The 115,343-nt window shown below is 42.6% G+C and carries 89 protein-coding genes and 2 tRNA genes (2 of these 91 running past the window's edge); 50 read left to right on the top strand and 41 right to left on the bottom strand.

The annotated features are described in order from the left end of the window. From RAH45_RS05465 to RAH45_RS05455, 3 genes are all read left to right on the top strand, one after another. Nucleotides 1-814, top strand: the 3' portion of a protein-coding gene (locus tag RAH45_RS05465; RefSeq protein ID WP_306495763.1) for an NADPH-dependent curcumin/dihydrocurcumin reductase. Its footprint begins 236 nt before the window's first position; the window shows 814 of its 1,050 coding nt (coding positions 237-1,050); its start codon lies off the left edge, out of view; its stop codon occupies nucleotides 812-814. Nucleotides 815-923: 109 nt separating this feature from the next. After that, nucleotides 924-1,601 carry a type 1 glutamine amidotransferase domain-containing protein gene (locus RAH45_RS05460; protein WP_306495761.1) on the top strand — a complete coding sequence of 226 codons (678 nt, stop codon included), beginning with the start codon at nucleotides 924-926 and terminating at the stop codon, nucleotides 1,599-1,601. A 28-nt stretch (nucleotides 1,602-1,629) separates the two neighbouring features. Beyond that, a complete protein-coding gene (locus tag RAH45_RS05455; RefSeq protein WP_306495759.1) occupies nucleotides 1,630-2,265 on the top strand; it encodes a glutathione S-transferase family protein in 636 nt (211 codons plus the stop codon). A 77-nt stretch (nucleotides 2,266-2,342) separates the two neighbouring features. On the opposite strand, the gene RAH45_RS05450 is transcribed toward RAH45_RS05455, so the two are convergent. Beyond that, the gene (locus RAH45_RS05450) at nucleotides 2,343-3,674 is read right to left on the bottom strand and encodes an FAD-linked oxidoreductase, L-gulonolactone oxidase family (protein WP_191691600.1); all 1,332 of its coding nucleotides are present in this window, start codon (nucleotides 3,672-3,674) and stop codon (nucleotides 2,343-2,345) included. Next, entirely contained in the window at nucleotides 3,662-4,885 is a 1,224-nt protein-coding gene (locus RAH45_RS05445) for an alanine racemase (RefSeq protein WP_191691598.1), read from the bottom strand. Before RAH45_RS05445 ends, RAH45_RS05450 begins: the two co-directional genes overlap by 13 nt. A gap of 481 nt (nucleotides 4,886-5,366) precedes the next feature. On the opposite strand from RAH45_RS05445, the gene RAH45_RS05440 reads away from it, so the two are divergent. After that, on the top strand, nucleotides 5,367-7,055 hold the full coding sequence (locus tag RAH45_RS05440) for an MFS transporter (protein WP_191691596.1): 1,689 nt from the start codon (nucleotides 5,367-5,369) through the stop codon (nucleotides 7,053-7,055). A gap of 99 nt (nucleotides 7,056-7,154) precedes the next feature. Continuing rightward, nucleotides 7,155-8,450 carry an HlyD family secretion protein gene (locus tag RAH45_RS05435; RefSeq protein WP_198328141.1) on the top strand — a complete coding sequence of 432 codons (1,296 nt, stop codon included), beginning with the start codon at nucleotides 7,155-7,157 and terminating at the stop codon, nucleotides 8,448-8,450. Nucleotides 8,451-8,579: 129 nt separating this feature from the next. On the opposite strand, the gene pdxH is transcribed toward RAH45_RS05435, so the two are convergent. The 5 genes from pdxH to cysS form a co-directional block, all read right to left on the bottom strand. After that, nucleotides 8,580-9,239, bottom strand: coding sequence for a pyridoxamine 5'-phosphate oxidase (gene pdxH, locus RAH45_RS05430; protein ID WP_306495910.1), 660 nt, complete (start codon nucleotides 9,237-9,239; stop codon nucleotides 8,580-8,582). Nucleotides 9,240-9,302: 63 nt separating this feature from the next. After that, nucleotides 9,303-10,673 (bottom strand): phosphoglucosamine mutase, encoded by a 1,371-nt coding sequence (gene glmM, locus RAH45_RS05425; RefSeq protein ID WP_191691594.1) that lies wholly within the window; start codon nucleotides 10,671-10,673, stop codon nucleotides 9,303-9,305. Between the two features lie 416 nt (nucleotides 10,674-11,089). Beyond that, the gene (guaB, locus tag RAH45_RS05420; protein ID WP_068405659.1) at nucleotides 11,090-12,562 is read right to left on the bottom strand and encodes an IMP dehydrogenase; all 1,473 of its coding nucleotides are present in this window, start codon (nucleotides 12,560-12,562) and stop codon (nucleotides 11,090-11,092) included. A gap of 373 nt (nucleotides 12,563-12,935) precedes the next feature. Beyond that, nucleotides 12,936-14,978, bottom strand: coding sequence for a mechanosensitive ion channel family protein (locus RAH45_RS05415; RefSeq protein WP_306495756.1), 2,043 nt, complete (start codon nucleotides 14,976-14,978; stop codon nucleotides 12,936-12,938). A gap of 165 nt (nucleotides 14,979-15,143) precedes the next feature. Then, the gene (cysS, locus tag RAH45_RS05410; RefSeq protein ID WP_306495754.1) at nucleotides 15,144-16,604 is read right to left on the bottom strand and encodes a cysteine--tRNA ligase; all 1,461 of its coding nucleotides are present in this window, start codon (nucleotides 16,602-16,604) and stop codon (nucleotides 15,144-15,146) included. Nucleotides 16,605-16,854: 250 nt separating this feature from the next. Between cysS and RAH45_RS05405 the strand changes: the two genes are divergently transcribed. Further along, nucleotides 16,855-17,454 carry a cob(I)yrinic acid a,c-diamide adenosyltransferase gene (locus RAH45_RS05405; protein WP_306495752.1) on the top strand — a complete coding sequence of 200 codons (600 nt, stop codon included), beginning with the start codon at nucleotides 16,855-16,857 and terminating at the stop codon, nucleotides 17,452-17,454. 135 nt (nucleotides 17,455-17,589) lie between these two features. On the opposite strand, the gene RAH45_RS05400 is transcribed toward RAH45_RS05405, so the two are convergent. Further along, on the bottom strand, nucleotides 17,590-18,558 hold the full coding sequence (locus RAH45_RS05400; protein ID WP_191691582.1) for a hypothetical protein: 969 nt from the start codon (nucleotides 18,556-18,558) through the stop codon (nucleotides 17,590-17,592). Between the two features lie 383 nt (nucleotides 18,559-18,941). On the opposite strand from RAH45_RS05400, the gene RAH45_RS05395 reads away from it, so the two are divergent. From RAH45_RS05395 to RAH45_RS05365, 7 genes are all read left to right on the top strand, one after another. Then, on the top strand, nucleotides 18,942-19,670 hold the full coding sequence (locus tag RAH45_RS05395; protein ID WP_191691580.1) for a glycerophosphodiester phosphodiesterase: 729 nt from the start codon (nucleotides 18,942-18,944) through the stop codon (nucleotides 19,668-19,670). A gap of 302 nt (nucleotides 19,671-19,972) precedes the next feature. Then, complete coding sequence (locus RAH45_RS05390; RefSeq protein WP_306495751.1) at nucleotides 19,973-21,370, top strand: acyl-CoA desaturase; 1,398 nt, start codon at nucleotides 19,973-19,975, stop codon at nucleotides 21,368-21,370. A 289-nt stretch (nucleotides 21,371-21,659) separates the two neighbouring features. Further along, nucleotides 21,660-23,126, top strand: coding sequence for a protein adenylyltransferase SelO (locus RAH45_RS05385; protein WP_191691578.1), 1,467 nt, complete (start codon nucleotides 21,660-21,662; stop codon nucleotides 23,124-23,126). A gap of 340 nt (nucleotides 23,127-23,466) precedes the next feature. Beyond that, nucleotides 23,467-25,788: an NADP-dependent malic enzyme gene (locus RAH45_RS05380; protein ID WP_191691576.1), complete on the top strand. Its 2,322-nt coding sequence runs from the start codon at nucleotides 23,467-23,469 to the stop codon at nucleotides 25,786-25,788. A gap of 162 nt (nucleotides 25,789-25,950) precedes the next feature. Beyond that, on the top strand, nucleotides 25,951-27,150 hold the full coding sequence (locus tag RAH45_RS05375; RefSeq protein WP_306495750.1) for a tRNA nucleotidyltransferase/poly(A) polymerase-related protein: 1,200 nt from the start codon (nucleotides 25,951-25,953) through the stop codon (nucleotides 27,148-27,150). Between the two features lie 182 nt (nucleotides 27,151-27,332). After that, nucleotides 27,333-28,145: a pteridine reductase gene (locus RAH45_RS05370; protein WP_198328143.1), complete on the top strand. Its 813-nt coding sequence runs from the start codon at nucleotides 27,333-27,335 to the stop codon at nucleotides 28,143-28,145. A gap of 91 nt (nucleotides 28,146-28,236) precedes the next feature. Next, nucleotides 28,237-28,313: transfer RNA gene (locus RAH45_RS05365), tRNA-Ile, on the top strand. Between the two features lie 88 nt (nucleotides 28,314-28,401). Here RAH45_RS05365 and RAH45_RS13750 read toward each other — a convergent pair. From RAH45_RS13750 to RAH45_RS05330, 7 genes are all read right to left on the bottom strand, one after another. Continuing rightward, the gene (locus tag RAH45_RS13750) at nucleotides 28,402-28,551 is read right to left on the bottom strand and encodes a hypothetical protein (protein ID WP_369958304.1); all 150 of its coding nucleotides are present in this window, start codon (nucleotides 28,549-28,551) and stop codon (nucleotides 28,402-28,404) included. Nucleotides 28,552-28,680: 129 nt separating this feature from the next. Beyond that, on the bottom strand, nucleotides 28,681-29,712 hold the full coding sequence (locus RAH45_RS05355; RefSeq protein WP_306495748.1) for a DcaP family trimeric outer membrane transporter: 1,032 nt from the start codon (nucleotides 29,710-29,712) through the stop codon (nucleotides 28,681-28,683). A 125-nt stretch (nucleotides 29,713-29,837) separates the two neighbouring features. After that, a complete protein-coding gene (locus tag RAH45_RS05350; protein WP_306495747.1) occupies nucleotides 29,838-30,308 on the bottom strand; it encodes an acyl-CoA thioesterase in 471 nt (156 codons plus the stop codon). Nucleotides 30,309-30,417: 109 nt separating this feature from the next. Then, nucleotides 30,418-32,139, bottom strand: coding sequence for a fatty acid--CoA ligase (locus RAH45_RS05345; RefSeq protein ID WP_306495745.1), 1,722 nt, complete (start codon nucleotides 32,137-32,139; stop codon nucleotides 30,418-30,420). A gap of 65 nt (nucleotides 32,140-32,204) precedes the next feature. After that, nucleotides 32,205-33,407 (bottom strand): 3-oxoadipyl-CoA thiolase, encoded by a 1,203-nt coding sequence (locus RAH45_RS05340; protein WP_306495743.1) that lies wholly within the window; start codon nucleotides 33,405-33,407, stop codon nucleotides 32,205-32,207. 77 nt (nucleotides 33,408-33,484) lie between these two features. Continuing rightward, the gene (locus tag RAH45_RS05335) at nucleotides 33,485-35,077 is read right to left on the bottom strand and encodes a 3-hydroxyacyl-CoA dehydrogenase (protein WP_306495741.1); all 1,593 of its coding nucleotides are present in this window, start codon (nucleotides 35,075-35,077) and stop codon (nucleotides 33,485-33,487) included. 65 nt (nucleotides 35,078-35,142) lie between these two features. After that, nucleotides 35,143-35,919 (bottom strand): enoyl-CoA hydratase, encoded by a 777-nt coding sequence (locus RAH45_RS05330; RefSeq protein ID WP_068407384.1) that lies wholly within the window; start codon nucleotides 35,917-35,919, stop codon nucleotides 35,143-35,145. Between the two features lie 334 nt (nucleotides 35,920-36,253). On the opposite strand from RAH45_RS05330, the gene RAH45_RS05325 reads away from it, so the two are divergent. The 3 genes from RAH45_RS05325 to RAH45_RS05315 all read left to right on the top strand — a co-directional run bounded on the left by RAH45_RS05325 (nucleotide 36,254) and on the right by RAH45_RS05315 (nucleotide 39,870). Further along, nucleotides 36,254-37,408: an acyl-CoA dehydrogenase family protein gene (locus RAH45_RS05325; protein WP_068407388.1), complete on the top strand. Its 1,155-nt coding sequence runs from the start codon at nucleotides 36,254-36,256 to the stop codon at nucleotides 37,406-37,408. Nucleotides 37,409-37,563: 155 nt separating this feature from the next. Further along, nucleotides 37,564-38,829, top strand: a complete 1,266-nt coding sequence (locus tag RAH45_RS05320; protein WP_369958195.1) for an MFS transporter — start codon at nucleotides 37,564-37,566, stop codon at nucleotides 38,827-38,829. A gap of 195 nt (nucleotides 38,830-39,024) precedes the next feature. Further along, a complete protein-coding gene (locus RAH45_RS05315) occupies nucleotides 39,025-39,870 on the top strand; it encodes an IclR family transcriptional regulator (RefSeq protein WP_306495740.1) in 846 nt (281 codons plus the stop codon). A gap of 244 nt (nucleotides 39,871-40,114) precedes the next feature. On the opposite strand, the gene RAH45_RS13745 is transcribed toward RAH45_RS05315, so the two are convergent. From RAH45_RS13745 to RAH45_RS05310, 3 genes are all read right to left on the bottom strand, one after another. Beyond that, nucleotides 40,115-40,285: a hypothetical protein gene (locus tag RAH45_RS13745; protein WP_369958274.1), complete on the bottom strand. Its 171-nt coding sequence runs from the start codon at nucleotides 40,283-40,285 to the stop codon at nucleotides 40,115-40,117. Between the two features lie 496 nt (nucleotides 40,286-40,781). Next, entirely contained in the window at nucleotides 40,782-40,922 is a 141-nt protein-coding gene (locus tag RAH45_RS13740) for a transposase (RefSeq protein ID WP_068407396.1), read from the bottom strand. Between the two features lie 103 nt (nucleotides 40,923-41,025). Further along, entirely contained in the window at nucleotides 41,026-41,829 is an 804-nt protein-coding gene (locus RAH45_RS05310; protein WP_068407399.1) for a helix-turn-helix domain-containing protein, read from the bottom strand. Between the two features lie 342 nt (nucleotides 41,830-42,171). Here RAH45_RS05310 and RAH45_RS05305 point away from each other — a divergent pair, with 342 nt between their 5' ends. From RAH45_RS05305 to ppc, 6 genes are all read left to right on the top strand, one after another. Next, complete coding sequence (locus RAH45_RS05305) at nucleotides 42,172-43,164, top strand: proline racemase family protein (protein WP_306495738.1); 993 nt, start codon at nucleotides 42,172-42,174, stop codon at nucleotides 43,162-43,164. 125 nt (nucleotides 43,165-43,289) lie between these two features. Then, a complete protein-coding gene (locus RAH45_RS05300) occupies nucleotides 43,290-44,537 on the top strand; it encodes an NAD(P)/FAD-dependent oxidoreductase (protein WP_306495737.1) in 1,248 nt (415 codons plus the stop codon). Between the two features lie 96 nt (nucleotides 44,538-44,633). Further along, the gene (gene dapA / locus RAH45_RS05295) at nucleotides 44,634-45,497 is read left to right on the top strand and encodes a 4-hydroxy-tetrahydrodipicolinate synthase (protein WP_306495735.1); all 864 of its coding nucleotides are present in this window, start codon (nucleotides 44,634-44,636) and stop codon (nucleotides 45,495-45,497) included. 53 nt (nucleotides 45,498-45,550) lie between these two features. Beyond that, nucleotides 45,551-47,035, top strand: coding sequence for an aldehyde dehydrogenase (locus RAH45_RS05290; protein WP_306495734.1), 1,485 nt, complete (start codon nucleotides 45,551-45,553; stop codon nucleotides 47,033-47,035). Nucleotides 47,036-47,095: 60 nt separating this feature from the next. Next, the gene (locus RAH45_RS05285; RefSeq protein ID WP_306495732.1) at nucleotides 47,096-48,544 is read left to right on the top strand and encodes an alanine/glycine:cation symporter family protein; all 1,449 of its coding nucleotides are present in this window, start codon (nucleotides 47,096-47,098) and stop codon (nucleotides 48,542-48,544) included. 90 nt (nucleotides 48,545-48,634) lie between these two features. Further along, complete coding sequence (ppc, locus tag RAH45_RS05280) at nucleotides 48,635-51,415, top strand: phosphoenolpyruvate carboxylase (RefSeq protein WP_306495730.1); 2,781 nt, start codon at nucleotides 48,635-48,637, stop codon at nucleotides 51,413-51,415. Nucleotides 51,416-51,554: 139 nt separating this feature from the next. On the opposite strand, the gene RAH45_RS05275 is transcribed toward ppc, so the two are convergent. The 7 genes from RAH45_RS05275 to RAH45_RS05245 form a co-directional block, all read right to left on the bottom strand. Continuing rightward, nucleotides 51,555-52,316, bottom strand: coding sequence for an IS5 family transposase (locus RAH45_RS05275; RefSeq protein ID WP_306495729.1), 762 nt, complete (start codon nucleotides 52,314-52,316; stop codon nucleotides 51,555-51,557). 848 nt (nucleotides 52,317-53,164) lie between these two features. Next, nucleotides 53,165-54,847: an NAD-dependent malic enzyme gene (locus RAH45_RS05270; RefSeq protein ID WP_144296318.1), complete on the bottom strand. Its 1,683-nt coding sequence runs from the start codon at nucleotides 54,845-54,847 to the stop codon at nucleotides 53,165-53,167. 359 nt (nucleotides 54,848-55,206) lie between these two features. Beyond that, nucleotides 55,207-56,265, bottom strand: coding sequence for a CaiB/BaiF CoA transferase family protein (locus tag RAH45_RS05265; protein WP_373429185.1), 1,059 nt, complete (start codon nucleotides 56,263-56,265; stop codon nucleotides 55,207-55,209). A 4-nt stretch (nucleotides 56,266-56,269) separates the two neighbouring features. Beyond that, nucleotides 56,270-58,441, bottom strand: a complete 2,172-nt coding sequence (locus RAH45_RS05260) for a 3-hydroxyacyl-CoA dehydrogenase NAD-binding domain-containing protein (RefSeq protein ID WP_306495727.1) — start codon at nucleotides 58,439-58,441, stop codon at nucleotides 56,270-56,272. Nucleotides 58,442-58,498: 57 nt separating this feature from the next. Further along, nucleotides 58,499-59,707 carry an acetyl-CoA C-acetyltransferase gene (locus RAH45_RS05255; protein WP_306495726.1) on the bottom strand — a complete coding sequence of 403 codons (1,209 nt, stop codon included), beginning with the start codon at nucleotides 59,705-59,707 and terminating at the stop codon, nucleotides 58,499-58,501. A gap of 81 nt (nucleotides 59,708-59,788) precedes the next feature. Continuing rightward, the gene (locus RAH45_RS05250) at nucleotides 59,789-60,940 is read right to left on the bottom strand and encodes an acyl-CoA dehydrogenase family protein (protein ID WP_306495724.1); all 1,152 of its coding nucleotides are present in this window, start codon (nucleotides 60,938-60,940) and stop codon (nucleotides 59,789-59,791) included. Between the two features lie 777 nt (nucleotides 60,941-61,717). Then, nucleotides 61,718-62,635: a LysR family transcriptional regulator gene (locus tag RAH45_RS05245; RefSeq protein ID WP_306495723.1), complete on the bottom strand. Its 918-nt coding sequence runs from the start codon at nucleotides 62,633-62,635 to the stop codon at nucleotides 61,718-61,720. Nucleotides 62,636-62,822: 187 nt separating this feature from the next. On the opposite strand from RAH45_RS05245, the gene RAH45_RS05240 reads away from it, so the two are divergent. The 14 genes from RAH45_RS05240 (at nucleotide 62,823) to RAH45_RS05175 (ending at nucleotide 76,798) form a co-directional block, all read left to right on the top strand. Then, nucleotides 62,823-63,995, top strand: a complete 1,173-nt coding sequence (locus tag RAH45_RS05240; RefSeq protein ID WP_201589114.1) for a muconate/chloromuconate family cycloisomerase — start codon at nucleotides 62,823-62,825, stop codon at nucleotides 63,993-63,995. A gap of 42 nt (nucleotides 63,996-64,037) precedes the next feature. Continuing rightward, a complete protein-coding gene (catC, locus tag RAH45_RS05235; RefSeq protein WP_011513602.1) occupies nucleotides 64,038-64,328 on the top strand; it encodes a muconolactone Delta-isomerase in 291 nt (96 codons plus the stop codon). Nucleotides 64,329-64,428: 100 nt separating this feature from the next. Next, nucleotides 64,429-65,352 carry a catechol 1,2-dioxygenase gene (catA, locus tag RAH45_RS05230; protein ID WP_306495722.1) on the top strand — a complete coding sequence of 308 codons (924 nt, stop codon included), beginning with the start codon at nucleotides 64,429-64,431 and terminating at the stop codon, nucleotides 65,350-65,352. 128 nt (nucleotides 65,353-65,480) lie between these two features. After that, on the top strand, nucleotides 65,481-66,866 hold the full coding sequence (gene benA, locus RAH45_RS05225) for a benzoate 1,2-dioxygenase large subunit (RefSeq protein WP_306495720.1): 1,386 nt from the start codon (nucleotides 65,481-65,483) through the stop codon (nucleotides 66,864-66,866). A gap of 62 nt (nucleotides 66,867-66,928) precedes the next feature. After that, nucleotides 66,929-67,426, top strand: a complete 498-nt coding sequence (gene benB, locus RAH45_RS05220; RefSeq protein ID WP_020443471.1) for a benzoate 1,2-dioxygenase small subunit — start codon at nucleotides 66,929-66,931, stop codon at nucleotides 67,424-67,426. Nucleotides 67,427-67,491: 65 nt separating this feature from the next. Beyond that, on the top strand, nucleotides 67,492-68,508 hold the full coding sequence (benC, locus tag RAH45_RS05215; protein WP_305935363.1) for a benzoate 1,2-dioxygenase electron transfer component BenC: 1,017 nt from the start codon (nucleotides 67,492-67,494) through the stop codon (nucleotides 68,506-68,508). A gap of 58 nt (nucleotides 68,509-68,566) precedes the next feature. After that, nucleotides 68,567-69,346 carry a 1,6-dihydroxycyclohexa-2,4-diene-1-carboxylate dehydrogenase gene (locus tag RAH45_RS05210; protein ID WP_306495717.1) on the top strand — a complete coding sequence of 260 codons (780 nt, stop codon included), beginning with the start codon at nucleotides 68,567-68,569 and terminating at the stop codon, nucleotides 69,344-69,346. Between the two features lie 89 nt (nucleotides 69,347-69,435). Continuing rightward, nucleotides 69,436-70,665 carry a benzoate/H(+) symporter BenE gene (benE, locus tag RAH45_RS05205; RefSeq protein ID WP_198328154.1) on the top strand — a complete coding sequence of 410 codons (1,230 nt, stop codon included), beginning with the start codon at nucleotides 69,436-69,438 and terminating at the stop codon, nucleotides 70,663-70,665. A 113-nt stretch (nucleotides 70,666-70,778) separates the two neighbouring features. Further along, a complete protein-coding gene (locus tag RAH45_RS05200; protein ID WP_198328155.1) occupies nucleotides 70,779-71,468 on the top strand; it encodes a 3-oxoacid CoA-transferase subunit A in 690 nt (229 codons plus the stop codon). Between the two features lie 59 nt (nucleotides 71,469-71,527). Next, the gene (locus RAH45_RS05195; RefSeq protein ID WP_144296331.1) at nucleotides 71,528-72,193 is read left to right on the top strand and encodes a 3-oxoacid CoA-transferase subunit B; all 666 of its coding nucleotides are present in this window, start codon (nucleotides 71,528-71,530) and stop codon (nucleotides 72,191-72,193) included. A gap of 17 nt (nucleotides 72,194-72,210) precedes the next feature. After that, the gene (gene pcaF / locus RAH45_RS05190) at nucleotides 72,211-73,446 is read left to right on the top strand and encodes a 3-oxoadipyl-CoA thiolase (protein ID WP_201589658.1); all 1,236 of its coding nucleotides are present in this window, start codon (nucleotides 72,211-72,213) and stop codon (nucleotides 73,444-73,446) included. An 82-nt stretch (nucleotides 73,447-73,528) separates the two neighbouring features. Further along, nucleotides 73,529-74,308: a 3-oxoadipate enol-lactonase gene (gene pcaD / locus RAH45_RS05185; RefSeq protein WP_102076543.1), complete on the top strand. Its 780-nt coding sequence runs from the start codon at nucleotides 73,529-73,531 to the stop codon at nucleotides 74,306-74,308. Between the two features lie 274 nt (nucleotides 74,309-74,582). Continuing rightward, nucleotides 74,583-75,965 carry an MFS transporter gene (locus RAH45_RS05180; RefSeq protein ID WP_306495715.1) on the top strand — a complete coding sequence of 461 codons (1,383 nt, stop codon included), beginning with the start codon at nucleotides 74,583-74,585 and terminating at the stop codon, nucleotides 75,963-75,965. Nucleotides 75,966-76,264: 299 nt separating this feature from the next. Continuing rightward, nucleotides 76,265-76,798 carry a DUF2058 domain-containing protein gene (locus RAH45_RS05175; RefSeq protein WP_306495714.1) on the top strand — a complete coding sequence of 178 codons (534 nt, stop codon included), beginning with the start codon at nucleotides 76,265-76,267 and terminating at the stop codon, nucleotides 76,796-76,798. 156 nt (nucleotides 76,799-76,954) lie between these two features. Here RAH45_RS05175 and RAH45_RS05170 read toward each other — a convergent pair whose 3' ends face one another. From RAH45_RS05170 to speB, 4 genes are all read right to left on the bottom strand, one after another. After that, on the bottom strand, nucleotides 76,955-78,454 hold the full coding sequence (locus RAH45_RS05170) for an aldehyde dehydrogenase family protein (RefSeq protein ID WP_306495712.1): 1,500 nt from the start codon (nucleotides 78,452-78,454) through the stop codon (nucleotides 76,955-76,957). A gap of 93 nt (nucleotides 78,455-78,547) precedes the next feature. Next, nucleotides 78,548-79,954: a YjiH family protein gene (locus RAH45_RS05165; protein WP_306495711.1), complete on the bottom strand. Its 1,407-nt coding sequence runs from the start codon at nucleotides 79,952-79,954 to the stop codon at nucleotides 78,548-78,550. 123 nt (nucleotides 79,955-80,077) lie between these two features. Beyond that, on the bottom strand, nucleotides 80,078-81,820 hold the full coding sequence (locus RAH45_RS05160) for a 5-guanidino-2-oxopentanoate decarboxylase (RefSeq protein WP_306495709.1): 1,743 nt from the start codon (nucleotides 81,818-81,820) through the stop codon (nucleotides 80,078-80,080). Between the two features lie 120 nt (nucleotides 81,821-81,940). After that, a complete protein-coding gene (speB, locus tag RAH45_RS05155; protein WP_306495708.1) occupies nucleotides 81,941-82,909 on the bottom strand; it encodes an agmatinase in 969 nt (322 codons plus the stop codon). Nucleotides 82,910-83,163: 254 nt separating this feature from the next. Between speB and RAH45_RS05150 the strand changes: the two genes are divergently transcribed. After that, nucleotides 83,164-84,063, top strand: a complete 900-nt coding sequence (locus RAH45_RS05150) for a LysR family transcriptional regulator (RefSeq protein ID WP_306495707.1) — start codon at nucleotides 83,164-83,166, stop codon at nucleotides 84,061-84,063. Between the two features lie 72 nt (nucleotides 84,064-84,135). On the opposite strand, the gene RAH45_RS05145 is transcribed toward RAH45_RS05150, so the two are convergent. Together RAH45_RS05145 and RAH45_RS05140 are read right to left on the bottom strand one after the other, a co-directional pair. After that, complete coding sequence (locus RAH45_RS05145; protein ID WP_144296337.1) at nucleotides 84,136-85,926, bottom strand: potassium/proton antiporter; 1,791 nt, start codon at nucleotides 85,924-85,926, stop codon at nucleotides 84,136-84,138. Nucleotides 85,927-86,370: 444 nt separating this feature from the next. Next, on the bottom strand, nucleotides 86,371-88,035 hold the full coding sequence (locus RAH45_RS05140) for an alpha-keto acid decarboxylase family protein (protein WP_306495705.1): 1,665 nt from the start codon (nucleotides 88,033-88,035) through the stop codon (nucleotides 86,371-86,373). 260 nt (nucleotides 88,036-88,295) lie between these two features. Here RAH45_RS05140 and RAH45_RS05135 point away from each other — a divergent pair. After that, nucleotides 88,296-88,370, top strand: a tRNA-Gly gene (locus RAH45_RS05135). A 428-nt stretch (nucleotides 88,371-88,798) separates the two neighbouring features. Here RAH45_RS05135 and RAH45_RS05130 read toward each other — a convergent pair. Further along, entirely contained in the window at nucleotides 88,799-89,023 is a 225-nt protein-coding gene (locus tag RAH45_RS05130) for a helix-turn-helix domain-containing protein (protein ID WP_133104085.1), read from the bottom strand. 196 nt (nucleotides 89,024-89,219) lie between these two features. Between RAH45_RS05130 and RAH45_RS05125 the strand changes: the two genes are divergently transcribed. The 4 genes from RAH45_RS05125 to RAH45_RS05110 are packed head-to-tail and all read left to right on the top strand — an operon-like array spanning nucleotide 89,220 to nucleotide 91,314. Next, the gene (locus RAH45_RS05125) at nucleotides 89,220-89,435 is read left to right on the top strand and encodes a hypothetical protein (protein ID WP_289048867.1); all 216 of its coding nucleotides are present in this window, start codon (nucleotides 89,220-89,222) and stop codon (nucleotides 89,433-89,435) included. A 16-nt stretch (nucleotides 89,436-89,451) separates the two neighbouring features. Then, nucleotides 89,452-90,696 (top strand): site-specific integrase, encoded by a 1,245-nt coding sequence (locus RAH45_RS05120; RefSeq protein WP_306495703.1) that lies wholly within the window; start codon nucleotides 89,452-89,454, stop codon nucleotides 90,694-90,696. Beyond that, nucleotides 90,693-90,986, top strand: a complete 294-nt coding sequence (locus RAH45_RS05115) for a hypothetical protein (RefSeq protein ID WP_306495702.1) — start codon at nucleotides 90,693-90,695, stop codon at nucleotides 90,984-90,986. The genes RAH45_RS05120 and RAH45_RS05115 overlap by 4 nt, the downstream gene beginning before the upstream one ends. Nucleotides 90,987-90,996: 10 nt before the next feature. Beyond that, nucleotides 90,997-91,314, top strand: a complete 318-nt coding sequence (locus tag RAH45_RS05110; protein WP_306495700.1) for a hypothetical protein — start codon at nucleotides 90,997-90,999, stop codon at nucleotides 91,312-91,314. A gap of 344 nt (nucleotides 91,315-91,658) precedes the next feature. On the opposite strand, the gene RAH45_RS05105 is transcribed toward RAH45_RS05110, so the two are convergent. The 3 genes from RAH45_RS05105 to RAH45_RS05095 are packed head-to-tail and all read right to left on the bottom strand — an operon-like array spanning nucleotide 91,659 to nucleotide 97,911. Next, on the bottom strand, nucleotides 91,659-93,767 hold the full coding sequence (locus RAH45_RS05105; RefSeq protein WP_306495698.1) for an AIPR family protein: 2,109 nt from the start codon (nucleotides 93,765-93,767) through the stop codon (nucleotides 91,659-91,661). 2 nt (nucleotides 93,768-93,769) lie between these two features. Beyond that, nucleotides 93,770-96,448: a Z1 domain-containing protein gene (locus RAH45_RS05100; RefSeq protein WP_306495696.1), complete on the bottom strand. Its 2,679-nt coding sequence runs from the start codon at nucleotides 96,446-96,448 to the stop codon at nucleotides 93,770-93,772. Continuing rightward, nucleotides 96,445-97,911, bottom strand: a complete 1,467-nt coding sequence (locus tag RAH45_RS05095; RefSeq protein ID WP_306495694.1) for an ATP-binding protein — start codon at nucleotides 97,909-97,911, stop codon at nucleotides 96,445-96,447. Before RAH45_RS05095 ends, RAH45_RS05100 begins: the two co-directional genes overlap by 4 nt. A 643-nt stretch (nucleotides 97,912-98,554) precedes the next feature. Between RAH45_RS05095 and RAH45_RS05090 the strand changes: the two genes are divergently transcribed. The 8 genes from RAH45_RS05090 (at nucleotide 98,555) to RAH45_RS05055 (ending at nucleotide 111,452) form a co-directional block, all read left to right on the top strand. After that, on the top strand, nucleotides 98,555-98,773 hold the full coding sequence (locus RAH45_RS05090) for a hypothetical protein (RefSeq protein ID WP_286797200.1): 219 nt from the start codon (nucleotides 98,555-98,557) through the stop codon (nucleotides 98,771-98,773). Between the two features lie 77 nt (nucleotides 98,774-98,850). Continuing rightward, on the top strand, nucleotides 98,851-99,714 hold the full coding sequence (locus RAH45_RS05085) for a leucine-rich repeat domain-containing protein (protein WP_306495692.1): 864 nt from the start codon (nucleotides 98,851-98,853) through the stop codon (nucleotides 99,712-99,714). A 363-nt stretch (nucleotides 99,715-100,077) separates the two neighbouring features. Then, on the top strand, nucleotides 100,078-102,498 hold the full coding sequence (locus RAH45_RS05080) for a type I restriction-modification system subunit M (protein ID WP_306495690.1): 2,421 nt from the start codon (nucleotides 100,078-100,080) through the stop codon (nucleotides 102,496-102,498). Then, on the top strand, nucleotides 102,498-103,838 hold the full coding sequence (locus tag RAH45_RS05075) for a restriction endonuclease subunit S (protein WP_306495689.1): 1,341 nt from the start codon (nucleotides 102,498-102,500) through the stop codon (nucleotides 103,836-103,838). Before RAH45_RS05080 ends, RAH45_RS05075 begins: the two co-directional genes overlap by 1 nt. Continuing rightward, complete coding sequence (locus RAH45_RS05070) at nucleotides 103,835-105,367, top strand: DUF262 domain-containing protein (protein WP_306495688.1); 1,533 nt, start codon at nucleotides 103,835-103,837, stop codon at nucleotides 105,365-105,367. Before RAH45_RS05075 ends, RAH45_RS05070 begins: the two co-directional genes overlap by 4 nt. 36 nt (nucleotides 105,368-105,403) lie before the next feature. Beyond that, complete coding sequence (locus RAH45_RS05065; protein ID WP_306495686.1) at nucleotides 105,404-107,551, top strand: DUF262 domain-containing protein; 2,148 nt, start codon at nucleotides 105,404-105,406, stop codon at nucleotides 107,549-107,551. Further along, a complete protein-coding gene (locus tag RAH45_RS05060; protein WP_306495684.1) occupies nucleotides 107,548-110,718 on the top strand; it encodes a type I restriction endonuclease subunit R in 3,171 nt (1,056 codons plus the stop codon). The genes RAH45_RS05065 and RAH45_RS05060 overlap by 4 nt, the downstream gene beginning before the upstream one ends. Next, entirely contained in the window at nucleotides 110,715-111,452 is a 738-nt protein-coding gene (locus tag RAH45_RS05055) for a M48 family metallopeptidase (RefSeq protein ID WP_201559357.1), read from the top strand. Before RAH45_RS05060 ends, RAH45_RS05055 begins: the two co-directional genes overlap by 4 nt. A gap of 40 nt (nucleotides 111,453-111,492) precedes the next feature. On the opposite strand, the gene RAH45_RS05050 is transcribed toward RAH45_RS05055, so the two are convergent. The 6 genes from RAH45_RS05050 to RAH45_RS05025 all read right to left on the bottom strand — a co-directional run. Continuing rightward, the gene (locus tag RAH45_RS05050) at nucleotides 111,493-112,116 is read right to left on the bottom strand and encodes an FtsZ/tubulin family protein (protein WP_306495681.1); all 624 of its coding nucleotides are present in this window, start codon (nucleotides 112,114-112,116) and stop codon (nucleotides 111,493-111,495) included. A 183-nt stretch (nucleotides 112,117-112,299) separates the two neighbouring features. Next, nucleotides 112,300-112,746 (bottom strand): DUF1810 domain-containing protein, encoded by a 447-nt coding sequence (locus tag RAH45_RS05045; protein WP_306495679.1) that lies wholly within the window; start codon nucleotides 112,744-112,746, stop codon nucleotides 112,300-112,302. Nucleotides 112,747-112,864: 118 nt separating this feature from the next. Continuing rightward, nucleotides 112,865-113,272, bottom strand: coding sequence for a hypothetical protein (locus RAH45_RS05040; RefSeq protein WP_289051563.1), 408 nt, complete (start codon nucleotides 113,270-113,272; stop codon nucleotides 112,865-112,867). 45 nt (nucleotides 113,273-113,317) lie between these two features. Beyond that, nucleotides 113,318-113,833 carry a leucine-rich repeat domain-containing protein gene (locus tag RAH45_RS05035; protein WP_306495677.1) on the bottom strand — a complete coding sequence of 172 codons (516 nt, stop codon included), beginning with the start codon at nucleotides 113,831-113,833 and terminating at the stop codon, nucleotides 113,318-113,320. 69 nt (nucleotides 113,834-113,902) lie between these two features. Further along, nucleotides 113,903-115,144, bottom strand: coding sequence for a PDDEXK-like family protein (locus RAH45_RS05030; protein ID WP_306495675.1), 1,242 nt, complete (start codon nucleotides 115,142-115,144; stop codon nucleotides 113,903-113,905). Between the two features lie 51 nt (nucleotides 115,145-115,195). Next, nucleotides 115,196-115,343, bottom strand: the 3' end of a protein-coding gene (locus tag RAH45_RS05025; RefSeq protein ID WP_306495673.1) for a helix-turn-helix transcriptional regulator. It continues 854 nt past the right edge of the window; 148 of the gene's 1,002 nt are visible here — the last part of the coding sequence; the start codon falls outside the window, past its right edge; its stop codon occupies nucleotides 115,196-115,198.

Genomic DNA, 115,343 nt, shown 5'->3' with positions numbered 1-115,343 from the left:
AGGTGGCACGGTCGCCCAAGTGGTCGAATCTAATATCGATAAATTTGCCGTTGGTGATTTGGTGGTATCAAATTCAGGCTGGCAGGATTATAGCGTCAGTGATGGCGAAGGCGTGGTCAAGCTTGATAAGAATATGTCCAACCCTTCGTATGGTTTAGGTGTCCTTGGTATGCCAGGCTTTACCGGCTACATGGGTTTAACCGATATCGGTAAACCAAAACAAGGCGAAACCTTAGTCGTCGCAGCAGCAACTGGTCCTGTGGGCGCAACGGTCGGACAAGTCGGCAAGCATTTAGGCTTGCGTACCGTTGGTGTGGCAGGCGGTGCGGAAAAATGCGCCTATGCAGTTGAAGAATTGGGCTTTGATATTTGTATCGACCATAAAGCCGACGACTTTGCCGAACAGCTAAAAAACGCTTGCCCAGATGGTATCGACATCTATTATGAAAACGTTGGCGGTAAAGTACTCGATGGTGTATTGCCATTACTAAATGCCCATGCGCGTATCCCAGTGTGCGGCCTAGTGTCACAATATAATGCGACTGAACTTCCTGATGGCAAAGACCGCCTCGGTATGCTAATGGGTCTTATTCTGAGCCAGCGCCTGACTATCAAAGGTTTTATTATCTTTGAAGAGTACGGCGATCATTTCCCAGAGTTCTTAAAAACCATGGGCGAATGGGTTGAGTCAGGTAAAGTCAAAACCAAAGAGCATATCGTCGATGGCTTAGCACAAGCGCCGCAAGCTTTCTTTGACATGTTAGAGGGTAAGAACTTCGGTAAAACCGTGGTTAAAGTTGCCGATGTTCAGTAATGCTTATTTTAAATAGCGCACCGCTAAGAGCAATAGAGTCTCTCAGCAATACTTAACGATGAATACCAACAAGCATCAATACCAATATCAATAATAAATAAGGACAATTATGAATATTTTAATGGTACTAACCTCACACGATAAATTAGGTGATACTGGCAAGAAAACGGGGTTTTGGCTCGAAGAATTTGCCGCCCCTTACTATGCTTTTTTAGATGCTGGCGTCAATATTACCCTAGCCTCTCCTGCTGGCGGTCAACCACCACTCGATCCGAGTAGCGATACGGAAGACGCGCAAACCAAAGACACCAAACGCTTTAAAGAAGACAAAGAGGCGCAAGAGCGTCTTGCCAATACCAAAAAGCTTGCCGACGTAAAAGCCGAAGACTTCGATTCTGTCTTTTATCCAGGCGGTCATGGTCCATTGTGGGATTTGGCAGTCGATAAAAACTCTATCGAGTTAATCGAAAGCTTTGTTGAGCAAGACAAGCCGGTTGCTTTTGTTTGTCACGCTCCTGCAGCGCTGAAAAACGTCAAAATCGATGGTGAGTATTTAGTCAAAGGTAAAAAAGTTACTGGTTTTACTAATACCGAAGAAGAAGGCGTACAGCTCACTGACGTCGTACCTTTCTTATTGGAAGACGTTTTAAAATCCAATGGCGGTGACTATCAAAAAGGCGCAGATTGGGAATCGTATGTCGTCGAAGACGGTCTATTGATTACCGGCCAAAACCCAGCCTCATCAGAAGAAGCTGCCAAACGCTTACTGGCTAAACTGAACGCTTAATATAAAATACCGCAACAAGGCTGACATCATGATTCGCTTACATCATCTTAATCAATCACGCTCACTACGTACGCTATGGCTACTAGAAGAATTGGGGCAACCTTATGAAATCATTAGCCATCAGCGCGATGCCAACACGCATCTAGCACCTGATAGCCTAAAAGCAATTCATCCACTCGGTAAATCTCCGGTTATTGAGATGGATGGCGAGCTTTACGCCGAATCTGGGGCGATTACTGAGCTATTGATTGAGCGTTTTGCGCCAGAGCAATTACGCCCTGCGACCGACAGCACTGATTATGGTCATTACTTGCAGTGGATTCACTTTGCCGAAAGCTCGCTGATGTTGCCGTTATTGCTTGAACTGTTTACCACTAAAGCAGGCGTTGGCGATAATGCGTTTTTGACCGGTTATATCGCTCAAGAAAAGCACAAACTCCTGAGCTATTTAGATAATGAGGTCAAAGGCAAATCATTTATTGTCGGTAACAAGCTAAGTGGCGCTGACTTTATGCTGTCGTTTGATTTAATCATGCTCGCTAAGCGCGGCGCGTTAGAAGACTACACCCATATCAAACAGTATGCTTTGCAACTGACGAGCATTGATAGCTACCAACGCGCCATACGTTTGGAAGCCAACTATGATGACTCTATTAAGCGCTAAGTAAGACATTTCAATGGTTTAATATGAAAAAACAGCTCTTTATGAGCTGTTTTTTTATGGCTAAGTTAATAAGGGCTTTAAAGGCAAAACTTTTGCTCAAGCCAGCTATTCATAAAGACATTATCAGGATCATACTCGCGGCGTATCTCCAAAAAGCGATTGAGCTTAGGATATAAGCTTTGCAGCTCTATACGGCTCAATTTATTCACTTTACCCCAGTGCGGGCGACCCTGCCATTTTTTCATATACTCGTACAGCCATTTAAACAATGGCTCACAGTCCATACCTTTATAAACGTGGAACGATAATACCGCGCAATCCTCTCCCTGCGTAGGACTGAGCATGCCCGTCTCGCCTTTATGCGTGCGCACCTCAATAGGAAAGTGCGAGCCTTTATTGTCGTTTAATAAAATATGATTGACCTCTGAGATACATTCATCAAAGTCAGATAACTTGATAAAATACTCAGATTCATTAAATTTGACGCCGCGCGGTGTCGGAAACACCTCGTAGCTGTAACCTTCACGCTTGGTATTAGGAATAGAGCTTGCTGATATTTCACTGACCTTTTTGGTCAGCGACGGTTTCATACGAGCCAGCTCACACAGTACATAAAAAGCACCATTTAAAGTGACTACGCTGTCAAAATGATCTTTGAGTTTCTGCGTGCCCGTCATCGCTTTGGGTGCTATGACTGACAGCGTCTTTTGCTGAATCTTATTGGTGCCGGGAAACAAAAACCATTCTAGATGACGATGGCTGTGCGCGGTTTCATGAAAACGTGCCAACCCTTCTTCAAAATCTAAGACTTCGTTGGACTCTTTAAGTCCGTAGAGGTCAACCACCTTAAGCGTCAATTTGGTAAAAATACCAAGCATACCAAGGCTAGCATGTAAGGCATTACCCAACTCGTCAGTTTTCGGGTCGCCGCGATGATGGGTGTGCAGCTCGCCTTTACCATCGACCCATTCCCAGGTTACCACTTGATTGGCAATCGAGCCTAAAGTAATCCCTGTGCCATGAGTTGCGGTACTGGCAGCACCAGCAATGGTTTGCGCTTGCACATCACCCATGTTTTCTAACGCCAAACCATGCTCTTTGAGCGCTGCGCCAATTTCATATAAGTAAGTACCAGCATGTAAAGTGGCAAGCTTCGCCTCTTTATCGACTGAGATAAGACCGCGCATATTATGTAAACTGACGGCAATTTCTTCAGGTTTCGCGCAGCCACTAAAAGAATGCGCCGCGCCGGTGACTCTAACGCGCTTTTTATTTGCCCGTGCATTTTTCACAATCTCTTGTAGTTCTGCAACCGATGAAGGCGTGAGTTTTTGCTCAGGGGCAGCACGCTCGTACCCTACCCAATTTTGCCAATCATTGCTTCCTTGCCACTGCCTTAATGAAAACATTTGCCCTCTCCTCGGTAAGTTATCATGGTTTGCTGTTTTTTTACTTTGTTTGCTGGCCCTGTAGGCTGACCAGATTGTCGATAACAAATGAGTTCATTAAAATGTTCACACAGCTCACCTGCTTTTGCATGGCGGCACCAAACCATATCGCCAATATTAAGACGCGGCATCTCATCATCATTGCCCGTTTTGCCAATTGCCATCGGCGTTTGTACTTCACCAAAACCTTCATCGTTTAATAGGGATAAATGTTTGGGATAATGAATGACCGGTGCTTTATCGGCCCCTGTCGCACCCGAGGCAATAAAGCCGCCACTATGACAGGTAATCACGCCTTTTTCTGGTTGACGCGTCACAGGCAGCACAAAGCCCGCGGCAGGCTGAAACTCATGCATGCTATCCATATAATCAAAATACGCCGGTTTATAATAGGCAGAACCGACCGTTATTTCGCTAACCTCAGGCTGGCTTGAGGTGAAATCCATACTGCCACTGCCACCCCCATTGACGAGCTTAAGCGTATAACCTTGTTTATCCAGATAGGCAACAATTGAGCGGCGGTGCTTACTCACTTGTTTTTGTGAGCGGCTTTTTAGTAAACGAATTGCAGGCGACAACACAGTTTTACCCGGTAAATGCTCGGGCAAACCCGCAATTTGTGCCTCATAGCCCATTGCCGCACTGATCTTAATATTGGGATATTTTTTGATATGCTGTAGTAGCTTTTTTACGTCTTTGATGCTCATTAATGCCGAACGCTTGGTACCGAAATACAGCTTGGGCAGCGGCATCGACATATTGATATCGAGACAAACATCAATAATGACATCGTGCGCTTTGGCAACTTCATTAAGCACATCCACATGCTCTGGGCGATCGATCATCCAAATCATGGTTGCGCCCTGTTTGGTAAAGTCAAAAGTTGCGGCGACACTTTTCGCATCTAAAGTTGGATAAGCGCAGAGAATATTATCAAAGCCATTTTCTAACAGATACACTGATTCGTCGGCCGCATAAGACATCAGCCCGATAAAGTTAGGAGATTTGTCTTTAATGTAGTGCAGAACATCGATAGAGCGAATAGATTTGGTCGCCAAGCGTAGTTGAACAGACTTAGTTTTTTGGTTGACCAGTGTTATATTATGATCGAGCGCGTCCATATCGAGCCACGCACTCGGAGCTTTCGACGGAATAATGTGGGCAAAATCCATTTTACTTTCCTTGTAACGACCATTGAATACGACCTTATATTTCTTATAATACTGTTATTATGCCTCTAAAAAAGAGGATATATCAGCATCATAGTTTGTACCCAGAGCCTAGCTCAGTCAAGCGCCATATTTATAAAAAATCGACATTTGTTAAATCACATAAATAAGTTTAGCTAAGAAGACCTTCGAGCAAAAACTCTAAATAAAAGTGGAATTATTTATATCTTTAAGCATAAAAATAACTATGACGCTCTCACCTTTTTAAACTAAAAAAGTACAATCACTAAATAGTCTCAAATTGAAATCATGATAAAATAATGCAAACAGTCCTTTGACTGTTTTTTATTTTTTATAGCTACTAAATGAAGCACTTATGGCTCAATTTGATAATAGCTCGGATAATAGCTCGTCCAATTTTTGCTCGTCTAGGAATCCTACGATGTCACTTTATCTTTCTACTTTTAGCAGGTGGCGATAGACAATGAGCAATGAATACCAATTCAAACCGCACGAACAACCCTTTATGGTGGGTTCTCCCGCCACACCCGACCATCCTACGCGCCGCAAAGTATTTTATCTATTGATTGGTATTTTTATTGGCATCACCGCCAGCTTTCAAAATGGTTTATTGGTGGCAAATCTGACCCAAATCCAAGGTGAAATGGGCTTGACGCCAGTCGAAGGTGGCTGGATATCGGTCGCCTATAATATGACCAATGCTTGTATCACCGTGCTGCTATACAAAATCCGTCAGCAATTTGGTATGGCGCTCTTTAGCAAAATCACCCTGTTCTCACTGTTGGCGGCCACCAGTTTACAATGGTTAGTCAGTAGCCATCTCTTAGACACCAGCGCTATTATCATTGAGCCTTATTATCTAGAAATCATCGCCCGCGGCTTAAGTGGTATGGTTGCTAGTGCCATGACGGTATTGGCTATTTTTTATTGCCTGCAAGGTATGCCAACCGCCAAACGCATTAGCGGTCTGATTTTGGGGTTTGGCTTAGTACAATTTGGCATTCCTCTCTCAAGGATTATCTCGCCATATCTTGCGGTCGACGGCCAGCTTGAAACGCTATTTTTGTTTGAATTGGGCTTAACCCTGATTTGCTTTGCCCTGATTAATATCTTAGAGCTACCACCTGGCAATACCGAAAAAGTATTCGAAAAACTGGATTTTTTAAGCTTTGCGTTTTTTGCCAGCGGACTTGCAGCGTTGGCAGTCTTTTTGGTACAAGGGCGTATCCAGTGGTGGACGACGCCTTGGCTGAGCTATCCGCTCATCATCGCGGTGGTGACAATTAGCATCGCCTTATGGATTGAAACGCACCGTAAAAACCCAATGTTACAAGTGCGCTGGATGCGTAGCCGCAATATCATCGCTTTTACGATAACCGGCGCGGTGATGCGTATTTTATTATCCGAGCAAAATGTCGGTGCAGCTGGCTTACTGGCCAATTTGGGCTACGGAAATGATCAGTTGATTACCTTTTATGCGGTGATACTTGCCGCCAGCGTTCTGGCCTTGGTCATCAGTATTTTTAGGACCAATGCGATGGATTTACGCCGTCCAGTCATTTTCGCTGTCGCCCTGATTGCGGTTGGCGCCTGGCTAGATACAGATATTTCGCTAAATTCTGCCCCTTATATGTTTTATGTCAGTCAATTTATGATTGCCTTTGCTGCCGTCTATTTTATGGGTCCCATGGTTTTTGAAGGGATGTTTCGCGCTATCGCTAACGGCCCCGCTTACATTATTAGTTTTTCGGTTATTTTTAGCATCTCGCAGACCATTGGCGGACTTGCAGGCGCGGCAGCGATTCAAGCGTTTACCACCATACGTACACAGATACACTACGCTGATATGGTCAGCTCGCTTAATTTGGGCGATCCGGCCTTAATGGCACAAGTTGCAGGCGCAGGTCGTATGTTATCTACCCAAATCACGGATGCCAATCAAGCAAATGTCGCAGCGATGGGACAAGTATTGCAAGGCATTCAGCGCCAAGCGACTGTCGCCGCCTATGCTGATTTATTTTTTCTTATGGCAACTATCGCCTCCATCACAACGCTGATTTTATTACTAAATTACTTGTATCATCGCTACCATAAACGTAATCCATTGGCTAAAGAATTGGCAGCGATTGCAAAAATGCGCGAAGCAAAATAGCCCGAATAATTAAAGCATTTTCTTCATTTAAAAATGCCACTTAACATATTAATTAATGCAAAAAACTTATGATAACTATTCAAACTTTAGGAGCGCGGCATGAGTCAAGAAAAATCTGATGAGCTTAACCAAAACCCTAAGCCTGCCTCTGACGCGCTAACCAACGACAATCATGCTCCTGATGCAACAAATCATCCAAGTGCTGTGGTCAATATAGATAAATCAGCTAACGACAGGCTCGTAAACGATGAGAGTATTGTTAATGACGAGAGTACTGTTAATGATAATCTTACTGACAGTGATGAGTCGTCCATGCCGCCAAAGGAGCCGATTCCTAGCAGCGACGGCTGGTCGCCAAAGAAGAAATCTTATTTAAATTTAGGCATACTAATCGCCTTGATTGTGATTGGCGTGGCCTTAATTTTGTACGCTTGGAAGCTGCCGCCTTTTACTCCGACGGTCCAGCAGACCAATAATGCCTTTATTAAAGGCCAAACCACCATTATCAGTCCGCAAGTATCTGGCTACGTGACTGAGGTGGCGGTTGAGGATTTTGCCAATGTTAAAGAAGGTGATTTATTAATCAAAATAGACGATCGTACTTTTAGGCAGCAGCTTGAGCAAGCGCAGGCAAACATTGAAATCGCTGTGACCAATCGCGCTAGTAATGCGCAGGATACAGGAACCAGCCAAGCGCAAATCGAAGCACGCGAGGCGGACTTATATAGTGCTAAAGTCAGCGTCGACAGTGCGCGTGAGGATGTCAAACGCTATCAAGGTTTAGACGCTATCGGCGCGGTCTCAAAGGCAGAAGTGGCGCATATCAAAGCGCAACTTGCAAAAGCGCAGGCCAACGTGCAACAAGCAGAAGCGAATTTACAAGTGGCTCGTGAGGCAAGCGAGAAGACCAGCGGTAGCCGCTCATCTTTAGATGCCAATATTAAGAGTGCAGAAGCCGGTGCTAAGCAAGCTCAGATTAATTTAGACAATACCGTTATTAAGGCACCAGAATCTGGGCAGCTGAGTCAAATCAGTGTCAAAGAGGGACAATACGTGAGCGCAGGTACGCAGCTGATGTATATCGTACCAAAAGGCGTATGGATTATTGCTAACTTTAAAGAAACGCAAGTAGCCAATATGCGTATCGGTGAGCCCGCTACCATTCATGTCGATGCCCTTGGCGGTGCCAAATTTAGTGGTCATGTCAGTAATATCTCGCCTGCAACGGGCAGCGAATTTAGTGCCGGCGCGGCCAATCCTGCGACGGGTAACTATATCAAAATTGCCCAGCGCGTTCCTGTTAGAATTGATTTAGACCAAAGCCAGCCTAACCTTGCGCAGTTACGTCCAGGTATGTCAGTGTCAGTGAATGTCGATACCAAAGCAAGAAGTTAATGCAAGAAATTAGGCTAAAAATCAGCGCAAAAAAAGCCTCTTTAAATGCCTAGCGTGTTAGGTTTAAAGAGGCTTTTTGATTTTTGCAATATCTTATTTTCAGTAGATTTTAGCTTAAATGAGCTAATTTTATGGTAACAAACGTTTGGTTGTCCATTTTGCCGCGTCGCCCGTGCCACTCTTATCTTGCGTATAAACAATGCGGTCATGCATACGATTGGCACGGCCTTGCCAAAACTCGATGCTCTCAATCGTAATCTCATAGCCACCCCAAAACTCAGGGGTTGGCACTTGACTGTCTGCTGGATAATCATTTTGCAACTGCTCAAACGTTTGCTCCATGACCTCGCGATTGGCAACTTCACCACTTTGCGGCTGGCTAACCCACGCGCCCACTTGACTATCATGCGGACGTTTTTGGAAATAAGCCGCGGATTTAGTAGCCTCTATTTTAGCAATGCTGCCGCTGATACGGATTTGACGCTCAAGCTTATGCCAAAAAAACAGCGCTTCGGCATTGGGATTTTCAGCGATATCTTGACCCTTGGCACTTTCATAATTGGTATAAAACACGATGCCTTTTTCAGTAATCTCCCGCAGCAAAACGATACGCACGCTGGGCTTATTGTCTGCGCCGCACGTCGCTAAACTCATCGCATAAGGTTCTTGCACTTCTGCTGCTATCGCTTCATTCATCCACGCGTGTAGCATCTCAAATGGTGAATCTGGTACTGACTGCTGGTCGAGTTGCCCTTTCTCATACGATAGGCGCTGATCGGTAAAATCCATACTCATGATTGTTTCTCGCTAACTTTCAAATATTATTAATATAAGTGTATTTAACCAAGACGTTTAGCCTAAAACCGTTTTGATTTTATCGGCCAAATCGTTGGCCATCACATCACATTCTATCTCATCGTCTGACTCAACCATGACCCGAATCATCGGCTCTGTACCTGACTGACGGATAAGCAGGCGACCACGACCTTCTAAAGTAGCACGCGCTTTATCAAAAGCTGCGACAAGCTCTTCATGCTCAAACGGATCTTGCATTTGCGATAAGCGCACATTGACCAGTTTTTGTGGTAACACTTCAAAGCCTTCGGTCAAATCGCTAAGTGCCTTACCACGTGCTTGCATCACTGCCAGCACTTGTAAGCCTGCGATAATGGCATCGCCCGTGCGGCTTTTATCCAAGCATAAAATATGACCAGATGGCTCACCGCCCAATATCCAACCTTTGGCTTCAAGCTCTTGCATGACATAGCGGTCGCCAACTTTTGCACGGGTAAAGGCGATATCCGCGTCTTTTAACGCCAACTCTAAACCCATGTTACTCATCAAGGTACCCACAACGCCTTCAGCTTTGGTTTGACCTTGAGTAGCAAGTACATACAAAATACCATCGCCATCGACCAGCTCACCGGCTTCATCGACCATCACGATACGGTCACCATCGCCATCTAAAGCAATACCGACATCGGCTTCATATTCGAGTACCGCTTTTTGCAGACTCTCAGGATGGGTTGAGCCGCAATTGGCATTGATATTGATACCATCGGGTTTGTTATTAATTGCGATAACATTGGCGCCAAGCTCACGCATAACGCGTGGCGCAACGCTATAACCAGCCCCATTGGCACAGTCGACGACGACGGTCAAATGATCTAAGTCATATTGATAAGGGAAGCTACCTTTACAAAATTCGATATAGCGCCCTTTCGCATCATTAATACGATTGTTTTTGCCCAGTTGCGCCGGATCTAGAATTGGCATGATGGCATTATTAGCGGAATTTGAGGCATCCATAATTGCGGTCAATTTATCATTGATTGCGCTTTGCATCTCATCGGTCAGTTTTTTGCCATCACCTGAGAAGAACTTGATGCCATTATCAAAATAAGGATTGTGCGAAGCAGAAATCACCACACCAGCATCGGCGTTAAAACTGCGGGTCAAATGCGCGATAGCAGGCGTCGGTAGCGGCCCTAGCATATGGACGTCAACCCCAGCCGCATTAAAGCCCGCCTGCAGCGCCCCTTCAATCACATAGCCGGACAGACGCGTATCTTTACCTATCACCACACTGGGTTTGCGCGCAGGATTATTATTATTTTCTATCAGCACCAGTCCCGTCACATAACCTAACTTCAAAATAAAATCAGGGGTAATCGGTAACTCACCAAATTTTCCGCGAATACCATCAGTGCCAAAGTAACTCATTATTATTATTCCTCAATTTTATAAAGTAAAAAATCAAACGGGCGCCCAGACTGTCATTGGTTTAAAAGAAGCTTAATTTATAGACAATCGCTTTTTTAGAAACCCTTTTAAAACTGTCTGCTGCTATAAATTTTCTTTTTTTGCTCTCTTTCTATGCGCCTTGTCCTTTTTAAGGCTACTAAAAATTCACTCCAGCAATGCCGAAGTTTTTTTAAAACACATCAAGTATAAGCCTTAAACCTAGACAAGGCGTCTAAATAATAAAAAGGCGTCTAAGTTATAGATAGAAGAGTTTAATGTTGTATTTTACAAAAAAAACAGCCAACAATAACAAAGCATTGTTGGCTGTTTGTATCTTGGTCTCACGGCAACGCTACAGAGCCGATAACCTACACATAACTAGCGTTAAGAAATGATTAATCAACGCGATAATTAGGTGCTTCTTTGGTAATCTGCACATCATGGACATGAGATTCTTTCATACCTGCTGAAGTGACTTTGACAAACTGCGGCTTCGTACGCATCTCTTCAATGGTCGCACAACCAGTATAACCCATCGATGAACGTAGACCGCCCATCATCTGATTGACAATACCAGAAACTGGGCCTTTATAAGGTACGCGGCCTTCAATACCTTCTGGTACCAGTTTTTCTACCCCATCTTTGGCATCTTGGAAATAGCGATCTGATGAGCCGTTTTGACCTGACATCGCGCCCAAGCTTCCCATGCCGCGATAGGCTTTATAGTAGCGACCTTGGAATAGCTCAACCTCACCCGGCGCTTCTTCGGTACCCGCCATCAATGAGCCAACCATGATGCACGACGCACCGGCAGCAATGGCTTTGGCCATATCGCCTGAATAACGAATACCGCCATCAGCAATCAGTGGAATGCTGCCTTGTAGCGCGCTTGCGACACTATCGATTGCCGAGATTTGCGGCATACCAACACCCGCGATAATACGCGTGGTACAGATAGACCCAGGACCAATACCTACTTTAACGGCATCTGCACCGGCATCACGTAATGCTTTAGCGGCATCACCTGTGGCAATATTACCGCCGATAACCTGAACGTTTGGATAGTGCTTTTTAATCCAAGAAACTTTATCAATCACGCCTTTTGAGTGACCATGGGCAGTATCAACAACGATGATATCGACATCAGCGGCAATCAAAGCTTCAACACGGGCTTGGGTATCAGCGCCAGTACCGACAGCCGCACCAACGCGCAGGCGACCCTGCTCATCTTTACAAGCATTAGGGTTATTTTCTGCTTTAGAGAAATCATTGACCGTAATCAGACCACGCAAACGAAAATCATCATTAATCACAATCACTTTTTCGATACGGTGCTCGTGAAGAAGTTTTTTGATATTCTCGTTACTTTCACCTTCTTTAACAGTAACTAGCTGATCTTTTGGCGTCATGATATGGCTGACAGGTAATGATAAGTTGGTCTCAAAACGCCAATCACGATGAGTTACGATACCGATGACTTTATCGGTACCCTTCTCAACCACAGGTACCCCTGAGATATTGTTATCTTGAGTCAATCTTAACAGCTCACCGATGGTCATCTCTGGGTGCACGGTAATAGGATCGACAACTGTACCCGCTTCGAATTTTTTCACGCGACGTACTTGCATGGCCTGCTTATCGATATCCATGCTCTTGTGCAAAATACCCAAACCACCAAGCTGCGCCATAGTGATGGCCATCTCAGATTCAGTGACGGTATCCATCGCAGCCGAAATCATCGGTAAGTTTAAAGTGATATTTTTGGTTAGGCGGGTCGTTAAATCAGCAGCTTTTGGTAGGATTTCAGAATAAGCTGGTAATAATAAAACGTCATCAAAGGTTAAGGCTTCATCGACAATTCGCAACATACAGACCCCTAGTGGTGGTTATTTTGATGGGTGGGCAATGCAGTATCACGTCGATAAACAAAAGCTTTATCAAAATCAATACGCCAAAATAAAGCGGCTAGAATTGTGAAAAAACCATGAGGAACAAACCTTAAATACGGATATCACTCGGCATGTTATCTGTTTATCAGCGGTAATAAAATGCTTAGGAAAGTAGAGTTGCTAATATCGCGCTTCTAAACCTTCTAACATCTGATTACCCGACGCTTAATAACTGAATTATCCCTTAAAAATAACGCCATATTATAACAAATAAAGCAAGCCTTCGCATAACATATTTGTCAGCTTATTTTGCTAGATGATGCCTTTATTTTGCCATGCTCTTACATCGTTACTATGTTTCTGTTTTAACGATAAAACGTTCCGCTGGTAGATAATCCTTTTGTTCGCTATATAAGTAGCTTAGCATTTGCTCGCGTACTTCACATTCAAGTAACCAAGCATTGAGTGGACTATCGGACGCTTGGCTACAGCGTAGCTTGATAGTGGTCTCTGTTACCGATACCGTATACATCTCAGGCTCGGTGTCACTATCCCATAGCTCACTGTCTTTGACCAGCTCAATATATTTTTGTCGTATCGCTTCGATATTGGCGCCATAATCGACATATAAATAAATCACTGAGATTTGATGCGACTCGGTATGTGACCAGTTCTCGACAATCTCAGTGATAAAATGCCGCATCGGCACAATCAAACGGCGCTCATCCCAGGTTTTTAGTACCGCATAGGTATAACCCAAATCCTCGATTGTGCACCACTCGCCTTCCATCATCACCGTATCGCCGATACGCACCGGCTGGGTAATGGCGACTTGCATGCCTGCGATGATATTACCCAAGATAGGCTGGGCGGCAATACCTATCACCGCACCCGCAATCCCTGCCGAGGTGAGTAAGGTTTTACCCAAACCATCAATATTGGTAAATTCACTCAAACCTATCCAAATACCGCCTAAAATCATCACAAAGATAAAAACGCGGCGAAAAATAGACACATAGGTGCGGCGACTGCGGCCTTTATCAAACTGCTCTTCGCTTAAATTTTCGATTTGCAAATCTTTATAACGATTGGCAAAGAAATTAATGGCGCGTGTACCCAGCCACATAGCGCTCAGCACCAGCCCAATCCAAATAATGGGGCGTGTGGATGAGGCAAGCGCATCTAAGTAAGGAAAACCGCCCGATACCAAGGTATAAACAGCGGAAAAACTGATGGTAAACGTCAAAGGCACAGTCAGCTTATTGACCAAGTCCTCAACGCCGTTATGATGAATGGTGGCGAGCCGATTGCCCTCTTTGTCTAAAACGTACCAATTGAGCAGTTTACCAGCGGCTTTACTGAGCAACCAACCAGCACCCATGGTAAAGAAAAAGAACAAAAATAAAGCGATAAATTCCCAAATGGCAATGCCAAAGACTTTTAATTTGGTCCAGTCGGGCAAATAGCGCTCAAACTTGGCAGGCTGATATTGCTCATACAGCTTATTGATATTGGCGACCGTTTGCGCGGAAAACACCCAAAAAGGCGGGCTGTCATCGATACGTACGCGCTCAAGATGCAGCGGTACACGGCGATCTCGATAGTCGATATAACCCAACTGGATTGAGCGCCGAGGGATGCCTTGGATACTATTATTACTACCAAGCGGCGGTTCTATCAAACCATCAGGACGGTCAGGCAACTTATCAAACGCATACAGCTTTTTTTCCATTAGTAAAAAATCGAGCTGTTTGGCAAGCTCTATTGCTTGATTACGCTGCAACTCCTCGTCAATCAAGTTCATATTGAGTGCATAAGCGGCCAAATCATACTGCTGCTTGATAACTGCCGATTGAAAAAACTCTAGTGTTGCCAGTGGTGTCGATAAATTCGGTGGCTCAGATAGTGGCGGCAAGCCGACATTGAGCTTATTTAAGGCATAATAACTTTCGTTATAGTCGCCAGTCAGACCGGAATCACCCTGTAATACCCCCGCTTGCTGTTCGGTTTTTTTCTCAAACGGACTAATGACCTCCTCAGCAAGCGCAGAGACACTGACGCCCTCTTTTTTGAGCTTATCAATCCGTTGCGATGCATAGTCAACGATATTTTCTGGCGCGTCGGTGATGGGCGCAGGTGTTTCGTTTTGATTGTTGATCGTTGCATTGTCATTCGCTGAATGACTAGCCGCATAAGCCGGCAGATAGACAATAATTAGGATAATGACGGAAATACTGGAAATAAAATGACGTATGTTCAAATGCCTCACGGTTAATTTCTGCCTACCTTTAATAGTATTTAAATTCTTACAATCAAAAAAGTCAGCGTTGATTACATCGCTTATGTTAGAAGCTTGGATATTTTTAGCAATCAAAGACTGAGAGGAATGTTTCATACGTTAAGGTTCTAGGCTGATTAATGAAATGATTTAGTAGAGTTAAGCATTAATTTTGAATATAAGATAAAGCTAATGCACTGAACCAAAAAAAGCCAGCATAAAGCTGACTTAATTTGAGGGTAAAATGTTAATTGATACAATTGCTTATAGCTAGAATACGATTTAAGCACGGCGCCAAGTCGTACCCGCACGGCTGTCTTCAAGCTCAATTCCCGCATTCTTTAATTGCTCGCGTATCTCATCAGCACGGGCAAAGTTTTTATTGGTTTTGGCATCGGCACGCTCGGTGATTAATCCATCGATAGCGTCATCGGACAAACCGCCTTCTTGCGCCTCACCCACGACCGCTTGTAAAAACTGCTGTACCGGCAGCTGCAATATATTTAATGTCTGCGCCAAAGCTTTAAGCTGCTGCGCCAACTGCCATGCAGCCTCTGCATCTTCGCCTTTGAGCGCTTTATTAATGTCACGTGCCAGCCCAAATAATACGCTAATAGCCGTTGAGCTATTAAAATCATCATTCATGGCTTTGATAAAGTCTTGTCCTGCCGCGCTATCATAAGCAGAGTTTGTTAGCGCATCATCGATAGTGAGTGTTTGTCCTTTTTGCTGTTCAGCCGCTTTTAATGCTTGATATAATCTGCTTAGGCTATTATGCGCTTCATCTAAGGCTTTGTCTGAGAAGTTGACTTGGCTGCGATAGTGACTTGATAACAAGAAAAAGCGCACCGTTTCAGAATGATACTTGGCAATCACATCGCGAATGGTAAAGAAGTTATTTAGCGATTTGGACATCTTTTCGCCATCAACATTGATAAAGCCAACATGCATCCAATTACGTGCGTACTCGCAGCCCGTCGCGGCCTCAGATTGCGCTATCTCGTTTTCATGATGCGGAAACTGTAAGTCATGCCCGCCGCCGTGAATATCAAAGGTATCACCAAGGCATTTGGTTGACATCGCCGAGCATTCGATATGCCAGCCCGGACGCCCTTGACCCCACGGCGATGCCCATTGTGGCTCACTAGGTTTCGCCGCTTTCCACAATACAAAATCAAACGGATTGCGCTTGTCGTTTTCGACATCGACGCGTGAGCCCGCCTGCATATCATCCAAGTTACGCTTGGATAATTTACCATAATCTGGAAAGCTATCGACCGCATAATAGACATCGCCATTATCGCCAGCGTACGCATAGTCATTGCTGACCAAATTGCCAATCATCTGCTGCATCTCATCGATATAATCGGTCGCACGTGGCTCAGCATCGGGTGCTAAGCAGCCAAGGGCCGCAAAATCTTCATGCATCGCTGTGATAAAGCGCTGCGTTAATGCGCCAATTTCTTCGCCATTTTCGGCTGCGCGAGCGATGATTTTGTCATCTATATCGGTGATATTCCGCACATAATTAACCTCATAGCCCAATTGCTTAAGCCAACGCACCGCCATATCAAAAGCAACCACCACTCGCGCATGACCGATATGACAATAATCATAGACCGTCATTCCGCACACATACATGCGGACTTTACCCGCAACCAGCGGCTTAAATACCTGCTTGCGTCCGTTGAGTGAGTCATAAATGGCAAGCTGAGACATCGCGTCTGCAAGAGGTGTGGTCATAGTAAAAAAGCCTTTTGATAAAAAAGATAAGAGTGAAACGAAAATATTCTTACTGCACACTTAAATAATGAAAACGCTTATTTATAACAATATTTAGCGTCATTATTATTTTTGAAAAAGTAGCAGTATAAAACTTAACCCATTATCTTAGCGAAAATGCTCGTAAAATACTACAATGAGCGCATAACTAACATTCGCAATGCTAAAAAATACTGACTTTTTAACAAACACTAACCTTTAAGGATAAAACATGGGCAATCGTTTAAGCAAAATATATACACGTACTGGCGATGACGGTACCACAGGCATGGCAGATGGCAGCCGCGTGAGTAAAGCGGACAATCTATTTAGCGTCATGGGTGATGTCGATGAGCTCAACTCACATATTGGTTTGGTACGCGCGCAGTTGGCGCAAAACTCGACTGAAGCGACAAAAGAAGCCGACTTTGCCCAAGCATTAGTGATTATTCAGCATCTGCTATTTAATATCGGTGGCGAGCTTGCCATGCCAGAATATGAAGGCGTGAATAGCGCGCACATTGCATGGTTAGAGCAACAGATTGACGCGATGAATAGCACTTTGCCGGCGCTAAAAGATTTTATCCTACCAACAGGTTCAGTGTTGGTCAGCCAATTGCATGTCACCCGTACCGTCTGTCGCCGAGCTGAGCGTCAAGCGGTGCTATTGCAGCAGCAGCGACCAGAAGCCATTCGTCCAACAGCAGTTAGCTTTATCAATCGCCTGTCTGATTGGCTGTTCGTCGCTGCGCGTTTTTGCACCGACCCTGAGCAAGTTTCTGAAGTGCTATGGGACAGTCAAGTATTACAAAAATTCGCTGAGAATAAATAGTTTAGCTTTTACTGACTGCTAAAAATTAACCGCTAAAAATCCATTCAAGCAAAAAGCCCGCGACTTACGATAGTTGCGGGCTTTTGAATTTCAAACGCTAGGCTTAAACAATAGAAACTGACTTCTTATAAATAATTAATAAGTCGCGTCTTTATCTTCGATAATCACCATATCGATACTGTCATCTTTAGGGACTGACTTAGGTGCAGCTGGAGTCGCAGGCGCTGTAGTACTAGGCGTTGGGGCAGCTTGGTTATTGCTTTGATTATCCTGATTACTCGTGTTCTGGCTACTGTTTTGACTGCTGCTATTTTGATTGACAGTCGGTGGCGTCGCAGGCTCAGCTGGACGTACAGGGGCCGCTGGCGTTACCGGTCTTGGTTGGCGAGTTTGGTTTTCGGTATTGTTTTGTGCCGCTTGACGGCGGCGTTCGGCTGCTTGCGCGGCACGCTGCTCTTCTAGCGCTGTCTGAAAGGCTGAGCCTGCCACTACTTCTGATACCACGGTCAGCAGTGCTGGCTGTCCAGCGATACGCGTACGTACTTGACCGCCTTGGGTACCAACAACATACGTAAAGGCATCGTCAACGAGCATGTTATTATTGATACGGATATTATCATTGGCTAGGCGTGATTGTAAGCTTGGCTGATTGTTAGCGGATTGCAGCTGGCTGGCTTGGTATAAGTCTTCACTTGGCAGAGTCATGCTGACACTCGCCTGACAGGTAGTCATACCATTATCATTTGTAGCTTGTAATACCGCAGCGTTTTGTACATCGATGACGATACCATTGGTTTTACCACTGACAACGCCACCATTTAAAGCAATTTCAGCATCGTTAGCGTAACTTGCTGCCAAGGTTTGCGCTTGTTGATTGAGCGTATTTTTTAAGGCTGATTTGAGGCGATCTTGTACCATTGGATCATCACAACTTACCGCTGTAGCAGCAGCGTTTTCGTTAGTGGCGGCCTCTTCGGTTAGCTCGGCAGTTTCTGTGGTCTCTTCTTTTTCTGAGCGGTTACAGCCTGTAAGTACCAAACTACAGGCGATACCAATACCAGCAACCTTATACCACTTGCTCAAACTCTTATTTGCTACGCTCATCTTTTTTTGCTCCAATTTCCTGATTCGTACCGCCAATGACGGCCAGTGTTTTAACATTCAAAAACTTACACGCGCATCATGACATTTAAATGGTAACGACGGTATAGTAAAGATTGCCATGCAATTTTTGAAAACCACGTTATTATACGGCGTTTGATTTAAATGGTCATCAGTGTAGCCTATTGATATACAAATAACGTCCAACATTGTGTACAAAACCTTGCTTTGGTTGCAAAAAAGCTACAAAGACATATTTTATGTCGTAGCTGCAACTCATAACTACACTATCTAAGTAATGCTTCTGTTCTCAGATAAATATTTTATTAGACCCCATTTTGCAGAGACGATATGATAGCGATAAGAATTTTTGATAGCTATTAATAATGATAAATTTTAAAAATACCCTTTTATTGGGCCATCGCGGCGCACGCGGTGAAGCGCTAGAAAACACCTTAGCAGGCTTTAAAGTGGCGCAAAACCTACAAAGCGCGGGTTTGATAGGCGTTGAATTTGATGTGCAATTAAGCGCCGATGGTCACTTGCTGGTCTTTCATGATGATAATTTACTACGCATGTGCGCCCAACAATCCTGCATTGACCAGTTGAGTCTTGCCGAGATTGGGCGCTATTTGCAGTCCGGTCATCAGATTACCCCTTTGGCCGAAATAGCATCCGTGCTAAAAGGTTTTGGCTATATTGAGCTTGAAATTAAGACGCATGAGCGCACGGATTACGGCAAATTAATAAAGGCATTAATGCAAGATTTAATCGATAGTCCTCTTGCCAGCTTGCCTATAGCGCTGACCAGCTTCGATGTCGAATTACACGCAAGGCTGCAACGCAATAAAACCTTACAACACATTCCGCGTGGCTTACTGATTCGCACCCCTAAAACTTTGCTAAGCGCACCGCAAACTGCCCTGCAACTTGGCTGCGTCCAGCTAGGTATTCACTATCTATTGCTGACTCAAGCAGTCATTAAGCACTGTCATCGTTATCACTTACCAGTCAGCGCGTGGACCGTCAATGATAGCGAAACGATTAAACAACTTATTACGTGGCAAGTCGACGTCATCATCACCGATTATCCAACCTATTTTCTCACGCGCTAAGTAAGTGAACTTCTTACCTATCTTTTTGTCATATTTCAAAAAACTTGCTTGAAAATGGCTGAAAAAAGCCAGCTAATTAATTGGCTCGATAGTCATTTATACATTTCTATCGCACACATATTTATCTTTTTACTTACACTATCACTTAATTGCTGATAAGTAAGGGATTATTTGGGTTAATCACTACCATAACTCCTACAAGTTATTGTTATTTAGCAATATTTTTCTAGTGTATAACTGTTCACTTTACTAGTCTTTTAGGGTAATATGGAGGCTGAAATTAATATCATTAGGAATATTACATGATTGCTAAAAAAGTAATAGGCTTACCACTTAAGGGCTTGCGTTTCGCCATGAAGTCGGGTGATACGCTTATACAGCATGCTGGCACTCAGGCGCTGCGCGTGAAGACGTGGCTTGATACTGGCAAAAGCAAAACTGATGAGGCTGCCGATACGCAGTTTGCGACGACGAGCGGTTATAAAGATGCCAATGCAGTCGCTAACTATGAGGGTATCGATCCGCTTGAGCTTGAATTTCAAAAGTCGCCAATCAACTTGGTTCCAGCGATTTTTCTAATTGCGACGCCTATTGCTGCTGCCGTCATTACGCCATGGTACCTGTTGACCCATCAAGTTAGTGCGCCGGTTTGGGGTGTATTTGGTGCCTTTATGGTGTGGACCGGTATTAGTATCACTGCAGGCTATCACCGCCTATTGTCGCATCGCGCTTATAAAGCCCATCCCTTGGTAAAAAACTTCCTATTACTTGGCTCAACCCTTGCGGTTCAAGGCTCTGCCTTTGACTGGGTATCAGGCCACCGTACGCATCATCGTCATGTTGATGACCGCATGGAAGATCCTTATTCAGCAAGACGTGGTTTTTGGTTCAGTCATATCGGTTGGATGTTACGCAATTATCCTAGTGGTCGCTTTGATTATAAAAACATTCCTGATTTGACCAAAGATAAAGTGCTACAGATTCAGCATAAATACTATGGTTTATGGGTACTGGCTACCAACGTTGCGATGGTTGCGGCAATTGGTTGGTTAATAGGTGACGTGTGGGGCACGCTCGTATTGGCAGGTCTACTGCGCTTGGTACTGACCCACCACTTTACCTTCTTTATTAACTCGCTATGCCACATGTTTGGTACGCGTCCTTATACGGATACCAATAGTGCACGCGATAACTTTTTCCTTGCTATCTTTACGTGGGGTGAGGGTTATCATAACTATCATCACTTCTTCCAATACGACTATCGTAATGGCGTGAAATGGTGGCAATATGATCCAACTAAATGGCTTATCTTGGGCTTATCTAAACTTGGGCTAACCAGTGAATTACGCACGGTTGACGACACCACCATTAAGCATGCTGAAGTGCAAATGCAGTTCAAAAAGGCTCAACAGCAGATTGATAGTGTTACTGCGAACGGTCTAGATATTCCACATGCGATGAAGAGTTTCCAAGATCGTATCAAGTTTGAATACGAAGCCTTTACGCAAACGGTCGAAGAATGGCAAGCGCTAAAAGCCAAAACTATTGAGCTAAAAAAGACCGAGTTTGCTGATCGCCTGCATGAAGTTGAAGAGATGCTAAAGCACGACTATGCCAAAGTTGAGCAAAAAATACTGGCGCATAATAGCAATCTAAAAACGGCGTTTCGCTCTATCGGTCAAAGTCCAAAAGCCGCTTAAGCCTTTATAGATTTATTGTTTTACTTTTTATTGTACGTTTCTCCTGCCCTCTATCTGTAAAGATAGGGGGCTTTTTTCGGCCATGAGTTGTGCGCTACTCGTTTACGCACTCATTATTTCTGCTCACTCATTGTTTATACAGCAATTACAAGAGATGGACAGAGTGAAACGCGGCATTATTAAGGCTATGCTATAGTAAGTTTATTACTCTCTTTACACGCTTTCATTACTCGCTTTTAACCTTAAGTTTTTATATTAAAAATACATACCTCTATATTGGAACGCACCTATGCGCTATCAAAATACTTACGTCACATTAGATACTCGCCTTTATCATGAACAGCAGCCGACACCGCTTGACAATCCGCGCGCTGGTCACTTTAACACCGAAGTTGCCAAGCAATTAGGCTGGCTCGATGACGATGAGCTGATGGCGCGTTGGGTTGAAATATTAGGGGGTCAATACGTGCCAGCTGAGTTTCGACCGCTGTCGATGGCCTATGCTGGTCACCAGTTCGGACAGTGGGCCGGACAATTGGGCGATGGGCGCGGTTTACTCATGGCGCAAGTGCTCGATAATAATGATAAATTACAAGATTTACATTTAAAGGGCATTGGTCTGACCCCCTACTCTCGCATGGGCGATGGGCGCGCGGTGTTACGTAGTACCATTCGCGAGTATTTATGCGGACATGCGTTGACGCAGCTTGGCATTCCTTCGTCTAATGCTTTAGGATTTGTGGTGTCTGATACACGTGTCCGCCGTGAGCGTATGGAAGCAGGCGCGGCATTGATGCGCGTCGCTGACAGTCATATTCGCCTCGGTCATGTTGAGTGGATTGCAAGCTTTGCGCCCGACTTACTTGGCGAGTTTACCGACTATATGATTGATACATACTATCCAGAATGCCGTGATAGTGAAGCGCCTGTCTTAGCATTTTTACAAGCGGTGGTTGAGCGAACCGCACGTATGATTGCCGATTGGCAATTGATTGGCTTTGCCCATGGGGTGATGAATACTGATAACTTATCGATTACGGGCAGTACCTTAGACTTTGGTCCGTTTGGTTTTATGGAGCGCTTTAACCCTGCGTGGATTAACAATCACTCCGACCATACTGGTCGTTATGCCTATCAAAACCAACCTGCTATCGGTCATTGGAACTTAAATATTTGGCTCCCGCACTTTATGCGCTTAAATGGTGTAACACGCGATACCTTGGCTGATTGCCTAGCGCCGTATGAAGCGACCTTTATGCAGCATTACCAGCAAGGACTCTGCCGTAAGCTTGGGCTGCCTCACACTAAAGAAAGTTTGACCCTTGCTTTTGAGTGGTTAACCTTGTTAGAAGACAATTTGCTCGACTATAGCAACAGTTTCCGCGCGCTATTGGGTTTGGTCGCGCCAAATGAATATCCGTATGAGCAAGAATTGCTGGCAAAAATGACTGCTGAGTTTAATAATGAGGCACAGCACGTTTGGCAACAATGGTCAACAAGGTATTTAGCAGCGCTAGAGCCGTTATCTAGCGAAGCCTCTATTGAACAAATGCATAGCAATAATCCGGTTTATGTACTACGTAATAGTGTGGCACAGCGCGCGATTACGGTGGCGGAACAAGGCCAATTTGAAGAGTTAAATCGAGTCTTTGACTTACTTGCCAATCCTTACAACGTCCAAGACATCGCCACTGAGCTCGATACCATGCCGCCCGCGCCACATGCGCCGCAAATGCCAATCAGCTGTTCTTCGTAAGAGAATACGGACAAGCTGCTATTCTGTAATGTTTTGAAACATTAGGCAATTATGGTTGATATCGAGGGGCGTTTTTTGCCATTATCAAACAGCGAAATAACGAATATCATTTTATTATATTATTCACCTAATTGAGATGACTTGACTAGGCAGTGAAATACCAATAGTGCTAGAATAACGCTTCCTGTGAGATTGCTGTTTTTACGCTGATGTCTAGTCGCCGAGCACGACCTTTTTAGTATAAATGTGCCTTAATTATCATAGTCATGATAATGAAGCATAGACATTGGTTTTTATCACCATTTACTTTATTCCAATTATTCCAACCATGGCAATTATTATGAATGACGATATCACTTTGAATACGGACACCCCTACTACGGAAAAAGAGCAGTTTGAACAATCTGCCTTACACTACCATGAGTTTCCGCGCCCCGGTAAAATCTCAGTTACGCCTATCAAGCAACTGGCCAACCAACGTGATTTGGCACTTGCTTACTCTCCAGGGGTTGCGATACCTTGTCTTGAGATTCAAAGAGATCCAGCGTTAGCGGCTAAATATACTGCTCGTAGCAACTTGGTTGGCGTGATAACCAACGGTACTGCGGTGCTTGGTTTAGGGAATATTGGTCCATTGGCCTCTAAACCTGTCATGGAAGGTAAAGGGGTTTTATTCAAAAAATTTGCTGGTATTGACGTTTTTGATATTGAAATTGCCCAAAATGATCCAGATAAGTTCATCGAAGCCGTCGCCTCGCTTGAGCCTACTTTTGGTGGTATTAACCTTGAAGACATCAAAGCCCCAGAATGTTTCAAAATCGAGCGCGAATTGCGTGAGCGCATGAACATTCCGGTATTCCATGATGACCAGCACGGTACCTCAATCATTGTTGCCGCAGCGATGCTAAACGCTTTACTTATCACTGGCAAAAAAATCGAAGAGATTAAAGTGGTCTGCTCTGGCGCAGGTGCGGCAGCTATATCTTGCTTGGATATCATTTGTGCGCTTGGCGTAGATAGAAACAATATCTTTGTATCAGATTCACGCGGTATCATTACCACCAGCCGTGAAAACCTTGATGAAACCAAGCAGCGTTATGCGCGCAATACTACCGCCACTACCATCGAAGAAGTGATGGATGATGTCGATATGTTCTTAGGCCTATCAATGCCTGGCACCTTAACTGAAGACATGGTGCGCCGTATGGCAAAAGACCCAATCGTCTTTGCCCTTGCCAACCCAACGCCTGAAATCATGCCAGAAGTGGCGCACGCCGTACGTCCAGACGTTATCATGGCAACCGGTCGCTCAGATTATCCAAACCAAGTAAACAACGCGCTATGCTTCCCTTATATCTTCCGCGGTGCACTTGACGTTGGGGCGACAGCGGTTAATGAAGAGATGAAAATCGCTTGCGTAAAAGCCATCGCGGCTATGGCGCATGTTGAAGCGACACCAATGAATAACGTGAAAAACGTTGAGAGTACGCCAAGCTTTGGCCGTGATTACCTTATCCCAGGCCCTCTTGAGCCAAACCTAATCATCGAAATCGCCTCTGCGGTTGCCAAAGCGGCGATGGATTCTGGCGTAGCAACCCTGCCTATCTCTGATATGAAAGCCTATCGTCAACGCTTGTCTGAGTTTGTTTATAACTCAGCGTTCGTGATGAAGCCTATCTTTGCCCGCGCGAAAGCCGATCCTAAACGCATTGTTTACTGTGAAGGCGAAGACCGCAACGTACTGCTTGCCGTACAAGTGGTCGTTGATGAGCAATTGGCGCATCCAATCTTGGTTGGTCGCCCTGCCATCATTGAAAAGAACATTGAAAGATTGGCGCTGCGTCTAAAAGATGGCGAAAACATCACCATTATTAATCAAGACGATGATCCACGCTATAAAGACTACTGGCAAGGCTACTACGAGAAAAATAAACGTAATGGTGTCAGTATTGAGCTTGCGCGCCGTGATGTCCGCCGTAAGACTTCTTTAATCGGTGCCCTACTGGTTGAAAACGGTGATGCTGATGGCATGATTTGTGGTACTTTTAGCTACTATCATCTGCATTTAAAATACGTCAGCCGAGTTATCGACAAAAAAGCAGGCGTCAGCGATTTTTATGCGATGAACGCGGTATTGATGCAAGATCGTAATATCTTTATTGCCGACACTTACATCCATGAAGACCCAACGGCTGAGCAGTTGGCTGAAATGACGGTACTTGCAGCCGATCAGTTACGTCACTTTAATATTACGCCGCGTGTGGCTTTGGTTTCGCATTCAAACTTTGGTACCTCAGACCGCGAAAGCGCAGTAAAAATGCGTCGAGTGTATGAGCTACTGACAGAAATGAATGTGGACTTTGACTTCGACGGTGAGATGCAAGGGGATGCAGCACTTGATGAGCATATCCGTGCCAATGACTTACCATCAAGCAACCTAAAAGGCTCAGCAAACTTGCTTATCTTGCCAACGCTTGATTCAGCAAATATTGCTTTCAACCTACTAAAAACGGCAACTGGCAGTGCGTCTATTGGACCTATTTTGCTAGGCGCGAGCAAACCTGTGCATATCCTAACTCCATCAGCGACAGCACGCCGTGTGGTCAATATGACAGCGCTTGCAGTTACTGAAGCTCAAGACTTAATCAATGAGCAAAAATAGTCGTTTATGTCATATATAAACGCCTTATTACGACGGTCTTCTAGCGTTCATTTATAGAAACCGTCTGCTATACTAAAACCAGTCAATACTTATATCGGTGTTGACTGGTTCTTTTTGGGTAGAATAATATGGCAAATATTGAATAATTATAAAGAGACTATTATGCAAGTGTATCTCGTCGGCGGCGCTGTCCGTGACCAATTATTGGGTCGTCCTATCAAAGACAAGGATTTTGTCGTCGTTGGCGCGACGGTCGCAGATATGCTGGAAGCAGGATTTCAGCAAGTGGGCGCAGACTTTCCAGTATTTTTGCATCCTATTAGTCATGAAGAGTATGCGCTGGCGCGTACAGAACGCAAACAAGGGCGGGGCTATCAAGGCTTTAGCGTACATGCCAGCCCTGATGTGACGTTACGTGAAGACTTACAACGTCGCGACTTGACCGTCAACGCTATGGCAATAGAAGTTAAAAGCCTTATGGATGATACGCCGATAAGTGGCGACGTTGTCGATTACTATGGCGGTTTGAACGACATTCATAGCAAAACCTTGCGTCATGTATCAAGCGCGTTTAGTGAAGACCCATTACGGGTACTGCGCACCGCCCGTTTTTATGGCCGCTATTATGATTTGGGCTTTAGTATTGCCGATGAAACCTTGCTATTGATGCGTGAGTTGGTGCGTTCAGGCGAGCTTGCGCATCTAAGTAGTGAGCGTATTTGGCAAGAATCGAGCCGTGCTATGATGCAAGTATCGCCGCAGGTATATTGGCAACAGCTGTTTGAGATTGGGGCGTTGACGGAGTATTTTGCTCCACTACAGCAAGTTTGGAATGATAAACAGTACGATCAAATACGAGAGATTGTACAAACCGCATTGTATTTCGCCGGTCAAATGCAATTAAATTTATCGCAGCGCTGGGCGTTATTAATGGCCAGTCTGAACACAGATTTATTTACTTTAAACTCTACAGAAACTCTTTCGGTTAATATAGAGGCAGCGGTTAAAGGTATTCATGGGATAGGAAACAGTACAAAGGTGCCAAAAGCGCATAGCCAGTTTGCCACTTTATTTGTGCAGCAAGCGAAAAATCTTAGCCGCATAGACCAGCTGAGCGCCGCCGAGAAAATCGATCTTATTCAAGCTTGTAGCGCTCATAAAGCGCCGGATAAACTGTCGCAGCTTTTGGTCACCAGTCATGTTTTAAAATTGGCGATACAGCACCGCCAAATGATGCTCGCCTTAAATAGCTTTCATGCTATTAGCATGGATAATATTGACCAGAATCTAAAAGGTCCAGCGATTGGCGAAGCATTACGCCAACGTAGAATTGAGCATTTACAAACACAACCTGTCTTGTAGACAAGCACTTTCAACTAGCAATTTATAGTCAGTGCAAAATAAAAGCGACACGTTATAGATTTTTGCGACTGGTATAAATTTTCCTTGCTTGCTGTTATCACAGAGGCTACGAAAAATTCATCCCAGTCGCACTGTATCGATTTTAGAGCAATTCTACTATACATAATAAAAACACCTTTAATATGAACCAAGAATTTAGCTTAAGCCAATCAAAATATTCTAATACCTCAGCGCCCGTAATGGTAGTCACCGGTGGCGCTAAGCGTATTGGTGCAGCTATTGTTCGTGCCGCCCATGAGCAAGGCTACCGCGTCATTATTCATTGTCATCATAGTGAGCAAGAAGCCAATGTCCTAGCGGATGCGCTGAATAACAGTCGCCCTGATAGCGCGGTCGTCATCATCACAGATTTGGCAGTTGTTAATAATAGTCAGACACTACAGCGATTTACTCGCAACATTATGCAAGCTTTTGGCCAGCTTGATGTCCTAGTGCATAACGCCTCTCGCTTTTACCCAAGTCCGCTTGGTAATATCAATCACGCTCAGTGGGATGAATTATTTTTAACCAACGCCAAAGCGCCTTTATTATTAAGCCAAGCCTTATATCCTTATTTAAGGACACAGCAGGGCTGCATCATTAGCCTACTCGATATCCATGCGCATAATAAACCTTTTAAAAATTATGCCGTCTACAATATGGCAAAGGCGGCGCATCGAATGATGGTACAGTCTTTAGCGCTTGATATGGCACCTGAGGTACGCGTCAATGGCGTCGCTCCCGGCGTCAATATCTTGCCAGAAGCAGATAGCGACCAAGCACTTCACCCGCAGCAGCAAAAAAGCATCATCGACTCTATTCCTATGCAGCGGATAGGCAAGCCTGAGGAAATCGCCCATAGTGTGCTTTATTTGGCTCGGGCAAGTTATGTGACTGGTGAAATAATTGCCGTCGATGGTGGTCGTAGCCTGACATTGGCTGGCGGTCATGTTTAGCAGAGAACTAATGTTTTACTAAAAAAATCGGTAATACTTTCTATCTTTTACTTGAAAATATATAAAAATCAGGTATCATTGTGCGTCTAAAGGGCCCATAGCTCAGTTGGTTAGAGCAGAGGACTCATAATCCTTTGGTCGTAGGTTCAAGTCCTACTGGGCCCACCAAATTAAAACCCTTACAGTCATTGACTTGTAAGGGTTTTTTATTGTTTAAAATTCATGTGAACGCATTGATGTAATTAATTTTTTGATACTATCTTGATACTTTGACCCTTGTAGTAATTAAAGTATGATGACTACTAACACTATGTGTAGTGGCTGAAACATTACCGTTGTTATCTACTATCTTCTTAACGGCTTCTGCTTTAAATTCTGTGCTATAAGTTCTGGTTTTCTTCGTCATGGTAAACTCCTCATCGGGTCGTTAGTTTACCAAGTTTATCTCTACGGTTTCTTCAGCATAACTCAGATTTGGCTATAACTACTCTCCAGTTAATGATTCATAAGTAATTACACATTTTTAGGGAGCTCTCTAGAAATTATATTTGGCCATTATTTCAACTTGCTGACCTTCTTTTACTGATGATAACGTCTTATCGCTTCGATCTCTCCATTCAATACCAAAATCCAAATCGGGTAAATAATTATAGATAAGGTTGATGCTTTTTACATTTACAGAGGTATCAGACGCATCATCGACATTGATCTCACCATAACGCAGGTTACTAAAAAGCTTCTCGGTAAATTTATGTCTATAGCCTACCGTAAAGCCAGTTTGCGATATAAGCTTGCCGTCTTCTGCATCACAATCTGAAGCACCGGTCGACCCAAGGTCTTTTCCGACACATACTGTAGAATAAGCTCCCATCCCTTTACCGTTGTATACGCTCGCATGTAATGAGTCATTACCCAGTTTGAGTTTACCAGCTAAAGAAGCACCGACGCCTACATCTGAATCGTTTCCATTTTTAGCCTCACGCGCCGTGACCGCCACATTATAGCTAAGATCAGATATGTTATTTTTATAGCTGACCACCATATCAGGCAGGTTGGCTTCATGATAAACAGGGTTTTGAGCTGTAAAACGAAGCCCCTTATGAGTGTAATGTACAGTTAAATCTGGACGAATATCAGCGCCGCCACCAGAGATGGTGCCCAATCCCGTACCTTTAAAGTCGAGCTGTTCAGTTAAAAGTGGGTAGACCGCTAAGAACTGGCCATTCCATGTCTTACCTACGGTCAAATCATCGAGCTGAACATACGCATGGCGCAGCCGTAAGTCTGAACCACCATTTGCAGCATTGCCATAAAAATCCCCTTCAATAAAACCCGTTAGTTTTTTATCCTCTACGTTCTTGGTGGTTTTGAGATTAATTCGAGTTTGCCGTGCATTGCCTTTGAACTCAGACTCGCCTTCATCTGGAGAATAAAAGATACCTTCGGCTTTAACATAACCACCGATACTTAAAGTGGTGTCCCCATTTGTGACAAGCTCTATGGCTTGTGCCTGTACGCATGCCCCAAGGACAACCAAACCAAAAGACAAATTTTTGATATAAAGCATGATCTATACATTCCTTGTTTTGTTTTAAAATCCATTTCAATCCTTTTAAATCTCTACTGCTACCGCATTTTTTAGTCTTATAAATACCAGCACCATATCCTTATATAAAAAACTTGCCTCCTGATTTAATTAAAACTTTCAAAAGCGTTAATCGCGGCTCTTTTTGTTTCATCGATATTTTTCTTTTGTCCGCTGGCTTTATCAAGATATACCAACACGGACTCAGCCTTAGCAACGATGGTATTTAACACGGTACTATAATAGGTATATTCATGAATCAAGCTGGCATTACCGATTTTCTTCACTCGAACCCCAATCCACAAAGTATCGGGATAAGTCACCGGTTTAAAATACTGACAGGATGATGCTGCCATGACTGAAAAGGTATTTTCATTAAATAGATTTAATTGACTGTTATAGTAAATACGAGCGTTTTGGGCATAAGTGTAATAGACCACATTATTAACATGACCAAAGGAATCCATATCGCCCCACTCTACTTGTTGAGAATAGATAACCGCAAAGCCATGCATGGGATGGTGTTTGTCTTTATTCAGCGTCTCTTGTATTTCCGGTAATATAGCTAAAGCCTTCATAGTTTTCTCGTCTCGTCATACCAATAAACATACATGTTATTAATACACACGTTAAAATTATCAGTAAGCTTGAATGATTGTTTTAAAGTCATTGAAAGACCTTTTTGAATTAAATCAGTTTTTCTGCGCACATCATGCGCATTCTTTTTTTATCGAGCTTACCCACACTGGTTTTTGGCATTTCCACTAAAAACTTGATTTCACTTGGCACGCCATACTTTGGTAAATGGCCTTTTTCTACGGCTTGATGGCCTAACGCTAAAATGTCATCCGCTTTGGTGTCTACATATTCAGGTTTTAAAACCACCAATGCTAAAGGTCGTTCGCCCCATCTTTCATCTGGTACTCCGATCACGGCAACATCAGCGACACTCGGGTGAAAGGATAAAATGGTCTCAACTTCAAGCGAGGATACCCACTCACCACCAGACTTAATCACATCCTTAAGCCGATCCGTAATGCTTAGAGTACCGTCAGAGGAGATAGAGGCTATATCTTGGGTATGCATCCAGCCACCGCGCCATAACTCATTGCCAGCATCTGAGTTTTTAAAATAACTCTGGGTCAGCCATGGTGCTCGAATCACAAGTTCCCCTGTCGACTCACCATCCATTGGTAAAGCTTTGCCGTTTTCATCCCAAATCTCCATTGAGACGAGCATAATCGGTGAGCCAGACAGACAACGATAATTAAGCTGCTCTTTCATTTCCATCGAGTCCGTTTTATCATCAAATACCGCTCTCGATAACACGGGACAAGATTCTGACATCCCAAATCCAGACATAAACTCAATACCGCTTTCAATGGCCGCTTTAGCCAAACCTTCATTCAGCTTTGAGCCACCGAGTAACAACTTCAGACCATCAAACTTACGTCCTCGTGCTGCCATCTCTTTTAATAGCATCTGTAAAATCGCAGGAACACCATGTGAAAGCGTGACTTTGTGCTGCTCAATTAAATCCACCAACATTGGGGCTAGATAGCGTCCTGGATATACTTGTTTAAGCCCTATCATGGTTGCCCCATACGGCCAGCACCATGCATGCACATGGAATAATGGCGTCATTGGCATGTACACATCATTGTAGCGCGCGCCTTGACCTTCAGCGTTTAGCGCGGATGCTAGCGTGCTTGCCAGCGTCTGTAATACGATCTGTCGATGGGTAAAGAAAACCCCTTTTGGATCTCCAGTCGTGCCACTGGTATAAAATGTGGTGGCGATGGTATTTTCATCGAAGTCTGGAAAGTCGAACGTATCGCTGGCCGCTGCTAGCAGGGCTTCATACTCACCTTCAACATAATCTGGCATGCTAGCTTGCTCAGTTTTTGTATCTTTTTTTGTATCGTCTTCGGCATACTCAGCATCATCAAAGCCAGTATCATCGAGCCAAATAATCTTCTCAATAGAAGGCGCTTCATGACGATAATTTTTCGCCATTGGCTCAAATTCAGCATTTAAGAGCAAGGCTTTGGGTTTGGCGTGGTTGATGGTATACAGCACTTTATCTTCAGCCAAGCGTACATTGACCGTTTGTAAAATTATGCCAGACATCGGCACAGCAAAATACGCTTCAAGGTAACGATGACTGTCCCAGTCCATAACCGCAACCACGTCACCTGCTTGCAACCCCATGTTTTTCAGGACGTTTGCTAAGCGATTAACCCGCTTAAAAAATTCAGCATAGGTATAAGTGACCTTATTAGCATAACTAATGGTTTGATCAGTAGAAGCAATTTTTGCACGGTTTAATAGCTGTTTGATAATCAAAGGAAAACCATACGCTTCTTCAGCTTGCTGGTAGTCCTCATGTTGGTTGAGTATAGAAGTCATTATTGTCGTCCTTGATAATAAATTAGTATGGCGAGGGCAGTAATAGTAAAGGTAGCTTAAAATGCTTAGACTCGTTCTATCACCATGGCAAGCCCTTGCCCAATGCCAATACACAAACTGACCACCGCGTATTTTTTGCCCGTACGCTGTAGCTCACGCGCCGTACTTAACGCAAGTCTTGCCCCTGATGCACCCAGCGGATGTCCGACGGCAATCGCCCCACCATTAGGGTTGACACGCTTGTCATCAAAATCAATGTCTAAACCTTTTAGGCAGCCGAGTACTTGCGAGGCAAATGCTTCATTAATCTCGATGATGGACATATCATCAAGGGTCAAATCAGCGCGTTTTAATGCCAGTTTAATGGCTTCAACAGGTCCTACGCCCATAATATTAGGCTCAACACCCATAGCACCAGATGACAGAATCTTGGCAATAGGCTTAAAGCCCAACTTTTCCTCCGCCTGCTTAGAGCCAATAATCAGTGCAGCTGCGCCATCGTTGATACCTGACGCATTACCTGCTGTGACCACACCTTCACTATTTAAAGGTTTAAGCTTTTGTAGGGCTTCCACAGTAGAGCTGGCGCGAGGATGCTCATCATCCAATATCGCTTTTTCTGGCAGTTTTTTACCTTGCGATACCATAATTGGCGTTATTTCATCGTCGAAAAACCCAGCTTGTTTGGCTGCTTGGTACTTAGCTTGTGAGGCTGCTGCGAATTTGTCTGCTTCTTCTCGAGTGATACCGTATTTGCGAGCGACATTATCACCCGTTTGCGGCATGCTATCGCTACCAAACTGTTTTTCGATAATAGGATTGGGGAAGCGGCTGCCAATGGTGGTATCAAATACTTTAAATTCACGACTAAAAGGCTGCTCGGTCTTAGCAAATACAAAGGGTGCGCGGGTCATTGACTCAACGCCACCTGCTAAAAATATATCCCCCTCATTACAAGTAATACTACGAGCGGCATCGATAATGGTCGATAGTCCTGAAGCGCATAAGCGATTGACGGTTTGACCGGGTGTTTTGACATCTAACCCTGCTAGCAGCGCAGCATTGCGAGCGATATTGCGTGAGTCCTCACCAGCTTGATTGGTATTACCGATCAGCACTTCATCAAAGATATCATTAGGTAATTGATGCTTTTCGACCAAAGCTTTCATTACTGTAGCGATCAAATCATCAGGACGAACCGTGGCTAATGCCCCTGCGTGGCGACCAAAAGGGCTTCTTAATCCATCATAAATATAGGCGTCTAACATAACTTTTCCTTGTTGTGTTCTCAGAGTTTCTTTTATTAAAATATATGGTTTAGTAATATCGTTAAATAACTAGGTCATTAGCGTGAATACTTGCTCTGCTGAGTAAATAGCGAGATATCCAGCTTAGCGCGGCGTTGTAACCATGGGCTTGGACGGTAACGCGGATCACCCGTTAACCCATAAATGCGTTCTAAAATCAGTAAAATTCGCTTGGCATCAAGCTCATTCCCCCATGAGATAGGGCCATACGGATAACCCAATCCAATCTTAACGGCATTATCGATATCTTCAGGAGACGCAATACCTTGCATCGCAATATCACAGCCTAAGTTAATTACCATGGCAATGACTCGCTGCGCCACAAAACCCGTGCTTTCGGTAATTAGTGTGGCATCGACAGCAACATTTGAACCCTCATCCGAGCTTTTATCGAATTTATTACTTCTACCAAATAGGGCATAAGCTTGCGCTATAAAGTTATCTTGCGTGACGATACTTGGCATCAACGTACGATGCTTGGATAAGTCAGTCAGCATATCGATGGCAACCGCTTGTTTAGGATTAACCTGATAGCGGATAGCTGCATTGGTGGTATCGTCACCATAGATAGCCAGCAATATTAAGCTGTCAGAATTTGGTTTCTCGTTATCGTCGATAGTAATACCATTAGCGTTTAGATAATCAACCAGTTGTTGTTTATCTTCTGCTAAATCCGCCCCAATCCAAACTGAGAGGTTTGAGATATCGGAATCTGTCTTAAAAGGTAATTGTTTGGAAGGATCTACTGTTACTTTTTGACCATCTTGTTTTTTATTTTCTGTGTAGTGATAAAAGCCTTCACCGACTTTGCGGCCAAGCTTTTTTCCTATTAGCATTTGACGGGTTAAGGGATGCGGACGATAGCGAGGCTCAAAATAATACTGGTTATAAACAGACTCCATAACTGGATGCGATACGTCGATACCGGTGAGATCAAGCAGCTCAAACGGTCCCATTCGAAAGCCAGCACCTTCACGTAAAATAAGATCTATATCCTCAAAACTAGCGACTCCCTCGCCTAATATTTTTAAGGCCTCCGTGCCATAAGCTCTGCCGCCATGATTGACAATAAACCCTGGGGTGTCTTTTGCCACTACCCCTAAATGCCCCATGCGTTTAGCTAAAGCCGTAAGCGTCTCGACCACTGAAGGCTTGGTTGAGATGCCCGGAATCACTTCAACGATTTTCATTAGCGGCACGGGATTAAAGAAGTGAAATCCAGCCACACGCTCTGGATGCTCACAATCGGAGGCAATCGCGGTCACTGCTAGTGATGAAGTATTGGTTGCCAAAATCGTCTCGGCACGGACAATGCTTTCTAACTGTTTAAACAGCTGTTGTTTTATTTCTAAATTTTCGATAATCGCTTCGATTACGACATCTACCTCAGCAATTTTGGCTATATTTTCAATCACGGTCAGATTGGCTAAGGTAGACTGTAGTTGCTCGTCGGTGAATTTACCTTTGGCGGCCAGTTTTTCTAGGGTCGCTTGAAGGGATTGGCGTCCTTGCTCGGCCGCTCCTGCCTTGGCATCAAATAAAAGTACTTGAATGCCCGCTTGCGCTGCGATTTGGGCGATACCCATACCCATAATGCCTGTACCAATAATGGCCAATGTGTTCACGGTCATAATAATCCTTTATATGCTCTCGTTTTGAAAATTGATTTAGCTATGCCTATGTTTGTCTCAACAAGCTACTGTCCTTTGTATTCAGCACTACGTTTTTCCAAAAAAGCTTTCGCCCCTTCTTTTTGATCTTCTGTATCAAATAAAATCTGAAAGGCTTTACGCTCTAGAGCCAATGCGGCTTGTAGCGGCATGTCCACCCCGAGATTGGCAACTTCTTTGATTTGAGTTAACGCAATAGGCGAGTAACCTGCGAGTTGTTCAGCGATTTCAATAGCACGATTAATAGTCGCTTCATCTTCGACCACTTCAGAAACCAATCCCATTTGATCCGCTGCATCAGCACTTATCATGTCGCCCGTTAATATCAGCTTCATGGCTTTATGTTTGCCAATCACGCGAAACAGCCGCTGCGTGCCCCCTGCTCCTGGCATCAACCCAATTTTGATTTCTGGTTGGCCAAACTTAGCCGACTTACCAGCGACGATGATGTCGGCATGCATAGCAAGCTCACAGCCGCCGCCAAGGGCATAACCATTGACCGCTGCAATAATCGGCTTACGGCAATTGGTGATGGCATCCCAATAACGTTCGCTATGACGGAGGTACACATCAACCGTTTTTGCGGTTAAGAAATCATTAATATCAGCGCCTGCGGCGAACACTTTGTCACCGCCCGTCAGCACAATAGCTTTAATCTGAGGGTCATCGTTTAATTGGATAAAAATATCTGCCAGTTTCTGACGTAATTCGGTATTTAAAGCATTTCGAACTTTAGGACGATTAAGCCTTATCACGCAAACGCCATTTACTTGCTGCTCAATTAAAATTATTTGCTCTTCCATGATGCCATCCTTTAAATAGTGTCCTTTAATTTAAACAGTGCCCTTAAGCAAAATACGGCAATCCTTAAAATACCTTAAAATTGTGTAATTAATACCGCATAGCGATATCTAGTGCCAATATATACTGTTTATTTCCATTTGTGAAGAGAAGAACCCAGTTAAATTCAGAAATAAACCCTAAATTAAAAATATTTACTCTTAATAAATACCGCATTGCGGTTTTTTAAACCAAAAGTATTGTATTTTAATAAAGTATCCATTATGCTGTTTGTTCGAATTAACCATAAAGTCCCTATTAGCAATATTAGATATTATTTCAACAAGGAAGAACTACATGATTAGAGATAAGGAAGTACTCGACCATATCGTCCAAACTGTTCGTCAGTTTGTAAACAATCAATTGATACCGAAAGAAGATTGGGTAGCAGAAAACGACCGTCTGCCAGAAGAGATCATCAGCCAGATGCGTGAATTAGGGCTATTTGGACTGACCATTCCCGAAGAGTACGGCGGGCTTGGCGTTACTATGGAAGAAGAAGTCACACTGGCATTTGAATTGGGACGCACCTCACCCGCTTTTCGCTCATTAATAGGGACAAATAACGGTATTGGCTCATCTGGTCTTGTGATTGATGGCACCGAAGAACAAAAACGAAAATATCTACCAAGACTTGCCAGTGGTGAAATCATCGGCTCTTTTTGCTTGACCGAACCAGAGTCAGGCTCAGATGCTGCTTCACTCCGAACCACGGCTATTAAAGATGGTGACAACTATGTACTTAATGGCACCAAGCGTTATATAACCAATGCCCCTCAAGCCGGTATATTTACCGTCATGGCACGCACTGACCCCGATAATAAAAGGTCGGGCGGTATTTCGGCATTTATCGTTGAGAGCGATACCCCTGGTATTACGCTTGGCAAAATTGACAAAAAAATGGGGCAAAAAGGCGCTCATACCTGTGATGTGATTTTTGATAACTGCGTCGTTCCTGCTAGTGCTTTGATAGGTGGTGTCGAGGGTGTAGGTTTCAAAACAGCAATGAAAGTCCTTGATAAAGGGCGCTTACATATCGCCGCCGCAAGTACCGGAGCAGCTACTCGAATGCTAGATGATGCGCTACGTTATGCTGTCGAACGTAAGCAGTTTGGGCAACCGATTGCCAACTTCCAGCTTATTCAAGCGATGCTTGCGGATTCAAAAGCAGAGATTTATGCGGCCAAATCTATGGTATTAGATGCTTCACGCCTGCGCGATGAAGGTAAAGACGTCGTTACCGAGTCGTCATGCGCCAAGATGTTTGCCACTGAAATGTGCGGCCGCGTCGCTGATAGAGCGGTGCAAATTCATGGCGGTGCTGGTTATATCGCCGACTATGGTATTGAGCGCTTTTATCGTGATGTGCGCTTATATCGTTTATATGAAGGGACTACTCAGATTCAGCAAATCATCATTGCTCGCAATATGATTAAAGAGGTGAGCGAGTAGTTTTCACTTATTTAAATGCTAGTTATTTGATTAGTAACAGGTATTTACATTATTAAAGCGTACTCATGTATTTGCTGGGATGCAGATACCTGAGTAACGTCACTATACCCATATGCTCATAGTCTTTTACTCTCACAAAAATAAGGATATAAATTGTGAAAAGTGCCGCTATAATTTCAAATCCGAGCTTAATTCCTGTGCAAAAACAGCCTTGGAAATTGGCCTTCTTTTTTTGTTTTTTAGTTCTATTATGCGATGGAGCTGATATTGGTATTCTCGCCTTTACACTTTCAAGTATAAAGCTAGAATTTGGGTTGACCAATGTACAAGCGGGTGCTTTAGGCAGTTGGTCCTTATTTGGCATGGCCATCGGTGGGTTTTTCGGTGGTTGGGCCTGTGACCGTTTTGGACGAGTACGTGTGATCGTGCTTGCGACAGCACTCTTCTCCCTTCTTTCTGGCTTTAGCGGATTTGTGCAAAGCTATGAGCAGTTTGTAGCATTAAGATTCACCGCTTGTTTGGGTCTTGGCAGCTTATACATTGCCACCAATACCTTGATGTCTGAGATGGTACCTACCAAACATCGAACGACGGTACTTGCCGCATTGATGACAGGTTTTACCTTAGGATCTTTGGTTATTACCAGCATATCAGCTTGGATTATTCCAAGTTATGGTTGGCGCACACTATACCTGTTAACGTTTTTACCTATTACTCTATCTATAGCAATGTATTTTCTTATACCTGAACCAAACTCTTGGAAAGCGGCACACGCTCTTAAACTCAGTGGTGCAAAAGACTCTCTTCAAAAACCTGAAAATCCTTATAAAGCCATATTTGAAAATCCCAAACATCGCATCATGTTCATCTTATGGTCAATGAGTTCAGGTCTTTTACTATTTGGCTATTTCGGAGTCAGTAACTGGCTACCTTCTTACCTAGAAACTGAATTGGGTATCAAGTTTAAGGAAATGGCTCTATATATGGCAGGTACATATCTAACCATGATGTTTGCAAAAGTGGTGGCAGGCTTTGTAGCTGATAAAATTGGTCGCAAGATAGTTTTTGCTTTCGGTACTATGGGCACGGCGCTCTTTATCCCAGTATTAGTATATTTCCATACTCCTGAAAATATCGGTTGGCTTATGTTAACCTTTGGTTTCCTATATGGTATTCCTTATGCTATCAACGCTACCTATTTAACCGAGAGTTTCCCTACTGCTATTAGAGGAACTGCTATTGGTGGCGCATTCAATATCGGACGATTAGGCTCAGTTATCGCCCCTGTCGCTATTGGTTATATGGCTATGCAAAACTCTATCGGCGCAGGTTTATTACTGATGGCAGGTGCGTACTTCTTATGTGGTCTTATTCCAACCTTATTCATTAAAGAACAACAGTACGACCCACAAAAGGCGTAATATTATCCAATATATATACCGCATAGCGAAATAGCTTATAATACCTGTGCTAAGAATTTAATGGCATCTTTAATATAGTATTATTAAAGATGTCGACTACTATCAGCTTAGAATCCTTTTTTTGATTATAAAGTACGGAAAATAGTGCGTTTACTATCATATTTATATTAACTTAATTGAGATTAAAAATAATATATGACAACTAAAAACCTAGTGGATGAAGGCACTAACAATACAACGCATATTGAATTGCTAGAACCCATTGCAGAGATGAGAGATCAAAATGATAGACAGTTTGTCACGGCATTGGCTCGAGGACTTGAACTACTGCGTTGTTTTACTCCGCAGCGTCCATATCTTGGCAATCAAGACTTAAGTCAATTAACAGGGCTTCCGAAAGGCACAATCACTCGTCTTACGTATACATTGGTTAAGTTAGGATATTTAAAACAATCGGCAAACAGTAGTAAATATCAACTCTCTGTAGGCGTAATGGGATTTGGCTACACAATGATGGCGAATATCTCTATCAATAATCTGGTCACACCGTACATGGAAGAGCTTGCAGATTATGCTAACAGTGCCGTTGCTATGGCAACTCGTGATCGCCTGACGATGGTATATCTAAATGTCGTACAAAGCTCAAGTACGACTACGATGCGGCGTAATGTTGGCTCATACTTACCTATTCATTTAAGTTCAATGGGAAGAGCCTGCTTGGCCAGCATGCCGCAGGCAGAGCAAGAATTCATCCTTGATGCCATTCGTACTAAGCATAAAGATGATTGGCTAAAGATTAGGCGAGGACTGGACAAAGCCTTTAAAGATTATGAAGATTATGGGTACTGCTTCTCGATTAGTGAGTGGCAAAAAGACGTCAATGCAGTTGCTACGGCCTTGATGCATCCTACTGAGGGTTTACTAACTTTTAATTGCGGCGCACCAAACTTTGTCCTTAGCCGTGACAAACTAGAGGAAGATATCGCACCTCGTCTGTTGCATATGAAAAATAATATAGAAGATAATCTCTACATTATCTAGAACGCATCATCTGTAATCCCTATTAATATTTAAATAAAAGGTAATGTTCGAAAAAGAATTTTGGAGTGCTACAAAGGATATAGCGCCTGCCATAGAGAAACTTGGAAGATTTTGATTAAGTAGGCTGTGTAGTAATCAACTAATTTAAGACAACTAATAAGAGATTTTTATTAAAGTAGCGTTCCTCTTTTTATGCTGGTGGCAAATAATCATTAAAGCGGTGTGGTATCACTGTAGTGGTCAACTAATTTAGGACACCTGATAAGAGGTTTTGATTAAAGTAACGTCTTTCTTTTTCAGCCGGCGGTAAATAATTATTGAAGCTGTGCGGTCTCACCGTTTGGTAGTAGCCCCAGATATAGTCGCTAATAGCATTTGATGCTTCAGCTATATCCTCGAAGCCGCCCTTTGGCATCCACACAATTTTAAAGCTCCTGAAGAACCTTTCAGTTGGGGCGTTGTCCCATGAGCGAGGTTTAGCAAAGCACTGCTTTGCCCAAGTGCAAGACGAAGAGCTGTGCCCATAGTGGATTACCACGACGCCTGATACTTTGTGTCATACCCTTACAACTTGCCGCGGATTCAGCGAATTTCTTGCTGGTATAATAGGTTCCCTGATCGGAGTGAAATAACACAGCACTGGGTCTGATTCTACTTTGATATGCTATCTGCAACGCATTAGCGGTCAGCACACTGTCAGAAATTCTGGCACGGCAAATCTCACCACACGACGAGCGTACAAGTCTAAAACGACGGCTAAATAACACCAGCCACCTTTGTTACGGATATAAGTCACATCATCCGTGCAAACTTGATGGGACGCTGTTGGGCTAAAGTTGCGAGCTAGGATATTGTCATGCGTTTTATGAATTGCCAGCTGTAGGTGCTTGGTCGTTCATTTCTTGTCGATACTAGATCAGCCATTTCTGAAAGGTAAATTTGCCTATCCTTAAGGAATCGGCCACGTCAGGTATTTTACGTTTTTGATCAACGACTAAACTAATAGCTTCAAGCTTGAATTCTCGGGTATATTGATTGCGTTTGCTGGTCATACTATGTTCATTCTTTGAGTTAGCATAACTTCTTAGTAGCTATCCAATTTAATGGTATTACTACACAATCCTATAATAGGATACGAAAGAAAAACCTTGGTCACTATATTTTAAAATGCATCTTACGAAACTTAATAGGTGACATTCCAGTAAATTGCTTAAACTGCCGACTAAAAGCACTATGATCACCATAACCACAATTTAAAGAGATTTGCGTCACTGTGAGCTTATGGTCTGCCAAAAGACGAATCGCATGTTCTAAACGAAGTTTTTGTACAAACTGAATCGGCGACATATTAAGTACTGCCTTAAAAGTACGCTCTAGTTGTGATTGACTAAGATTCGCCAGCGTCGCTAAATGCACAATATGAATCTTTTGATCAATGTTGTTTCGTACATACTCCTCTACACTTGCCAAGCGAGCGTGCTTACGCAATATTCGCTCATTATCTTCATCGATATCGACCGATATGCCCACCATTGCTACAATACGCCGTTCTGTATTATATACCGGTAGCTTTTGCGTGATACACCACCCTAGCTGTCCAGAAGCATAGCTATGTAACTCCAGTCTATCCGTAATCTCCCTGCCCTCTTTCAGCACTTTCATATCCTGATTAAGGTAATCTTTGCCTTGAGGCTCTGAAAACACTTGCTCCGAAGTTAGCCCTACAAGTTCTTTTTTATCTTTGAACCCACTACGTTTAATCAGTGTCCTACTTACTAATTGATAACATGCTTGGCTGTCTTTCACAAAAAATACCGTGTTCGCCATAGTATCAAGCAAAGGTATTAATAATGATACGTTACCAACAAACTCCTGCAAGTTTTTTGGTCGATAAGCCTGTAGCTGTTTTGACAATCCATTTGTCGGCTCTCTTAACGATAGCATTTGCACATTTTCCATATAGCCTCTCTTGGGCTCTCCTGCTAAACCCTAAAAACATTTTAAAGAAACCTTATTACCATTTAGGCTCTGTACATAAATACTTCATTAGAAAAATAAACTTTAAAATCATTTTACCCTGAGCTTCCCTAGAGCCTAATAACTATTTAGCACGTTAGGTTAATAACATATGACCTTTATACCGTTATATCGCTCTATAACCTATGCAGAAATGCGCATTTATTCATGGAAAAACAACAAGCCCCCTTTTACGAAACGGGGCATTCTATATCTATGCACTATTTATTAATAATTAAGTGCTACGAACACACCTTAATTCATGGATGAATCGGGAAGTTAATTATGTCTGCCATACTTTTTAATTTTAAAATCATTGATTCGCACACTGGCGGTGAGCCTACTCGCATGGTGTACGAAGGCTTCCCAAACCTTAGTGGGTATACCATTCAAGAAAAACTCCACGACTTTAAACAAAACTTTGATCATTTACGCCAAAGCATCATTCTAGAACCACGTGGCAACGATGTACTTGTTGGCGCTTTACTGTGTGAGCCCACTGACCCTCGCGCCAAGGCTGCCGTTATTTTCTTCAATAATTGTGGCTATTTAGGTATGTGTGGTCATGGCACTATCGGTGTAATTGCCTCACTTGCTTATCAGAAAAAGATTACTCCAGGCGAGCATTACCTTGAGACAACTGTTGGTTTGGTAAAAGCTACTCTGCATGAAGACGGCAGTTGTAGTGTACAAAATGTACCTTCTTATCGCTACCAAAAACAAGTCGCAGTTCAAGTCCCGAATATTGGCCCTGTGTATGGAGATATCGCTTGGGGTGGCAATTGGTTTTTTTTAGTGAGTGAGCATCCTCAAGCCATCAAAGCGAGTAATGTCCAATCGCTTACCCAGTTCAGCTTACAAATCAAATCTGCACTTCATAAAGCTGGCATTACTGGCGCTAATAATGGCGAAATAGATCATATAGAGCTGTTTGGTCAGAGTGAGCTCGCCAGCGCCAATAGCAAAAGCTTCGTTTTATGCCCAGGTGCCGCTTATGACCGTTCTCCTTGTGGGACCGGTACCAGTGCCAAATTAGCTTGTTTGGCAGCGGATAACCTATTAGCTCCTGGGCAGACTTGGGTTCAAGAAAGCGTTATCGGTAGTATATTTAGCGCCAGCTATCAACCTGCTGAAAGGCTTAGCGAAAATCAGTCTGTTTCTCACCCTTATCCTGACAATACTATCATCCCTACAATTCGTGGTTATGCTCATGTCTGCGCAGAGACCTCTCTAATTGTCCAAGATAGCGACCCATTTAAATGGGGTATCTCTTTATAACGGCTTTGGTTCTTTTACAAACCTCTTCTAATAGAAATTTTTAACATCTTTTAAGTAGGCACTAAAAGCAGTATTAGATCGATCAAGACGCATCATATTAATAATCACAAGGAAGTGAGAGCAGCATGGGCAATCAAGAGTTTGATTTACATATTATCGGTGGCGGTATCATTGGCTTATGCACTGCCGTTAGTCTGCAAGCTCGTGGAGTGCAAGTCGCTATCCTAGAAGCTGATAAAATCGCCCGCGGAGCCTCTTATGGCAATGCCGGTCATATTGCCACCGAGCAGGTCTTTCCTATTGCTGATGTCAATATATTGCAGCATGTACCAGCCATGTTATTAAACCCTGAAGGACCGCTACGCATAGACTGGCGCTACCTACCACGCTTAATGCCATGGGCTTTTAAGCTGCTATTGAATATGCGCCCAGAACCTTTTGCGCAGAGCCATCAAGCACTCTTAGCTCTCAATAGTCAAAGCCTACAAGCTTGGCAGGATTTTGCCGATAAATGGCAATTAACATCCTGGATTAAGGTACAAGGGTCTTTATTAACAGTCGAAAAGAACACTAGCCTGTACGAATTGAAAGCACATGGCCATCGTCTCAATGACCTTGGAGTGAATAACGAACTACTCTCTCAATCGGCTCTCTTAGACCTTGAGCCTGAGTTAAAAGATAACCAGTTGGGCGCTTTGCTTTTCCCAGAGACCGGACACATCACTAACCTCGAAGCCATGGCTCAGAAATTAACTGATACATTCAAAGAGCTTGGTGGTCGAATCTTTGAGAACTGCCGTGTTTTGGGTGCGAAAGTGACGGCCGATAGCATCACTTTAACGACGGCCAACCGACAAATTAATGCCAAAAAAGTCATGCTAGCGGCAGGCGCGCACTCTAAAGTTTTAGCCAAACACTTGACGGGCATCTCAGTTCCTCTCGATACGGAACGTGGTTATCATCTCATGCTGCCTAACGAAGCCACACGCTTAACCCTACCCGTTTCAAGTATGGATCGTCGCTTTATCATGACTCCAATGGAAACCGGGCTACGCTTAGCGGGCACAGTAGAATATGCAGGGCTCGAGGCTCCAGCCAATATGAACCGGGCGCAAATGCTGCTAAAGCAAGCACAAGCAATGATAAAAACCCCGCTTGATAGTCAAAATAGCACGCAGTGGATGGGGTTTAGACCCTCGACCGCCGACTCGCTGCCCATTATCGACAAGTGCGGTTCCGTCCTTTTAAATTTTGGTCACCAGCATCTGGGATTGACACAAGCCGTCGTCAGTGCCGATATGATCACGGCTTTATATTTTGGTGAGACTCCCGCTATAGACCCTACTTCTTATCGTTTAAATCGTTTTAAATAATTCAAATTTTACTTCTATGATCACTCATAGAATTTTCACTGTCGCTATTGGCATGCTGCCTACTAACGACTTTTATCATTAAATAAGGATATTTATATGAACATTCATGGCGTTTTAGTCCCTATCGTTACCCCTTTTGATGCCAATGGCGACATTGACACGCAAACTCTAACCGAACTAGTCAATGTCTTTATAGAAAAAGGCGTCACCGGTATCGTAGCCTGTGGTACCACTGGAGAATACTATACTTTTTCACCTGAAGAGCGCGAGCTCGTTCTGAGTACTATTGCTGATACTGCTAAAGGTAGAATCACTTTAATCGCTGGTATTAACAGCCTTTCGACTGATCATTCCATTGAGCTGGCACATCAAGCAAAAGCGCTAGGCTACGATGGTTTAATGCTATCAGCCAATCCTTATAGTCTTCCAGATCAAAATGGCATTATCGCTCATTTCGAAAAAGTCGCTGATGCAACAGACCTGCCTATCATTATGTACAACTTTCCCGCACGCGTAGGTGTGAATATTGAATTTGAAACGGTTGCTCATCTAGCAAAACACCCAAATATCGCAGGTATTAAAGAAAGTAGTGGCGATTTCAGCCACGCGCTGCGCATGCTACAAGCAAATTTCGACAATTTTGAAGTAGTTTGTGGTTGTGATGATCAACCGGTTGACTTCTTCTTTTGGGGTGCAAAAAGTTGGATTGCAGGTGCAGCTAACGTTTTCCCTAGCGAGCAAGTTGCCCTATTTAAAGCGACACAGCAAAGCGATTGGGATGGGGCTAAAGAGCTGATGAGTGGTATGTACCCTGCGATTCATTCTATGGAATCTGGTAACTATAATCAAAAAGCTAAAGCCGGATGCATTAACGGTACCATCGATGTTGGATCTGTACGTATACCATTGACCCCCATGTCAGATGAAGATACCAAGTCGTTCTTAACTCTATTGTCATAGTTGTTAAGCTGCCTTCGTATCAACAATACCACTTTATAAAAAAGGACAATCCAATGAGTATGACCACAGCGCAAGTCTTCGAACTCTCAAAAAAACAACAGCTTTTGGCAGGCCATCTCATAGCTGCTGAGCCGGTCTCAGACGCCACACTGCCTAACCATAGCCCTATCGACAATAACCCTATCGGTACTATTGCTAAAGGCAATCGTCAAGATGTTGACCTTGCGGTGATTGCAGCTCGCAATGCTTTTGATACTGGAGATTGGCGTCGGATGTCGCCTGCAGAGCGCAAAGTTATAATGCAGCGCTGGTGCAAGTTAATGCATGAAAACATTGATGAGCTTGCGGCATTAGACTGTGTCGATGCGGGCAAGCCAATCACAGAATGCCTCAACACCGATCTACCCGCTACGATCGAAACCTTTGAATGGTACGCCGAAACTGCTGATAAAGTATTTGGTAAGGTCGCACCTACTGGATCTGATGCACTAGGGCTTATCGTACAAGAACCAATTGGAGTAGTTGGCGCAGTATTACCTTGGAACTTCCCTGCACAAATGTACGCTTGGAAGGTCGCGCCAGCGCTAATAACCGGAAATTCAGTGATTGTTAAGCCTGCCGAACTAACGTCACTATCAGCTTATCGCTTGACGCAATTAGCGTATGAAGCCGGTGTACCAAAAGCGGCCTTACAGCTGATTTGCGGCCTTGGTGAAGAAGTCGGTGCGGCACTCGGGCAGCACATGGATGTCGATATGATTTCCTTCACCGGCTCTACCGAAGTCGGTCGATTATTTCTGCAATATTCTGCGCAAAGCAACCTAAAAGAAGTGGTCTTAGAGTGTGGTGGTAAGAGTCCACAAGTGGTGTTTGCCGATGCCCCCATCAATGAGCAAACCGTTGAGCATATTTTATCAGCGGCTTTTTGGAATATGAGCGAAAACTGCAGCTGTGGCTCACGATTAATAGTGCACTCTAGCCAAAAGGAAGCTTTATTGAGCCTCCTACAAGAAGGTCTCAAGTCATGGAAAGTAGGTCTTCCCTATGACCCTGAAGTCGCTATTGGCCCTATGATCGAAAGGGCGCATTTCGACAAGGTAGTTTCCTACCTTGATACCGCTAAAGCTGAAGGCGCTACTTTGGTTGCAGGCGGTCGTATCCATGAGGAAGTTGGCAGTGGCTGGTATATCGAGCCCACTATTTTTGATAATGTCAGCGCAGACATGACGTTGTTCAAGGAAGAAGTCTTTGGTCCGATTCTCGCTATCACCAGCTTTGAAACTGAGGAAGAAGCCATCACGCTTGCTAATCAAAGTAGCTATGGCTTAGCTGCGTCTTTTTATACTCAAAATATCCACCGTGCTTTCCGTGTGGCAGCGGCCATTAAAGCAGGTACCGTTTCGATTAATGGCTTTTCAGAAGGAGATATTACGACACCTTTTGGCGGCTACAAACAATCTGGCTTCGGCGGGCGTGACAATGGCCTTGAGGCACTATCTCAATACACTCAAACTAAAACTATCTGGTTGGTAAATTAAGCAAGGACGTCCCAAGAACTAATGTCAACGTAGCCAAAAACATTACAAGGAAGTAAAGTTATGGAAAACATCATTAATACCATCGTCGGGTATATTTGGAGCGACGCGCTGGTCTATCTTGCGTTAGGCGTCGGTATCTATTTTACTATCATGACCCGCGCTGTGCAGATTCGCTATTTTAAAGAGATGATCAAGCTGTTATTCGATAAGCAAACCTCATCAGCAGGGGTTAGCTCGTTTCAGGCTTTCTGTATGGCCTTATCCGGGCGTATCGGTGTCGGTAACATTGCTGGGGTCGCAACGGCTATAGCAGCTGGTGGCCCTGGGGCGGTATTTTGGATGATCGTCATGGGAGTTTTGGGCGGCGCCAGTGCCTTTATTGAGTCCACTTTGGCACAGGTTTATAAGCATAAGGTAGACGATCAATATCGAGGTGGCTCACCGTTTTATATTGAAAAAGGTCTCAAGCTAAAGCCTTTTGCTATCGTCGTTGCTGTCGTGACCTGTCTCTCTTATGGCGTGCTAGTGCCTGGGGTTCAGGCAAATACTATCGCGGATTCTTTTAGTACCGCATTTAACATCCCTCCATTCGTGACTGGTATCCTAATTGTCGTACTGCTAGGCATAATCATATTTGGTGGCGTCAAGCGTATCGCTAGTTTCGCTGGCAAAGTGGTTCCGGTCATGGCCATTGGCTACATTGTTATGATGGTCATTGTGTTGGCCTTTAATGCTCACAATATTCCTTCTATGTTTGCGCTCATCTTCAAAAGTGCTTTTGGTATGGATGCTATATTCGGCGGCATGGTCGGTACTGCTATCTCATGGGGCGTACGTCGCGCTGTATTCTCTAATGTCGCCGGGGCTGGAGAAGCTACTTTTAGCTCAGCCGCAGCAGAAGTTTCTCACCCTGCTAAGCAAGGATTGGTACAGAGCTTTTCTATCTACATTGATACCGTACTCGTTTGTACCGCTACCGCTTTGATGATTCTATCAACCGGAATGTATAACGTAACTACCCCAGAAGGGGTGGCGCTGGTCGAGAATATGCCTGGCATTGAGGCCGGCACTGCATTTACACAAGCAGCGGTATCTACTGTTTTTAGCCAATACGGTAGTGGATTTGTCGCTATTGCTATTTTCCTGTTCGCATTCACGTGTTTGATTGCCTACTACTATATTGCCGAAACTACTTTGGTCTATTTGGATAACAAATTGCGCTACCCCATCTTTAAGCACTTACTAAAACTGATTTTTTTAATTGTTTGCTTCTCAGGCAGTGTCCAATCTGTCGGTATGATGTGGGCGCTAGGCGACATTGGCTTTGGCAGTATGTGTTACCTAAACTTTATCGCCATTTTACTCCTAAGCAAAACTGCATTAAAGGTGCTCAAAGACTACGATGCGCAGATGAAGTTAGGGGTTAATCCTATCTTTGATCCTAGAAAGGCTGGCGTGGATAATGCAGACTTCTGGATAGGCTACAGTGATGAACATGGTCATAAATAATGGTCTTACCTATTGTTTTAAACAATAGACTGCGATATAAATTAGCCTATCAGGACTATTTCACCCACTAATTTAACGAGAAGGTTAAGGATGACTATAAATAATGACGTATTACGTGAACGCATCAGCTTATTAGGCTCATTCCTAGGAGATGCGATTTCTCGGCAGACGGGCGAAGAAACACTTAATACGATTGAAACTCTGCGTAAAGGTTTTATCCAACAACGCCGCGCGCCTAACGAAGCGAACAAACAACAACTCATCGACTTTATTGCCTCGTTAGACAATCAAACCTTAAAAAACGTCATCCGTAGCTTTTCTATCTATTTCTTTTTAGCAAATCTAAGTGAAGAAAATTACTTACGCGAGCAGCGTCATGCCTTGCGTATGCAATCCGAGCAAAGCTGGGAAGGCTCGTTTCGCCGCACCTTGCTTGAATGTCGTGAGCGCAATATTGAACCTACTCAGATGCAAGAGCTGATTGAACAGCTAAAATTCATACCTGTCTTTACCGCGCATCCTACTGAAGCACGCCGCCGTACGACCATGAATCTATTGCAGAGTCTGTTTACGCATAGCGACGCCTTAAACAATCTTGCAGAAGACAGCTTTGCCTACGAGCAAGCAAAAGAAAAAACGGCGCAGACGATTGATTTACTATGGTCATCGGATGAAGTGCGTACGCGTAAGCCTTTAGTCTATGACGAGATCAATAATGGCCTGCATTATTTTAATGCCAGTTTATTCAATGCCATTCCAAAGGTTTATCGTAATATTAAAGACGCCATTATCGATATCTATCCTGAGCTAACAGACTACCCATTACCTGCCTTTATGAGTTTTGGCTCTTGGATAGGTGGCGACAGAGATGGCAATCCCTTTGTCACTCATGACACCACAGAAATGGCGGTATTGATGCATGCCGATACCGTGCTGCGTCATTATCAAGTACTGCTAAAAAAACTGCGTCGTGAACTGATTCACAGTGATACGATTATTAAGATTGCGCCAAACGTTTATACTCGTATAAAAGAGTACACCACTCTCAATCAAAAAGTATTCTATTATAATCCTGACGATTACAACAATGAGCCGTATCGAAGGTTGTTATCGATTATCCTTGCCAAAGTAAAAGCGACCAATCGCCACATTCAAAGTAAAGGTACAGACCTCGACGCCGCACACGATGCTTACGCCAACCCACAAGAGTTATTAGAAGATTTACGCATCATCCGAAAAAGTGTCAATACTCATGACAAAGCACATAGTGACGGCTTATTACTTGATACGATTCGTCTGGTCAAAACCTGCGGCTTTCATCTAGCAGCGCTCGATATTCGCCAAGAATCGTCTTATCATAGTGAAGTGATTGCTGATATTTTCGCCAATGCCTCGAACTTACCAGACTATCAGACTCTGGGTGAAACCGAGCGCCAAGAATGGCTAACGCGCTTACTTGAAAAGCCCGGTACACCGCTCATTTATACCGATAACTTGAGTGATAAAACACGCGAACAATTGGCTTTGATGAACTCTGTGGCAACCTTACGTAAACTGGTCGGGCAAGATACTTTCGGCAGTTACGTCATATCAATGACCAATAACGCCAGTCAATTATTAGAAGTGTTACTACTCATGCGCTTTGCAGGCTTATGTACAGTGAATGACGAAGGGCAACTGTCCGCTGACTTACCCGTCGCACCCTTGTTTGAAACCATCGAAGACCTTAAAAATATCGATAAGATTTTACCTGCCGTCTTGGATAATCCGCTTTATCGAGGGTTGCTGCAACACTTAGATAACACGCAAGAAATCATGCTGGGTTATTCAGATTCATCAAAAGATGGCGGTATTATCACCTCTGCATGGCAGCTGTATAGCGCGCAGCAAACCATTAACCGTATCGCTGAGGAATATGGTATCAAAACCCGCTTGTTTCATGGCCGTGGTGGCTCTGTCAGTCGTGGTGGCGGCTCAACACATAATGCAATTGCCGCTCAGCCCGCAGGGACACTGCATGGAGAAATTAAAGTCACTGAGCAAGGTGAAGTCCTTTATGCCAAATATGCCAACACCGATACCGCTGTATTTGAGCTTACCATGGGCATCACTGGTACCCTCAAAGCGTGCTCAACAAGATTTGTAGTGCAGCCACCTGAGCTGCCAACTTATGAAGCACTCTTTGCACGTTTAGCAGATGCGGGTGAACAAAGTTATCGTACGCTTACGGACCATACCGAAGGGTTTTATCAGTTCTATTCACAAGTGACGCCAGTGCAAGAAATCTCTTTATTAAATATCGGCTCACGCCCCGCGCACCGTAACAAAGGTCTGCCTAGTAAGACAACCTTGCGGGCGATTCCCTGGGTGTTTGGTTGGTCTTTAGCGCGCTTTACCCTACCAGCTTGGTATGGCGTAGGTAGTGCTCTTCATAGCGTTAAAGAAGACGAAGCTTTAATGAGAGAGATGAACAGTTGCTGGCCATTTTTTAACGTATTTATTAGCAATATTGAAATGGCTTTTACTAAGTCTGAGATGAGCATTGCTCAGGCTTATAGCCAATTATGTGACAATGCGAGGTTACGTGAACAGATTATGAAAGCAGTAATCGATGAGCATCACCTAACCTTCTCAGGTTTAAATTCTTTGCTCAACCAAACATCGTTATTGGCGCATCAGCAAAACCTTGCCGCATCACTGCAATGGCGAGATGCTTATTTAGATCCAATGAATTACATCCAAATAGAGTTGTTAAAACGTGCTAGACAAAAAGAGACTATAGATGATGTTAGCCATGGCGACCTTGATGTTGAAGATCCATTAATCCGTAGTATCAATGCGTTGGCAGCGGGTCTACGCAATACGGGTTAATTAATAGAGAATTACGTTCAGATATCTAACTTATGACCTAAATACATTGACTTCCTTTAATTAAATTAAGAAGGTTGAAAAGGTGTAAGGGTCAGCTAATTCAGATATCTGAGCTATGCTAGTAGGGTGTGTATAGAATTCAAATGAGTGGCAACCAGATAAAGACACAAGCAAGCATTACTGCTGCTGCATAGCTATCTTTGAGCTTATCATATCGCGTGGCAATGCCCCTAAAATGTTTCAACCTAGCAAAAGCGTTTTCTACCAAGTGACGGCAACGATACAAATACCAGTCTAGTGTGTCATTGTTGCTATTTTTAGAGTTCGACTTAACGGGTATGACTGACTCAGCACAGTGCTTGAAGATACACTCTCTAATATCACTACTATCGTAGCCCCTGTCTGCAATCACCGCTTTAGTCTGGTTATTAATCGTGCTATCTATCAACGTCTTTGCTATCTTAGCGTCATGCACTTGCCCACCTGTCAGCTCAACATGTATAGGGTTACCACAAGCATCGACCACTAAGTGCAGTTTGCTGCTATTACCTGCAACACTTTTACCAATGGCCTCATCAAGATGACTGGCTGCACCTGAACTATGCTGATGAGCTTTGACCACGCTACCGTCTATAAATAACCATTCACTATCATAGTTTGCTGTGATTATTTTCATGAGCTTTTGCCATTTACCGGTTTTACGCCAATAACGGTATTGATGATATATGCGAGACCAATGACCGAAATAAGAAGGTAAGTCTCGCCATGGACAGCCTACTCTTATGCGGTACAGCATGCCTTCAACGGTACGTCTTAGATTGGGCTTGTTATATACGTTAATTTGTCGCAATATAATAAATAGCTTGTGCCAAAGTTCATCGTTGAGCTTGGTGCGAGTCATAAGTGATGCCTTATTTCTTTGTTGTGGTAAACAGTAGAGTAAGGCGTTGCTTATGTTTTTCAATGCTTCCTCAATTCTATACAGCACCTATCATTTGTATAGTGTAGAAGACTTAGGTATGAAATCACTTTTCTCAGATGGTATTGTTAATATTCGGGTTTGAACTGAATACTTGTCCCTTACTGTTAAGTATCAGTAGATAGCAGCCATAACTATTTAGACTTTTAGAGAGTATCAATACTATTAATTTGATACTATTTTGATACTCTAAATTTATTGATACGCATATCTACTTGTTGATAGGTATATTTATCTTTTAATCCAATCCTTTAATAGGAAAGGCTTTCAGACAATAATTGCAGCTAATTATCGCCATCCATTGTGTATTGTTGTTGTAAAAACAAGGACTCATAATCCTTTGGTCGTAGGTTCAAGTCCTACTGGGCCCACCACATTTTAAATCAGGCTTGTTCGCAGCGATGCAGCAAGCCTTTTTTTATGGGAATTTTAGAAATGTCAGAACATATAGGTAGATGGCAAACTATATAGAAATTAATACCATGACGTTGGTATAAAAATAATAAAAAGCTACCTAAGAAACCAAAAAGCCCTCTACGCTATATAAAATAGCGTAGAGGGCTTTTACGATTTTAATGAATGATTGATAACTATAAAAAGACGCCGATGTACCTGCTGAACTAATTGCTTTTTTATGCTAAACCAAATCAGCCGCAACCGACCAACTGTATTTAGCAAATTTCAGTTAGCGTTCAAGCAAGGACATGCCCTAGCCTAGAACCAGCTATCTACTATTTATTTATCGTTTACCTATAAACACCTTCTAAAAACTAGAAAGAAGTACGACGATAATTGCGATATTCAGGCAACCAAAAATTCGCTTCCAGTCGGCGCTGTAGGTTCTCCGCTGTGATAGGTAATGCCAGCTTATCTTGGACCGCTTGCAGTGCCACTTCATAGGCTATTTTTTTACTGATCTCTTTAATAACTTTAATTGGCGGTAGTATGGCGCCGGGCGCTTTTTCGTACTCCATTGATATATCTGCAAGCGCTTGGCTTGCCGCCATTAACATATTGTCGCTGATACCTCTCGCCCTTGCTGCGAGAACACCAAGACCGATACCAGGAAATATATAGCTGTTATTACATTGAGAAACCTCAAAAGACTGACCGTTAAAAGTGGTATGAGCAAAAGGGCTACCCGTTGCGATAATGGCGCGTCCACGGCTCCAGTTCATCACTTCTTGCGGTGTGGCTTCCACACGAGAGGTCGGGTTTGAAAGCGGTAGTACAATTGGGTGTTCAGTATTAGCACATAAGGACTCGATCACCTCTTGAGTAAACAAACCTTTTTGTCCACTCACGCCGAACAATACCGTTATTTTTGCTTGTTTCACCACTTGCGCTAAACCGAGTTTTTGACTCTTATCCCAATGTTCAATTGCTGATTGTTTTTGCACCAGTGGCTCTTGGAATTTTTGTAGCTCTGTCATGCTATCGATGAGCAAACCGTAACGGTCAACCATAAATACTTGGCTGCGCGCTTGCTCTTCGGTTAAGCCTTCGCGCTGCATTTGGCGAATGATATGCTCAGCAATACCGCAGCCCGCAGAACCTGCCCCTAAGAAAGCTATTTTTTGCTGACTGAGTTTTTGACCTTTATTGAGGCACGCGGCAATCAAAGCGCCGACCGAAACCGCAGCAGTCCCTTGAATATCATCATTGAAACAGCATAACTGGTCACGATAACGATTTAATAACGGCGTGGCGTTTCCTTGAGCAAAATCTTCAAATTGTAATAAAACCTCTGGCCAACGACGCTTAACGGCTTGAATAAATAAATCGACAAATTCATTGTATTCCTCGCCAGAAATGCGTGGATTTCTCCAACCCATATACATAGGATCGTCAAGTAGCTGTTGGTTATTGGTACCGACATCTAACAGAATAGGCAGACAGTAAGCGGGACTGATGCCACCGCAAGCTGTGTACAACGCCAATTTGCCAATAGGAATGCCCATACCACCAATACCTTGGTCGCCAAGGCCCAATATACGTTCACCGTCAGTGACAACGATCACTTTGACATTTTGTTTGGTGGCGTTTTGCAGCATATCGTCGATTTTATGACGCTCAGGGTAGGAGATAAATAAGCCCCGTTTCCGGCGATAAATTTGCGAGAACTTTTCACAAGCTTGACCAACCGTTGGCGTGTAGATGAGCGGCATGACTTCCTCAATATGCTGCTCAACCAGATGATGAAACAAGGTCTCATTGGTATCTTGTATATTACGCAAATAAATGTGCTTATCCATCGTATTGGTAAATGAACGCAGTTGGTGATAAGCCCGCAGAGACTGCTCTTCAATCGTCTCAATGTTGTGTGGTAATAGCCCTGTTAAATTAAAGCTATCGCGTTCTTCTGATGAAAAAGCACTACCTTTATTCAATAAAGAGGTTTCTAATAGCGCGGGGCCAGCAATAGGAATATATAAGGGACGCTTGTTTGACATAATAAAATCTTCTTATTAAGGACGTATGAGTGAAAACGATGCTAGGGCTGCATTATACCTAGCATCCGCTCATGTTTAACAATAGATAACAAATCATTTTGAGTCAGTACGGCTTTAAACTTGATTGCTTATACATTTGCCTAGAAATACTGCCGTTTTCTCTAAAATTGCATGCAATGAGTCGATTACCGCGCCAATAGTGATAAGTTCATAAAGGGGTTAACGCAAAAGAGGAATGTTTTTTCAGTCGCTTAAGAATGCCGTAGATGCTAAAAATATAATGGTTAAGAGATTAAGTGGCTAAATGATTAAGCTATTAACTGATTCACTAACAATGCTGTTACTTCAACTTCATTACCTTACTGCCAACCTAGTGTGGCACCGTACTCATCTTGGTGGGCAAACAAAGGATGTGCTCTTGCCTCCTCTAAACTCAATACTGGCGTGACGCACACATCGTTGGATGCAAAAACCTGCTGCCAATGGCTTAAAGGCTGATTGGCAAAGGTATCGGCAACCACTTGTGCTGCCTCTTGGCTGCCCTTGGTATTGGGCATAATCCCACGCTGCCAATGCACATCTTTAAGCTCAGGCAATTCTAATATTTCACACAGCCCTTGCCAGAATTTTAGCTCTAGTGAACCCACCGCCATATGGCGATCATCGGAAGTTCTATACAACCGATAACAAGGTAATAAACCGCCTAAGAAATCCTGTTGCGGCTCTGGGTTTTTGCCAGAAAAGCTGGCAACCAGTTTTCCAGTCGCTTTTGGCATGACCAGATGCTGATACAAGCTGTGCGTCATACTGACCGCAACGTGGCGACCTTTCCCCGTACGCTGGGCTGCAAATACAGCCGCTAATAGAGCAATCACTGCCGTGTCACTGCCGCCTGCTAAGTCTGCAAACTGAACATTGGGCATTGCCTGCTCGCCATCTGCCGTCTTGAGCTGGTCAAGCACCCCGCTCATCGCCATAAAATTGATATCATGACCGGCTTTATGCGCCCAATCATGAGTGATGCCATCGCTATTAGCCATGCCATAGCCCGTAATCGATACCATGACCAGCTTTGGATTAATGGCATGCAAGGTTTTGGCATCAAGCCCCATACCTTCTAATACCTCAGGGCGAAAGCTATCGAGCATCACGTCGCTATCCTTGATTTGCGCTTTGATAGTCTCAATACCTTGCGAGTCACGAAAGTCAACTTTTAAAGTGGTTTTGCCATGATTAAGGGCAGTAAACAAATCCCCAAAAGCGCGGGCTGGATCGCCATTGAGTGGTTCAATCTTAATAATGTCCGCGCCTAAGTCCGCAAGCAATCTGGTCGCAAATGGCCCAGGCAGGTTGCGCGTCAAATCAACGACGCGCAGCCCTTGTAAGCAGTCTTTCATAGCATCTGCTCGATTAACCATCGATTCAGTCATCTGAGAAAACCTCGCCTTTTGCCGCCATTTCCACTAATAGCTGCGCAGGCTCAAAACGTGCGCCATATTTCTGTGCCAGCTCACGACTACGCGCGACAAATTTATCAACACCTACTGAGTTGATAAACTGTAGCGTCCCCCCTTGGTTTGGCGCAAAACCCCAACCAAAGATAGAGCCGATGTTGGCATCGGCCACCGTACGCACGACGTTTTCCTCATAGCATTTGGCAGTCTCATTGGCTTGCACGTAAAGCAAGCGGTCTACCAAGTCTTGCTGCGAGGGCTGCTCATCTGTCGTTGGATATAGTTCAGTGAGCTCAGTCCATAGATGTTTTTCACCATTCTCTGGATAATCATAAAAGCCTTTAGACACCTTTTTACCTTCGCGGCCAAATTCTTTGACCATTTTTTCTACTACTGACATCGCAGGATGCGGCGTAAAAGTCTTACCTTCTGCTTCCATTGCCTTTTTAGTCTGCTGCATCACGTGTAATGACAGGCTGAGTGACACCTCATCTTGTAATGCGAGCGGCGGCATCGGCATACCAGACTTCATACCAGCCACTTCAATACTGCGCGGGTGAATACCCTCGCCTAGCATGACGATACCTTCTGACACATAAGTGCCAAAAACACGCGATGTATAAAATCCGCGGCTGTCATTGACAACGATGGGCGTCTTGCCAATTTGACCAACATAATCAAAACCTTTTGCTAGCGTGGCATCGTCGGTTTTTTCACCAACGATAATCTCAACGAGTGGCATCTTATCAACCGGTGAGAAGAAATGTAGACCGATAAACTGGTTCGGGCGTTTGCTGGCTTTAGCAAGCTCAGTGATTGGCAAGGTTGAGGTGTTAGAAGCATAAACGGCAGTCTCTGGAATAACGTCTTCAGATTGTCGCGTACATTCTGCTTTAATATCTACATCTTCAAAAACAGCTTCGATGATTAAATCACAGCCTTCTAAATCATCATAAGACGTGGTGGTCTTGATAAGGTCTAATAATGCTTGTTTTTTGGCCTCTGTTGAACGTCCTCGGCTGATGGCTTTGTCTAGCAGCTTAGTAGAGTGGCTTTTGCCTTTTTCGGCACCTTCAATGGCCGTATCGAGCAATACCACTTCCATACCTGCTTTAGCTGAAACGTAAGCGATACCAGCGCCCATCATGCCAGCACCTAAAATACCGACTTTGCTGACTTTATATTTTTCAAACCCTTGCGGGCGTGATTGTCCTTTTTTAATGCTATTGAGCTGCGTCCAAAGGCTATTAATCATGTTTTTGGATACGTCTGATAACACGCAGGCGACAAAAAAACGCGACTCGATTTTAAGGCCGTTGTCGATATCGGTTAAGCAGCCTTCAAACACACTAGATAAAATATGGGTAATCGCAGGATAGTTGCCGTGGGATTTTTGATTGGCCATCGCTGGGGCCATAGAAAATACTTGCACCACTTTTGGATGATTGCTGTCACCGCCTGGGATTTTAAAGCCTTTTTTATCCCATGGTTGCTGCGCTTTTGGATTGTCATTAATCCACGCTTTTGCTTTACTGATAAGCTCGTCATTGTCATGAGCCACGTCATCGATAAAGCCAATTTCTAGCGCTTGCTGTGGACGCAGCACTTTACCTTGGGTCATCAGCTCAAGGGCTTTTTGAATACCAATCAAACGCGGTAGACGCTGCGTACCACCACCGCCGGGTAACAAGCCAAGCTTAACTTCTGGCAAACCAAGTTTGGTCTTAGGAGAGTCAATAGCGATGCGATAATGACAGGCTAGCGCCAGCTCTAAACCACCACCTAGTGCCGTACCAGTAATGGCAGCAACCACTGGTTTACCTGAAGTTTCAAGTTTACGCAGGCTAGTTTTTAAGTCCTCAACCAAGTCAAAGGCTTGCTCGGCCGTTTCAATAGTAGTCAATTGGTCAATATCTGCGCCAACCACAAAGGTTGATTTACCAGACGTTAGAATTAGGCCTTTTGCGTCTTGGTCATTGATAAAAGTATCCGTTATTGTAGCAAAGGCATCATTAAAGCCCTCTCCAATGACATTCATCTTACGCTCGGTTTGGTCGATAGTGACGGTGATAATTCCATTATCAGATTGGGCAGAAAAATTCTTTAATGCATTGATGGCATCTACGCTATTGGTGCTCATTTTAAATCCTTGTTAATCATCCATAATCATTTTTATAATCGTTTTTGCTAAATGTTTTTATACACGCTCAATGATAGTTGCAATCCCCATACCGCCGCCGACGCATAGCGTAACCATGGCGGTTTTTAAATCGCAGCGCTCAAGCTCATCAAGCACCGTCGTCATTAGCATCGCACCTGTTGCGCCGAGTGGGTGACCCATCGCAATCGCACCGCCATTAACATTGACTTTATCTAATGAAATACCAAAGTCGCTAGCGGTATTCATCGGAACAGCAGCAAAGGCTTCGTTTATCTCCCATAGGTCGATATCAGACGCTTGCATACCTGCTTTATCTAGCGCTTTTTTACAAGCTGGTGTCGGACCTGTCAGCATAATAGAAGGCTCTGAGCCAATGACCGCTGCCATAGTAATCTTCGCTCGTGGCTTAAGTCCAGCTTTGTCCCCAGCGGCCGCACTACCGATAAGACATATCGCAGCACCATCGACGATACCTGATGAGTTGCCAGCATGATGCACATGGTTTACTTTTTCAATCGTGGTGTATTTATCCAAAATAACGCTATCAAAACCCATCTGACCGGGCATAGCAAAAGACGGATTGAGCTTTGCTAAAGTGGCAACATCAGTATTTGGACGAATGGTTTCGTCTTTGTCTAATAGTAATAAACCATTAATATCCTTAACAGGCACCACTGATTTATCAAAATAGCCTTTTTCCCAAGCGGCGGCGGCTCTTCTATGTGACTCGGTGGCAAACTCATCAACATCGCTGCGGCTAAAGCCCTTTAGGGTTGCGATAGTATCAGCGCCAACCCCTTGTGGGACAAAACCTGTCGCATCATTAACGCGTGGATCCATATACCAAGCACCGCCATCTGAGCCCATCGGTACGCGGCTCATAGACTCAACGCCGCCTGCGACGACCATGTCTTCCATACCGGACATGACTTTGGCAGCAGCAAGGTTGATAGATTCAAGGCCTGAGGCGCAGTAGCGTGACAATGTCACCCCTGCTACACGTTGATCCCAGCCTGCATCGAGAGCAGCGATGCGAGCGATATCAGAGCCTTGCTCACCGACTGGCGTTACACAACCCAGCACGATATCATCGACGAGGCTGGTATCTAAGTGATAACGCTGCTGCATCTCTTTAAGTAGCGTACGTGTCAACCAAATCGGCGATGCTTGATGCAAAGCGCCATCCTTTTTTCCTTTACCACGTGGAGTGCGGATCGCATCATAGATATAAGCGGTCTGGGTCATAATAAATCCCTTTAATTTTTAAGTAGCTAGTTTTAAATAAGGAAGTGTTGAGAAGCGCGCATTCTGCTCACTCATAAGCGATTACATAAAGCGCGAGGCCAGCTCTTTCATGATTTCATTGGTGCCGCCGTAGATTTTTTGTACGCGAGCATCGGCATACATACGAGCGATTGGGTACTCTGACATATAACCGTAACCACCAAATAACTGTAAGCATTCATCCATCGTTTTACACTGTTTTTCTGTCACCCAGTACTTGATTAAGGATGCTTGCGCGGCGTCAAGCTTACCCTGTATTTGCGCCTCAACTGCTGAATCACATAAGGCTTTTACCGCTAAATAATCCGCTTGTACCTCAGCGAGCTTAAAGCGCGTGTTTTGGAATTGCCAAATTGGCTTGCCAAAGGCTTCACGCTCTTTGACATATTCAAGCGTCAGCTCTAATGCCAGTTTCATCGCGCCGCAGCCACTTAAAGCAATAATCAGGCGCTCTTGCGGCAGCTCTTGCATCATGTGTATAAAGCCGAGCCCCTCGACACCGCCTAGTACGTTTTTTTGTGGCACACGCACATTACTAAAGAAAAGCTCTGAAGTATCTTGTCCAGCAAGACCCGTCTTTTTTAGGTTACGGCCACGTGTAAAGCCTTCTAAATCGTCGGTCTCAACAAGAATCAGCGAGACGCCTTGTGCGCCCTTATCGCGGTCTGTCTTACAAGCTAATAGCACGATATTGGCATGCTGACCATTGGTAATAAAGGTTTTTGAACCATTAATGATATAGTCATCACCCTCTTTTATCGCATAAGTTTTGATGGCCTGCAGGTCAGAGCCCGTCGTCGGCTCAGTCATCGCAATAGCACCAATATATTCGCCCGTCGCCATCTTAGGCAACAATGATTTTTTTTGCTCTTCAGTTCCAAGCTTATAGATATATGGCGCCACGATACCTGAATGCACCATACCGCCATAACTGGCTCGGTTCGCCTGCGCCTGCGCCAAAAGAATCGCGGCTTCATGACCAAAATCACCGCCACCGCCGCCGTACTCCTCTGGTATTGACGCACATAAAAAGCCCATCTCGCCGGCCTCTTCCCAAGCCGCGCGGTCAATCATACCGTTCTCGCGCCACTGCTCGTCTTTGTCCTCCCAGCTTTGAAACATTTTTAGCGCACTGTCATATACCATTTCGTGTTCTTCAGTCATCCATTTTGCTGGAAATGCTTTGATACTCATACGGGTCATCCTTGACATAAATTAAAAAACATAAATTAAAAAACATAAATTAAAAAACATAAATTAAAAAACATAAATTAAAAAACATAAATTAAAAAATAATGAAATTGATACGATTAAAACTAACGTTTATTAAGAGTAATAGCTAATATACGGTAATTATAATTACCGTATATTTTAAGTCTCTAAAGTTATATATTTAACAACTCGCAAAAACATACTAAATTAACCAAAAGCTTTGTTCAATAAACTTGTATAAAATCATGCTTGGTAGATTTGACCACATACCTTAAGACTGTTCCTTATATTACATAAAAATAGGCTTGTTCGCAGCGATACGACAAGCCTCTTTTTATGGTATTTTCAAGGTTTTCAGAATGTATAAGACTAGGACGAACCTTTACTTAGATATCGTTGAGATATGCTGCATCAAGCGCATAACGGAATCTGGTAAACGAATAATCATATTAGGGTAAGTTAGCAAACCCAAGCTTAGCACACTCTTTCAAAGCACTTACTCTTTGATAATTTAAAAATAGTTCAACTTTAGAAGTTGCAGATTTATAATGCTACTTAAGCATGCGTTAAACCTTTATCAGCTCTTTATAGTCAGTCTTCTAGTTCAGAAAAATCGTATTCACGACGATTATAATAAGGGCTACCACAAACGAGCCGTGCTACTTCCGCCGGGCCTGCTTCGGGTTTGTAATGGAATTCTGGCATAAAACTATCCTATTATGAGTTCATATTAAGGTTATTAATAAGCAATTGATCTTCTTAAATTTTTTCAGGCTTATAATCAAACCCTTCTTCATCGTAAATCTGATAAGTCACGTCCAACAATATTTTTAATAGCTCTGATTTGTCAAAGTGTCTCACACTCATGACGATAGGCGAGGTTAAAAGCCCGTCCTCGAAAGGAATATAAGTCAATTCCTGACTCCGCAGATGCTCAAGCGTTTTTGGCACGATAGTCAAGCCCTCACCTGCTGCTACCAACCCTAAAGCAACATGCAGCTCACGTACCTCAGTAAAATAGTTTGCTTTTAGATTGCGTGCCTCAAACAACTCTAAGATATAGTCGATAAAACTAGGACGAGGTGCCATCGGATATAACAATAAGTTTTCATTGGTTAAATCCATTAAACGAATGCTCTTTTGCTTCTCTTGTGCCAAACGATGTTTAACAGGAACAGCTACAACTAAGCTCTCCTCTCTTAATAGTAATCGCCTAATAGAAGCGTCTTCGAATAATAACCTTCCATAACCAACATCTATTTTACCCTCTACCAAGCTTTGTGTTTGCTGCCAAGAGTTTAATTCATATAACTTAATTTCTATATTTGGATAGACCTCTCTGAAGCGCGCAATCACTTTTGGCAATATGCCATATAATATCGACGATACAAAACCTATAGAGAGTGAGTTGTCAAAATTACCCTTACGAAAAGTCATAGCACGCAGATCATCTGATTTTTTTATTATCTGCAGCGCATGATCATAAAAAAAGTCGCCAGCTTCTGTAAGTTTTAAAGGGCGATTGTCCCTATCAATGAGCGTGACGCCGATCTCTTCTTCCAACTGTTTTATCTGACGGCTCAGTGGGGGCTGTGAAATAAACAAACGCTCTGCTGCCTTATTAAAACTTTTTTCCTCTGCCACCGCTACAAAGTAGCGTAAATGTCTCAATTCCATTGAATGTTATTCCTTGAGTGATCTATAAGCTTATCGATACCTAAAGAACATAACATGGTGCGGGTTGGTTATCAAAATACCTAAAAGGTATTAATAATAGACTAAATAGGTCTTAGACATGTCGTTATACAGCAACTATAGTTCTTATTAAGCATAAGGAAGCAGCATTAACTTAATAGGGACTGTTATGATTCGTTCAATTAATACTTTATTGGTACCGATACCTACTATAAGGGCTCATAAGCTCGCTTGTACCGTTATGAACGAACAAGTTTTGGTGTTGGTGCACATTCAAACAGAAGATGGCTATGAAGGTTGGGGTGAAGCAACCACCATTGGCGGTCTAAGCTACGCAGAAGAAAGCCCTCATAGCATCAAAACTAATATCGATACCTACTTTACCCCTCTTTTATTAAAAGAGCAGCCGACTAGTCCAGCAAAAGCTATGCAGCTGCTAAGTCTTCATATCAATGGCAACCGCTTTGCAAAGTGTGCCATCGAAACTGCCCTACTCGACATTGAAGGTAAACGCCTAAACCTACCAGTAAGTGAGCTGATTGGTGGTCGTGTTCGTGACCGTATCGAAGTGGCTTGGACGCTTGCCAGCGGCAATACAGCGACCGATATCGCCGAAGCTAAGCGCATGATTGAGCAAAAGCGCCATCGCATTTTTAAATTAAAAATCGGTAGCAATCCGATTACTGATGATGTGGCCCACGTATTAGCCATAAAAGCAGCCTTGCCTAATTGCCGCATTACCGTTGATGTCAATCAGGCTTGGACAGAACTTGAGGCAATGCAAGGTATTAGCCTATTACAAGCTGGAGGCATTGATTTAATAGAACAACCTATATCAATGCGTAATAAAGCCGCTCTAAAACGTTTAACTGATCGCTTTGATGTGGCGATTATGGCGGATGAAATTGTCCAAGATCCTCAGAATGCCTTTCATTTAGCAGCAGATCATTATGCTGATGTCTTTGCGGTAAAAATTAATCAAGCAGGCGGATTGAGAGCAGCTTGTCTTATTGGACAAATGGCACATCTAGCAGGTATCGAGCTGTATGGCGGCACTATGCTTGAAGGGCCTATCGGTACGGTGGCCTCAGCTCATGTATTCTCAACCTATCCCAGTCTAAATTTTGACACCGAACTGTTTGGTCCGTTGTTATTAACCGAAGACGTTTTAGTACAGCCTCTTGATTATCAAAATTTTGGGTTAAATGTACCTACGGGCGCAGGTCTTGGTATCGAAGTAGATAGCGATAAAGTCTATCACTACGCCAAACAAGCAATCAATAATTCACTTAAATCATCGAAGCCGCAATTTGCCACTAATGCTCAAACTGAAATGCTGTAACAGCTAAAAAAATTACCCGTCATCAAATATAAGGAAATAATTATGTTATACCACGTCAGAATGGATGTCTTAATCCCAACAGATATGGACGCCGACAAGGTCAACGAGCTTAAAGCCACCGAAAAAGCGCTGTCACAAAAGCTCCAAGAGCAAGGTAAATGGCGTCATATTTGGCGTATAGCCGGTCAGTATTCTAACTTCAGCATTTTTGATGTTGAGAGTAATGAAGAGCTACACGACATTATGATGTCATTACCGCTCTATCCGTACATGAAGGTTGAAGTGACACCATTGTTACGTCATCCATCATCTGTGCGTAGTGATGACAGCTAAAGCAAGCCAGTACAGCTGATATCAGAATCTATAAAAATTTGAGTAAGAATACTCACTATAACAACCCCTTAACAAAACAGTCCTCAACAAGGAGAGAGACATGGAACGCAGCCAAATTGAAGCATTAGCTACGCAGTTCATCAAAGGTAAAATCGATTACCCAGAGCAAGTCAATCCACGCGTACAAGAGATTGTATTACGTATCGTAACCGACCTTATGCAAACCATTAATGACTTAAAAATCACTGCCGACGAATACTGGTCTGGGGTTGAGTTTATTGGCGATTTGGGCAAAGAAGCCGGTCTATTATCGCCAGGATTGGGTTTTGATCATTTTATGGATTTAATGATTGAAGAAGACCTAAAAGCAGCGGGGCTTGAAGGCGGTACACCCCGTACCATCGAAGGTCCCCTTTATGTAGCAGGCGCGCCAGAAGAGAAAGGCTTTGCTCGTCTCGATGATGGTAGCGAAGATGGTGAAGGCACTGTCTTATTTATGCAAGGTACGGTTTACGGCGAAGATGGCCAGCCACTGCCACATGCAAAAGTTGAAGCATGGCATGCCAATAGCTTGGGCAATTACTCTTTCTTTGATGAGTCGCAGTCAGAATTTAATTTACGCCGAACCATTATCGCTGACGAAAACGGCAATTATGCCTTCCGCAGTATCGTACCACTAGGCTATTCAGTACCACCAGAAGGTATGACACAAAAAGTATTGGGCGCGCTAGGTCGTCATGGTCATCGCCCAGCTCATGTTCATTTTTTCGCCAGTGCCGACGGGCATCGTAAATTGACCACACAAATTAACATCGATGGCGATGAGTACTTATGGGATGACTTTGCCTTTGCAAGTCGCGAAGGCTTAGTGCCAGAAATCACTATGATCGACGAGGCTGACAAGCTTAAAGAAAAAGGTCTCGATAAACCATATGCCAGTATCGATTTCGACTTTCATTTAGTAAAAGATATCGACCAAAACGTCCAAGGCAGTGAAGTCGAACGTCGCCGTGCCCAAGGTTAATCGGGGCTTGTTATTGGATATTAGTAGTTTATAAATATGAAATCTCTACGTTTGGTACGTCCCAAGCTGCCGTATCAAGCGTAACACTGAATCTCATTTAACACCGTTATTATACAAGGAAGGCAGCCATGAGCCAGCGTATCAATCTAGTACCTGAAGGATCAGACATCACTATTGATGATTTTTTAGAAGAAAACAGCGAAAAAGGGATTTATCGCCTGCATCGTAGCGCCTTCACTAACGAAGAGTTGTTCGAGCTTGAGATGAAGTACATCTTCGAAAACAATTGGGTGTATTTGGCTCATGAGTCTCAAGTTCCTGATAACAACGACTACTACACCTCATACATTGGCCGTCAGCCCGTCATTCTTGCCCGCAATAAAGAAGGCGATTTGCACTGCATGATTAATTCATGCTCACACCGCGGCGCACAGCTCTGCCGTCATAAGAAAGGCAATAAAGCCACTTACACCTGCCCATTCCACGGTTGGACCTTTAACAACTCAGGCAAGCTGCTTAAAGTTAAAGACCCAAGACATGCAGGCTATCCAGAATGCTTCAATAAAGAAGGCTCACACGACTTAAAACAAGTGAAGATGGCTAATTATAAAGGCTTTATCTTTGCCAGCTTAAATGATGATGTTCAGCCAATCGCAGACTGGCTTGGTGGCTCTACCAAAATTCTTGACATGATTGTCAATCAATCGCCAGAAGGTCTAGAAGTGTTACGCGGCACCTCAACCTATACCTTTGATGGTAACTGGAAGCTGCAAGCTGAAAACGGTGCCGACGGCTATCACGTATCAGCCGTCCATTGGAACTACGCTGCGACAACTGCGCGCCGTAAAGAAGCTGAAGCTGTCAAAGAAGACAATATCAAAGCCATGAACGCTGGCAAATGGGGTCGACAAGGCGGTGGGTTTTATTCTTTTGAAAACGGTCACATGCTGTTATGGACACAGTGGGAAAACCCACAAGACCGTCCAAACTACGCTTATCGCGATGAGTATGTCGCCAGCTACGGTGAAGCCATGGCGGACTGGATGATTGAACGCTCACGTAACTTATGCCTATATCCAAACGTCTACATCATGGATCAGTTCGGCTCACAAATTCGTATGCTCCGCCCTATCGCGGTTGACAAAACTGAAGTTAGCATCTGGTGTATCGCACCAAAAGGCGAAAGCGATGAGTCACGTGCACGCCGTATCCGTCAGTATGAAGATTTCTTTAACGTTACTGGTATGGCAACCCCTGATGACTTAGAAGAGTTCCGCTCATGCCAAGAAGGTTATAACGGTATCAAGCTTGAATGGAATGATATGTGCCGAGGCTCCGAGCACTGGATTCAAGGTGCAGATGAAGGCGCTGCCGCTATTGACCTCAAACCTTTAATGAGTGGTGTTAAGACTGAAGATGAAGGACTATATACCGTCCAACATCGCTACTGGCATGAAGAGATGAAAAAAGCTCTAGAGCAAGAGCAGCAGCTACACGGTGCTAATAGCGACTAATACATTTTTTATTATTACTCTGCTATTTATTGTAGAACTGACAAAAAATAAGGATATCAATCATGAAAAATGCAACGGTTAACATTGAAGACATTAGACAGTTTCTATACCGTGAAGCGCGTTTATTGGATGAGAAAAAATGGGAAGAATGGCTCACTTATTACGATGAAGACTGCCCTTTCTGGATGCCAAGTTGGGATGATGATGGTCAGCTCATCAGCGACCCACAACGAGAAATCTCGCTGATTTATTATCCGGATCGCCGTGGTCTTGAAGATCGTATCTTCCGCATCGAGACTGAGCGCTCATCAGCGACCATTCCTGATACGCGCACCACGCACAATTTATCGAATATTGAACTACTCGAAGACAATGACGGTATTGTGACGGTGCGTTTCAACTGGATCAACAAGTCCTTTCGCTATCACGAGACCAATACCTATTGGGGTTACTCTCAGTACAAAATAGACATGACTCAAGACCAACCAAAAATTTTGGATAAGTATGTGGTCTTAAAAGACGACTATGTGCATCAAATCATGGACGTCTATCACGTCTAATCATTATTCACTCATTATTTAGCCACTAGCTTTTAATTAATACGTGTTGAAAAGGGATATTTCTCATGGAATATAATATTGCTCTACAGTTCGAAGACGGCGTCACAGGCTTCATCAAATGTGAAGCCGACGAAACCGTCGCCGAAGCCGCTTATCGTCAAAAATTTAATATCCCTGTGGATTGCCTTGATGGTGCTTGCGGTACTTGCCGTTGCCATTGTGAATCTGGCAGCTACGACATGCACCCTGATATGTATATCGAAGATGCACTGACAGAAGCTGAAGCCGCTGAAGGTTATGTACTCACCTGCCAGATGATTCCAGAAAGCGACTGCGTGATCAAAGTACCAACCTCCTCTGAAGCCTGTAAAGTTGGTAAATCTACTTTTAAAGGTAAATTACAGCAACTCAATGTGTTGTCTGAATCTACCATTCATTTTGGTATTGATATTGACAACTCAGATGCCTTGGTGTTTCTTCCAGGTCAATACGTCAACATCAACATTCCTAACTCCAACGAAACGCGCTCTTACTCATTTAGCTCTGTACCCAATGCCAAGCAGGCTGAGTTCGTCGTTCGTAATATTCCTAACGGTAAGATGAGTACTTTTTTATCTGACATCGCTGAAATTGGCCAAGATATGGATTTCGAAGGCCCATTTGGTAGCTTTTATCTACGTCCTCTTGTTCGTCCGACATTATTCCTAGCAGGTGGTACCGGTATTGCGCCTTTTCTATCGATGCTAAAAAGCTTAGAGATGTCTGGTGCTCACCATCCTGTCAGGATGGTCTACGGCGTCACCAACGACTTTGATCTTATAGAAGTTCAGAAACTAGAAGAAGTCAAACAAAACCACCCTTGGTTTGACTACCGCACCTGTGTCGCCACTGAAGACAGCCAGCATGAGCGTAAAGGCTATGTTACCGGTCATGTTGATAACGAGTGGCTGAACGATGGTGACGTCGATGTCTACTTGTGTGGTCCGTTAGGGATGGTAGATGCTGTGAGTAATTGGTTAGATAGCAGCAACCTAAAACCAAGTAATTTTTATTATGAGAAATTCACACCTAGTGAGCAATAATAGAACCTAAAGGCATCCCTTTAGTAGCAGAGCATGAGCAAGTTTTTAGGAGACTGTCATGAGTAAAAGATTTGATAATAAGGTATGTATCGTTACTGGTGCCGCCCAAGGCATCGGACGCGGAGTCGCTTTACGCTTGGCAAGTGAAGGCGGAAAAATCGTCATGGCAGACTTTTCTCCATTAGTAGAAGAGGTGCTAGCTGAAATCATCACTAACGGTGGGGATGCAGTTACTATTCAAGCTGACCTTGAAACGCATCAGGGTGCTAAAGAAGCTATCGACAAGGCAATAGATACTTACGGGAGAATTGATGTTTTGGTCAATAATGTCGGCGGCGCGATATGGATGAAACCTTTTACCAGCTTTTCTGAAGCAGAGATTCAAAAGGAAGTCAGTCGCTCATTATTTCCAACATTATGGTGTTGCCATGCTGTTTTACCAACCATGGTCAAACAGCAGTCAGGCACTATTGTTAATGTGTCCTCTATCGCTACTCGCGGTATCAACCGCATACCCTATTCGACAGCAAAAGGCGGCGTGAATGCCTTGACCGCATCGCTCGCTTTTGAGTATGCAAACGATGGTATACGCGTGAATGCAGTGGCAACTGGCGGTACTGAAGCGCCGCCCAGAAAGATTCCACGTAATACCAAACCATTAACTGATGATGAAAAATCATGGATGAATGCGGTGGTTGACCAGACTATTGATCGCACTTTTATGAAGCGCTACGGCACCATCGACGAACAGGTGAATGCTATTGCGTTTCTGGCCTCTGATGAGTCTTCTTATATCACTGGTAGCACCATTCCTGTGGGCGGTGGCGACGAAGGCTAATAATTAATCTGCCAATAAATAGCATGAACCTGAATTTGTCATCCCAAACTGTTAATCCCATGACAAATGCTAATTTGCAAGGAAGCAATATGGCCTCTGTAATCCAAACCTTAAAAAGCGATTGGTCGCTCTCCGCCTCGGTTGCAGGGTTCTTAGCGGTTCTTATTTCTTATGCGGGTCCTTTGATTATTTTTTTTCAGGCCGCACAAGCCGCACAAGTTTCAGATGCCATGATGGCGTCTTGGATTTGGGGTGTCTCCATCGGTGCGGCTATTTCTGGTATATATTTGTCTATTAAATATAAAACACCGGTTATTACAGCATGGTCCGCCCCTGGTACCGCTTTACTGGTTACCCTATTTCCACAGATGAGTATTAATGAAGCTGTTGCCGGTTATATCATCTCAGCGATTGTCATATTTATCGTGGGGGCAACAGGTTACTTCGACAAAATATTAAAATGGATTCCTAACGGTATCGCCGCTGGCATGATGGCAGGGATTCTATTTCAATTCGGCTTAGAATTATTTAAAGCCACTGATAGCATGCCATTTATCGTCTTTAGCATGCTCGGTTGCTATTTATTAGCCAAACGCTTTTCGCCGCGCTATACGATGATTTGGGTACTACTGTGCGGTGTTATCTTAAGCGTCTTACTTGGCAAAATGAACCCTGTCAATTTCGATTTAGCTATCACTATACCTACTTTTATTGCCCCTGAATGGTCGTGGAACTCAACGTTTAACCTCGCTATACCACTCATCCTTGTGAGCTTAACTGGTCAATTCTTACCCGGTATGGCTATTTTAAATCTTAGCGGTTACGACACGCCAGCCAAGCCTATTGTGAGTGTTACAAGCCTCGCCTCGTTAGCAGTTGCATGTGTTGGTGGTATCACTATCGTACTTGCCGCTATCACAGCCGCGCTTTGTACTGGCAAAGATGCGCATGAACTTAAGGAAAAGCGCTATATCGCAGGTGTCGCTAATGGCATCTTCTATTTATTTGGCGGTTTATTTGCTGGCAGTATCGTGATGGTATTTAGCTTGCTTCCAAAAGAGCTTGTCGCGGCACTGGCCGGCCTTGCATTAATCGGTGCCATTTCTGCCAATATCACCATTGCTATGAAAAATGATGAGCAAAGAGATGCAGCGTTAATTACCTTTTTGGCGACAGCATCGGGTATGAGCTTTTTGGGATTAAGCTCTGTTTTTTGGGGCATTCTTATTGGCATGATTGCTCACTATATTCTGACCAAAAAACGCCTACTACCAACATCATCTATCTCATTAACGACCTCTAATAATGAAGCCAATTAAGAGCAAGTCTCTTACGAAAAAAATTAAGTAGTGTCAGAGCAATGAGTCCAACCCATGTACCACTTATTAATTTTAAAGACACTACCTCATATGACTTTTTATAGGATATAAACATGATTAACAAAGCAGAGAAAAATATCACTGACGTACTTAGTCAAATCAAAGATGGCGCCACCATCATGATTGGTGGCTTTGGCACAGCGGGTCAACCCGCTGAACTCATTGATGGACTTATTAATTTAGGCGTAAAGGATTTGGTCATCATTAATAATAATGCCGGTAATGGCGATCACGGCCTTGCCAAGCTCTTAAAAACAGGTGCTGTGCGTAAAATCATTTGTTCTTTCCCGCGTCAATCGGATTCTTGGGTATTTGATGAGCTTTATCATGCTGGCAAGATTGAGCTGGAGCTAGTACCACAGGGTAATTTGGCTTGCCGTATTCAAGCAGCAGGTATGGGACTCGGTGCGGTATATACGCCCACAGGCTTTGGTACTTTACTCGCAGAAGGTAAGGAAACTCGAGAAATCGATGGTAAAGACTATGTTCTTGAATATCCGATCAAGGCTGATTTTGCTTTAATCAAAGCTTCTAGAGGCGATCGCTGGGGCAATTTAGTCTACCGCAAGTCTGCGCGTAACTTTGGTCCTATCATGGCAATGGCGGCTGATATTACTATCGCCCAAGTCTCCGAAACGGTTGAGCTTGGCGCGCTTGATCCTGAGCACGTTATTACGCCGGGTATCTTTGTGCAGCATGTGGTGCAAATTCAGCCTGCTAGCACTGAATCTGCTAGCGCTTAACTTTCTAGCACAGCTACTACAGCCACCGCTTAATACTGCCAACTATAAGGAGCGTCATCATGAGCCATACTTCCTACACCGTTTTGACCCGCGATCAAATCGCCGAGCGTGCTGCACAAGATATTCCAGATGGTGCCTATGTCAATTTAGGCATCGGACTACCGACCAAAATTGCCCAATACCTACCGGATGATAAAGATGTATTTTTGCATTCAGAAAACGGCTTATTAGCTTTTGGGCCACCACCTGCCAAAGGTGAAGAGGATCCCGAGCTGATTAATGCCGGAAAAGAGTACGTCACAATGCTCGATGGCGGCAGCTTCTTTCATCATGGCGACTCTTTTGCCATGATGCGCGGAGGTCATCTTGATATCTGCGTACTAGGTGCATTTCAAGTGGCTGAAAATGGTGATCTAGCCAATTGGAGCACCGGTGCGACAGATGCAATACCGGCTGTTGGCGGCGCTATGGATTTAGCCGTCGGTGCCAAAAAAGTCTTTGTGATGACCAATCACACCACCAAGACTGGCGACCCTAAAATCGTTAGCAAGCTTACCTACCCTGTGACTGGCAAAAACTGTGTTGATCGTATTTATACTGACTTATGTGTCATTGATGTCACTGATAAAGGTTTAGCCGTCACTGAAATGGTCGATGGCTTAAGCTTTGCGGACTTACAAGCATTGACGGGTGCGACGCTAATTGATGCTACAAATTCAAAATAATAAAAAGGACAAGGATGATGACTGATTCAATCACTGGTTTAAATGATGCTTATATTATCGATGCCATTCGCACCCCTTTTGGACGCTACGGCGGCGCTCTAGCACAGATACGCGCTGACGATTTGGGAGCTATCCCTATCAAGGCGTTAATGGAACGTAATGCCAATGTCGATTGGGTACAAGTAGATGACGTTATTTACGGCTGTGCTAATCAGAGCGGTGAAGACAATCGCAACGTCGGGCGTATGTCATCGTTACTAGCTGGCTTACCTTATCAAGTGCCTGCCACTACCGTGAATCGCTTATGCGGCTCGTCAATGGATGCGTTAGCGATAGCGGCACGCGCCATCAAAGCCGGTGAAGCTGATTTGATTATCGCAGGTGGCGTTGAGAGCATGAGCCGTGCGCCATTGGTAATGGGTAAAGCAAATAAACCCTTTGATCGTAGTCAAACGCTTGAAGATACAACCATGGGCTGGCGCTTTATCAATCCAAAGCTTGACGAATTGTATGGCACGGAGACCATGCCGCAAACTGCTGAAAATGTCGCAGAACAATTCAATATCAATCGCGCTGACCAAGATGCTTTTGCCCTACGTAGTCAACAACGGACCGCAGCGGCGCAAAAGGCAGGGTTTTTCAAAGATGAGATTACTCCAGTCAGCATCCCGCAACGCAAAGGCGAGCCTATCACTGTCGATACCGATGAACACCCTCGCGCTGATACCACGCTTGAGAAGTTGACCAAACTGCGCCCTATCGTCACCTCAGATGGCACCGTGACGGCTGGCAATGCGTCAGGTATCAATGATGGCGCAGCGGCTTTTTTAGTGGCATCAGAGCAAGCGGTGAAAAAGTTCAATCTAAAACCGCGTGCACGTATTGTGGCCTCAACTACGGTAGGCGTTGAGCCACGTATTATGGGCTTTGCTCCAGCACCAGCGATAAAAAAACTACTGGTAAAAACTGGACTGTCACTTGATGAGATGGATGTCATTGAATTAAACGAAGCCTTTGCCGCTCAAGCTCTCGCTTGTACGCGTGACTTAGGGTTAGCTGATGACAGCGCGCGCGTCAACCCTAATGGTGGTGCCATTGCCCTTGGTCATCCACTCGGTGCCTCAGGCGCACGTTTAATTTTAACAGCACTCAATCAACTTGAGAAAACTGATAAGCGTTATGCTATTTGCTCGATGTGTATTGGGGTTGGACAAGGCATTGCGATGATTATTGAACGGGTTGTCAACGATTAGATAGTGCTATTCATAAATATCGCTCAAACCACCCACCATTACTACTGCAATGACATTACCATGATTAAAAAGGATAATAATGATGCCCATATTTGACAACAAAGACGTTGCCCTAAACTATGCCACTTTTGGCGATAGCAGCAATCCTGCTCTGATATTTTCTAACTCTTTGGGCACTAGCTATCATATGTGGCAGCCGCAAATCGATGCCTTACAAAACGATTACTTTATTATCTGCTACGATACCCGTGGCCATGGTAAATCTTCCGCACCAAAAGGCCCTTATCGTTTAGATCAGCTTGGACAAGACGTTATTGATTTGCTTGATTATCTAAACATCGATAAAGCGTCTTTTTGTGGCATCTCTATGGGCGGAATGACGGGTCAATGGTTAGCTATCAATTACCCTGACCGCTTCCATCACTTAATGCTTTGCAATACCGCCGCGAAGATTGGCAATGAGGATGCTTGGGTAGATCGGGCAAAATTGGTACGTGAGAAAGGATTAGAACCTATTGCATCGACAGCTGCTTCGCGTTGGTTTACAGCAAGTTTTATCGATGATTATCCAGATGTAGTTAAAGCATTATCTGACGCTCTCGTAGCTGGCAGTAGCGAGGGTTATGCCAGCTGCTGCGAGGCATTATCTGACGCTGATACACGTGAACAGCTAAAAGATATCCGCGTGCCAGTTACGGTGGTTGCAGGTTCTAAAGATCCAGTGACGACGGTTGCCGATGGTCAATATATGGTCGAACACATCCCTAATGCTAAGCTTGCGACTATCGATGCTTCACATATTTCAAATATTGAACAGCCTGACGTGTTCAATCAATTAATCAAACAATATTTTCATGACTAATAGAGTTACGGATACCATCAGATTTTTTAGTAATAAAAAAATAGTCTAACAAATAAGAGCTTAAATCTTTCATTTGGTTTAAGAAAAGCACCTGCATATCTAAAGGATATGTAGGTGCTTTTCTCTTTTACCACATGTCACCGCCCTTTATTAAGTTACGTCAAAATCTATACTTTATAGGTATAAATTAATACTCAGATGGTTTTTGACTTGCTTGATAGAAAACAATAACTTAATAAAGACTTATAGGGATATTACCCACGGAGAAAAAAGAATGGACTCACCTACTTTAAACATCAATAGGGTTATTGATGAAGCCAAATTTGCACCTTTTCACTGGAAAGTCTTATTTTGGTGTTTATTGATTATTATCTTTGATGGCTATGATCTTATTATTTATGGTGTAGCATTGCCCCTACTCATGGAGGAATGGTCATTAACCGCAGTACAAGCAGGTTTTCTTGCCAGCGCGGCACTTTTTGGCATGATGTTTGGTGCTATGATTTTTGGAACACTCTCAGACAAGATTGGACGCAAAAAAACCATTATGATTTGCGTGGGCTTGTTCAGTAGCTTTACTTTTCTTGGTGCTTTTGCTGGTGGTCCAATACAGTTCGCCACTTTGCGCTTTATTGCAGGCCTAGGTATCGGTGGTGTTATGCCTATCTGCGTGGCTTTAACCTCCGAATATGCACCAAAACGTATTCGCAGTACTTTAGTTGCTATAATGTTTAGTGGTTATGCCATTGGTGGCATGGCATCGGCATTATTAGGCTCGTTTTTGGTGGTAGATTTTGGCTGGGAGATTATGTTTTATATCGCTGGCATTCCAATGCTACTTTTACCAATCATTTGGAAAATGTTGCCTGAATCTTTGATGTATTTGGTAAAAGAGAAGCGAGATAAAGAAGCCAAAATTATTGTTAAAAAATTGGCACCGCAAGAAACGATTACCACTTCTACCAGTTTGCTATTGGACGAGCCGACCAAAGGCGATGATGCACCCATTAAAGCCTTATTTCTGAAAAACCGTGGTTTCACTACTATCATGTTTTGGGTCGCTTTCTTTATGTGCTTACTGATGGTGTACGCCCTTGCTAGTTGGTTGCCAAAACTAATGATTCAGGCAGGTTACTCACTAGGTGCAAGCATGCTGTTCTTATTTGCACTCAATATTGGTGGCATGGTGGGAGCTATCGGCGGCGGCATACTGGCTGATAAATTTCATCTTAAACCTGTCTTAGCCATCATGTTTGCCCTAGGCGCTGCGGCGTTGATACTGCTTGGCTATAACAGCCCTCAGATAGTACTATATACTCTGATCGCGATTGCAGGCGCTACGACTATCGGCTCACAGATACTACTCTACACCTTTGTCGCACAGTATTATCCGACGAGTGTACGGACAACAGCTATGGGCTGGGCATCAGGTATTGGTCGTATTGGTGCTATCGTAGGTCCTATCTTAACTGGAGCCCTACTCACCCTTGAACTAAGCCATCAAACAAACTTCTTGTTTATCGCGATACCAGGATTAATTGCAGCCACTGCTATTTTCCTTGTGAATTTAAGCGCAGCAGTGGATGGCAAAACAAGCAAGGTACAACCAGTAACTTTAGATACGCCTATAGCAACAGATACGCCTATAGCAACCTAAATTTGACTCAACTCTATTTTTATTCAAGTATTTTTATATTACACCTATATAGCTTTTAGCGTACTCACGATGTGGGTGCGTCTTTTTGACAATTTGAATAAAAGCTTAGCTCTTTATCTTTAAACCTTATGTGAGAGATATTATGTAGAATTACTTTTTAAAATTATTCTTTTAAGGCGTAATGAACGATTTTTACGCCAGACTGTGACAGTACTGCACAAAATTTGCTACCATAACCTTTTTAAACACTATAATTTTGGATCTAGGCAATTTCACTTAGGTACTTAGGTAATACAGACATGGCCAAAAACGCCCTACAAGAACAACTCTTAAAAGCTGGATTGGTGGATAGCAAAAAAGCCAAAAAAATCAGCAAACAGTCGCAGCATGCCAAGCGCACAGGTGACGCCTCAAATCTTGAAGCCAAAAAAGCCTTGGCAGACGCTCAAGCCAAAAAAATAGAAAAAGATCAAAAGCTCAATCAAGAAAAACAGCAGCTTTTAGAAGAAAAAACGCTCCGAGCCAACGTTATTCAAATGATTAGGCAACACCAAATCACAGAGACACAGGGTGACATCACTTATCAGTTTGTTGACGATGGGAAGATTAAAAAGATTTATATCACCCAAAAGCTCTATGATCAAATCGTAGCTGGTCATGTGGTGATTGCGCGCTTAGAAGACGATTATGCGCTGCTCCCTCGTCCACTAGCTGATCGTATAAACGCCAAGCTCGAAGGCTTTATTGTGGTGTCGAATGACAAGTCAGAGGTCGAGCTGGCAGAAGATGATCCTTATGCCGCTTATGTCATTCCAGATGATTTGATGTGGTAGTCTATCATTTTATGGCTACGCATTAACCAAAATCCCCTGTATAGAATCTCTATAACAGGGGATTTTTATTAGCGAGATAGAAAAATACTCTAAGCACAGAAAAGCATGATGATTAAAATGACAATGATTAAAATGACAAGGCGCTAAAATCAGCAATTACGACGGTAGCAAAACGTGCTTACTCTTCTGATAAGCAGACAAACCATCAGCACCCAACTCGCGACCAATACCACTTTGCTTAAACCCGCCCCAGCCTGCTTCGGGCAATACGATTTGCTGCTCGTTAACCCAAATATGACCAGCTTGAATTTGTAGCGCCATCTCTAACGCTGCACTTTCATTGGCGCTCACAATAGTCGCTGCCAAGGCATACTTACTATCATTGGCAAGTTCAACCGCCCGCGCATCGTCTGCAAAGGTGGTACTGACCAATACCGGCCCAAATACTTCTTCTGTCCATAACCGACTACTCACTGGTACCTCTGTATAAATGGTCGGCGTGACAAAATATCCTTGACGGTCTAGTATCTCGCCACCTGTTAGGCAAATAAGATTTTCATCAACTGCTATATCGATATACTTTTTGACTTGCGCAAGTTGTTGCGCGCTAACCAATGGACCCATTTGCGTATCGACAGCAAAACCATCGCCTATTTTTAAGCTTTCTGTTTTTGCTTTTAATGCCGCAAATAACGACTGCGCAATGTCTTGATGGACGAGCAGCCTTGAGGTCGCAGAACAAATTTGTCCAGCATTAGTAAAGATACCACCGATGATTAAATCACAAGCATAATCAATATTGGCATCTGCGCGCACTACGATAGCGGACTTCCCTCCCAGCTCTAGACTGATATCCTTGATACCTGTTGCTGCTTGGCGCATTACTTTTTCACCGACGATATTACTACCGGTAAAAGATACTTTGTCAATCAGCGGGTGGCTGGTCATTGCTTCACCTACTTCTGCTGCGCCTGGTAGAATGTTAACCACCCCTTTTGGCAGCTTAATAGTAGACAATATATTGCCCAGCATCAACTCTGGTAATAGTGTCACCTCTGATGGTTTGAGAATAACGGTACACCCTGCCGCCAGTGCGGGCGCTAGTTTCCAGGCGGTGGTCACCATCGGAAAGTTCCAAGGCACGATAAGGGCGCAAATACCAACGGGCGCATAGGTTTTTAATAAGCGTATGCTTGACTCGTTTGTCTCGACCTTAGACCAAGTCGTCTGCTCGGTGATAAGATTGGCATAATAGCGATAACAATCAATGGCGTCGCTCACGTCTATTTTCGCCTCTGCAATCAGCTTACCATTATTCAATACCGACAACGCAACCAGCTTCTCAAACTGCTGCGCCATCGTATCTGCAATCGCCTGCAGATAACGCGCGCGCTCATTGACGCTGGTTTGCGACCAAGTTGCATAAGCGCGTGATGCGGCATAAGCGGCGCTGTCTACCTGTGCGCTACGACACAAGCGAGTTTTTGCAATGACTTCGCCGGAGTTTGGATCATATAAAGCATGTTCACCTACCGAATCAGATGCTGCAATCGTGACCCAATCACCCTCTATGTAGGCGGCATTTAACCTAACTTCATTTTTCATGCTTTGCTGAGCGGCGGCTCTCGTTAAGGATAAAGAATTTGTTATTTCCATGATGACTAGTTGCCTTATATTGTTTAATAAAGTTGTCTTTACGCTAACTGTTCACTGCTTTTTTAATGCCAAAATGAGGCGTTGCAATCACGACTAATACAATAGATGCGCCACCGACGTAATGACCACCAAGCTAATCAGCGTCCGCAAGATAAAAATCATAAACAGCTCTAAGACGTTCAGCTTGATGTTTGATTTCAATATCAGCGCGCCTACCTCAGACATATAGATAATCTGGGTAATAGAAGCTGCACCAACGATAAAACGCGTCATTTCACTCTCGATACTTTTACCAACCAAGGCTGGCAAGTACATATCGGCAAAGCCCATAATCATCGCCGGTGCCGCCTCTGCTGCCTCTGGAATTTGCAATAATTCAAGTAATGGCACGAGCGGCGCAGAGAGCCAATTAAATACCGGCGTGTATTCTGCTAAACCAAGACCAATAACGCCAATAGCAAAAATAACCGGAATTAAGCCAAAATAAATATCAAATAAGTTCTTTAGGCTATGCTTAAACACTTTCCCTAAGCTTGGCATAGAATGCGCGCGCGTGACGGCACGATTGATCGCCCATTGGTAAGTAGAATACTCAGTAGGGATTTCTTCATCGAGCATACTTTTGCCAGAATGATAAGTGTCAGGTTTTAATGACAGCGGCGGTATACGCGGCATAATAATCGCGGCGATAAAACCAGTTGCAGCAATGGTCAGATAAAAGAAAACAAAGTTGTTATCGACGCCGATGGTTTTGGCAACGACATAGGTAAAGGCGATGGACGTCACCGAAAAGGTGGTGGCAATAATTGCCGCTTCACGCTGACTATAGTAGCTTTTATCATACTCTTGCATGGTCACCAGCAGACCAATAGAGGCGGCGCCAAACCAAGAGGACATGGCATCGACCGCAGAGCGACCCGGCAATCTAAATAATTTAACGAACACTTTACTAGATAAAGTACCCAAAAACTCCATTAAACCGAAATCAGTCAGAAATGGTAAGGATAAAATGGCAAAAAAGAACAAAGGAATAAGGATAGGAATCAGGTCTTCAAAAATCACGCCGCCGGTATTACGATTGATGATAAATTCAGGGCCGACTTGTAAATAAATCATCCACGCAAACAGCACGCCCAAAAAGCGCGCGCCAAGCCAAAACCAATCGACATCAAGAAGCTTTGCCCACATAGAGCCTTCATGCAGATTGGGTCTTAATACCTTAACGGCCAGCGCCCCAATAAAGGAGGTCGTCACAATTGCCAATACCGCGTAAACCACATAACTGCCCAGCACTGCTTGCAAGGTATCGGTTAATACGCCCAATAAAATGGTGACTTTGCCATCCCACTGAAAGGGAATAATAAACAGCGCAATACCCAGTGCTGAAAATAGCAAAAACTTCCACATGGAGGCACGCCAATGTAGCCCTTCCGGCGTGCCTGAAACGATGGTATTGTTGCCTAAGATTGGCTGCTGGGATTTATCGATATAGTTCGTCATTTAATCCTCCTTGATAGGCGACGAGCGCCAATTTTTTTGGCTGCCCAATCTATCCATAGACTGAGCGCATTGCGCAAATAGTGAGATAACGTTTTATAAGTTATTTTTAGTAGCAATTACGCTTTAGCTAAAGCAGGTAAAACCTTTACCCATTTCAAGAATAAATGCATCGGCTTCATCGACTTCATAAATAATTGGTTGTTTGCCTTTAATATCCTCTTGCAAGGCATCTAATAGCTGCTGCTTATCTGTGATTCGACGATAACCGGCGCTAAATCCTGCGGCTAACCGCTCAAAGTTCGGGGTTTTTATATTAACTCCAATCAAAGGCAAGCCACCCTCTTGCATATAGCGGCGAATCTCACCATAACCTTGGTTGTTCCATAACAGCACAATTAATGGCAGCTCAAGCTCGGCAGCGCAGATTAGCTCGGCAATAGTAAACTGAATGCCGCCATCACCAATCAGGCTGATAACGGGCGCTTTTGAGCCAATCATGGCACCAATCGCGGCGGGCAAACCATAACCTAAGGTGCCAAAGCCCGTCGATGAGTTAAACCATCGACGCGTAGTTAACGCTTCAAAGCCAAGATTGCCGCTATAAACAGGCTGGGTTGAATCGCCAACGAAGATAACGTCTTCCACCTCATCTCGAATCAGCTGTAGCAGCGCGTTTTGACCAGCAAAATCTGGCGTCATTTCTTCTATCAACGCTTGCTTTACCTTTGCTACTCGCGGTGCTGCTTGATGATGCAGCGGTTGATTTTCTAAGCGCGTACATAGACCACTAATAGCCATTTGCGCATCCGACAATAGCGCAATATCCGCTCTAAACGGACGCTGTAATTGCTGAGCGTCACAGTCGATACGAATCAACGTGCCATTGATTTTGAACCCACCATTAAAAAAAACATCATAATCAGTCTCACCAAGCTCCGTACCTATCGCCAATACTAAGTCGGCCTCGCTAATGACGGCGCGACCAGCGGCCAATGATTGATTGCTACCCAAACTCAGCGGATGCGCAGGCGGCAGTAAACCTTTGGCATTGATGGTCAAAAATGTCGGCGCATCGATAAGTTCTGACAGTTTTTGTGCGTCATGATTAACATCCACGCAGCCACCACCGTAAAGCAAGACTGGATTTTTTGCCGTTTTTAACGTTTCAACAATCAAATCTAATTGTGCAGGGTGAGGAAGTGGTTTGTTTGCTTGTAGTTGTGCCAAAATATTATTAGCAGATTGGCTGTTTAGAGAAGTATCTAGCTTATTTAGTTTAGGCGGCTTGGCGACATGGCGGGCATCAGCGGTAATCACATCAATGGGCAGCTGGATATGCACCGGCCCTGGACGCGCGCCATTAAATAACGCAAAAGCTTCGGCGATGACTTTCGGTAATGACTCAGGTTGCCAAATGGTTTTACTCATAAGCGCCACTTTACTGACCATGCCTTGCTGATCGTGCAATTCATGCAAGTGCCCTTCACCGCTGCCGGTATGCTGCACTTTATTGACACTAGATATCACCAGCATTGGTATAGAATCCGCCAATGATTGCGCCATCGCCGTCATGATATTGGTCATGCCGGGACCAGTGATGATAAAACAAACCCCCACTTTGCCAGACGCGCGATAATAACCATCGGCCATAAAGCCAGCACCTTGCTCGTGACGTGGCGTCACGTGGCGAATATTGGTATTCGGCAGGCCACGATATAGCTCGACCGTATGTACGCCCGGAATACCAAATACCGTCTCCACCCCATAATACTCTAACCACTGGACGAGCAGCTCACCGCAAGTCAAAGATGAGGCAGTTTGCGGAGAATTTGGCGATAAAAAAGGCGTTTGCAGAGAGTGCGTCATGAGTTAATCATCCTAAAAAATTCAATAGCAATTAAATAAGTCGTTCAGTATCAAATCCAAGCTAAACCCAAACTGCCCTTTAATTCCTTATAAAAGGCAGTTTAAGTGTATAAATTGTGCTTAATAAATGGCTTTGACCTTATCGTCATAGCGCACACCCGGTAGGATACATAGCATCTCAAATAGCAGGTTCGCGGCCAGTACCGAGGTGTTACCAAACGGGTCATACGGCGGTGACACTTCTACTAAATCGCCACCAACTACGTCAAGTCCGCGCATACCGCGAATGATTTCGATACCTTGTGTTGACGTTAGGCCACCGATTTCAGCGGTTCCCGTACCCGGTGCAAACGCAGGATCAATGCCATCGATATCGAAACTTAAATAGACAGGTCCAGCGCCTAACTTTTCACGCACTTCTGCCATTAATGGTGTCAATGATTTATACCAGCACTCCTCAGCAGGCACGACGCGAAAGCCTTGCTGAGTCGACCAATCAAACTCTTCAGCGCTATAACCTGTGCCACGCAGACCAATCTGCACCACACGGTTGCCATCGATGAGATTCTCTTCGACAGCTCGGCGGAACGGCGTACCATGGGCGATTTGTTCACCAAACATCTCATCATTGATATCGGCATGGGCATCGATATGTACCATACCAACAGGGCCATGTTTTTTGGCGAGCGCGCGCAAAATAGGCAAGGCAATCGTATGATCGCCGCCTAATGTCAAAGGAATAGCGCCATGACTGAGAATCTTATCGGTATAGAATTTCTCAATAATATCGACGCTTTTTAGTAGGTTAAAAGTATTGATAGGCACGTCGCCGATGTCAGCGACTTGTAAAGATTCAAAAGGCGCGGCACGAGTGGCGACATTATAAGGGCGAATCATGCGTGATTCATCGCGAATCTGTCTCGGACCCAATCTTGCACCGCTACGGTTTGAGGCGCCAATATCTAAAGGCACCCCAACGAATGCTACATCTAGCCCTTCAGCATCGGCTTGGGTTGGTAGGCGCATCATAGAAGCGAAGCCGCCAAATCTTGGCATGTCGTTGCCACTTAGTGGTTGGTTAAATTTCATCACTTACATCCTTGTATCGATTGGTCAAAACAGACAATTTGTCTATATTACTTTTTATCTATATTACTTTTTGTCTATGCCGTTTTTTCTATAGCTCTGACAATACCTAAATATCAGAGGCGAGACCATGGTAAAATTCAGAAGTAAACTTCTGGTTTTTCGTAGTAACTTTGATTTATTCGTTATTTGTAGAAGTTTTATAAAAAATCTGGTTAAGACAGATTAAGATAATAGATATGGGAACATGACCTTTAATGCTAGATGAATTGATAAAAATTGATATCAAGACCTTGCGCAGCTTTATGGCCATCGTAGAATGCCAAGGCGTGACCGCCGCGCAGTCACGCTTAAATGTCACCCCGTCTGTCATCAGCGGTCATTTAACCCATTTAGAAGATCGTTTGGGTATGACGCTTTGTCATCGCGGGCGCGCGGGTTTTAAGCTCACCGAAGACGGCGCAGCAGTTTACGAGGCGTGCTTAAGCTTTAATGAGGCAGTGGCCAGCTTTCAACATCAACTACACTATATTCGGCAGCTAGATTCAGTACGCGGCGGTCATATTCGATTATGTCTTATCGATCAGATGCCAACGATTTTTTATGATGTCTTGCGTCAGTGCTTAGCTGCGAGCTATCGCGACAATCCACTTATTCACTTTTCTATCGATGTGCAAAGCCCTGAGAGTATGCTTGATAAGTTACTTAGCAATGAAAGTGACATTGGCGTGGGATATTTTGGCAGCTTCCCGCCCCTACTAACCTTCCAGCCAGCATTTATCGAAAAGCAAGTCGTCTGCTGCGGCCGTGAGCATCAGTTATTTGATAAGTCAGCTGGTTTAACCTTTGAGGATTTGGAACAAAATTATCCATGGATAAAACGAGGCTATGTTACCGATTTGAGCATCAATCATGTCCGCCCAAAAACGTTAAGCGCCACCACTTACCATATGGAGGCGACTGCACAGTTAATTTTGGCGGGTCATCATGTCGGCTACTTGCCCAATGATTTGGCCAAGCGCTATGAAGAAAAAGGAATGATGAAAATACTGTTGCCCAATGAGGCAAGCTACGAGGTCAAGCATCATTGGGCCTATCGAGAAAACCTGCATAAGCATGTCGCTGATTTTTTGCAGCAAATGACTGGGCTTTTATAGAGTGATAAGCATTTAATGGATAATAATAAAGGATAACGATAAACAGTCATGGCAAAAAATAACGATAAACAGCTACCCTGCTTTTGGTAGCTCTTCACGTTTTAAACCAATCGTTCTAAGTTTGCCTTTATCATCGACTTCTTTGATGACCAGTGACCATTCATCATTAATCGCCACTGTATCGCCCGATACCGGCGCCATATCTAGGTTACCTTTGACGTATTCAGCAACCGTTTGCTGCCACATATTTTTTTCATTATCTTCTGGCTTGGATCTTAGCTTATCGACCAAAGACTCAGAAGTCATAACACCGGTAAAAAATGGCAAGTCGCCCAGTTTAACGCTCGGTGATAGGAGCCAATCGCCATAAAAATCATCGATAGCTTTGCGGTCTAAGGTGGTGTCATTAAAAATCCGCGCAATTTGGCTGGCATGATTGCCGCGCATCGCATACCAAACGCTATCACCAAATTTTAGCTTAGTGTCTTCGTCGACAATGACAATCTGCTGACCGCGTACCAAGGCAAACACACTAATTTCATCAGGGTTAACGTGGTTAGAAATGCTTTTTGGATGACGTCCAATCGCAAACGCCCCAGACTTTACTTGAAACTGATATAAAGTAATACTTGCCTTGTCCGATACCCAAACCTCATGCTTCTCTTCGGGGTCTTTGTTATTGGGAATGCGTACTTTAAATAAATCCGCCATAAAGGGAATGGTTGTGCCTTGCAAAATCAAGGATAAAACTACTACGCCAAAGGCAATATCAAACAGCATAAAGGCGCCGTCAATACCCGCCATTACGGGCAAAATAGCAAGGGTAATCGGTACGGCACCGCGCAAGCCAACCCAAGAAATAAAACCGATTTCTCGGTCTTTAAACTTAAAGGGTTTTACGCTGCTGTAAACGGCGATAGGACGAGCAATTAAAATCATAAAGGCGGCAATCGCAACCGAGTAATACCAAACATTAATGACGTTTGATGGCGTCACCAACAGACCCAGGACCACAAATAAGACTGCCTGCGATAGCCACGCAAAGCTGTCCATCACGCGCATGACATGCTCGGTTGAGCGCACTTTATGGTTGCCTATCAGCACGCCAGCCAGATAAACTGCCAAAAACCCACTACCACCGATTAAATTGGTCGCCGCAAATACTGCCAAGCCCGCCGACAATATCAAAATGGCATACATGCCTTCTGCCAAATGTATCTTCGGTAATAGCCTTGCCAATAAATAACCAAATAATAAACCCATACCGAGGCCGAAGCTCAGCTGCTGTAATAGCAAGCCTATAAAGCCCAGTACCGTTTGTCCCTCAGGGTCGACATTTAGCGCAATCAATCCGGTGACTAATAAAATGGCTAGTGGATCGTTGGCACCAGATTCAAGCTCCAACGTCGCTTGTACGCGGTCGTTAAGTTTAACCCCGCCATTACGCAGCAATGAAAATACCGCTGCCGCATCGGTCGAACCGACAATAGCTGCCATCAATAGCCCAAAGCGCCAATCGACATCGAGTAGCCACGTGACAAAGACGCCCAGTATCATGACCGTTGCCAGCACTCCCCACGTGGCAAGAGTAATAGCAGGTCTTAGCCCCACTCGAAAAGATTTAAAGGAGGTGCGCAGTCCACCATCTAACAAAATACAAGCCAGCGCCGCCTGCCCGACAAAGTTAGCAAGACCATATTGAGAGAACTCAATACCCAAGATACCTTCTTCACCGGCGAGCATGCCCACGACTAAAAACAACAATAATAGCGGCACGCCCAAACGCGCCGACAAGGTACTTGCCATGATACTGGCAAAAATTAAAACTGCTCCTACGAAATACAGGATATTTAAGGTATCCATCTTTTTTAAGCCCTATTTTTAATCATTATTATGTAAGTGTGTCCTTTAGCTTTTTTAGCGTAATTGTTCCATAAAATTGCAAATTGAAATACTCTAACTTAAACAGTCTTATTGTAGTTTTCTTAACTGTCTAACTTTAAGAACCCACTCTATAAAAGCCTACTCTATTGTATAACATAGAATCCTAACGGTAGTTTGTGTTAAGCGTCGTACGCCTGCAATTCCTATAGAAAACATTAACTATTGGCTCTTTATTTGTTCAATCATAAAGACTTTTAGTGCCACTATAAACCTTAGTTCGAGAATATTAAAAAAGCCCTATTCGGCATAATGCCAAATAGAGCTTTTCTGGTTTATAAGTGCTCAGTGTTTTTATAAATGCTTAATTATTATTAATGGCAAATGATAAATATTCATGTACTTTATAACGTTATTTCGCTTAGGCTATTTTGGTTTAAGGGCGGCGCTGATATCAGCCAATAATGGCGGGATATCGTGTTTATCTGTCATCACTTCTAACATCACCAGCTTATCTTTGGTGGCAGCCGCTTTCTGGAGCGCTGCTTTTAGTTCGCCAGCGGTTTCTGCTTTAAGGATTAAGCTATTTTCTTCCGTCGCGCCAAAGGCTTTTGGCATCATTTGCCAGTCGCACTTAGGGATGTCATTATAGCGCTGATTTTCACCATGAATCGCCCGCTCAACGGTATAGCCGTCATTATTAATCAGGACAATAACAGGATTGATGCGCTCTTTAATCATTACCGAGATTTCTTGAATGGTTAACAAAGCCGAACCATCGCCAATCAGTAAAATGCTGCGCTTATACGGTGAGGCAATAGCGCCACCCAAACTCGCTGGCAAGGTATAACCAATTGAGCCCCACATCGGTTGCCCATAAGACGTTACCCCTTCTGGCAGCCGCACATCGCTGATACCAAAATACGCCGTGCCCTGGTCAGAAAACACGAGGTTTTTATCATCAAGCGCATCGGCGATGATATGCCACAAGTCATCTTGGCGAATCGGCTCGTCATCCTTGCCGTTTTGCTCATGCGGCTGCATCTCTTTGCAAAATTGCTTCGGTACGATATTAATGCCTGAAGTCATGACTTCATGCAGGGTTTGCAGCGCATCTTTGAGCGCAATCGGAGCAAAGTTTTGACCGCTGATAGACGCCCGCTCATAATGCAAATCGACCACGACTTTTTCATCGATATTTTGGCTAAAACCTGCGGTGGTTGTGTCGGTATATTGCACGCCGATTTTAATTAAGCATTCGCAATTTTCTACTGCATCTTTAACCACAGGGCGCGATGCCACGCCTGCATAAGTACCCGCCCAACGCTCACTGTTTTCATCAAGCAAGGTTTTGCCCCATGACAGCGTGGTATAAGGAATATCGGTATCAGCAATTAAAGCCTTTAGCTGATTTTGTAATCCCAAACGATGCACCATCAAATCTGCCATCAAGGTAGTGGTTTTATTAGGTAAAAAATCTATCAATGCTTGCTTAAAGTCTGCCAACGCGGCTTGGCTGGTGATATCTTCTTGGCTATCATCAAGCTTGGTCGTTGGCGGATAAATCGGCATCTTCGCCACATCTGGTGATAACAACAAATAACCGGGACGATGCTTTTTCAGAATAACTCGAATCACACGATCAATCTCGGAGGCCGCGTTATCAGGCGTGATTTGTGCGCGTGCCACGGTAACAGGTTCAACCATTTTAATAAAATGATTAAAAACGCCATCACCCAAGGTGTGGTGAATCCGGCGTTTTGAGTCTTGCAGGGCAGTACTTGGCGCACCGACCACGTGCAGCACGGGTGCGTACTCGGCAAAAGAGCCGGCAGTAGCATTAACCGCCGACAGCTCACCCACGCCAAAGGTCGTCACCATAGCAGCAAAGCCACGCTCACGTGCGTAGCCATCAGCTGCATAGCCAGCATTTAGCTCATTGGTATTGCCGACCCAACGCAACTTATCAGATGCAATAATATTATCTAAAAACGTTAAATTAAAATCACCGGGCACGCCAAAGATTTCAGTCGCACCCGCTTCAGCGATACGATCGAACAAATAATCCGCGATGGTATATTGTTGACTCATTTTTTATCCTTAATGCTTAAGATTATAAGTATTGATAACTATCAATAAAGATGGGGTTTCTTATAAAATGCACACCAGCTTATTTCTTCCATACAAAGCTTTTGGAATACATATTATAATAAACTGTTATAACATAAAATTATGACTGGATGACATGCCTGTTTTGCTATCTTTTACTTTTTTTCGTGTTAGGTGTTGACAGGTAAATAAAACTGCGTATAATACGCCTTCATCAACTGACGATAGTTAATTGATCATTAGCGGGAATAGCTCAGTGGTAGAGCATAACCTTGCCAAGGTTGGGGTCGAGAGTTCGAATCTCTTTTCCCGCTCCAAATACTTAAAAAGCCTCACTTAACAGTGAGGCTTTTTTTTGTCCAATTTTCAAGGGTTATAGCGTTTTTCAGCATGAGCTATTCAGTCTAATTGCTAAGTTTAGCTAATATATTAAAAGCTCAAAAATCAGTACCGTGACCAAAACGTGACCATTTCGTGCCCATGCCATAAATACTGATTCTATAATTGACCCCAACTTATTATTCTTATCTTTATAAAAAACCATGCTAAGAAAATATTTCTTAACATGGTTTTTACTTTTTCACTACTTTTGCGAATTAAGCTCATTGCGTGACCAAAACGTGACCAAATCATGAAAAAGCAATTATTAATAATAACCCCAACCTTAATTTCACACCTTGAAACGCATTATACATATCGCTCTGCCACTTATTTCTCTGCGCATATTTTTCAATTTTGTAGATCCTCAAGACTCTTCATCATCCTTAGTATTTGGCTCATAAATAAATAAGTCACCTACCTGCACATCCAAAAACTCACATAACTGGTCGATAGTATTGAAGTCAATTCTTGATGACTCTTCATTGTATAGCTTATGAAGTGTTGATTTACTCATGCCTGTTGCCCTTACAACATCTGCTACGCGCAGTTTTTTCTCTGCCAGAATTACAGGGAGTTTAGACACAATCATAAATATTACCTCTTTTCGGGTAAAAATGCTTTACATTGAGGTAAAAAGATAATATAGTACACAAATCGGTTATTAATTACCTTTAAGCGGGTAAATAATTGCTGATTACTTCAAGGTGCATTCTTACAGATTGATAAAATAATTTTTATTCTATCACTTAATGCGATGACTTAATAACTGAAAAGAGGTAAAGACCATGAGCAATACTTATTTAACAACTGAAGAGTTAGCTGAGCGCATCAAGTACGACGCACGTACTATCCGCAATCAAATGAAAGACACCGTTTTGATTGAAAACATTCACTACATACGCCCTTTTGGTGGCCGTAAGATTCTGTATGTATGGGAGCGTATCGAAGAGGATATGTGCAAGCCGGTTATGAGCGCTATCAACGGTATGGCACTTCAATAATAGAAGGAGATTTATCATGGCTACTATACAAGGACGGTTTGGCAAACTAATTGCCGACTTCTACTACCTAGGTATACGTTGTCGAGAAAAGACTAGCTTGGAAGATAATCCAGCTAACAGAAAAAAATTAGCGACTGTTTTGAAAAAGATAGATGCAGAAATAACCCTAGGCATCTTCGACTATGGCGCTTACTTTCCGAAGAGTACGCGTTTAAAAGAGATGACAGCACTGGCTGATAGAGCCGAAGCTTGTATCAGTCGTAATCCAACCTTTAGGCAGTTTGTCGATATTTGGTATGAAGAGAAGAAGATTGAATGGCGGCCGAGCTATCGGCAAAAGACGCAGATTATTTTAAATAAGTACTTGTTACCTGAGTTTGGTGGTAAAGCAGTACATGCGATAAAAAAACCAGACTTGCTGACCTTCCGTAGCTCCCTCGCCAAAGTTCGTTACGGTAAAGATGGTCAGTCAAGTCTGTCAGTAGCACGAATCAATCAGATCATGATACTTCTTCGTATGATACTAGAAGAAGCATCAGATCGCCATGAGTTTGAGATGCCTTATAAAAATATTAAGAATCTTAAACAAGCCCGTCCGGATGTAAACCCGTTTACATTGAGTGAGGTATGGCTGATTTTAAAACATGTCCGTGCGGATTATAAGCCCTACTATACCATTCGCTTCTTTACCGGGATGCGTACCAGTGAGATTGATGGGCTTAAATGGGACTGCGTTGACTTTGATCGGCGTGAGATTCGTATTCGCGGTGCATTGGTCAATGGTGAGATGGGTCCGACAAAGACGCTTGGCTCACAGCGTGAGATTGCAATGTCGCAGTTGGTATATAACGCACTGCAAGATCAAAAGGCGGTCACCTATGGTAAGTCAGAATTTGTATTTTGCAATTCACAAGGCAATCCTTTGGAGTATCGCAATGTGAACCGGCGGATATGGAAACCCACGCTCGCCCTACTCGGTCTCAAACATAGGCGCGCGTATCAGACTCGGCATACGGCAGCGACGCTCTGGCTAGCCGCTGGTGAAAACCCTGAATGGATAGCTCGGCAAATGGGGCACAGTAGTACGGAGATGCTGTTTCGGGTGTATAGCCGCTATGTTCCTGATGTGACTCGCCAAGACGGCTCAGCGATAGATAACTTGCTCTTAGCAAGCAAGGAGAAGTTAACCAGCGTATCGAATAGCTCTGAGGCTGAAGAACCAATCTTAGACGCACAAACGGACAAGGAGACGTCACAATGAAAATCATCAATTACGAAGAGCTGTTTGCTGAATTCAAACGCGATGGTGCTATCAGTGAGGATGCCAATGAAATTGCTAATACACTCATTCGTGAGCTTTGTATTCAATCTGGTAAGGGGTTGGCGCGTTTCTTAGGAGTGAAATCTTGTTTTGATAATCATATGGCACTGCGAGTATGGGTGCAGAAGCGCTTGGACTCGAGTCTTGGTTATGTAGTTGAGGATATGCGTTGTCAGCTTCAGAGCGAGCTTTATGAGCTATTACCGCAGTCTGGTTATGACGGCTATTGAGGAGAATGTGATGAGTGTAAAGCTTCAGCCGAATATGACGCAGAATGCAAGAGATCTAAGAATCTGTGAGGATTACTGGGCGTATGATAATAAAGGTGATTATATCGCGCATGTAGAAATCGTTTGTGAGAAGTATGAGATTAGCGCTCAAGTACTGTTCGAGACAGTCGGTGAATGTTTTGCTTATTTAGATGATGTGCGATGCGAGTACTGTGGTTATGTGTGCCCTTTACAGATACCAGCAGACATTCCTTATATGCGCTCAAAAGAGCGTTGGTGCTGTGAGGTATGTGAACATGCTGTATGGCGGGAACATAATCATAGATAAGTCTTTCAAATTTTAAAGCCAGGCAGCTTAGGTTGCCTGGCTTTTTCGTATGCAATATATCTTCTCTTAAATGCAGTCTAAACTTAGTGTGGTAACACAACTTCTCTTCAACGTTTTTTTAGATACTCTCCTTAAGAAACTAGAGTTAATGAGCATGACCCCTAGTGCTTAAAAACAATAGAACATATATTTGTAGAATGACCTATGCTATCGGTCTCTTAAACATTAACTTACGGTGTTTCAATCAGGCACCCTAACCATAAAAGTTAAAACATAATAGCTACCTGCCCTAGTCAGAGACAGATGAATCAATTAAATTAAACAGCTACTTACCATTCTGCACTTTATTTAAGATAAATACCTTTATTCTCAAGGTCATCTAAAACCCTATTAATTGCTGTTACTTGCCCATCAGTAGGGTTTCTTCTAGATTTTCCTAACAATAAATTAGGTATGATAGAAATAATCTCCTCATCTACAGTACTTAATAAGTCATTATTTTTTGCATTGCTAATTAATGTCATCCAATTACTTGGTGGTACTACACAAAGCTCATTAAGACTGTTGGCAGATTTAACAGTCTTCTCTGTCTGTTTTTTTACATCCAAACGTTTTTCTTGAATTACACTGTCAGGCACTAACTGACTTTTAAAGTACATATCTAAAGAAAAATATTCTCCACTATCAATTACTTTTTGGACTACAGTTAAACTTTCTTTAGATTTAGCCATAGATAGTACAGCCTTACCCGTATCTTCGCTCAGCTGATTAAGTAAGTTATTAATTTTCATTGACGTATCTAAAAACTGGTTATGGTAGTGCGCGTTTATAGATTGATTAGTCCAAATTTTTGGGTAATTAAACTCAAGTTTCTCTTTGTCTATTAAAGCTTTTATCACATAAATCGTATACGCAGTCAAAGTAGCTTTAGTATTGCCAACAAATTCCTCTTGTTTATAAACGGCTTTTTTACAGGCTTCCCAGATAATAAATTTAGCAACTAACTCTTGAAAAAAGTAATCATTAATTTGTTCAGGAGATTTTTCCCATATTTTTTCGATAGATTGTGCAAACCCTCTAAATGCGATTTGCGCACCTTTGATAGCATCATGCGGTCTTTTATCAAAAATTAAATATACTTTGGCTAAATCAGTCTTAATGATAAGTTGAGACTTTGGATGTTCAGACCTAAAAGCTTTTTTGCCAGCGTCAGTTAACTTGCTTTGAGCATTTAGATAAGAACCTCTTGCTCGCTCATAATACCAACGAGTCTGCTTGATATTCTCATCAGATGGAGGAGCCCAAACTCGACGTGATATCTCCTCAAGGCGGCGATGAAAGGGATGGTTAGAAAAGAAGTCAGAATCTCTAATAGCATTTTGAGAGTTAGCAAAGCGTGAAATATTACTAATCAGATCATCTGACTTTGAATCGCTAACAACGTTTAGTTTTAATTGAACATGGACATTTTTTAAGCTGGCTTTATCTTTTTTACGAGTAAGTAGTAAAGATGCTGTGGTTTGACCGCCATTGACGATCTGTAAGTTGCTGATCTTTGTTATTGCTTGCTTACTTGGATCATATTCTACATCTGAAGCCGTTGCTGTTAGACCGTTGTTGTAGCTAAAAAATAACTCTGGTTCTGTGTTGATGGTTTTTCTGATCCCTTTATTAATCTTACCTCGGAATTCTAAAAAGCTTCTAACGTTTGCTTCTAGTAATCTAGCACCATACTCATCATATAAGTTAGCTAGAGTATCTCCATTTATTACACACAGATAACTTGTGAGGTCTTCAGATTGGGTCGCCACTAAAGTAGGTATAGCACCACCCCATTCTGCAAGATTGATCTCAATTGCTTCAGATTTAGACTGACTGCTTTCAAGGTCATATAAGCGCTTTACATCCCAAATATCAACTCTTAAAGGAATACTCAGCTCATCATCCACTTCTTTCTTATTAGCTACACGATTACTTAGCTGAGCATTGGTTAAAATAACCAGCTTGATAGACTCAATTCTTTTGTACTTTTGGAAGATTTCTTTTGCAGCAGCATAACCAGAAGAGCTTTCCTCCAAACTATCAATAAATTTATCATCTAAAGAATTATTAAAAAAACGAATTGCAGATTTTTTTAGCTGCTCGATACGAGTGTTAATAAGAGTCTGCAAAGCATCATCATGAATGAACTCATTAATTAAGATCACTAGTTCCAGCTGGTCTAATTCAGGATCATTAAAATCCCCGTTAAAACCTAGCCCATCAATTCGGCCATATCTAGGCTTATAGAAGTGATGCAAATCTAGATCATTAATTACACCTTGTTCTTGCAGGTAGGGAAGAACTTTCTCAATATATAGCGTTTCTTTGTATGCGCCTTCTGATGAAGAATGATGATCTAGCTCATTCATCAAATCCTCATAGTAGCTCTCTAGCTCACTTTTGCTATCCATAGTCATTCCTCCAGCTCTTCATCAATCTCATTTTCATCTCCAAAGTAGTCATTTATAAATACTTTGTTGACAGTGTAGCTAACTGTTTTAGTATTTGCAGATTCTGGAAAGCTGATAGCAAATGCTGGTACATGGGGAAACTTCACACCATCACTCTTTTCACCTTTAGAACTTTGCTTAAGGTCTAGCGACTTAAGCACAAGTAATGGCTTATTTCTGTTTTTTCTGAAAAAACGAGCTGTTTGTGTAACACCCGATTTAACTCGTTCTTTTTCAGCTTTTTCATACTGCTCTTCAGTTAGGCCAAAGGCCTCCTCCCAAGGACGTAAAATACGACCACCACCATCAGCTGTTTTAACGTGATCTGATTGATAGCAAGATTGTGCAAAAGTACGAACTTGTGATTTTCCTTCCTCACCTAAAAAACTCTTGTGTAGGGCAATATCCCAAAGTGCGACCTCTTCTTCTCTGTCACGAATGTAAGTGATTAAAGCATTTTTTCTTTCCATATCATCTATTGAGTATTCATAGCTAGACAATATCGAAATGATCTTATCAACGGATACATCATTTACTAGATAAAACTTATCATCAACTTTATTTTTTTCATGACTAAAAACTATTTTTTTGCCATACTGTTTAGTAATGCTCTGACTGAAGTCTTCAAAACTTTTACGCTGTTTATCTAGATTACCCAATGAAATGCCTCTCAACGTATAAGCTTCTTCCGAAAAGTTCTCAGATAGCCTCATTTCATCGGTATGATGCATTTTATTACGAGCAGTGATTAATAACCCTGTATTACTACTTCTAACTTTTAAGCCGTATTGCGATGGTTTGAAACCATTTTGCTCCATAATTATGAACTCTTTGTCAAGTTCCTGAATAGACTGTGCGATAAATGCATACCATTCAAATGATGCATCCGTGACGTATAACTTACATAAATCATCGTACTTATCTCTATAGCCAAACCAACGACCCATTTGCAGCAGAGTATCACCCATCGCAGTATTACGGATCAGGTAACTAATAGTCAAACCTTCTAGGGTGAAGCCCCTAGAAAGGCTGTACCCTCCGATTGCAATAACATTCAATCCATCGTCATAATTATCATAGTCTAACTTATCATCAGTTTTACTGTTAATAACTCTTACTTTGACAGATTCGATAACCTTTTGAAGTTGCTCAAAAAAACGATCAACTTCACATTCATTACTATAAGGTAAATATTTATTATGAAGTCCTTTTAAGTGGTGATTTAGCATTCGCTCTGCCTGAGCTTTACCCCCTAAATATTTTACGGCACCCTTAATTTCTTCATAAAGCTGACTAATCAGATACAGTACGTCTTTTTGTTCCTGAACCTTGTGAGAGACGTTGATAAGCATAGATGTATGTTTATTACTGACCGGTCGAATACCTTTAATAACGATGCTTATTAGATACTCATAGACAGCATTGATAAGGCTCTGAGGAAGCTCAGTAATTATAAAATCTTTTGGTTTTTTAAGTGGGATAGTTTCATTATTATCATTAATAAACTCAATAAAAGGAGAGTCATAATTAGGCTCTCCTTTTTCATTTAAAAAGAACTTAGTAGCTCCCAGATAGTTAGAAGGGGCTTCTAAAGTGAAAATAAAGTCTTTAGGAAATAGATCTTCATCTAAGTCTTTATTTTTATCTTCATGATCAATGAAAATATTAGCAAATGGTGTTGCTGTGTAACCAATGTAAGAGCCTTGATGGAACAAATTAAGTATTTCTCTAATTTGTCCATTAATTTTAGTTGTTTCATTTGGCTTTTTACTGGTGTTGACTGATGCATTATCAGCCTCATCATCAATAATTAAAGCTGGCGCTTTATTAAAACGCTTTCCCTCTTCATTATCACGCAACCACTCAATAATATTTTTTAGTGTTACATGATTTTTCTTAACAACCATAATTATTGGAGTTTTCGCATTCTCTGGACTAACAGCATTTAAAGCACGTATCTTTCCATTGAAGTCATCTGCTACAGTAGTAAGACAGTGAGGTTTATTAGACTTTACTAATTCAAACTCCTTTGAGTTTCTATCTTTAATTCCTCCTACCCCAACGTATTCTTGCGTTTCACTGTTACATCCTATAAAACCTTTATTAACGCGTTTTTGTGTCTGTGATCTAAGATTATTATGAATTCCAGTAATCAGAATAATCAGCTTATAACCATAATCAGCAGCAAGATTAATTAGGGATAAGTAATTTGCTGTTTTACCTGATTGGACGTTACCTACTACTAAGCCTTGACGCCTAAAAGGTAGATCCTCATTCGGGTTGCCCAGTCGCTCCAATATATCCCTATTCGTTATTTTCATGATATTAATTACTTTGTCAGGCAACTGCTCTTTTGTACGTAAGTAGTTATAATATCGTTCGCTATAATATTCGTTGCTATCCACGGTATGTAACCACGGTTTTATCTCTTGATCATCAAGTACATGCGCTTGATTCTGATCAGTATTGAAATAAGTTTCAAGCTTAAGGTTAATTAAATCAAAGTCTTTCTGGAATTCTTTTGCATCAAAGCCATGCATAAGCATTGACATTCTTACAGCATCAGCAGATAACAAATCTTTGTTATTTATCATACTGATAAGGCAAACTTCATATATTCCGTTAATTTGTTCATTGTTCATAGCTTAGCCTCTATTTTCTCTAAAAATAAATTCCAATTTCCTTTGTAGTTACTGTAAGGTTCCGTCAACTCAAAAAACCCAGCAATAATACTTAAATCCAATTGCATGTCAGAAAAGTTATCTAAATAGCTTATAGCTAAACTCTCAAGCTCTTCATCAGTATGCTTAGTCTTGAATTCTGTGGGCGAGTTAGCATAATCCACATATAACTGATCGATAGGAAAACTCTGCTCAACCAGCCTTATTAGCTCATTTAACTGCCCAGATTGACTAGAGTCCAAGCTTTCTAGAAGCTGTTTAATTAAAGGGTACTCTCTGTTGACCTGATATGACTTCAAACCCTTATTGGTATATTGATGCCATATTGGTGTCGTATTTGCTTTTTGCCGATAGCCCTTAGAGGTATAAACATTTTTAGAGCCTGAAATATACGTATTTATATATCGCTTGAGCTGGTCACGAATTTGTTCTGGTGGTTTAGCATGTGACTTCTTAATATCAATATGCCATTCACTATCAAAATTATTAGGCAAATCAATTTCGATTCTGGTTAAGGCTGTAAGATCAGATTTCCCTGTTAATCTAAACCAATCTCCTGATATCAAGAGTCGATCGGCTCTATAAACATAAAAACCTTGGTTGTCTCGATAACTACCTAAGGAGTACTTCTCATACTCATCTTTGGTACATTTAGAATGATGTGGCAATGTATAACCTTGAAGGGTTATATAAGTATTTTTGTACTTTATAGATTCAAGCTTGTGGATTTGAGTAGCAGGTGAGTGGCGGAAAAATGGATCGACAAAATCAACTTTTCTCCCATTAATACTAATACTTAAATTATTAGCCGACCTATACGACTTATCTAAAAATCGATGGAAAACTAAATTAAGATGGGTTTCAGCAGCTTCAAACTTTTGAAATAAATGCTTTTCATTACTGATCTGATGATCATCATTCAAACGGTCACAGTTCTCCCATAAGACAAGAGTTCCAGTGTCCTGCAATTGATCAACTTGATAAATTGAGCTGATTTCGTCTTGACCCAGTTGGATTAATGACCATTCGTTGGTGTCTGTTACCTGATCAAGATCCCAACACATAGCCCAAATATCTTCAAACTGTTTAGAAACTACGGTTAAACGCTTGCATTGAGAGAATGAGGCCGTCTTAAGACCCAAACCAAATCTTCCCAGATCTTTATTAGACCTTTCAACTAAAGGGCTTTTAGAGCCAATAGTCATGGCTTTTATGAGCTCCTCTTTATTCATTCCATCACCATTATCAATAATGGCGACTTTGGTTTCTGGAAGTGTCTCAAAAATGATATCTACATTACTAGCACCTGCAGTAATGCTGTTATCAATCAGGTCAGCTAACGCAGTATCAAGCTCATATCCAATGTCTCTTAGAGATTGCATGAGCGCTGCCGCATTAGGTGGACTATCTATGGTTAATAACATATCTATAATTACTCCGTAATTTTCCGTTTTTGTAATTTCTAAGCAAAGTATTTAATCAATTTGATATGCATTAAAGCTTTTACCTTTCTCGTACTACAAAAAAACCATTCTCCACCATAAGACTGAAATAATGATCAGTCAACCAAGTTATGATAAGTTTCGAAGATATATAGATAATTAGCTTATATCATTTAAAAAACACGCATATTCAGCTTCTTTTGAATTTAATAGTATGCCTTCTTCTTAAATTTTTCTCCCAACTATACTATGAAACTTTGTGGTGTCCTAAAAAGTATGCTAGTGATAAAAGTCGATAAGAAATCTATGCTACGTTCTGTGATCCTACAGGACTTTCAAGGATTAAAGAGTTCTTTAAACTTTAATAAGCATAATTTTAGGACACTATCAAAATTTTTATCTAGTCGTTAGTTTACTAACTTTAATTCTAAAATTTCTTTAACATAGCGCAATTTCACTTTTGACAAATAATAAACAGCTTGCTATGATAAAAAACATCGTGGGTTTACGGCTACTTCCAGCGCGATGAAAAACAAAGACTGGTAAAACGCACAACTCCTTTTTGCTCTGTAAGGTGACTGTGTCGTTTCAATTTGACACAGACAGAGCAACAGGAGATTTCTTTATGACTACTTCTAGTCAATTACATCCAAACTTTAAACCTCTCAATCATTTTCCTCATACTCAGCGACTGAGCCTTATGAGTGCTTTCTGCTATTCCGCTTTTTTAAGCAAACCCATAAAACCGCTTCATAAACCTTTATCAGTTTCAGGCACTGGTATATCAAGCTTTGTTAAAAATATGGCTTACCTTGGTTTTATTACTGTGCCCAACTGCTCTTAAGTTTGACACATAGCAATAAGACTAGCTAAGAATTTGAATGCATTCACCTCATTTAACGATTATTAAAAGGCAACCTTATGACAGCATATAGCGGTAAAACCAACCAAGATGACAACACTAATAGCAAGCAAGATACGGGCGTTGAAGACTGGATGACACAGATATGGGATTGGATTGATAACCATAATATAGCAGGCAGCTCTGACAGCACCGTCCCTCGTGAACCTGAAGCGTTACGCCAGTTAGAGCGACTGGATTTGGGATATGGAAAATCAACGAGTTATAGTTATATTGATAATAAGTCAGTATTACAAAGCGAAAGTGAGTCTACTGAGCCATTACCTAGCGCTATCGGCCATTTAAAAAATCTAAAGTATCTTAGACTCAGAGGTTTTAATGAGTTGCCGGACCAGATTGCTCAACTAGATAACTTAGAGACACTGGTTTATATGGACTGCGCTTTCACTGAGTTTCCAAAGGTGCTGTGTAAACTAAAGAATCTTAAAGCGCTTAACATCTTTTCAAAAAGCTTAGAGAGACTTCCTAATGAGCTTGGTAATCTATCTTCACTTACCCATTTTGATATGAGAGGAACGCAGGTTCAGGAGTTACCAGATGCTATTGGCAATCTAAGCAAACTCACAATTATTGAGCTATATGCCAATGAATATTTGAAGGTTTTGCCTGAGAGTATCGGAAATTTAACAAACCTTGAAAAACTAGAGATACGTGCTTCTGATCTCAAAACCCTGCCAAGCTCGATAGGCAATCTAAAGCAATTAAAAAGTCTTGGACTCTATCACAATGGCCTACAAAGTTTGCCTGATAGTGTTACCAATCTAACAGCATTGGAGCAGCTCGATGTCACGGAAAACTCTCTCTCGGATGTATCAGAAGCTGTCAGTCGATTTATGGCTGGTGTTGATGGTAAGACATGTTAGAAAGAAATACCACACAATATCGCAAGCTCAGTTTGAGGCTATTGCTCAGTCATTGAAATAAACTTCAACCGTCCAAGATTTGGGGGTAGGTTTTTTGATAACCAAAAAGCCTGCACCATTAGTCAAAGAAGTTTCCCATACTCATTTAAGCTACTATCGACTTCTCACGACAACAGATGACGTATAATACTCTAATGCTATTCAAATAAACTTCTTATTTATTTATACTTAATCCAAACTAGAGTCGACAAATACCAATCCTAGATGTTCGTGTATATGACAAGCAAACAAGCTGTAATGTGATACCATTCTTCGATAATTTTTCATTTAATAAAACCTCCTCTGATCATAAGATTTATAACTATGGCACTTAAGAAAACCGAGATTTATTCTACCCTTTGGGCAAGTTGCAATGAATTACGTGGCGGCATGGATGCCAGCCAATACAAAGACTACGTATTGACCATGCTATTTATGAAGTATGTGTCTGATAAATATAAAAACGATGCCTTTGGCGACATCTTAGTACCAGAAGGCGGTAGCTTCGATGATATGGTCGCGCTGAAAGGTGACAAAGAAATTGGCGAAAAGGTCGACAAGATTATCGCTAAGCTGGCTGAAGCCAACGGTTTGCGCGGTGTCATTGATGTTGCTGACTTTAACGATGAAGAAAAGCTCGGTACAGGCAAAGAGCATGTCGATCGCTTGTCGAAGCTGATTGGTATCTTTGAAGGATTGGATTTATCAGGCAACCGTGCTGATGGTGATGACTTACTAGGCGATGCTTACGAGTACCTCATGCGTCACTTCGCTACAGAATCTGGCAAATCAAAGGGACAGTTTTATACGCCATCAGAAGTGTCACGTATTTTGGCGAAGATTATCGGCGTTGACGACAATACACCACAAGATGCGACGGTGTATGACCCTGCGTGTGGTTCAGGCTCCCTGCTATTAAAGGTCAGTGATGAAGCGCCACGTGGCTTGACTATCTATGGTCAAGAAATGGACTTTGCCACTACCGCATTGGCAAAGATGAACATGATATTGCATGGGGCGACGGGTGCTGATATCTACAAAGGCAACACCCTATCCTCTCCGCACTTTGTAGAAGGCAGTCAACTCAAGACGTTTGATTTCATCGTGGCAAACCCGCCTTTTAGTAATAAAAACTGGACCAGTGGCTTAAACCCAGAGTCCGATGAGTTTGACCGTTTCACTTGGGGTATTCCGCCTGAGAAGAACGGTGATTATGCTTTTCTTTTACATATTATCAAAAGTTTAAAAAGCACTGGTGTTGGCGCAGTGATCCTACCCCATGGTGTGCTGTTCCGTGGTAACGCTGAAGCACATATACGTCAGAACCTCATCAAGCAAGGCTACATTAAAGGCATCATCGGCTTGCCAGCCAACCTCTTCTACGGTACAGGCATCCCTGCTTGTGTCATCGTGATAGATAAAAATACTGCTGAGAGCCGAGCAAAAGGTGATGCGGGTCTGTTTATGATAGATGCCAGCCGCGGCTACATGAAAGATGGCAATAAAAACCGCCTACGTAGTCAAGATATCCACAAAATCGTTGATGTCTTTAATTCTCAAATCGCTCTAGAAGGCTATAGCCGAATGATTGAGCTGGATGAAATCATTGAAAACGATTATAACTTAAACATTCCTCGCTATATCGATGCCAGTATCGATGAAGATCAGCATAATCTGAACGCGCATTTAAAAGGCGGTATCCCTGTCGCAGATATCGACTCTCTAGAGTCTTATTGGCAAGTACTACCTACCTTACGCCAGACGCTATTTTCTGATTTGCGTGAAGGTTATCGTGAGTGTCTTGTGGCATCGACAGAAGTCAAAGCAGCGGTATTGGCTCATCCTGAGTTTATTGCCTTTGCTGAGCAGAGCTTAACGCCATTCAATGACTGGTGGCAAGCTACCCAGTTAAATGAAATCACCAAAGGCGATAGACCTAAAGCGCTTATTCACAAAATTAGTGAAGATCTGCTACAGCGCTACGAGGTAGCGCCCCTTCTCGATAAATATGATATCTATCAAATATTGATGGACTACTGGAGTGAGAGCTTGCAGGACGACATCTATGCTATTAGCCAAGATGGCTGGACTATCGGCAGTCAGCTACGCAAGCTGGTCGTGGCTAAAGGTGAAAAGCTTAAAGAAGAGCCTGACCTGATTATCAATAAGGTCAAGTACAAAGCCGAGCTGATCCCGCCAGCGCTAATCATCGACCGCTACTATAGCGATGAGCAAGCCCATATCGATGCGCTACAAGCTGAGCTAGATACTGCTTCAAGTACCATAGCTGACTATACGGAAGAGCATGGAGATGAAGAAGGCTTGCTAGCAGATGCCGCCACTGACAAAGGCAGCTTTACTAAATCGAGCGTCAATGCTCGTCTCAAGCTCGCCACCGATAGCGAAGAAATCACTGCTTTAAAACAACTGCTGACGTATTTCGATGCAGAAGCCAATGCCAAGAAATCACTAAAAGAAGCACAAGAGGCATTGGATGTGGCGGTATTTAAGCACTATCCAACTTTGGATGAAGCGGCTATTAAAACGTTACTAATCGAGGATAAATGGCACGCCACGCTACAAGGGCGTATCGAAGATGAGATTGAGCGTATCACCGCTCAGCTTGCTAATCGTATCAAGGAGCTGGATGAGCGTTATGCTGAGCCCTTATCGCAAATCGTCGATGAAGTAGAGACGTTAAGCCAAAAAGTACAAGCGCATCTGCAAGCGATGGGAGTGGCGTAATGAGTGAGGTTAAAATACCTGAGGGCTATAAACAAACTGAGGTTGGTGTTATTCCTGAGGACTGGAAACTATTAACTATTGATGATGTTGCTTCATTTTCTGGTGGCTCTCAGCCCCCTAGAAGCACTTTTATATTTTCCCCTCGCCCTAGTTATATTCGGTTAATCCAAATTAGAGATTACAAAACATCTAATTTTGAAACTTATATACCTGAGCACTTGGCAAATAAGAAATGTAAAAACACTGATATTATGATTGGTCGATATGGTCCACCCATTTTTCAAATTCTTAGAGGTATTGAAGGAGCTTATAATGTTGCACTCATCAAAGCTACACCGAGCAATGATATTCAGCGTGAGTATCTTTACTACTTCTTAAAGACAGAAAAGCTTTTCCAATTAATGGAGCTACTATCACGTCGATCTTCAGGTCAAACAGGAGTAGAGCTTCCTGCACTCAAAGCGTACCCAATTCCTCTACCTCCAAAGTCTGAACAAACCGCTATCGCCACTGCCCTATCTGATGTCGATAACTTAATCCAATCACTAGAAAAGCTGATTGCCAAAAAAGAAGTGATTAAAACGGGGACGATGCAACAGCTAATCACGGGCAAAACTCGCCTACCTGAGTTTGCTACTAATGCAGATGGTAGTGCTAAAGGGTTTAAACAGACTGAGTTGGGGCGGATTCCTGAGGATTGGGAGGTTAGAAAAGTAAAAAGCTTTACAGATTGTACATCGGGAGGAACTCCAAGCACAACAGTACGCTCATATTGGGGAGGCGTACACCCATGGATGAGTTCAGGAGAGCTCCATTTGAAAAAGGTTTACGATGTTAAAGAACGAATTACTGATAAAGGCTTAGAAAATAGTAGTACAAAGTACATTCCTAAAAACTCCATTCTAATTGGCCTTGCTGGGCAAGGTAAAACTCGTGGAACTGTTGCCATTTCTAAAATTTCTTTATGTACGAATCAATCAATAGGGGCAATTCTACCATCTAAAGAATTTGATTCAGAATATTTGTACTACAACCTTGACACACGTTATGAAGAGTTACGTTCGCTTTCAACTGGAGATGGGGGTCGTGGAGGTTTAAATTTGACAATTTTAAGAAACTTACTTTTTCTATTTCCATCTAAGAAAGAACAAACTGCCATCGCCACTACTCTCTCCGATATGGATGCCGAGATTCAAGCACTGCAGCAGCGCTTGGGGAAAACCAAAGACATCAAGCAAGGCATGATGCAGCAGCTGTTGACTGGCAAGGTGCGGTTGCTAGATTCATCTGCTAAGTCAGACACCCAAACGTTAGCTAGTAAAGGCGAGCTGCAAGCATGAGTGACTCCACAACCTTAGAGCATGAAACTATCGTCTCCGTAGCCGACCTGCTGAATGAAAGCCGCCTAACTATCCCTGAGTATCAGCGCCCCTACAAATGGGATCAGCACAATATCGCTAGTTTATTCAACGATATCAAAACCCAAAGCGACAAGCCCGCCTATCGACTGGGCACTATCGTACTGCATAGATCTGAAAACGATGAGGGCAACGTTGTTCTTAATATCGTCGATGGTCAGCAGCGCACATTGACACTGATGCTGACGGTCATGGCAATTATCAAACATTATCATCTTGATGACTCAACTCAGCCTGAATCTGAGCAAACGATTCGCGAGGTATTAGGTAATCTTACTCAGAGCGTACCAAAGCTGGCTGAACGGCAAAAGTTTGCCAGTGATATCTCTGTCTATAATCTGCATACAAACTTTCAAGAGATACTACGCATTATCAGCCGTGGAGAGCTGAGTACCGACCATATCGACTTTTTGCTACATAAGTGTCAAGTCGTCATCTTTATCTTAGAAGATGAGTCAGAAGCGTTTCAGTTTTTTGACTCACAGAACTCCCGCGGCAAAGAGCTTTATCCGCATGACTTGCTTAAGGCTTTTCATTTGCGTGAGTTTGATACCGATGATCAGGAACTAAAAGCTAAGACGGTAGCGTATTGGGAAAAATTAGATGATGACAAGCTAGCGAAGTTATTCGCCCATCACTTGTTTAGAATCAAACATTGGTCGCAGCGTAAGTCTGCTCGTTCTTTTACCAAAAATCATATCGATGTCTTTAAAGGAATTAACTTAGATAAAGACCATCTACCTCCGTACGCTCAAACCCTGCTTATCACTAAGCACTATATTGATCAATATAACGCCAGCTCGGACCGAGTTATTGATAAGCAAATCATGCCTTACCCTTTTCAGCTTGATCAAACCATTGTTAATGGGCAGCGATTTTTTGATATGGTTCAGCACTATCACACTTTGATCAAACAGATAAAACAAGCGCCCGTTTATGATGCTACTCTCCGTAAGTTAAAGGACACAGACTGCCACGCCATTATGGATACTGATAGTAGCTGCTGTTCCGTTGTGTTGAGCAATCACACTTTGAATACGCGAGCTTCTGCCATTATCCATACGCTTAATACTTATAGCGAAGGCCACAGAAAAGGCGATAAATATAGCCGTAATTTATTCGATAACGCATTGATTTATTATATTGATAAATTCGGTACGCAGGATTTGTCGCAAGCTATTGAGGCTATATTCATTTGGGCTTATAGCATGCGCTTGACTGAGTACGCAGTTAGGCTATCTACGCTGGATAATACTGCCAAAAGTTATGATGGGATATTTAGAATTATTCAACAATCTATCTCTGCTAAAGAGATTTTAGTCACCAACAAACTTTCTATCAATAAAACAGCTGTTGATAAAAATAATAAACCAATTAATGAAGATGCTGATAGTGCAAGTAAACACTATAAAATCTATAAACTATTTAAGCATCTAAACTATTTAGTTTAATGATTATTTGAGCTAAATTTTTCTAGGACTTATGACATGACAGAACCATCAGTACTCTCACTAAACCTACAACAGCTACTTACAGAGCACTCATACCTGATTCCTATGTATCAGCGCAACTATGCTTGGGGTAAGGGTGAGATTCAAGCGCTCATTGATGACGTGCTAGATGCTTGTCAAAAAGACGCTCCTTATTATATAGGTACTCTTGTTGTGTTTAAAAGAAAGGATGGCACACTAGAAGTCATAGACGGTCAACAGAGGCTGACTACACTTACCCTTCTAGCCCTATGTTTAGATAACAATGAGAACTCTAATTGTGCCCAATATTTACTAGACTTTAAAAAACCTAATATATATTTTGAAAGTCGTCCTCAATCACACGAAACTCTTCAGCTACTTTTTGATGGTACGCAAGAAACAGATTTAAAGTATGAGAGCCTAAATGGAGCTATTTTAGATGGTTTTAAAATAATAAAAGAGGTCTTACAACAGTCTTTCAAAATAGATGATAAGACTAAAAGCTCTAAAATAACTCTGAATCAATTCTGTACATATCTATTTGAAAAAGTACTAATAGCTCAAGTACCTGTACCTGAGGAAACAGACCTAAACCATTATTTTGAAGTGATGAATAACCGAGGTGAACAGTTAGAAAAGCATGAAATTATAAAGGCGCGGTTGTTATCAATTATTGAAGAAGCGAAGGAAAAGGATATAGAAACTGATGATAAAAAATTAGCTAAAGCCCTAATTCATGATGTTTGGGAAGCCTGCGCCAACATGAATAAGTATGTGCAGTATGGTTTTAATACTAGCCTACGCACAGCTATATTTTCAGGGGGATGGAATAATCTTACAGCGATGAAATTCCAAGATCTATTAGCGCATTATAAAAATAATGCAGAAGATGAAGCACTTAAGCAAAGCAACCTAAATCAGAAAGTTGCTAACCCTATTAAAGGTGAAACGGCTAACTCAAGTTTATCATTACACAAAATTTTATTTGATGAAGACACGGTTATTCCTCCTAACCCTAAAGACAAAAATAAGAACAAAGATGATGACAGTGAGATTTATTACAGCGTAGTCAATTTTCCAAACTTCTTATTGCATGTTCTAAAGATTATGCTAAATACAGATGGCGAATTAGTAGACATCTCACTAGATGATAAGCAGTTGTTACCACAGTTTGAAAAATATATTATAGGTAGGGATGTAGCAGAACCCTATGAGCAGACTACAAAATTTATTTATGCTTTACTTAAAACTAAGTTCTTATTTGATAAATACGTGATCAAGCGTAAACCACTTGATGATAAGCATTGGTCATTAGAAAAATTAGAAAAAAGAGGCAAAGACCGCCCTCTAGATTTTTATAACAGTTTTGAAGATGAGAAAACTAATAAAAAACTGATAATGTTGCAGAGCGTTTTTCACGTGTCAGCGCCAACCATGAACTATAAGCATTGGTTGAATGCTAGCCTGTACTATCTACATAACAGCTTTAAAGAAAGTTATGACTTGAATGGTAAACAAGTTATTAACGGTGACAAGTATATCCAATATCTAGAAGGACTTGCTCGTGCATTTATGTTAAGACTCTATTTAACTAATGAACGAGATAATTATCACCAAATCATTTATCAAACCTCAGACTTTAATCAAGTCCTATCTAAAGATACTGACGATAATTTGAATCCTGATAGTTTACGTACACATATTAGGCATTATCTTAGGTATGGCAATATTCGTAATATCTTCGTATTTAATTATTTAGATTATTTGCTTTGGAAAAAGGGTAACGGGCCTAAATTTATATTTACTGCTCGAAGCTCTATAGAACACTTTTACCCTCAAAATAAACGAGATGATAAACTTTTTATAGATGATAAAAATACAGAAGATACGCTACTTCATTCGTTTGGCAATTTGTGTTTGATTAGTCATAGCCTTAACTCGCGAGTAAGCAATGATATGCCTGAAGTAAAGGTGAAATATTTTTCAGATGGTAGAGATATTGAAAATGGGCAAATTGATAGCTTAAAACTACTTAAAATGGTTGAATACACTAAAAATAAAAAAGAAATATGGGATAAAACAATGATCCAAACTCATGAAGATGAAATGTTAGAGATTTTGATGCAAGGTCTTAATCTAATTTCAGAGGACGCTGAATCATGAGTAACGTCACTGACATAGAAAAACTCACACAAAACCGTGTCGTACGATTCTTTACCGACACACTAGGCTACCGTTATCTAGGCGACTTCAAAGACCGACCTAATAACAAAAACATTGAGTCCGAGATTTTAGCGGCGTGGCTAAGCTCACGTAACGTCAGCCGTACGCTGCAAAATAGAGCCATAAACGCTCTAGAAAAAGCAGCCGCTATAGGCAGTGGCGTTAAATTATACGATGCCAATAAAAAGGTCTATGAACTACTGCGCTATGGCATTAAAGAAAAAGAAGGTACTGGTGATCATAAAGAGACCGTCTGGTTGATTGATTGGGACAACATAGAGGTCAATGACTTTGCCATTGCCGAAGAAGTCTCCATCAATGGCGAAAATAAAAAACGTCCCGATATTGTCCTTTATGTCAACGGTATTGCACTGGGCGTGATCGAGCTTAAACGCTCAACCATCAACGTCACCGAAGGCATTCATCAGAACCTAGACAACCAAAAGAAAGAATTTATTCGCAGCTTCTTTAGCACTATTCAATTGGTTATGGCAGGTAATGATACCCAAGGTTTACGCTATGGCACGATCGAAACGCCTGAGAAGTATTATTTAGAATGGAAAGAAGCCAACCCCAATCATACGCCCCAGTCTGATTCTAGCGTACCGACGCATCTTACTTTAGCAAACGCTAACTTCACCGATCAGCCCTTAGACTTCCATCTATATCATATGTGCAATAAGCACCGATTTTTAGACATCATCAATAACTTCATTGTTTTTGATTCGGGTGTCAAAAAGACTTGCCGACACAATCAGTATTTCGGGATACAGGCGGCAAAAAAACACATTGCTCAGCGCAAGGATGGGATTGTTTGGCATACCCAAGGCTCAGGCAAAAGCTTGACCATGGTTTGGCTGGCTAAATGGATACGGGAGAATGTTACCAATAGCCGTGTACTCATTATTACTGACCGTACCGAGCTTGATGAACAAATTGAGAAGGTCTTTTTTGGTGTCGATGAATCAATATATCGCACCAAGAGCGGTGCTGATCTTATTAGCCAGTTAAATCAGCCTAACCCTTGGTTGCTCTGCTCCTTAGTTCATAAATTTGGTCGCGGCGGTGATGATGATAGCCATGACAGTAAAGACACAGACGACTTTATAAAGGAAATTCAAGCCAGCTTACCGTCAGACTTTAGCCCTAAGGGCGATTTATTTGTCTTTGTTGATGAGTGTCACCGCACTCAGTCTGGCAAGCTGCACAGCGCTATGAAGGCATTATTGCCAGAAGCGATGTTTGTCGGTTTTACCGGCACGCCACTACTCAAAAAAGATAAGAAGAAATCTATCGAAGTATTTGGACCCTTTATTCACACCTACAAGTTCGATGAAGCAGTTGCTGACGGTGTGGTATTGGACCTCCTGTATGAAGCACGTGATATCGATCAACAGCTTACCTCCTCTAAGAAAGTCGATGAATGGTTCGATGCTCATACTCGTGGCTTAACCAATATTGCTAAAAGCCAGCTTAAGCAAAAATGGGGAACCATGCAGCGGGTTCTGTCTAGCCAGTCGCGCATAGAGTGCATCGTCAATGACATCTTGCTCGATATGCAGAAAAAGCCAAGGCTTATGGATGGTCATGGCAATGCCATGCTTGTGTGCAATAGTATTTATCAAGCCTGTAAATCTTATGAGGCCTTTGAGAACTCTTTCTTGAAAGGCAAAGTGGCAATTGTGACCAGTTACTTACCAACTGCAGATAGCATCAAAGGGGAAGAAACTGGCGAAGGCATGACAGAGAAGCTTTTCAAATATCGAATCTATCGCAGGATGATTGCTGATTATTATGATATAAGCGAACAAGAAGCAGGTTCTAAGGCCGAGGACTTTGAAAAGTCAGTTAAAAAACGCTTCATCGAAGAACCAGGTCAAATGCGCCTACTAATAGTCGTCGATAAACTGCTAACAGGATTTGATGCCCCTTCTGCTACTTATCTATATATTGATAAAAAGATGGCTGATCATAACCTTTTTCAGGCTATTTGCCGGGTTAATAGACTCGATGGTGCAGAAAAAGACTATGGCTATATCATTGATTATCAGGATCTATTTCAGTCTTTAAATAGTACTATCTCTGACTATACGCAAGGCGCGTTTTCGGAATACGAAGATGAAGATATTGATGGGCTGTTAAAGAACCGCTTAACTGCGGCAAAACAAAACCTAGATGATGCCCTAGAGATGGTCAGAGGACTGTGTGAACCTGTTAAACACCCTAGAAATACACAAGATTATGGTGCTTACTTTTGTCCTAGCGAGGGCACGACTGAGGCTGAAAAAATAGAACAAGAACAGCTTAGACTCACCCTGTACAAAAGCGTCTCCAAACTGATACGTGCTTATGGAAATATTGCCAATGAAATGGCGGAAGCGGGATATAACGATCAGGAGATCAAACGCATCAAAGATGATGTAAAGCACTTTGAGTCGGTTCGTAATAACATCAAGCTTATGAGTGGCGACCATATCGATATGAAAAGCTACGAGCCGACCATGCGTAGGATGTTAGACACTTATATTCATGCCACCCCTAGTGAGACGGTTATCGACTTTGAAGATTTAGGACTTATTGAGTTAATTGTCAATCAAGGGCCTGAAGCTTTAATCAAAGCCATACCTGAGGATATAGCGAGCAACCCTGAAAACGTCGCAGAGACCATCGAAAATAACGTGCGCAAAACGATTGTCGATGAAAACCCCGTCAACCCAAAGTACTACGAGCATATGTCTGCCCTACTCGATGAGCTCATTGAGCTACGCCGACAAAAAGCCATTGCTTACGCTGAGTACTTACAAAAAATACGCCAGCTAGCCTCTAAAGTAATTAACCCGACTGGCAGTGCAGGTGGTGACGCATACCCTGAGACCATTAACACCCCTGCTAAACGCGCACTATATGATAATTTGGATCAGAATGAAGACTTGGCAGATAAAGTTGATGCAGCTATTCGCCTCCATAAACAGGCTGATTGGCAAGGTCATCTAATTAAAGAGCGCAAGATTACAAATGCGGTGCATCAGGTCATCAAAGAATATGAAGTTGATACTGACTTAGAAGAGCTGATTAGTTTGGTGAAAGCACAACAGGAATATCAGTGATTATTAAGTCAGCCTTTATTAAAATTGGTGAGCTAGATATACATCTAACTCGCAAGGATATTAAAAACCTACATATCAGCGTGATGCCACCTGATGGACAGGTCAGAGTATCTGCACCTGATGCTATGACCGATACGGCCATTCGGATGGCTGTCATCCACCGTATACCCTGGATTCGGCGTCAGCAGGCTGCCTTTGCCAAGCAAGAGCGTCAATCTACAAGGGAGATGGTAAATGGAGAGACGCATTATCTTTGGGGCAAGCGTTACCGACTTCAAGTGATTGAGAGCGATACCCTCAAATCTCAGACGATCAAACTAAAGGGCGGTAAGCTTGTCCTAACCGTAAACACTGATGCCTCAGAGGAAGTAAAACTTAAGGTATTGACTGAATACTATCGTGGCCGACTAAAAGCTAGAGCACCCGATCTTATCGATAAGTGGTCAAAGAAAACTGACGTCACTATAAATAGCTGGCAGATCCAAAAAATGAAAACAAAATGGGGCAGCTGTAATGTAGAAGAAGGAAATATACGGCTTAATTTAGATTTAGCTAAAAAGCCTCTGCCCTGTTTGGAATATATCATTTTGCATGAACTGCTACATTTCAAAGAAAGGCAGCACAACGATAGATTTAAAGCTCTACTCGACATTTACATGCCAGACTGGCGATCTAGACGAGATTTACTCAACCAAATGCCATTAAACCAGGAAAACTGGAAACATCAAAAATAGTACTTCAACTAAAGACGAACTCTTAGCTCGGGACCTCTACCTACTCTTCAGCATATAACGCCTTTAAACAAAAACAGTCTGGCTCATCAGTGATTCTTGAGCTGTAATATATATACGCATCATTAGATAATAATGCTTCAACAGCTTCTGATATATAAGAAAAGACTTCTAGTGAGGGACTTTCGATACTCTCTATGGTAACTAACAGTCTCTTAGCATGACGAGCTTTTATAAATTGACTAACTAACTGCTGTGTAGCTGCCTTTACTGATTTCGATATAGATTCACCTGTGGCACTTGCTTGAATGAACTGGAATGAATTGCCATACTCAAACAGACTTTTGATATCCACAACATCTATACCGATGATGGTACTTGCAGAGTTTACATCAAGTACTCTAATGACCTTATCTACTTCATTAGGCTGACATCTAATAACGCCCTCTATAATATCTAAGCGCTTAAATTCACTATCATCTATTTGCAAGCCTACTAAAAACCAAGCCTCTGACTTCTCTTTTAACTCTATTAGCGCCTCCTCATCCCAAACATCACTGATGATAAAGCAACCAATAGCAGACTTTGGGTAATGATCCATGGTTTGTCGATATAGAACAGCACTAGGTATATCATCTCTATACGAGTCATCAATCTGATACTTCATGGTTATGCTCACTGATCATTAAGGAGTTTGAAGGTAGTCAAAAGTATCAAGTTCTGACGAGAGTTAACGACTGTAGAGCGCTTGCACAGTCTCTAAAAGATTTAACATCTAGCATAGTTAGTTTATTGAATTTTGATCTTCCCTAAGGGTTACATCTCCTTTTGAAAAATCATTCGGTTTTATTTACCTAGATTGCTGATCATCGATTTGCTTTAACATTCTGATAGAGTTTATATCGTAACTGCCTTCAAAATACTGATCCAAAAGCTCGTCAAAAACACATTTTTTATTAGAGGATGCTAAAGTAAATAACGTAAGCGAAGAGTGTAATTTCAGCGTATCGATTGATCCGAAAACTTCTAAAGCACTTTTATCAGGATGCAATAATAGTAATTCAGCACACTCTCTCAACCGTGCTCCAAGCATGTCGTGCTGCAAATACTCTTTTGCTTGCTCTAGACTCCCAATTGCAAAACGCCGAGCCATTGTACTGCGCCCCAAGCCTTTCACCTGTGGAAAAATGAACCACATCCAATGCGTGCGCTTCTGCCCTTCGGTTAACTCTTTAATAACCGATGGATAAACAGTATTTTGAGCTTGGATAAAATCGTTGAATAAAGCTGTACTCATACCTCTCACCTTCTATATTCTTTTCTTTTTAAGTGATTACCTGGCAACGATGCTGACGAACTCATTCAAGCTATATTTATACTTAATACAACTACAAAACCATATATATCATACCCATTCAACAGTACTTAGGCTTATCGACAACTTCTGTACTATAGAAAACATGTTCATCCTCTACACTCATATTATCAATAGTATCTGATATAACTTTGAACTCATCAAACGTAAAATGGCGGTTACTTTCAGTTTTAAACATCATATCTTTTATAGTAATATCTTTAGGAATCTGATCAATAATCTGACTGAGTACTTGGTCTGATTTAGACATTTCTAATGTGCTAGCTTGTATAAACTTAGCAGGTTTCGAAAAACTTAGCGCCTTTTTAATATCTGTAGGGTCGTTACCCATAAATTCGTTGAAAGTAGTTTCAAACAAATTCATGACGTTTTGCACTTCATCAAGCTGGCAAATAATAATGCCATCCACCACATCAAATTGCTTAATAGTTTTTTCAGTCGTTTGCAAACCGAGTAAGAACTCTGACGCTGTTTTGAACCTCAGATCAATTAGTTATTTTTCATCCCAATTATCACTAATAAGAAAAAACCCATAACGAGATAAGTCATATTCGCTCATTTGTGGCGCGTACAACTTTGTAAAAGCAATATTTTTAATCCACAACTCATTATTGCGATACTTTTCAATGATAGTTATTGGTAATCGACTGATTAACTGATTGGGAACATCTATCAAGCGTAGATTCTCAAGATTAGCGATGCTGTCAGGAAACTGCTGTATTTTATGACTATTAACCGTAAGCTTTTCTAACTGGCTTAGCAGCCCTAATGACCCTGGTAACTTCTCAAGCACTTCGCCGTTTAGCGTGAGATTGGTTAAGTTGTATAAGTGGCTAATACTTTCAGGTAACTTAGTTAACTGGCTAAAATCAATACTCAGGTCTGTTAACACCAATAGATTAGCGTGATCACGTGGCAACACTTCCTCAGGAATCTTAAACTTATCAGCCCATGCCCAAAGCTCTGTCATCCATGGTTGCACATCAGTATTACTCTTAATTTCTGACATAAACTATATTCCTTCATTGAGTTGAGACATGATTATTGAGCAAGGCATTTTAAAGCTAGATTTGTCTAATCAATATTTGATCAAACAATTACTGGCTTTTAAAGCGTTAAAAACTCTATTTACTTCTACTAAAATCTTATCTGCCATCGTGTCTTCGTTTATCATTACCCATGCTTCACTCGAACCCTTCCAATCTTGTGGATAAAAGTAATAATATGCTGGCCATGATGATGATGAAAGAATCTTTTTGTCTGTCAATACTTCATTTAAAACTGTTCTCATTTTTTCCTCATATGGACAAGCTCTTGCTGCTTCTGCGGAAATGAATGCGATACCTAGACAAGGACGGTCAAAGCTTGCTCCCTGAAACTCAAAGCAAATATACCCTGTGTCACAGCCAGGAATTATAAATCTAATCTGTTCATACCTTTTGCCTTCACCAAGATAAGTGAAGTCCAACTCATAATCCGTTTTTTTATATTTTGCTAATAAGTCTATTTTCAACTTTGCTATAAGAGCTTTCTTCATTCTATCCACAGTATTAGATACCCTGATACTGGCATCGATGGTCGCTGCATTTTTTTGAATAATATCTAAAACTGCATTGTCTTCATTCATATCCTCTATCCCCATAAACTGCTTTTGAATAAATTTAATTAGCTGTGCAAGAAACTCGCAAACGCTATGATTCTGACATTCGACTTGGCATGCTTTTAGCCAACCTAATAATTCGCTAAAACGAAGATGCGTAAATCTTTTCTTATCTGTTAAAGCTTTCAAATCATCAGCTTTGATACTATATTCACTTGGGCCGTTAACAGACTCATTCAGATATGCTAAATGCCAAGCTTTAGGATGTCTTTTTTCAAGCTCCTCGGCATAATCCTTTAACTGTTCAAACTGGTCTGCCGCATAAGGTTTGTTTTCAATACAAACACCATAGCTGTCATCACCAACCTGGCACTGTAGATAAATGTCCATACGGCGTAGGCTATTATTTCTTGATGTAACTTGCTCAATAAAAACCTTTGTTTTATCAATACTATCAAGAAAAACCTGCCATTCTGGAGCTTTGTACATATCAGGTAAGCAATGCTCAATAAATAATCTTAAAAAGGTTTCTTGCTGGGCATGACTGCCTTTTGGATCAAGCAAAGCCGCTAAGATACGACTAAGTCCTAATTCATCGGTATTGATATAATCAAAAGTATTAAAATCTGGTGAAAGCTGGCGACTATAAAGTGCTTGCGCCGTTTCTAAAGCTTGGACTTTTTGGCTGACTTCATTTATTAAAGTTTGGACTTCGCTCACAATTACGCTTCCTTATAATTTATTAATAGCTATTTAGTACATAGTATTTTACTAATGCTCATAAAGCTCTAGTCCACTCTTTAAACGCTCAAGAATCACTGTTTTAAGCTCATTTGGTTCTACCACCACTGCCAGCTGCGACATACTCACCAACCAATCTTGCAGACGAAGCGTATTAGCCACAGTAGCGCTGACTTGA

The organism is Psychrobacter sp. van23A, assembly GCF_030845275.1.
GTDB classification, from domain to species: Bacteria; Pseudomonadota; Gammaproteobacteria; order Pseudomonadales; family Moraxellaceae; genus Psychrobacter; species Psychrobacter faecalis.
This window is presented reverse-complemented; position numbering and strand designations above follow the sequence as displayed.

What these genes read in the sequence shown, in the direction of transcription:
- RAH45_RS05460 (WP_306495761.1), top strand. Translation starts at nt 924, where the DNA reads ATGAATATTTTAATGGTACTAACCTCACACGATAAATTAGGTGATACT.
- RAH45_RS05455 (WP_306495759.1), top strand. Translation starts at nt 1,630, where the DNA reads ATGATTCGCTTACATCATCTTAATCAATCACGCTCACTACGTACGCTA.
- RAH45_RS05450 (WP_191691600.1), bottom strand. Translation starts at nt 3,674, where the DNA reads ATGTTTTCATTAAGGCAGTGGCAAGGAAGCAATGATTGGCAAAATTGG.
- RAH45_RS05445 (WP_191691598.1), bottom strand. Translation starts at nt 4,885, where the DNA reads ATGGATTTTGCCCACATTATTCCGTCGAAAGCTCCGAGTGCGTGGCTC.
- RAH45_RS05440 (WP_191691596.1), top strand. Translation starts at nt 5,367, where the DNA reads ATGAGCAATGAATACCAATTCAAACCGCACGAACAACCCTTTATGGTG.
- RAH45_RS05435 (WP_198328141.1), top strand. Translation starts at nt 7,155, where the DNA reads ATGAGTCAAGAAAAATCTGATGAGCTTAACCAAAACCCTAAGCCTGCC.
- pdxH (WP_306495910.1), bottom strand. Translation starts at nt 9,239, where the DNA reads ATGGATTTTACCGATCAGCGCCTATCGTATGAGAAAGGGCAACTCGAC.
- glmM (WP_191691594.1), bottom strand. Translation starts at nt 10,673, where the DNA reads ATGAGTTACTTTGGCACTGATGGTATTCGCGGAAAATTTGGTGAGTTA.
- guaB (WP_068405659.1), bottom strand. Translation starts at nt 12,562, where the DNA reads ATGTTGCGAATTGTCGATGAAGCCTTAACCTTTGATGACGTTTTATTA.
- RAH45_RS05415 (WP_306495756.1), bottom strand. Translation starts at nt 14,978, where the DNA reads ATGAAACATTCCTCTCAGTCTTTGATTGCTAAAAATATCCAAGCTTCT.
- cysS (WP_306495754.1), bottom strand. Translation starts at nt 16,604, where the DNA reads ATGACCACACCTCTTGCAGACGCGATGTCTCAGCTTGCCATTTATGAC.
- RAH45_RS05405 (WP_306495752.1), top strand. Translation starts at nt 16,855, where the DNA reads ATGGGCAATCGTTTAAGCAAAATATATACACGTACTGGCGATGACGGT.
- RAH45_RS05400 (WP_191691582.1), bottom strand. Translation starts at nt 18,558, where the DNA reads ATGAGCGTAGCAAATAAGAGTTTGAGCAAGTGGTATAAGGTTGCTGGT.
- RAH45_RS05395 (WP_191691580.1), top strand. Translation starts at nt 18,942, where the DNA reads ATGATAAATTTTAAAAATACCCTTTTATTGGGCCATCGCGGCGCACGC.
- RAH45_RS05390 (WP_306495751.1), top strand. Translation starts at nt 19,973, where the DNA reads ATGATTGCTAAAAAAGTAATAGGCTTACCACTTAAGGGCTTGCGTTTC.
- RAH45_RS05385 (WP_191691578.1), top strand. Translation starts at nt 21,660, where the DNA reads ATGCGCTATCAAAATACTTACGTCACATTAGATACTCGCCTTTATCAT.
- RAH45_RS05380 (WP_191691576.1), top strand. Translation starts at nt 23,467, where the DNA reads ATGAATGACGATATCACTTTGAATACGGACACCCCTACTACGGAAAAA.
- RAH45_RS05375 (WP_306495750.1), top strand. Translation starts at nt 25,951, where the DNA reads ATGCAAGTGTATCTCGTCGGCGGCGCTGTCCGTGACCAATTATTGGGT.
- RAH45_RS05370 (WP_198328143.1), top strand. Translation starts at nt 27,333, where the DNA reads ATGAACCAAGAATTTAGCTTAAGCCAATCAAAATATTCTAATACCTCA.
- RAH45_RS13750 (WP_369958304.1), bottom strand. Translation starts at nt 28,551, where the DNA reads ATGACGAAGAAAACCAGAACTTATAGCACAGAATTTAAAGCAGAAGCC.
- RAH45_RS05355 (WP_306495748.1), bottom strand. Translation starts at nt 29,712, where the DNA reads ATGCTTTATATCAAAAATTTGTCTTTTGGTTTGGTTGTCCTTGGGGCA.
- RAH45_RS05350 (WP_306495747.1), bottom strand. Translation starts at nt 30,308, where the DNA reads ATGAAGGCTTTAGCTATATTACCGGAAATACAAGAGACGCTGAATAAA.
- RAH45_RS05345 (WP_306495745.1), bottom strand. Translation starts at nt 32,139, where the DNA reads ATGACTTCTATACTCAACCAACATGAGGACTACCAGCAAGCTGAAGAA.
- RAH45_RS05340 (WP_306495743.1), bottom strand. Translation starts at nt 33,407, where the DNA reads ATGTTAGACGCCTATATTTATGATGGATTAAGAAGCCCTTTTGGTCGC.
- RAH45_RS05335 (WP_306495741.1), bottom strand. Translation starts at nt 35,077, where the DNA reads ATGACCGTGAACACATTGGCCATTATTGGTACAGGCATTATGGGTATG.
- RAH45_RS05330 (WP_068407384.1), bottom strand. Translation starts at nt 35,919, where the DNA reads ATGGAAGAGCAAATAATTTTAATTGAGCAGCAAGTAAATGGCGTTTGC.
- RAH45_RS05325 (WP_068407388.1), top strand. Translation starts at nt 36,254, where the DNA reads ATGATTAGAGATAAGGAAGTACTCGACCATATCGTCCAAACTGTTCGT.
- RAH45_RS05315 (WP_306495740.1), top strand. Translation starts at nt 39,025, where the DNA reads ATGACAACTAAAAACCTAGTGGATGAAGGCACTAACAATACAACGCAT.
- RAH45_RS13745 (WP_369958274.1), bottom strand. Translation starts at nt 40,285, where the DNA reads ATGCCAAAGGGCGGCTTCGAGGATATAGCTGAAGCATCAAATGCTATT.
- RAH45_RS13740 (WP_068407396.1), bottom strand. Translation starts at nt 40,922, where the DNA reads ATGACCAGCAAACGCAATCAATATACCCGAGAATTCAAGCTTGAAGCT.
- RAH45_RS05310 (WP_068407399.1), bottom strand. Translation starts at nt 41,829, where the DNA reads ATGGAAAATGTGCAAATGCTATCGTTAAGAGAGCCGACAAATGGATTG.
- RAH45_RS05305 (WP_306495738.1), top strand. Translation starts at nt 42,172, where the DNA reads ATGTCTGCCATACTTTTTAATTTTAAAATCATTGATTCGCACACTGGC.
- RAH45_RS05300 (WP_306495737.1), top strand. Translation starts at nt 43,290, where the DNA reads ATGGGCAATCAAGAGTTTGATTTACATATTATCGGTGGCGGTATCATT.
- dapA (WP_306495735.1), top strand. Translation starts at nt 44,634, where the DNA reads ATGAACATTCATGGCGTTTTAGTCCCTATCGTTACCCCTTTTGATGCC.
- RAH45_RS05290 (WP_306495734.1), top strand. Translation starts at nt 45,551, where the DNA reads ATGAGTATGACCACAGCGCAAGTCTTCGAACTCTCAAAAAAACAACAG.
- RAH45_RS05285 (WP_306495732.1), top strand. Translation starts at nt 47,096, where the DNA reads ATGGAAAACATCATTAATACCATCGTCGGGTATATTTGGAGCGACGCG.
- ppc (WP_306495730.1), top strand. Translation starts at nt 48,635, where the DNA reads ATGACTATAAATAATGACGTATTACGTGAACGCATCAGCTTATTAGGC.
- RAH45_RS05275 (WP_306495729.1), bottom strand. Translation starts at nt 52,316, where the DNA reads ATGACTCGCACCAAGCTCAACGATGAACTTTGGCACAAGCTATTTATT.
- RAH45_RS05270 (WP_144296318.1), bottom strand. Translation starts at nt 54,847, where the DNA reads ATGTCAAACAAGCGTCCCTTATATATTCCTATTGCTGGCCCCGCGCTA.
- RAH45_RS05265 (WP_373429185.1), bottom strand. Translation starts at nt 56,265, where the DNA reads ATGGTTAATCGAGCAGATGCTATGAAAGACTGCTTACAAGGGCTGCGC.
- RAH45_RS05260 (WP_306495727.1), bottom strand. Translation starts at nt 58,441, where the DNA reads ATGAGCACCAATAGCGTAGATGCCATCAATGCATTAAAGAATTTTTCT.
- RAH45_RS05255 (WP_306495726.1), bottom strand. Translation starts at nt 59,707, where the DNA reads ATGACCCAGACCGCTTATATCTATGATGCGATCCGCACTCCACGTGGT.
- RAH45_RS05250 (WP_306495724.1), bottom strand. Translation starts at nt 60,940, where the DNA reads ATGAGTATCAAAGCATTTCCAGCAAAATGGATGACTGAAGAACACGAA.
- RAH45_RS05245 (WP_306495723.1), bottom strand. Translation starts at nt 62,635, where the DNA reads ATGGAATTGAGACATTTACGCTACTTTGTAGCGGTGGCAGAGGAAAAA.
- RAH45_RS05240 (WP_201589114.1), top strand. Translation starts at nt 62,823, where the DNA reads ATGATTCGTTCAATTAATACTTTATTGGTACCGATACCTACTATAAGG.
- catC (WP_011513602.1), top strand. Translation starts at nt 64,038, where the DNA reads ATGTTATACCACGTCAGAATGGATGTCTTAATCCCAACAGATATGGAC.
- catA (WP_306495722.1), top strand. Translation starts at nt 64,429, where the DNA reads ATGGAACGCAGCCAAATTGAAGCATTAGCTACGCAGTTCATCAAAGGT.
- benA (WP_306495720.1), top strand. Translation starts at nt 65,481, where the DNA reads ATGAGCCAGCGTATCAATCTAGTACCTGAAGGATCAGACATCACTATT.
- benB (WP_020443471.1), top strand. Translation starts at nt 66,929, where the DNA reads ATGAAAAATGCAACGGTTAACATTGAAGACATTAGACAGTTTCTATAC.
- benC (WP_305935363.1), top strand. Translation starts at nt 67,492, where the DNA reads ATGGAATATAATATTGCTCTACAGTTCGAAGACGGCGTCACAGGCTTC.
- RAH45_RS05210 (WP_306495717.1), top strand. Translation starts at nt 68,567, where the DNA reads ATGAGTAAAAGATTTGATAATAAGGTATGTATCGTTACTGGTGCCGCC.
- benE (WP_198328154.1), top strand. Translation starts at nt 69,436, where the DNA reads ATGGCCTCTGTAATCCAAACCTTAAAAAGCGATTGGTCGCTCTCCGCC.
- RAH45_RS05200 (WP_198328155.1), top strand. Translation starts at nt 70,779, where the DNA reads ATGATTAACAAAGCAGAGAAAAATATCACTGACGTACTTAGTCAAATC.
- RAH45_RS05195 (WP_144296331.1), top strand. Translation starts at nt 71,528, where the DNA reads ATGAGCCATACTTCCTACACCGTTTTGACCCGCGATCAAATCGCCGAG.
- pcaF (WP_201589658.1), top strand. Translation starts at nt 72,211, where the DNA reads ATGACTGATTCAATCACTGGTTTAAATGATGCTTATATTATCGATGCC.
- pcaD (WP_102076543.1), top strand. Translation starts at nt 73,529, where the DNA reads ATGCCCATATTTGACAACAAAGACGTTGCCCTAAACTATGCCACTTTT.
- RAH45_RS05180 (WP_306495715.1), top strand. Translation starts at nt 74,583, where the DNA reads ATGGACTCACCTACTTTAAACATCAATAGGGTTATTGATGAAGCCAAA.
- RAH45_RS05175 (WP_306495714.1), top strand. Translation starts at nt 76,265, where the DNA reads ATGGCCAAAAACGCCCTACAAGAACAACTCTTAAAAGCTGGATTGGTG.
- RAH45_RS05170 (WP_306495712.1), bottom strand. Translation starts at nt 78,454, where the DNA reads ATGGAAATAACAAATTCTTTATCCTTAACGAGAGCCGCCGCTCAGCAA.
- RAH45_RS05165 (WP_306495711.1), bottom strand. Translation starts at nt 79,954, where the DNA reads ATGACGAACTATATCGATAAATCCCAGCAGCCAATCTTAGGCAACAAT.
- RAH45_RS05160 (WP_306495709.1), bottom strand. Translation starts at nt 81,820, where the DNA reads ATGACGCACTCTCTGCAAACGCCTTTTTTATCGCCAAATTCTCCGCAA.
- speB (WP_306495708.1), bottom strand. Translation starts at nt 82,909, where the DNA reads ATGAAATTTAACCAACCACTAAGTGGCAACGACATGCCAAGATTTGGC.
- RAH45_RS05150 (WP_306495707.1), top strand. Translation starts at nt 83,164, where the DNA reads ATGCTAGATGAATTGATAAAAATTGATATCAAGACCTTGCGCAGCTTT.
- RAH45_RS05145 (WP_144296337.1), bottom strand. Translation starts at nt 85,926, where the DNA reads ATGGATACCTTAAATATCCTGTATTTCGTAGGAGCAGTTTTAATTTTT.
- RAH45_RS05140 (WP_306495705.1), bottom strand. Translation starts at nt 88,035, where the DNA reads ATGAGTCAACAATATACCATCGCGGATTATTTGTTCGATCGTATCGCT.
- RAH45_RS05130 (WP_133104085.1), bottom strand. Translation starts at nt 89,023, where the DNA reads ATGATTGTGTCTAAACTCCCTGTAATTCTGGCAGAGAAAAAACTGCGC.
- RAH45_RS05125 (WP_289048867.1), top strand. Translation starts at nt 89,220, where the DNA reads ATGAGCAATACTTATTTAACAACTGAAGAGTTAGCTGAGCGCATCAAG.
- RAH45_RS05120 (WP_306495703.1), top strand. Translation starts at nt 89,452, where the DNA reads ATGGCTACTATACAAGGACGGTTTGGCAAACTAATTGCCGACTTCTAC.
- RAH45_RS05115 (WP_306495702.1), top strand. Translation starts at nt 90,693, where the DNA reads ATGAAAATCATCAATTACGAAGAGCTGTTTGCTGAATTCAAACGCGAT.
- RAH45_RS05110 (WP_306495700.1), top strand. Translation starts at nt 90,997, where the DNA reads ATGAGTGTAAAGCTTCAGCCGAATATGACGCAGAATGCAAGAGATCTA.
- RAH45_RS05105 (WP_306495698.1), bottom strand. Translation starts at nt 93,767, where the DNA reads ATGGATAGCAAAAGTGAGCTAGAGAGCTACTATGAGGATTTGATGAAT.
- RAH45_RS05100 (WP_306495696.1), bottom strand. Translation starts at nt 96,448, where the DNA reads ATGAACAATGAACAAATTAACGGAATATATGAAGTTTGCCTTATCAGT.
- RAH45_RS05095 (WP_306495694.1), bottom strand. Translation starts at nt 97,911, where the DNA reads ATGTTATTAACCATAGATAGTCCACCTAATGCGGCAGCGCTCATGCAA.
- RAH45_RS05090 (WP_286797200.1), top strand. Translation starts at nt 98,555, where the DNA reads ATGACTACTTCTAGTCAATTACATCCAAACTTTAAACCTCTCAATCAT.
- RAH45_RS05085 (WP_306495692.1), top strand. Translation starts at nt 98,851, where the DNA reads ATGACAGCATATAGCGGTAAAACCAACCAAGATGACAACACTAATAGC.
- RAH45_RS05080 (WP_306495690.1), top strand. Translation starts at nt 100,078, where the DNA reads ATGGCACTTAAGAAAACCGAGATTTATTCTACCCTTTGGGCAAGTTGC.
- RAH45_RS05075 (WP_306495689.1), top strand. Translation starts at nt 102,498, where the DNA reads ATGAGTGAGGTTAAAATACCTGAGGGCTATAAACAAACTGAGGTTGGT.
- RAH45_RS05070 (WP_306495688.1), top strand. Translation starts at nt 103,835, where the DNA reads ATGAGTGACTCCACAACCTTAGAGCATGAAACTATCGTCTCCGTAGCC.
- RAH45_RS05065 (WP_306495686.1), top strand. Translation starts at nt 105,404, where the DNA reads ATGACAGAACCATCAGTACTCTCACTAAACCTACAACAGCTACTTACA.
- RAH45_RS05060 (WP_306495684.1), top strand. Translation starts at nt 107,548, where the DNA reads ATGAGTAACGTCACTGACATAGAAAAACTCACACAAAACCGTGTCGTA.
- RAH45_RS05050 (WP_306495681.1), bottom strand. Translation starts at nt 112,116, where the DNA reads ATGAAGTATCAGATTGATGACTCGTATAGAGATGATATACCTAGTGCT.
- RAH45_RS05045 (WP_306495679.1), bottom strand. Translation starts at nt 112,746, where the DNA reads ATGAGTACAGCTTTATTCAACGATTTTATCCAAGCTCAAAATACTGTT.
- RAH45_RS05035 (WP_306495677.1), bottom strand. Translation starts at nt 113,833, where the DNA reads ATGTCAGAAATTAAGAGTAATACTGATGTGCAACCATGGATGACAGAG.